A 113,882-nucleotide genomic window follows, 5' to 3' on the forward strand; every position below is an offset into this window, starting at 1 on the left:
GAGGAACAGCACCCGCCGGCCCGCCAACACGACCGCGGCGGCGGTTGCGACGAGGCCGGCTATCGCTATCGCTACCCAGAGCACACGCCCTCCTCACCCTGGCGTCCTGGCCGGTGACGCCATCTATCTGAACGTCATTCATTGGCGTCAAGAGTGACAGGTAGTCGTGTATCGGACCACCCCTAATGCTCCCGATCACTCGTGGAAAGAGCTAAACACGCTGTTGAGCGGTGGTCAACCAGCGCAGGTCACATGCTGCCGGGTTGCGGAAATGTAACAGCCATGTGTCCGTTGACGCCCTTCTCGGCCACGTGCTAGACATCCTACTGAATGACATTCAGTCATGTTCCGCTCCTGGTCGCGCAGGGGCTTGGGAGGTGCAGTAGTGCTCGCTCTACTCAGTGACGAGCAACAGATGCTCAAAGAGGTGGCCGCGCAGATCGCCGGCTCCGCAGGCCCGGCGAATCCCGGAGACCTCCGTACCCTGGACCGGGCCGCGGCCTGGCGGTCCCTGGCCCAGTCGGGCCTGCTGGCGCTGCGGACGCGGGACGGCGGGAGCCCGGCCGGTTCCGGTGTCGAGGTCGCGGTGGTGGCCGAGGCGCTGGGCGCGGGCCTGGTCCCGGTGCCCTATCTCGGCTCGGCCGTGCTGGCCACGGAGCTGCTCGCCCTGGCCGGCGCGCACGACGAGGCCGAGGCCCTGGCCGAGGGCGGGTCGCGCACCGGCGTCCTGCTCGACGGCGACCTGTCCGCCCTGGCCGTGCTTCCCGGCGACCAGGCCGTGTACGGCTGGGACGTGGACGGAGCGGACGGCGCGCTGGCGCTGACCGGCGTGCGCGGCGGCTACCAGGTGGTGCGGGTCTCGCTGGAGACCGGGTTCGTCCCGGTGCCGGGAGCCGACCTCACCCGGGCGCTGCTCCGCTCCGACGGCCCGGTCGGCGAGGCCTCGCCGACCCCGGTGGGCAGCCCTCTGTCCGCGGAGGACCTGTCGCGCTGGGAGGCGCTCGCGCTCACCGCGATCGCCGCCGACACGGTCGGCGTCATGCGCGCCGCGGTCGCCCGGGCGGTGGCCTACAGCAAGGAGCGCGTGCAGTACGGCGTGCTCATCGGTTCCTTCCAGGCGGTGCAGCACATGTGCGCCGAGGCGTACGTGCAGGCGGAGGCGTCGGCGAGCGCGGTGAACTACGCGGCCTGGGCGGTCGACGAGCTGGAGCCGGCCGAGGCGCTGCTGGCCGCCCGCACCGCGAAGGCGCAGTGCGCGTCCGTGGCCCGCGAGGTGACCGAGACCGTCATGCAGGTGTTCGGCGGCATCGGCCAGACCTACGAGCACATCGCCCACGTGCACACCCGGCGGGCGCTGACCGACCGGCAGGTCCTCGGCGACGAGGGCGTCCAGCTGCTGCGCATCGCCGACGTCCGACTGACGGGAGAGTAGCCATGGACTACCGCGACACCCCCGAGGAGGCGGAGTTCCGCGCGTCCCTGCGTGAGTGGCTCGCCGCCGCCATTCCGGCCGGCTGGGACAAGATCGACGACGAGGAGGCGGCCGTACGGCTCCGCAAGGAGTGGCACCGCACCCTCTACCGGGCCGGATACGTCGGGATGAGCTGGCCGGAGGAGTACGGCGGGCGCGGGCTGAGCCCGGTCTACGACGCCATACTCAACGAGGAGTGCGGCAACCTGAACGCCCCGCCGCTGCCCTCGGTCGGCTACATCGGGCGGGCCGTTTTCACGTACGCCACGGAGGAGCAGAAACGGCGCTTCCTGCCGCCGCTGCTGTCCGGCGAGGCGAGCTGGTGCCAGGGCTTCAGCGAGCCGGAGGCGGGATCCGACCTCGCCTCGCTCCGCACGACCGCGCGGCTCGACGGAGACCACTACGTGGTCAACGGGCAGAAGATGTGGACGAGCGGCGGCCAGTACGCGGACTGGTGTCTGCTGCTGGCCAGGACCGACCCGGACGCCCCCAAGCACAAGGGCATCTCGGCGTTCCTGGTGTCGATGACCGAGCCGGGGGTCACCTGCCGGCCCATCGTGATCGCCAGCGGTGAGGCGGAGACCAGCGAGGTCTTCTGGGACGACGTGCGGATCCCGGTGGACCAGCGGCTCGGCGCGCCCGGCGAGGGATGGCGGATCGCGATGACCACGGTCACCTACGAGCGTGGTCCCGCCGACATCGGCTTCATCGCGAACTACCGGCGCACCCTCCGCAAGGTCGAGGCGATCGCGGCCGAGCGGGGGTTGCTCGACCGGCCCGAGACCCGGAAGGCGCTGGCCCGGGCGTACGTACGCGGCGAGGTGCTGCGCCTCAACTGCATGGAGCAGCTCTCGCTGCGCGTCTCCGGCCGGCCGCCGGGCCCCGAGGGCTCGGTCGCCAAGCTGCTGTGGGCCGACGCGGAACAGTCACTCCAGCACCTCGCCATGGACCTCCTCGGCGCCGACGAGATGACCGGGGTCGCCGCCGACTGGCTCAGTTCCTACTTCACGTCCCGCCCGGTCAGCGTCTACGGCGGGTCGGCGCAGATCCAGAAGAACATCATCGCGCGCATGCTCGACATGCCGCGCTGACCGCAGAAGCACCCACCCACGCGTGATCCCCAGGTGGTCGGCCGACACGCAGATCGCCGATCACTCTGTCCCCATCACCCCGACCCGCGTGCCGGTCCAGCGGACGCGCGTGTCCTCACCTCCTGAACACCATTCAGTCGCATCGCTCGGCTGAGGAGGCCCCCCCATGAGATCACGAACCATCCGTCTTTCCGCGCTCCCGGTCACCGCGCTGCTCGCGCTCTCCCTGGCCGCGTGCGGCGCGTCCGGGAGTGACGGCGCTTCCGGCGACGCCGCGGACAAACCCTTCATCGTCTACTTCTCCGGGGACTACTCCGGGGCGGTCTCCACCAACAACGCCAGCATCGACGCCGGTATCAAGATCGCCGCCGAGGAGTTCAACGCCGCCGGAGGCGTCGAGGGTCGCAAGATCGTTGTCGAGACGGCCAACGACCAGAACGACCCCACCAAGGCGGTCAGCCTGCTCCAGCAGCGGCTCTCCTCCGGGACCAAGCCGGACCTCGTCTACCCCGGCAGTTCGAGCGCGGTCTCCCTGTCGCTGCTGCCCATCCTCACCAGGCAGAAGATCCTTTCCGTCGGCGGCACCGTGAGCACCCTGCTCAACGACCCGGCCAAGTATCCGTACCACTTCGGGATCTCCTCGCCCGGCAAGGACTACGCCCCCGCGCTCATCTCGGAGGCGAAGGCCAAGGGCTACAAGAAGATCGCCATGCTGTACTCCAACGACGCCACCGGCCAGAGCTCGGCGGAGATCTACAAGGCGGCCGTCGAGGGCGCCGGCATGGAGTTCGCCGAGGCCCGCTACGAGGCGACCGCACTCGACATGACCTCGCAGCTCAACCAGCTCCGCGCGCAGGACCCGGACGCGCTGATCCTCAACGGGTACGGCGCCGCCGCGCTCTACGTGATGCGCAGCCGCGCCCAGATCGGCTGGGACGTCCCCTCCTACTGCGACCAGCTCGCCTCCGGCTTCCCGTACCTGAAGAACCTGGACGCGAACCAGCTCAAGAACGTCAAGGTGGTCGTCTCCACCGCCACCCTGTCGAGCAGCGAGCACCATCCCGGGCTGGCCGGCTTCATCGACAAGATCAAGAAGAGCCCGGCGGCCGACGGGATCTCGAACACCGGCTGGGGCCTCTACTCCACCGGGCACGACGCGCTCGCCCTCATCGTCTACGCGGCGCAGCAGGCCAAGTCCTCCGGCTCCGACAAGGTCAAGGCCGAGCTGGAGCAGCTCCCGCAGCCCACCGGCGCCCCCCTCTGGTACGCCGCGGGGCCCGCGGGGCAGTACGTGCAGTACGCCTACTCGGCGAAGGACCACTTCCCGACCGCGGGCGCGGACACCTTCCAGTACGTCCCGCCCGGCGTCTACAACGGTGACGGCTTCTACGCGCCCAGCGAGTCGTGAGGCCGCGATGACGACGGTCTGGGCCGGACTGGCGACCGGCGCGATCTACTCGCTGGTCGCCATCGGGTACAACGTGGTGCTCCTCGCCTCCGGGACGTTCAACTTCGCGCACGCGCAGCTCCTGATGGTCGGCACCTTCCTCGCCTACGCGGGCGCGGTCACCTTCGGGCTTCCCGTGGTGCCGACCGTGCTGCTCGCCGCCGTCGGAGTGGCGGTCATCGCCCTCGTGGAGGAGCGCGTCGCGATCCGCCCGCTGCTCGGCCGCGCCGACCGCCACGGCACGCTCATCACCACGGTCGGCGCCGCCACCATCCTGGACGGCCTGGCCGCGGCGATCTGGGGCAGGCAGCCGCTGACCGTGCCCTCGGTCCTCCCGGACGAGCCGCTCACCCTGCTCGGCGGCACCCTGCGGCCGGTGGACCTGGCGCTGATCGGGCTCACCCTGGTCGTCGGCGTCGGACTGCACCTGTGGTCCCGGCACACGCTGACCGGCCTCGCGTCCCTCGCCTCCGCGGAGGACAGGGACGCCGCCTCGGCGCGCGGCATCAACGTGCGGCTCCTCGGAGTCGGCGCCTTCGCCGTCGCCGGGGCGATCGCCGGAGCGTTCGGGCTGCTGGTCGGCGCGCGCACGTACGCGGTGTTCGACCTCGGGCACTCCCTGGCGCTGTTCGGTTTCGTGGCCATCGCGATCGGCGGCTCGGGCAGCCAGCTCGGGGGCCTCATCGGGGGCTTCGCCACCGGACTCGTCTACGCGTTCGCCGCCAGGTACATCGGCGCGGCGTACCCGCAACTCGTGGTCTTCGGGGTGTTCCTCCTGATCCTGTTCCTGCGACCGCGCGGGCTCTTCGGCACCGCGCTCGAACGGCGGGTGTAGTCATGAACGCACTCATCCACCGGTTCCGCCCGCTGGGCGCGCTCCTCCTCCTGGTCCTGCTCCTGATCGCGCCCGGCGCGGGCCTGGTCAACGGTTACTGGTCGCGCACCATCATGCTGATCGCGATCCTGAGCCTGCTGGTCAGCGGCCTCAACGTCGTCCTCGGCTACGCCGGGGAGCTGGCCATGGGACAGGTCGCGCTGTACGCCGTGGGCGCCTACGTCGCCGGCTACCTGGGCGTCGCGTTCGGCGTGACGAACGTGCTGGTCGCGCTGGCCGCGGCCACCCTCGCCGCGGTCGTGGTCGGCCTGATCACCGGCATACCCGGGCTCCGCCTGGGCGGCTGGTCCCTGGCCATGGTGACCTTCTTCCTGGTCACCCTCGTGCCGAACCTGGTCGACATCTTCGCCGACTTCACCGGGGGCACGCTCGGCATGGGCACGGCCGTACCGACCCTGTTCGGCATGGAGATCGTCGGCGACCGGCTGTACTGGCTGATCATCCTGGTCGTGGTCGGCTGGTTCGCGGTCGCCCGCAACCTGCTGCTGTCCCGGCACGGCAACATGTTCCTCGTCCTGCGGCAGAGCCCGATCCTCGCCTCGGTGCTCGGCGTCTCGGTGTACCGGCTGAGGCTGCTCGTCTACGTCGTCGGCGCGATCCCGGCGGCGCTGGCCGGGGCGCTCTTCTCGATGCTCGACGGGTTCATCGCCCCCGACACCTTCACGTTCGCGCTGGCGCTCAGCGTGCTCGCCGCCTCGGTCGTCGGCGGCGCGACCTCCGTGTACGGCGCGATCGCCGGCGCGGTGGTGATGCAGCTCGGGCAGCAGACCTTCACCCAGTTCCAGACCTGGCAACTGGTCATCTACGGCGCCTTCCTGCTGATCGCCGGGATCGCCTTCAACCGCGGCCTCGCCGGTCTCGCCCAGGACGGCCTGGCCGCCGCGCGTCGCAGGGGATGGCTGCCCACGCTCCCACCGGCCTCGGCCGCCGCCGCTCCCGTGGACGACGAACCCGCGGCGCGGCTCGAACCGCTGCGTGGCGTGCTGTTGCGCACCGAGGGACTGTCCAAGTCCTTCGGCGGCAACCGGGCACTCGACGACGTCTCCATCGAGGCGCGGCCCGGCGAGGTCACCGCGCTCATCGGCCCCAACGGGTCGGGCAAGACCACCCTGCTCAACCTGATCTGCGGGCTGTACCAGCCGTCCGGCGGCCGGTTGTTCCTCGGCGACGAGCAGATCGGCGGGCAGCCGCCGTACCGGATCGCACGGCACGGGGTGGCGCGCACCTTCCAGACTCCGCTGATCCCCAAGAACATGACGACGCTCGCGTTCGTCGCGACGGGCAGGTACGTCACCCACAAGGTCGGCATCCTGCCGGCGATCCTGCGGCTGCCGAAGTTCCGCAGGGGATACGCGGCCGACGACGAGCAGGCGATGGCGCTGCTGCGGCTCGTCGGCATCGGCGACGTCGCCGGCAGGCAGGTCGACGCGCTCGCCCTCGGCACGCGGCGGCTGGTCGAGGTGGCCCGCTCGCTCGCCTCCGGCGCCCGGGTCTTCTGCTTCGACGAGGTCGGCTCCGGCCTGGACGCGAGCGACATCGCCGTGCTCGAACAGGCGATCGGCATGATCCGCGAAGCCGGCGGCACGGTGATCCTCGTCGAGCACAACTTCCCACTGGTGCTCAAGCTGGCCGACCGGATCCACGTGCTCAGCCAGGGCAGGCTGCTCGCCTCCGGCACCCCGGCGCAGATCCAGGCCGACCGCAGGGTCCTCGCCGAGTACACCGGGGCGGCCGACGGCGGAGACGACGGCGCGGCCGAGTCGGTGACCGACCTGGAGGCGTCCGAGGGTCCGGCAGTACCGAAGGGAGCCAAGTGATGCTGACCGTCGCCGGAGTCACCGGTGGATACGGCGACCTGCGGGTGCTGCGGGACGTGGACGTGACCGTGCGCCCCGGGCGTATCACGGTGGTGCTCGGCCGCAACGGGGCGGGGAAGACCTCGCTGCTGTCCGCCGTCGCGGGACTGCTGCCCACCGTCAGCCAGGGCAGGATCGAACTGGACGGGCAGGACATCGGCGGCGCGCCCGCGCACCGCCGGGTGCGCGCCGGTCTCGGCCTCGTGCAGGAGAACAAGCGGGTCTTCCACGCCCGCACCGTCGAGGAGAACCTGCTCCTCGGCGGATACACGCTCGGTGGGCTCGGGCTGCGCGGCGGCGCCCGCCGCGAGGCGCTGGAGAAGGCGTACGAACGCTTCCCGATCCTGCTGCAGCGGCGGCGCATGCCGGCCGGGAGCCTGTCCGGCGGGCAGCAGCAGATGCTCGCCATCGGTCAGGCGCTGATGGCCGGGCCGAAGCTGCTGATGCTCGACGAGCCGTCCGCCGGTCTCGCGCCCGCCATCGTCAACGAGGTCCTCTCGATGGTGGCCGCGCTTCGCGACCAGGAGGGGCTGTCGATCCTCCTCGTCGAGCAGCGGATCGAGCACGCGCTGGAGATCGCCGACGACGTCGCGGTCATGGAGAACGGGCGCATCATCACCGCCGGCCCCAAGTCCGCCTTCGACGACGGCGCCGTGATCCGCGAGGTGTACCTGGGCCGGTCCGGCGAAGAGCTGACGACCGGCAACCACGGAAAGGAATAGGACGCATGCGTTTGAAGGACAAGGTCGCCGTCGTCACCGGCGCCGCGCAGGGCATCGGCCGCGCCGTCGCCGAGTTGTACGCCCGGGAGGGCGCACGGGTCGCGGTGGTGGACGTGCAGGCGGAGGCCGCGGAGAAGGTGGCCGCCGGCATCCGTGAGGCCGGCGGCGACGCGATCGCGGTGCTGTGCGACGTGTCGAGCCGGGCGGCGGTGAACGAGGCCGCCGACACGGTCAGGGCGGCGTACGGGCCGATCGACATCCTGGTGAACAACGCGGGGGTGATCCGCCCCGCGATGCTGCACAAGATGACCGACGAGCAGTGGGAGACGGTCCTCGGGGTCCACCTGCACGGCGCGTTCTACTGGTTGCAGGCCGTGGTCAACGACATGATCGAGCGCGAGCGCGGGTGGATCATCTTCACCTCCTCCTCCACGGCGCAGAACGGCTCGATCGGCCAGATCAACTACGCCGCGGCGAAGTCGGGGGGGCTCGCCATGGTCCGCACGGCCGCGCGTGAGCTGGGCCGCTACAACATCCTGGTCAACGCGGTGGCCCCCGCCGCGGCGACCGAGATGACGCTCAAGGTGCGGACCGATCCGCGTTTCGCCGACGCCGTCAAGCGGATGCCGTTGCGCCGTCACGCCGAGCCCGAGGAGATCGCGCCGACGTTCGTCTACCTGGCCTCCGGCGAGGCCAGCTACGTCACCGGCCAGGTGATCTCGGTGGACGGCGGCGGGATGATGGTGCGTTGACGGTGACGACCAGCCTGCCGGGCCCGCTCGCCGGAACACGGGTGGTCACGTTCGCGGCGATCTACCAGGGGCCGTACGCGACGACGCTGCTCGCCGACCTGGGCGCGGACGTGATCACGGTCGAGCGGCCGGGCACCGGAGACACCGCCCGCGCCCAGGGCGGCATGTTCGAAGCGTTGAACCGGGGCAAGCGTTCGATCGTCCTGGACCTCAAGAATCCCGCGGACCAGGAGACGGCCCGCCGGCTCGCGGGCACGGCCGACGTGCTCGTCGAGGCGTTCCGGCCCGGCGCCATGGAGCGGTTCGGCCTCGGATATCCGCGGCTGAGCGCGGCCAACCCCGGTCTGGTCCACGTGTCGCTGTCCGGCTTCGGCCAGGACGGGCCGTACCGCGACCGGGCCGGGCACGACCTCATGTACCAGGCGGCGGCGGGCCTGCTCGGCGGGCTGCCCGACCGGCCCGGCGCGGTCCATCCGCCGCCGGAGCTGGAGGCCGGGGCGATCGTCGGCGCTCTCTACGCCGCCCTCGGGGCGCTGGCCGGCCTGCTCGGCCGGGCCGTCACCGGCCGGGGCACCCACGTCGACCTCTCCACCCACGAGGCGCTGCTGTCGGTGATGTCCCTGCGGCTCGACCCGGTGCTCAACGGGCCGGGCGGCGACGCCGCCGCGGCGCCCGGCCGGGAGCCCGGCTACGGGTTGTACCGCTGCGCCGACGGGCGGCTCATCGCGCTGGGCATCGGCTTCGAGGACCACTTCTGGGCCCTGCTCTGCCGGGCGACCGGCCTGACGGCGTTCGCCGGGCTGGGACAGGCCGAACGGCTGGCGCGCGGAGACTTCCTCGCCGGCCTGCTGTCCGACGCCCTGGCCACCCGCCCGTACGCGGAGTGGCAGGAGGAGTTCGACCGGATCGGGGTGCCCGCGGGCCCGGTTCACCGGCTCTCGGAGGTTCCGGCCGACCCGCACGTACGCGCCCGCGAGGTGATCCGCACCCTGCGCGGCCATTCGCCGCGGCGGTACGTGCGCCAGCCGCTGCGGCTGAGCGCATACGCGGAACACGACCCCGGCCCGGCCCCCCGCCTGGGCGAACACACCGCTTCGCTCCTTCGGGAGCTGGACGACACGGCACCGTGCCCGGAGGAGGCAGTCGAGCCATGACCACGACACCAGAGAGACCGGCGCTCGACCGGCTGCTCTCGCCCCGCTCGATCGCCATGGTCGGCGCGTCGAACAGCCCCACCCGCATCGGCGGCACCGTCTTCGGCAACCTGCTCCGCGCCTTCCCCGGCGAGGTGCACCCGATCCACCCGAAGGACGAGGTGGTCCAGGGCCGCACCGCGTTCCGCCGCGTCGGCGACCTGCCCGAGCCCGTCGACCTGGCGGTGATCGCGGTGCCCGCCCCCGCCGTGGTCGACGTGGTCGCCGAGTGCGCGGCCCGCGGCGTCGGCGGCGCGGCGGTCATCACCTCCGGCTTCGCCGAGGCCGGGCCCGAGGGACGCGCCCTGCAGGACCGGCTCACCGCGCTGTCCCGGGAGACCGGCATCCGCGTCATCGGGCCGAACTGCATCGGCTTCATGAACTCCCACGGCGGGGTCATGGCCAACTTCATGATCACCCCCGACCAGCCGATGCCCGAGGCCGGTCCGGTGGCGCTCGTGTCGCAGAGCGGCGGCTTCGGCTCGTACATCACCAACAAGGCCGTGCTCGCCGGGCTGCGGCTGGGGTGGTTCGTGTCCACCGGCAACGAGGCCGACGTGAACGTCGCCACGGTGCTGCGTCACCTCGTGGAGCGGCCCGAGGTCGGGGTGCTGCTGTCGTTCGTCGAGACGCTGCGCGACCCGGAGATCTTCGTCGGCACCGCCCGCCGCGCCGCCGAACTGGACAAGCCGCTCGTGCTGCTCAAGGCGGGCCGCTCCGAGGAGGCCGCGCGGGCCGCGATGAGCCACACCGCCTCGATCGTGGGATCGGCCCGGGTCCTCGACGCCGTCTGCCGTCAGTACGGCGTGTTCGTCGCCTCCACCATGGAAGAGCTGCTCGACCTGGGCACGATCTTCCAGGACGGCCGCCGGGCGCGGGGCAACCGAGTGATCGTGATGACGTCCTCCGGCGGGGCGGGAGTGCTGCTCGCCGACGAGGCGGGGCAGGCCGGGCTCTCCGTGCCGGAACTCCCCGCCGAGGAGCAGGCCGCGCTGGCCGCGGACATGCCCGTGCCGTTCTACGGCTCCACCGTCAACCCGGTGGACACGACCGCGCAGACCACCGCGATGCCCGGCGCCTACAGCAAGGTGCTCAACGCGGTCGCCGCCAGCCCGTCCGCGGACATGCTGGCCGCGGTCACCTGGGCCGGGCCGGGCCCCGCCAACGACGCGATCGTCGAGACGTACCGGACCACCGCCAAGCCGGTCGCGATCCTGTCCACCGCGTGGTCGGAGCAGTTCCAGCGGGCCGGGGTGCCGACCTTCACCGACCCCCGCCGGGCGATGGTCGCGCTCGCGGCCCTGGCCGCGCAGTCGGCCCGGCGCCCGTCGCCCCCCGGCCCGGCCCGGTTCACCGCCGACGCCGCCCGCGTACGACGGGCGCGTGAGCTGATCGCCGAGGCGGGCCGGGAGACGACGCTGCTCGAGTCGACCGGCAAGCGCGTCCTGGCGCTGTACGGCGTCCCGGTGACCCGCGAGGAACTGGTGACCGACGTGGAGGCGGCGGTCGAGGCGGCCGAGCGCATCGGCGGCCCGGTGGCGATCAAGGCGATGTCCTACCGGTTGCCGCACAAGTCCGACGCGGGAGCGATCCGGCTCGGCCTGCGCGGCGCGGAGGCCGTGCGCGCCGGATACCGGGAGATGCTCGCCGAGGTCGCGCGCCGGGAGCCCGGCGCGGTCGTCGAGGGCGTGCTCGTCCAGCAGATGGCCCCCGCCCGGATCGAACTGACCTGCGGAGTGCAGCGGGACCCGGTCTTCGGGCCCATGGTCGCGATCGGGCTCGGCGGAGTCCTGATCGAGGTGCTGAGCGAGGCCGTGCTGCTGCGTCCTCCGTTCGACGTGGACACCGCGCTCGCGGCGCTGGGCGGTCTGCTCGGCGGGCGCCTGGTCACCGGGCGGCGCGGTCTGTCCGAGGAGGAGCAGCGGGCCGTCGCCCGGGTCATGACCGGTCTCGGAGAGCTCGCGCTGGAGCTGGACGAGGTCGCCGAGGTCGACGTCAACCCGCTGCGCGTCGCCGACGGTGGCGTGCTCGCCGCCGACGCGCTGATCGTGGTGAACCATGAGTGACCGCCGCCACCTCGTCGGGCATGCCTACACGCCGTACACGTTCCCGGTCGAACACGGCAAGGTGCGCGAGTTCGCCCTGGCCGTCAAGGACGAGGACCCCGTCTACCGCGACGCCGGAGCGGCCAGGGACGCCGGATACCGGCACCTGCCCGCGCCGCCGACCTTCTCCGCCGTCACCTCGCACTGGGCGGTGCGGGACGCGGACGTGCTCCGGCTCGACCTGCGCCGGGTGCTCGCCGGCGGCGCGGAGTGGGAGTACCTGAGCGAGATCGTCGCCGGTGACGTGCTCACCGTGCGGTCGCGCATCGCCGACGTGCAGGAGAAGACCGGGAGCCGCGGCCCGATGACGCTGATCGTCACCGAGCACGACTTCGTCAACCAACACGAGGAGACCGTGCTGCGGCTGCGCAGCACGGTGATCGAACTGGGGGAACAGTGACAGAGCCGGATACCGTGCCCGCGACGGTGGCCCCGGAACGCCGGGTCGGGCCGCTCACCCGCACCGACTTCGTCAGGTACGCCGGGGCGGGCGGGGACTTCAACCCCATCCACCACGACGAGATCTTCGCCCGCTCCGCCGGATATCCGTCGGTCTTCGGGCACGGGCTGCTCACCGCCGGGATCCTCGGCGGGTACGCCGCCTCCTGGCTGGGCCGGCGCAACATGCGCCGGTTCACCGTCCGGTACGTCGGCCAGGTGTGGCCGGGCGACACGCTGGTGCTCGGCGGCGAGGTGCTGCGCACCGGGACGGGCCCGGACGGCGGCACCGAGGTCGAGGTGGGGCTCACGGTGCACAGCGAGGCCGAAGGGCGCGAGCCCAGGCTGGTGCTGCGCGGCGGCGCGACCGCCGTCTACCCCGCCCGGGCGCTCGCCCGGGCGGCGGGGAGCCGGGCATGACCGGGCCCGCGCCGCACCGCGAGTACACCGACCGGGTCGCCGCCGGGACGGTGCCCTGCCAGACGTGCGACGGATGCCTGTCCGCCGTGTTCCCACCCCGGGTCATCTGCCCGTCGTGCGGCGGCGCCGACCTGCGCTGGAGTGAGAGCGCCGGGCTCGGCACGGTCTACTCGGCCAGCGTCCTGTCACCGCGCGACGCCGACCCCTACTCCGTCGTACTGGTCGATCTCGACGAGAGGTTCCGGATGATGAGCACGGTGGTGGACATCCCCGCGCGGGACGTGCGGATCGGGATGCGGGTCCGCGCCCGGGTCGAACGGGACGGGCCGTCCGGACCGCGCATCGTGTTCACCGCCGAGGAAGGCGAGGGGCGTCATGAGCCCGCGTGATCTCCGGGGCGCCACCGCGATCGTGGGGGTCGCCGAGTCCGATCTCGGCGAGGTCGGCCCCGACAGGTACGCCATCGAACTGGCCGCGCAGGCCGCGGGCGCCGCGCTCGCCGAGGCGGGCCTGACCACCCGCGACGTGGACGGGCTGTTCTGCGCCATCGCCGGGCGCGGGATGGCGCCGCTCGACGTGGCCGAGTATCTCGGGATCCGGCCCAGGTACACCGACGGCACGATGGTCGGCGGCAGCTCGTTCGTCTCCCACCTGCACCACGCCGCCCTCGCCATCACGTCCGGGGCGTGCGACGTCGCCCTGATCGTCTACGGCAGCACCGCCCGCTCCGACAGCGGGCGCGGCAGGCTCGCGACGGGCCCGCCGGAGCTGCCCTCCTACGAGGCCGCCTACCGGCCGCGCATGCCGATCACCGGGTACGCGCTCGCCGCCGCACGGCACATGCACCAGTTCGGCACCACGCGAACACAGCTCGCCGAGGTCGCCGTGGCGGCCCGGCGGTGGGCGCGGCTCAACCCCAAGGCGTTCGCCCGCGACCCGCTGACCGTCGAGGACGTGCTGGCCGCCAGGATGGTGTCGAGCCCGCTGACGTCGCTCGACTGCTGCCTGGTCACCGACGGGGGCGGCGCGGTCGTGGTGACGAGTGCCGCACGGGCCGCGGACCTGCCCCGCCCGCCGGTCTACCTGCTGGGCGCGGGGGAGGCGCACTGGCACCGCGCGATCTCCCAGATGCCCGACCTGACCGTCACCGCCGCGACCGAGTCCTCGGCCCGCGCGTACGCGATGGCGGGTGTGGGGCCGGAGGACGTGGACATGGTGCAGCTCTACGACGCCTTCACCATCAACACGATCCTGTTCCTGGAAGACCTGGGCTTCTGCGCGAAGGGAGAGGGCGGCGACTTCGTCTCCGGCGGGCGGATCGCCCCCGGCGGCGACCTGCCGGTCAACACCAACGGCGGCGGCCTGTCCTACTGCCACCCCGGGATGTACGGCATCTTCCCGCTCATCGAGGCGACCCGGCAGATCCGTGGGGAGGCGGGGATGCGGCAGCAGCCCGGCGTGACGATCGCGGTCGCGCACGGCAACGGCGGGCAGCTCTCCAGCCAGGTGACCGCGGTCCTCGGGGGGCGGGACAGCCTGTGAGCCCGGTCATCACGCACCACGACGGGCCCGTGCTCGTCGTCACGCTGAACCGCCCGCACGTGCTCAACGCGCTCGACGCGGACACCCTGTACGCGCTCGCGGACGCCTGGCACGAGGCGGCCGACCCGGGCGTCCGGGCCGTCGTCGTCACCGGCAGCGGGCGGGGCTTCTGCGCGGGGGCCGACCTGCGCACCCCACCCGACCCGTCCCGGACGGCCCGCCCGGGCAGCTCCGGACTGCGGCACACCTATCACCCGCACGTGCTCGCGATGGCCGCGCTGGAAAAGCCGGTGATCGCCGCGGTGAACGGCGCCGCCGCCGGGGCGGGGCTGTCCCTGGCCGCCGCCGCGGACGTGCGGATCGCCGCCGACACGGCCAAGTTCGTCCCGGCCTTCGCCGCGGTCGGGCTGGTGCCCGACGCGGGCGGCGCGTACTTCCTGCCGCGCCTGCTCGGCTACGCCCGGGCGTACGAGTGGCTGGCCACCGGCAGGCCGGTGCTCGCGGAGGAGGCGCTCCGCTGGGGGCTCGTGTCGCGGGTCGTCCCGGCCGGCGAACTGCTCGGCGACGCCGTCGAGCTGGCACACCGGATGGCCGCCATGCCCGGCGCCGCGCTCGGGCTCACCAAACGGCTGCTCGACCACGGCCTGACCCACGGGCTCGCCGACCTCCTGAACGAGGAGGCGCGGCTGCAGGCCCTCGCCGTGGCCGATCCCGCGCGGCAGCGGGCCCGCGCCGAGGTGGCACGCCGTCTTTCCGCTGACGAGGAGGACAGATGAGTGAATACAAGACACTGCTGACGACAGTGGACGACGGGCTCGCCGTCATCGCGTTGAACCGTCCCGAGCGGCTGAACGCGATCGGCGGCGGGCTGGAGCGGGAGCTGTCCGAGGCGCTGCGGGACGTCGCCGAGAACCCGGACGTACGGGCCGTGCTGCTGCGCGGCGAGGGACGGGCGTTCTGCGTGGGCGGCGACGTCAAGGACATGGCCGTGCGCGCCGAGGACGAGGAGGGGCCGAGCGCCGGCCAGCAGGTCTACCAGCTCCTGCACGGCCGCCGCATCCTGGAGACCATTCTGTCGGTGCCGCAGCCGGTCGTGGCCGCCGTGCACGGGTACGCGATGGGGCTGGGCGCGACGATCGCGCTGTTCTGCGACGTCGTGGTCGCCGCTGTGGACGCGCAGTTCGCCGACACCCATGTCGCGGTCGGCTTGGTCGCCGGTGACGGAGGGGCGGTCGCGTGGCCGCTGGCGATGCCGCTCGGCGCGGCCAGGTACTACCTCATGACCGGCGACCGGCTCGACGGCGCCGAGGCGGCCCGGCTGGGCCTCGCCCTGCGCGCCGTACCGGCCGGGGACCTGGTCGCCGAGGCGACGGCCGTCGCCCGCAGGCTGGCCGCCGCCGCCCCGCTCGCGGTGCAGGGCACCAAGGCCACGGTCAACAAGATCGTGCGGGAGCGGATGAACCTGGTGCTCGACTTCGGGCTGGCCCTGGAGGGCGGCACGTTCGTCAGCGACGACCACAAGGAGGCGGCCGCGGCGTTCGTCGAGAAGCGCGCCCCCGTCTTCCGGGGACGGTGACGCGATGAACATCGTGGTCTGTGTGAAGTACGTCCCCGACACGGGCTCCCAGCCCCGCTTCACCGCGGAGCACCGGGTCGACCGCGCGGGCGGCCGGCTCTCCGAGCTGGACGAGTACGCCGTCGAGCAGGCGCTGCGCGTCGTGGACACCGTGCCGGGCACGCGCGTCACCCACCTGACCGTCGGGCCGCCCGCCGCCGCGGAGGCGCTGCGCAGGGCGCTCGCCATGGGCGGGGACGCCGCCGTGCACGTCAGCGACGACGCGATCGCCGGGTCCGACGCGCCCGCCACCGCGCTGATCCTCGCCGCCGCGCTGCGCCGCCTGTCGCCGGACCTCGTGCTGTGCGCGATGGCCTCCACGGACGGCGGCACCTCTCTGGTCCCGGCCATGCTCGCCGAGCACCTGGAGATGCCGCAGCTCACCTTCGCGAGCGAGATGAGTCTCGACGAGGGCGGCACCGTACGGATCCGGCGGGAGGCGGCGAGCGAGGTGCGGCACCTCGCCGCCGGGCTGCCCGCCGTCGTGTCGGTGACCGACCGGATCGGCGACCCGCGATACCCGTCCTTCAAGGGGATCATGGCGGCGAAGAAGAAGCCGCTGGAGACCTGGAGTCTCGCCGACCTCGGCGTGCCCGCCGGTCGGGTGGGAGCCGCCGCGGCGACGGTGGTCGACCAGATCACGGCCAGGCCGCCGCGCGCCGCGGGGACGATCGTGCCCGACGAAGGCGAGGGAGGACGGCGGCTCGCCGGCTTCCTGTCCGAGCAGAAGTTCATCTGAGGAAGGGACAGTCGTGTCAGATGTTCTGGTGCTGGTCGGGCACATCGCGGGACAGGTCGGCAAACCCGGTCTGGAACTGCTCACCCTGGCCCGCCGGCTCGGAGATCCCGTCGTGGTCTGCGCCGGCGAGGCCGACGAGGCGGCCGTCGAGACACTCGGCAGGTACGGCGCCGAGCGGGTCCACGTCATCGAGTCGGACGAGCCGCAGGAGTATCCGGTGGCGTGGGTGCGCGCCCTGGCCGCTCTCACGGCCGACGTCCGGCCGGTGGCCGTGCTGACGGAGTCCACCCCGGACGGCCGGGAGATCGCGGCCCGCCTCTCGGTGCGGCTGGACGGCGGCGTGCTCACCGACGCCGTCGACGTCCAGGCCGGGCCCGACGGCCCGGTCGTCACCCAGTGGGCCTTCGCGGCGGGCTACACCGTCACCTCCAGGGTGGTCCGCGGGGTGCCGGTCATCGCGGTCAAGCCCAACGCCGTCGTGCCCTCCGAGGCTCCGGTCACGCCGTCGGTCACCCGGGGCGCGCTCGTGCTGGAGGAGGCGGACCGCCGCACCCGGGTCGTGTCGCGTACGGCGAGGGAGAGCACCGGCCGCCCGCAGCTCACCGAGGCGGACATCGTCGTGTCCGGCGGCCGTGGTCTGGGCGGAGCCGAGCAGTTCGCCCTGCTCGAGCGCCTCGCGGACGCGCTGGGCGGTGCGGTCGGAGCCTCCAGGGCGGCGGTCGACTCGGGCTGGTATCCGCACACCCACCAGGTGGGGCAGACGGGTGTCACGGTCTCGCCCCAGCTCTACCTCGCCGTCGGCATCTCCGGGGCGATCCAGCACCGCGCCGGAATGCAGACCAGCAAGACCATCGTGGCGGTGAACAAGGACGCCGAGGCGCCCATCTTCGAGCTCGCCGACTACGGCGTGGTCGGCGACCTGTTCGAGGTGGTGCCGCAGCTTCTCGACGAGGTCGCCAGGCGGCGGGCCTAGATGGGCCTGCGGGAGCTGCCGCGCGAGGTCAAGATCCTGACCGCCGTCGCCTTCACGGTGGCGGTCGGGTTCGGCATCCAGTCGCCCGCGATCCCCGTTTTCGCGGGGGAGTTCGGGGTGGGCAGCGCGGCGGTCGGCGCGGTGGTCTCGGCGTTCGCGTTCATGCGCCTGGCCACCGGCCTGCCCGGCGGCCGGCTGGTCAACCGGTTCGGCGAGCGCACGGTGCTGACCACGGGCATGGCGCTGCTCGCCGTGACCAGCGTCCTCGCCGGTCTCTCCTCGAACTACCAGCAACTGCTGATCTTCCGGGGCCTGTGCGGTGTCGGGTCGGCGCTGTACACCGTGTCGGCCATGAACATGCTGTTGCGGGTGACCCCGGCGTCCCACCGCGGGCGGGCCACCGGGTACTTCCAGGGTGGCTACTACCTCGGCACGGTGACCGGCCCGGCGCTGGGCGGAGGGCTGCTCGGCGTCTCCCCCCGGCTGCCGTTCTTCGTGTACGGCGTGGCCGTCACCGTCGCGGGTGTCATCGCGACCGTCGCGCTGGCGCGGGCCGCGCTGGTCACACCGCCGCCGTCCCGCGCGGGGAGCGCGGGGCCGGGCATCTCGCTGGCGCGGGCGCTGCGGAGCCGGTCGTACCTGGCGGCGCTGACCACGAACTTCGGTCTCGGCTGGGCGGTCTTCGGGGTCCGCGTCTCGGTGCTGCCGCTCTACCTGCTCGTGGTGATCAAGGCGAGCGCCACCTGGATCGGCGTCGGCCTCGCGGTCGGCGCCGTGCTGCAGGCGGCCTGCCTGCCCGTCGCCGGACGGGTGGCCGACCTGTGGGGCCGCCGCCCGTCGCTGCTGCTGGGGCAGGGGCTCATCCTCGGCTGCCTCGTCATGGTCACGGCCTGGCAGACGCTCGCGGTGTACCTCGCCGCCTTCGCGCTGATGGGACTCGGCACGGCCTTCTGCACCACGGGCGGGGCGGCCACGGTGGGCGATGTCACCCAGGGGCGGGGCGGGACCGTGGTGGCGGGATACCAGATGACCGCCGATCTCGGCATGACCGTGGGTCCGCTGGTGGCGGGGCAGATAGCGGCGTCGTACTCGTACGAGGTCGCCTTCCTGTCCACGGGTGCGGTCGTGCTGGTCGGGTGGATCATGGCCCTCGTCATGCCGTCCCGCCCGACCTGAGTGGCTGATCTCGTGGCGCGATTCGCACGCCTTCCGGCTTTCGCCCGGAAAAGTCACAGCAGATATGACCGTTTATGAATATTTCGGCCATTGTGTGAGGTCGGTCCTCGCTCCTATTGGCCGGGGCGACGGAAAATCGTTCGCTCTTCCCGTATGAGCTGCGGCAGCATGGCCACGGCGATATCGGCATTCGGGAGGGCTGATGGCTGTGCTCGGATCGACGAAGGACGCCGAAGACGGCCAATCCACGCGGAGATCGGCGCTTCTGCTGGCATTGCGGTATTACTGCGGCGAGCTGAGGCGGCAGTGGCCGATGGCGGTTCCCGCGCTGGTGCTGCCGGCGATCGGGAACATCTGCCTGTTCTATCTGGCGCCGCTGGCGGTGGCGGGCCTCGTGGGACACCTGTCCGGCGGCCGGGACGGCTCTTTCGACGCGCTGCTGCCCTACGTGCTCGGCTTCGGCGCGTTGCTGCTCACGGGCGAGGCGTTCTGGCGGGTGGGGATGCACTTCCTCAACCGCGCCGACGCCCGGGGCATCGAACGGCTCGGCGTGCTGGGCATGGACGAACTGCTGGCCAAGGACGTCGCGTTCTTCCACGACAACTTCGCCGGTTCGCTCACCAAGAGGGTGCTCGGATTCTCCTCCAGGTTCGAGGAGTTCATGGACACCCTCACGTTCTCCATCATGGCGAAGGTGGTGCCCCTGGCCTTCGCCTCGGTGGTGCTGTGGCGATATCACCCGTTGCTGGTGCTCGTCCTCGTCGGCCTGATCGTCGTCACCGGCGTTCTGGTGGCCCCGCTCATCCGCCGTCGCCAGGCCCTGGTCGACGCGCGGGAGGCCGCCAAGGTGCTGGTGTCGGGTCACGTCGCCGACGTGCTGACCAACATGGAGACGGTCCGCGCGTTCGCCGCCGAGACGCGCGAAGCCGTCGAGCACCAGGCCAGGATCGCCGAGCAGCGCCGGCTGTCCGTCCGTTCCTGGGACTACAGCAACCTCAGGGTGGACATGGTCGTCGCACCCCTGTCGGTGCTCACCAGTGCCCTGGGCCTGCTCCTCGCCGCGGCGCTCCGGGGCGGCCTCGGCGTGGAGGCCATCGTCGTGACGTTCACCTACTACTCGAACGCGATCGGCATCATGTTCGAGTTCAACCAGACGTACCGGCGCATGGAGAGCACGCTCACCGAAGCCGCCCAGTTCACCGAGCTGCTCCTCACGCCGCCGACCGTGCTGGACCCGGCCGACCCGCAGCCCCTGCGCCCGGCCGACGCGAGCGTCCGCTTCGAGCGGGTGAGGTTCGCGTACGCCGACGGCGCGCCGCTGTTCGACGGCCTGGACCTGGACGTTCCCGGCGGCACCAAGATCGGGCTGGTCGGCCGGTCCGGCGGCGGCAAGAGCACCCTCACCCGGCTGCTGCTGCGTCTCATGGACGTGGACGGGGGCAGGATCCTGATCGGCGGTCAGGACATCTCCCGGCTGCGTCAGGCCGACCTGCGCGGTCTCATCGCCTATGTCCCGCAGGAACCGGCGATGTTCCACCGCTCCGTACGGGAGAACCTCGCGTTCGCCCGGCCGGGCGCCACCGACGCCGAGATCCTCCGGGCCGCGCGGGCGGCCCACGTCACGGAGTTCGTCGAGTCGCTGCCGCACGGATTCGACACCCTGATCGGCGAGCGCGGCGTCAAGCTCTCCGGCGGCCAGCGGCAGCGTGTCGCGCTCGCGCGCGCCATCCTGCGCGACGCCCCCGTCCTGCTGCTGGACGAGGCGACCAGCGCCCTCGACTCCGAGAGCGAGATCCTCATCCAGGAAGCCCTGTGGCGCCTGATGCAGGACCGCACGGCGCTCGTGGTGGCGCACCGGCTCAGCACCGTCGTCCGCATGGACCGGCTCGTCGTGCTCGACCGGGGACGCGTCGTCGAGCAGGGCACCCACGGCGAGCTGCTCCGGGCCCAGGGCTCCTACGCCCGGCTCTGGCACCACCAGTCCGGCGGCTTCCTCGTCGAGGACGACGCCCCCGGCGCGCTCCAGCTGTGAGACATCGGCTTCCTGCGGCGGGTGCCGACGTCGTTCAGCGCGTCGCGGCGGGCCGGAGCCCGGCCTCCCGGGGGGTTCCGTGACGCAGGGAGCGTTCGGTCAGGCCGCCGAACAGGAGGCCGATCGCTCCCCACAGGGCGAACTGGATGCCGAACGACGCCACTCTGAACCACCACAGCGTGCCGGCGGAGAAGTCGCCGGGAACCTCGTCGATCGTGGGCATCACGGCGTACGCGGCGCCGACGAGGACGGCGTAGACGCCGATGCCCGACAAGGTGGCGTTCCAGGCGCCCAGGCGAGGCGACAGGGAGCGGCCCGCGTACGTGGCGACCGCCGCCGCCAGGAGGGCGACGAGGATCATCGTGAAGTACAGCGTCGTCCGGCGGCCGATCGAGTCGGGGTTGCCGACGGCCGGGGGGTTGGCGGGGTACTTCAGGATGGGGGTCACGTACACGACGACGAAGCCGGCGGCGGCGACGGTGAGCGCCGTGGCGCGGGCGCCGAGGGCGCCGAGGCGGCCGTGGGCGCCGAGGCGGCCGTGGGCGAAGGCGTACGCGATGGAGTAGAAGCCGCCGAGGGCGGCGCCGTAGACGAGCAGGGCGGTCAGCAGGCCGGCGGTCTCCTGGACGGTCCGGCTGACGAGCTCCGGCTCGGCGGCCTCCCCGGCGGCCGCCGCCCTGGCCTCCTCGATGGAGATGGCGGCGGCGACCTGGGGCTCTCCGGCGAACCAGGCGACGACGTACGCGATCAGCGCGGCGGCGAGGCCGACGAGCATGCCGCGCACCAGCAGGGAGCGCATGGTGGGCATCCGGCGGGCTTCAGTGGCAGGGGAAGCCGAGGAGGTGCCGGCCGTCGTGCACGAACTCGTGCACGGTATGACCGCTGATGAGATGGGTGGCGCCCTGCTCCGCGCCGACGAAGTAGAGCAGGACGAGCCCGGCCACGGCGGCGAAGACCGCCCAGGGCAGGATCTCGCGTACGGGAATGGTGACCGGCAGGGGCCGGGAGACGGGGATGGCCGGCTGAGCCATGTGATTCTCCTCACGGGGTCGCTCGCCCCGGTGATGGAGGACAACGGGTCAGTGTCCTGACTCCCGGGTCATCGTGTCGCCCGAACCTTCCAGCCGTCGCGGCCGTGGTGACGAGCGGGAGACACTCCCCGGTCACAGTGGCGGGACCGTCCTGGACTCACACCAGGTTCCTGCGCACCGTCGCCTCTGTCTTCTTTTGTCGCCTTGAGCGTGCACCGTCCGCTTAAGTACGTCAAGCCGGGGTCCATACTCGTGACCTATGAAGCGAGTCCTGATCATCGGCATCGGCGCCGGGGACCCCGCCCACCTGACCTTCCAGGCCGCCGCGGCGATCGCGGAGACCGACGTGTTCTTCCTGCTCGACAAGGGAGCCGCGAAGGACGGCCTGGTGCGGCTGCGGCGCGAGCTGATCGCGGCCCACGCGCGGGAGCCGTACCGGACGGTCGAGGCGCGCGACCCGGAGCGCGACCGGGCGAGCGGCGCGTACGTGGAGGCGGTGGCCGACTGGCGGGCCCGCCGGGCGGACGTCTACGCCCGGCTCATCGCCGAGGAGGTGCCGGAGGACGGCGTCGGCGCGTTCCTCGTCTGGGGCGACCCCGCCCTGTACGACAGCACGATCGCGATCGTCGAGGACGTCCTGGCCCGGGGCGCGGAGCCGTTCGCCTACGAGGTCGTTCCGGGGATCAGCAGCGTGTCGGCGCTGGCCGCGCGGCACCGCGTCAGCCTGACCAGGGTCGCCAAGCCGCTGCACATCACGACCGGCCGCCGCCTGCCCGCCGACGTCGAGGCCGCCGACGACGTGGTGGTGATGCTCGACGCGGGCTGCGCGTTCGCGGACCTGCCGGAGGCCGCCGACGCCGACGTCTACTGGGGCGCGTACGTCGGGACCGAGGACGAGATCCTCCTCGCCGGGCCGGTGCGCGAGGTCGCCGGCGAGATCCGGCGGCTCAGGGCGGAGGCGCGCGAGGCGCACGGCTGGGTCATGGACACCTACCTGCTCAGGAAGCCCGCCCGATGACGCCGGTGTCGGTCGTCGGGATCGGCGCGGACGGCTGGGCCGGTCTCACCGACGCGGCACGCGCCGAGCTGAGCGCCGCGGACGTCGTGGTCGGGTCGGCCAGGCAACTCGCGCTGCTGCCCGCGTCGGTGGCCGCCGAGCGGGTGCCGTACCCGTCGCCGCTGGTCGCGGGAGTGCCGGGGCTGCTCGACGCGCACGCGGGACGCGCTGTCGCGGTGCTCGCCAGCGGCGACCCCATGTTCTTCGGCGTCGGCGCGACGCTCGCCCGGCTGCTCGGGCCGGACCGGCTGCGGGTGCTGCCGCATGTGTCGTCGGTCACCCTGGCCTGCGCGCGGCTCGGCTGGGCCGCCGAGGAGGTCGAGACCGTCAGCCTGGTCGGGCGGCCGCCCGCCGCGCTGATCGCCGCGCTCGCGCCCGGCCGCCGCGTCCTCGTCCTCAGCGCGGGCGCGGGCACGCCCGCGCTGGTCGCCGCCCTGCTGACCGAGCGGGGGTACGGCGCGAGCCGCGTCACCGTTTTCGGCGATCTCGGCGCGGCGACCGAGTCCCGCCACGACGGCACGGCCGCGGACTGGCCGACCGGCGAGACCCTGCCCGCGCTGAACGTCGTGGCGGTGACCTGCGCCGACGCCCCGTCCACGGCTCCGCTGGGGCGGGTGCCGGGGCTGCCGGACGAGGCGTACGAGTCGGACGGGCAGCTCACCAAGCAGGAGGTGCGCGCCGTCACCCTGGCCAAGCTGGCGCCCCTGCCGGGCGAGCTGCTCTGGGACGTGGGGGCGGGTTCGGGGAGCGTGGCCGTCGAGTGGCTGCGCGCGCATCCGTCGTGCCGGGCCGTCGCCGTCGAGCGCGACCCCGTCCGCGCGGACCGCGTCAGGCACAACGCGGACGCGCTGGGCGTGCCGCGCCTGCGGGTCGTCACCGGAGCCGCCCCGGGCGCGCTCGGCGGGCTGCCGGCCCCGGCGGCCGTCTTCGTGGGCGGCGGCGTGACGGGGGCCGGGGTGGTCGAGACCTGCTGGGACGCCCTCGCCCCGGGCGGCAGGCTCGTCGCGAACGCGGTCACCGTGGAGTCGGAGGCGGTTCTCGCCGGGTGGCACACGCGGCTCGGCGGGGACCTCGTGCGGTTGTCGGTGCAGCGCGCCTCGCCGGTGGGCGGCTTCACCGGGTGGCGTCCCCTGATGCCGGTGACCATCTGGACGGCGCGGAAGGAGCGCGAGCAGTGACGGTTCGATTCATCGGTGCGGGGCCCGGCGCGGCCGACCTCATCACGGTGCGCGGGCTGCGCGCCCTTCAGGCGGCCCCGGTCTGCCTGTACGCGGGGTCGCTCGTGCCGCGCGACCTGCTCGCCGACTGCCCGTCCGGCGCACGGCTCGTGGACACCGCGAACCTCACCCTGGACGAGATCGTCGCCGAGATGACGGCGGCGCACGCGGCGGGGCTCGACGTGGCGCGCCTGCACTCCGGCGACCCGTCGGTGTTCAGCGCGGTCGCCGAGCAGATGCGCAGGCTCGACGCGCACGGCGTGCCCTACGAGGTGATCCCGGGGGTGCCCGCCTTCGCGGCCGCCGCCGCTGCGCTGGGGCGGGAGCTGACGGTTCCGGGGGTGAGCCAGACGATCATCCTGACCAGGACGTCGGCGCGGGCCACCCCGATGCCGCCCGGCGAGGACCTCGCGACGTTGTCGGCAAGCGGCGCCACGATGGTGCTGCACCTCGCCGTGCAGCGGATCGCGGCCGTCGTGGCCGACCTGCTGCCCGCCTACGGCGCGGACTGCCCGGTGGCGGTCGTCGCGCGGGCCAGCCGGGACGACGAGGAGATCATCAGGGGCACCCTCGGCGACATCGCCGACCAGGTGGTCGCGGCGGGCATCAGGCGGACCGCCGTGATCGTGGTGGGCAGGGCGCTGACGGCGCACGAGTTCCCCGACAGTCACCTCTACTCGGCCGCGCGGGACCGCGCGTGCTCGTCCTGATCCTCGGCGGCACGGCCGAGGCGCGGGCGTTGGCCGCCGGGCTGGCGCGGCTGCCGGGCCTGCGGGTGGTGTCGTCGCTGGCCGGTCGGGTCGCCGATCCCCGGCTGCCCGAGGGCGAGGTCAGGTCGGGCGGTTTCGGCGGCCCGGACGGGCTCGCCCGGTGGATCGCCGAGCACGGTCCGCGCGCCGTGGTGGACGCCACGCATCCGTTCGCCCAGCGGATGAGCGAGTCGGCGGCGCGCGCGTGCGCGGCGACCCGGACGCCACTGCTCGGGCTGCGGCGTCCGGGCTGGTCGGAGGGGCCGGGGGACGCGTGGCTGCGGGTTCCGTCGCTCCGGGCGGCGGCGGACGCGCTGCCCGGTCTGGGAAGCCGCGTGTTCCTGACGACGGGCCGCCGCAGCCTGCCGGTGTTCGCTCCGCTGACCGGGCTGTGGTTCCTGGCGAGGTCGGTCGACCCGCCGGAGCCGCCCGTGCCCGCGAACGTCCAGGTGATCCTGGACCGGGGGCCGTACACGGTGGCGGGGGAGCGTGCCCTGATCGCCGAGCACCGGCTCGACGTGCTGGTCACCAAGGACAGCGGCGGGGAGCAGACCCGCGCCAAGCTGGTCGCGGCGCGAGAGGCGGGGCTGCCGGTCGTCATGGTGGACCGGCCCGCGACGCCCGGCGGCGTGACCCGGGTGACGGACGTCGCCGACGCCGTCACCTGGGTACGCGATCACGCGGGATAGCGGCGCGGGGTGAAGACCTTCGCCCCGTCCCCGCGTTCGACGACGCGGGTGGTGGACGATCCGACGATCAGCAGGCAGCGCATGTCGATCGCGGCCGGGTCGAGATCGCCGAGAGTGGTGATCACGACCGACTCCCGCTCGCCGCCGACGTCGCGGCCGACCACCACGGGGGTGCCCGGATCGCGGTGTTCGAGCAGCAGGTCGCGGGCCGCGGCGACCTGCCAGGTGCGGGTCTTCGACGCCGGGTTGTAGACGGCGAGGACGAGGTCGGCGCGGGCGGCGGCGGAGATCCGCCCGGCGACCACCTCCCACGGCTTGAGCTGGTCCGACAGCGACAGCACGCAGTAGTCGTGGCCGAGCGGCGCGCCCGCCCGGCCGGCTACGGCCTGCGCGGCGGTCAGACCGGGCACAACCCGCACCGGGACGTCCGCGTAACGCGGGTCGGCGGCGGCCTCCAGCACCGCGCTGGCCATCGCGAAAACGCCCGGATCGCCGGACGACACGACCGCGACCCGCGCTCCGGCGAGGGCGAGGTCGAGCGCGTGACGGGCGCGTTCGGCCTCGACGCGGTTGTCCGTACGATGCCGGGTCTGGCGGGGGTTGGGCGCGACCCGGTCCACGTAGGGGCCGTATCCCACCAGGTCGGTGGCTTCGGCGAGAACCTCCTGCGCCTCCGGGGTCAGCCAGGGCCGTCCGGCGGGGCCGAGGCCGACGACCGCGACCTCGCCGGGGCCGGTGCGTTCCGTGGCCTCTGGTACAAACGTGAGCTGGGCCGGGCTCGGGATCAGCGCCAGCGAGAAGTACGGCACCTGGCCGGGGTCCACGTCCTTGAGCGGGGCCACGCGCTGGGCGTCGGTGGTGGCGCGTTCGACGTACCAGGCCTCGTCGAGGCGGCCCGCCTCGGCGAGGGCGTCGCGCACCTTCTCGAACGTGCGGCCCAGCTTGAGCACCGCCGCCGAGTCCGTGTCGCGCAGCCTCTCGGCCAGCACGCCGGCGGGCAGGGTCCCGGGCAGGACCGTCAGCGTCTCGTCGCGTTCGACCAGCGGGCGGCCCAGCACGGCGGACGCCCCCGCGATCGACGTGACCCCGGGGACGACCTCGGCCGGATAGCGGTGCGCGAGCCGCTTGTGCATGTGCATGTAGGAGCCGTAGAAGAGCGGGTCGCCCTCGCACAGGACCACGACGTCGCGTCCGGCGTCCAGGTGGGCGGCCAGCCGGGCCGCGCAGTCGGCGTAGAAGTCGTCGAGCGCGCCCTGGTAGCCGCCGGGGTGGTCGGTCGTCTCCGTAGTGAGCGGATACTGCAGGAGTTCCTCGATCTGGCCGTCGCGCATGTGGTGGGCGGCGATCGAGCGCGCGATGCTGCGGCCGTGCCGCGCCGCGTGGTAGGCGATCACGTCGGCCTCGCCGATGAGGCGGGCTGCCTTCACGGTCATCAGTTCGGGGTCGCCGGGGCCGAGGCCGACGCCGTAGAGCGTTCCTGTCACGTCTCGTCACTCCTGCTCGCAGGCGATGGCGTTGACCGCCGCCGCCGTCATGGCACTGCCGCCCCGGCGGCCGTGGACAACCAGAAACTCCAGGCCGGACGCCGCGAGGGCGCGCTTGGACTCGGCCGCGCCGATGAACCCGACCGGGACGCCCAGCACGGCGGCGGGCCGTCCCGCGCCTTCGGCGACCAGTTCGAGCAGCCGGAACAGCGCGGTCGGGGCGTTGCCGACCGCCACGACCGCCCCGTCGAGGCGGTCGAGCCACAGGTCGAGCGCGGCGGCGCTGCGGGTGGTGCCGAGCCGCTCGGCCAGGGCGGGCACGCGGGGGTCGCCGAGCGTGCAGACGATCTCGTTGCCGGCGGGCAGGCGACTCCTGGTGATGCCGGAGGCGACCATCCGCGCGTCGCACAGCACGGGCGCGCCCGCCAGCAGCGCCGCGCGCGCCTTCTCGACCACGCCGGGGGAGTGGTCGAGGTCGGCGACCAGGTCGGTCATGCCACACGCGTGGATCATGCGGACCGCGACCCGGGCGACGTCGGCGGGCAGCCCCGACAGGTCGGCCTCGGCCCTGATGGTCGCGAACGACCGCCGGTAGATCTCCGCTCCGTCGCGGACGTAGTCGTGCTCGGGCACGGACACCTCTGTTCGTGGATGGCGGACGGTGGATGCAGCGAACGGTGGATGCAGCGAACGGTGGATGCAGCGGACGGTGGATGCACGGACTGGACGGACGGTCAACGGCGCACGTCGTAGCCGCCGGTCGTGGCGACCACGTCGGTGACCTGGCCCCTCGGGCGGCCGCAGCGGCGTTCGCAGCCCGCCCAGTGGATCAGGCCGTCGGCCTGGATCCCCAGCGGCTGGACACCCTGGGGCTGGACATCGAGCGGTCCGGCACCCGGTGGCCGGACGCCCGGCGGTCCGGGCACGCCGGACTCCGCCCAGCGCACCGCGTCCGCCTGGACGTCGGCGAGTGCCTTCGCGCAGCCGGGCCGCCCGGTGCAGGCCGACAGTCTGGCGTACGGCGAGGCGGGATCGGTCACCAGCCCCGCTCCGGCGAGCGCGCCGGTCACCGGCCCGACCGCCTCGGGCGCGAGGTCGGGCAGCACGACGGTACGCCACGGCGTCAGCCGTACCTCACCGGCGGCCAGGTCGGCGAGCAGGCCGGCCTGGCTGGCGGTGAGCCTGCCGAGGGGCACGATCACGTCGAGTGCCACCCGGCCGTCCACCTGCGCGAACGGGCCGCCCCTGCGCGGCGTGGCGGGCGGCGCCGGCACGGGTGGCAGGCCAGGGAACTGGCCGGGAAGGGGGCCCGGGAGGTGGCTGGGAGGGCCGGCGAGGAGGCGACCGGGGAGGCGGACGGCGATCGTCGCTGGTCCGCCGGGGAGCTCGGCCAGCCGCCAGGCGTCCCCGCGGACCTCCTGGAACACCTCGGCGGCGGCGAGCGCGACGGAGACGGCGTCACCGGCGCTCACCGACCCGACCGGCTCGCCCGCGAGCAGCAGGGTCAGGCCGTCGCCGGGGTGTTTGATGGGCTGGGAGACGGAGTGCGCGGCGAGGGTCACGTCGGCGCCGAGCCCGAGGACGTCGCCCGTTCCGTCGTCCAGCGCGAACAGGAACCGGCCGGGCAGGCCTGCGAGGGCAGCACGGCCGCACAGGGCCGCGTCGAGGTCCGCCACCAGAGGCCGCACGTCCAGGACGGCCGTCGCCGAACGGCCGCTGAGCGGCGATGCGACGATGTTGCGTACGCGCTCGTGGGTCGCGGACGGCAGCAGCCCGGCGGCGGCCATCCGGGCGGCGAACGCCGGTGGGTCGGCCAGCCCGCGCACCTGCACGTTGGCCCGGGACGTCAGCTCCACGACCCCGCCGCCCAGCTCGCGGGCGCAGGCGGCCAGCTCGCGCAACGCGCCGACGGCCAGCCCGCCGCCGGGCACCCGGACCCGCGCCAGCGCCCCGTCCGCGGCGGCGTGCACCTGGAGCGCGCCGGGACAGGCGTCGCGGGCGGCACGCCCAGAAAAGCCACCCATGACCACGAACAGGATGCTAACGCCAGTTTTCTGACACGACCTCCGTCACGTAGGGTCTGCGGTGAGCGATGGCAAGCGGAGGAAGCCGGTGCGAATCCGGCGCGGTCCCGCCACTGTGACCGGGGAGCGAACCCCACCACACGGCCACTGTCGAGAGACGGGAAGGCCGGGGTGAGCGTCGATCCGGGAGCCAGGAGACTCCTGCCGTCGCGCCGCCACGACCCGGGGCGAGGACCCCGAGGGAGGACCTTGCCGTGCGCCCAGACGCGTCCGCCGCGCCGCCCGTCGTCCTGTTGTCCACATCGGACACCGACCTGTTGAGCGCCCGCGCGAGCGGGGCCGCGTACCGGCTGGGCAACCCGGCGCGGCTGACCGTGGACGACCTGCCCGCGCTGGTCGAGGGAGCAGGCCTCGTGGTCGTCCGGCTGCTCGGCGGGCGGCGCGCCTGGGAGGACGGGCTGGAGTCCCTGCTCGCGGGGCCGTGCCCGGTGGTCGTCCTCGGCGGAGAGCAGGCCCCGGACGCCGAACTGATGGAGCTGTCCACGGTGAGCGGGGGCGTCTGCGCCGAGGCCCACGCCTACCTCGCGTACGGAGGGCCCGCCAACCTGGCCGAGCTGCACGCGTTCCTGTCGGACACGGTCCTGCTGACCGGGCGCGGCTTCGCGGCCCCGGCCCCGACGCCGAGCTGGGGCGTCCTCGACCGCGAGGACCGGCCCGGGGACCGGCCTGGGGACCGGCTCGGTGAGGAGCCCGGTGACGGGCCGGTGATCGGGGTGCTCTACTACCGGGCGCACCACATGGCGGGCAACACGGGCTTCGTCGCCGCCCTCTGCGACGCGATCGAGACGGCGGGCGGCCGGGCGCTGCCGGTCTTCTGCTCCTCGCTGCGCACCGCGGAGCCGGAGCTGCTCGACGTGCTGCGCGGCGCGGACGCCCTGGTGGTGACCGTGCTCGCGGCGGGCGGCGCACGGCCCGCGACGGCGTCGGCCGGCGGCGACGACGCGGCCTGGGACGTCGGCGCGCTCGCCGCGCTCGACGTGCCGATCCTGCAGGGCCTGTGCCTGACGACCAGCCGCGCCGAGTGGGAGGCCAACGACGACGGCCTGTCCCCGCTGGACGCCGCCTCGCAGGTCGCGATCCCCGAGTTCGACGGGCGGATCATCACCGTGCCGTTCTCGTTCAAGGAGATCGACGAGGACGGCCTGACCGTCTACGTCGCCGACCCCGAACGGGCGGCCAGGGTCGCGGGCATCGCCGTACGGCACGGCCTGCTGCGTCACGTGCCCCCGGCGGACAAGAGGCTCGTCGTGATGCTGTCGGCGTACCCGACGAAGAACTCCCGGGTCGGCAACGCCGTCGGCCTGGACACCCCGGCCAGCACGGTCAGGCTGCTGGCCCGGCTGGCCGAGGAAGGCTACGACCTCGGTGACGGCTTCCCGGGGCAGGCCGGGCAGGACGGCGACGCGCTGATCCACGCCCTGATCGCCGCGGGCGGCCAGGACCAGGACTGGCTCACCGAGGAGCAGCTCGCCGCCAACCCGGTGCGCATCCCCGCCGCCGCCTACCGCGCCTGGTACGACACCCTGCCCGCCGGGCTGCGCGCCGACATGGAACGCCACTGGGGCGCGCCGCCCGGTGAGCTGTTCGTCCACGACGGCGACATCGTGCTCGCCGCGCTGCGGTCGGGCAACGTCGTGGTGATGGTGCAGCCCCCACGCGGCTTCGGGGAGAACCCGATCGCGATCTACCACGACCCCGACCTGCCGCCCAGCCACCACTACCTGGCGGCCTACCGGTGGCTGTCGGCGGAATTCGGCGCCCACGCCATGGTCCACGTCGGCAAGCACGGCAACCTGGAGTGGCTGCCCGGCAAGTCGGCGGGCATGTCGGCCTCCTGCGGCACCGACGCGGCGATCGGCGACCTGCCGCTGGTCTACCCGTTCCTGGTGAACGACCCCGGCGAGGGCACCCAGGCCAAGCGCCGCGCGCACGCGGTCCTCGTGGACCACCTGGTGCCGCCGATGGCCAGGGCCGAGACGTACGGCGACATCGCCCGCCTGGAGCAGCTGCTCGACGAGCACACGACGATCGCGGCCATGGACCCGGCGAAGCTGCCCGCGATCCGCGCCCAGATCTGGACCCTCATCCAGGCCGCCCGCCTCGACCACGACCTCGGCCTGTCCGAGCGCCCGCACGACGCGGAGTTCGACGAGTTCATCCTGCATGTGGACGGCTGGCTCTGCGAGGTCAAGGACGCCCAGATCCGCGACGGCCTGCACGTCCTCGGCGCGGCCCCGACCGGCGAGGCCCGCGTGAACCTCGTGCTGGCCATGCTGCGCGCCCGCCAGATGTGGGCCGGCCGCGAGACCCTGCCGGGCCTCCGCGAGGCGCTCGGCCTGACCGAGGACGGCAGCGCCGCGACCGCGTCCGTGGACCGGGTGGAGGCCGAGGCCCGCGCCCTGGTCACCGCCATGGAGGAACGCGGCTGGGCCCCGGCCGCCGTCGCCGACGTGACGGCCGATCCGGAGGTCGGGCGGGTGCTGAGGTTCGCGGCGGCCGAGGTGGTGCCGAGGCTCGCGCGCACCACCGACGAGCTCGACCACGTGCTGCACGCGCTCGCCGGGGGATATGTGCCCGCCGGGCCGTCGGGGTCGCCGCTGCGCGGGCTGATCAACGTGCTGCCGACCGGCCGCAACTTCTACTCCGTCGACCCGCGCGCCGTGCCGAGCCGCCTCGCCTGGGAGACCGGGCAGGCCATGGCCGACTCGCTGCTGGCCCGCTACCGCGCGGAGACGGGCGAGTGGCCGCGCTCGGTCGGGCTGTCGGTGTGGGGGACCAGCGCGATGCGCACCGCCGGTGACGACATCGCCGAGGTGCTCGCGCTGCTCGGTGTGCGGCCCGTCTGGGACGAGGCGTCGCGGCGCGTCACCACGCTCGAGCCGGTGCCGCTGGACGAGCTGGGCCGCCCGCGCGTGGATGTGACGGTGCGCATCAGCGGGTTCTTCCGGGACGCGTTCCCGCACGTGGTGGCCATGCTGGACGACGCCGTCCGGCTCGTCGCCGGGCTCGGCGAGAGCCCGGAGGACAACTACGTGCGCGCCCACGTGGACGCCGACCGGGCCGCGCACGGCGACGCCAGGCGGGCGACGCTGCGCGTGTTCGGGTCGCGTCCCGGCGCGTACGGGGCGGGCCTGCTGCCGCTCATCGACAGCGGCAACTGGCGTGACGACGCCGACCTCGCCGAGGTGTACGCCGTCTGGGGCGGCTACGCCTATGGCCGCGACCTCGACGGCGCGCCCGCCCGGGAGGACATGGAGAACGCCTACCGCCGCATCGCCGTCGCCGCCAAGAACGTGGACACCCGCGAACACGACATCGCCGACTCCGACGACTACTTCCAGTACCACGGCGGCATGATCGCGACCGTCCGCGCGCTGACGGGCCGCGCGCCCGCCGCGTACGTGGGCGACAGCACCCGTCCCGACGCCGTCCGCACCCGGACCCTGTCGGAGGAGACCGTGCGGATCTTCCGCGCCCGGGTCGTCAACCCCAACTGGCTGGCTGCGATGCGCCGCCACGGCTACAAGGGCGCGTTCGAGCTGGCCGCGACCGTGGACTACCTCTTCGGCTACGACGCCACCACCGGCGTCGTCGCCGACTGGATGTACGACACGCTCGCCTCGGCGTACGTGCTCGACCCGGTCAACCGCGACTTCATGGCCAGGTCGAACCCGTGGGCGCTGCACGGCATCGCGCAGCGCCTGCTGGAGGCCGCCGACCGGCGCATGTGGGAGCACCCGGACCCGGAGGTGCTCGCCGGGCTGCGCGACGCCTATCTCGCGATCGAGGGCGACCTGGAGGAGGGCTCGGGGTAGGCCAGCAGCCGGCGGGCGAGTCGTGGCGCGCCCGCCCAGTGCAGGTGCAGGTACGACGCGGTGAGCCGGGCGTCGCCGGCCCCGTCGGCGCCGCCACGCCACCGGAAGACCGGCTGCCCGCCGCCGGTGACCGTGGTCCGGTGGAACTCGTGGCCCCTGAACCGCTCGCCCTGCCGGGTCAGCAGCGTGTCGCGCACGGCCACCGCGTCGCGGTAGCCCAGCGTCAGCCGGCCGGTCATGTGCGCGACGCCCGGCACCCGGCCGCACATGGGGCGGCCGTCCAGCTCCTCGCACAGGTAGAGCAGCCCCGCGCACTCGGCCGCCACCGCGCCCGGGAACGCGGCGACCTCGGCGCGCAGGGGCTCGTTGGCCGACAGCTCGGCCGCGTACACCTCGGGGAAGCCGCCCCCCACGACCAGCGCGGACGCGCCCTCCGGCAGGGACTCGTCCCGTACCGGGTCGAACACCGCGACCTGCGCTCCGGCGGCGGTGAGCATCTCGACGTGCTCGGCGTATCCGAACGTGAACGCCGCTCCGCCCGCGACCGCCACCACCCGCCGCGCCCCGGGCTCACGGCCGCCCGACGGGTCCCACGGCTCACCGGTCAGCGGCGCCGCGGTCCCGGCGAGCCGTACGAGACCGTCCAGGTCACACGAACCCGCCACGAGCGCGCCGAGCCGGTCCACCGCCGTCACGGCGGCGGGCAGCCGCTCGGCCGCCGGGACCAGCCCGAGATGGCGGGACGGCGTCACCACGTCGTCGTCGCGGTGGACGGCCCCCAGCACCGGAACCCCGGTCTCCTCCAGCGCGGCCCGGCACAGCTCCTCGTGCCGCGCCGACCCGAGGCGGTTCAGCACCACGCCCGCCACCCGCACCCGCGAGTCGAACGTCGCGAAGCCGTGGACCAGCGCCGCCACCGACCTGCTCTGCCTGCCCGCGTCCACGACGAGCACCACGGGCGCGCCCAGCAGCCGCGCCACGTGCGCGGTCGAGGCGAAGTCGCCGTCGCCGCGCCCGTCGAACAGTCCCATCACGCCTTCGACGACCGCGATGTCGCAATCCGCGGAGCCGTGCAGGAACAGCGGCGTCACCTGCTCCTCGCCGGTCAGCCACGGATCGAGGTTGCGCCCGGGACGCCCGGCGGCCAGTGTGTGGTAGCCCGGGTCGATGTAGTCGGGCCCCACCTTGAACGGCGCGACGCGCAGCCCGCGCGCCGCGAGCGCCGCCATCAGGCCCGTGGCCACGGTCGTCTTGCCGCTCCCCGACGCCGGTGCCGCGACCACCAGTCGCGGGACCCCGGTCACCACTCGATGCCCTTCTGGCCCTTCTGCCCGGTGTCCATGGGATGGCGGACCTTGCCCATCTCCGTCACGAGATCCGCGGCCTCCACCAGCCGGGCGGGCGCGTCGCGCCCGGTGATGACGACGTGCTGGGCCCCCGGGCGTCCGGCCAGCGCCGAGATCACGTCGTCGAGGTCGATCCACCCCCACTTCAGCGGATAGGTGAACTCGTCCAGCACGTAGAACCGGTACGTCTCGGCGGCGAGGTCGCGTTTGATCTGCTCCCAGCCCTCGCGGGCGTCGGCGGCGTGGTCGGCCTCGGTGCCCGGCCGCTGGATCCACGACCAGCCCTCGCCCATCTTGTGCCAGGCCACGGTGCCGCCCTCGCCGCTCGCGCCCAGCACGGTCAGGGCGCGTTCCTCGCCGACCCGCCACTTGGCCGACTTCACGAACTGGAACACCCCGATCGGCCACCCCTGGTTCCAGGCGCGCAACGCCATGCCGAACGCGGCCGTCGACTTCCCCTTGCCGGGTCCCGTGTGCACCATGAGCAGCGGCCTCGTCCGGCGCTGCCGGGTCGTCAGCCCGTCGTCCGGGACGTTCTCCGGTCTGCCCTGCGGCATCTCAGCCCGCCTTCCTTCGATCGCGTACGAGATCGCCCAGCGACTCCAGCGGGAGCACCCGTGCGCCCAGCCGGAGGGCCAGCGCGCCCGCCAGGCCCAGGCGGACCGGCCCGCTCTCGCAGTCGACGACGACCGAGGTCACCCCCGCGAGCGCGGTGGCCGCGCGGGTCACGTCTCCGCCGGAGGTCGCACGGCCGTCGGTCACGACGACGAGGAGGGGGCGGCGGTCCGGATCGCGCATCCGTTCCACCCGGAGCACCTCCGCCGCCGTCGCGAGGCCCTCGGCCAGTGGGGTGCGCCCGCCCGTCGGGAGCGCGCGGAGCCGGGCCGCGCCCGCCTCCACCGAGGAGGTCGGGGGGAGCGCCACGGTCGCGCCCCTGCCGCGGAAGACGACCAGGCCAACCTTGTCCCTGCGCTGGTAGGCGTCCAGCAGCAGGCTCAGCACGGCCGTCTTGACGACCGCCATCCGCCTGCGCGCCCCCATCGAGCCGCTGGCGTCGACGACGAACAGCACGAGGTTGCCTTCGCGGCCCTCGCGGACGGGCTCGCGGAGGTCCTCGCGTCTGAGAATCAGGCCGGGGCCGCGTCTGCCCCGGAGGGCCTGGCGGGGTGCGGCCGCCAGGAGGGTGGCGGGGAGATCGATGGCGCTGGGACCGGTGCCGCCCGCGACGCGGGCCCCGATGGTGCGGCCGTGGCGTCCCCGGCCGCTGGACCGCCGGCCCGCCACGCCCTCGCCCACTCCGGCGACCCTGAGTACGGGCACGCGGAACGGGGTCCCCACCGCCGCCACGTCGTCCGGGGCGGAGCCTTGGGGGGCCGCGTCACCGGACCGAGGGGCGGGGCCGGTCCCGTCACCGGGGGGAGGGTCGGACGCGGGGCCACCGCCGCCTTCGCCCGAGATCTCGTGAGACGGGGCAGCGGGGCAGCCGGACTGCGAACCATCGGACTGCGAACCATCGGGCCGCGCGCGATCGGATCGGGGGCCATCGGATTGGGGGCCGCTGGGATCGTCAGGGCCCTCCGGCCGGCCGGGGGCGTCGCGGTCGTCCGGGTCGTCCGGGTCGTCCGGGTCGTCGGGGCCGTCGGGCTCGGTCCGGTCCAGCAGGTCGTCGAGAAGACGTTCGTCCAGCCCGGGCGCGTCGAACGGGTCGCGGCGACGGCGGTGCGGCAACGCGAGACGGGCCGCCACCCGGACGTCCTCCCGGGTCACCACGTCCCGCCCCTGCCAGGCGGCGTGCGCCACGGCCGCGTGAGCGGTGACGAGATCGGCGCGCAGACCGTCCACCTCGAAACCCGCGCAGACGGCCGTGATCTGCCGCAGCCGCGCGTCGGGCAGCCGTACCGCCGGAAGGGCGGTCCGGGCCTCCGCGATCCGCTCGGCGAGCGCGGCCTCCTCAGCGGCCCATCGAGCCGCGAACCCCTCGGGGTCGGCGTCGAACGCGAACCGCCGCCGGACGACCTCCGCCCGTTCGCCGGGCTCCCGGGTCGCCCGCACCTCGACGGTCAGCCCGAACCGGTCGAGCAACTGCGGCCGGAGCTCCCCTTCCTCCGGATTCATGGTCCCGACGAGCAGGAACCGCGCGGCATGCCGTACCGAGACGGTCTCGCGCTCCACGTAGCAGACCCCGAGCGCCGCCGCGTCGAGCAGCAGATCGACCAGATGGTCGTGCAGGAGGTTCACCTCGTCCACGTAGAGAACACCCCGATGGGCCGCCGCGAGCAGCCCGGGCTCGAAGGCCTTGACCCCTTCGGTCAGCGCTCGCTCAAGGTCCAGCGACCCGGCCAGCCGATCCTCCGACGCCCCGACCGGAAGCTCCACCAGCGACGCCGGCCGCCGCACCCGAGCGGCGTCCGGCTCGTGCGGCCCGTCGGGGCAGCCGGGATCGGGCGCCGCCGGGTCGCAGTGGAAGCGGCACCCCGCCACCACGGTGACCGGGGGCAACTGAGCGGCCAGCGCGCGGACGATCGTGGACTTCGCGGTTCCCTTCTCCCCGCGCACCAGGACGCCGCCGGTCCGGGGCGACACCGCGTTCAGCACCAGGGCCAGCTTCAGGTCGTCGAGCCCGACGACGGCGCTGAAGGGATAGGCAGGGTTCACGGTGCGGCCTTCCGGTTGACGTACGTGATCCGCCAGCCGACGTGCCCGGCGGCCAACCTGGTGTGGGACAACGGCGCGACGTCGAAGACCGCGGCCCGCGTCGCGGTCAGGCCGAGCGCGTGCGCGAGCGCCGCCCGGATGGGCCCGGCGTCGCAGACGGCGACCACGCGGGCGGCGTCCGCGCGGAGCGACTCCATCCACGCGGCCACCCGCGCGCCCATCTCGGCGAGGCTCTCCCCGCCGTGCGGGGAGGCGTCCGGGTCGGTCAGCCACGCGCCGATCCCCGCGTGGTCGGCCGCGGCGACCTCCCCGAACGGGCGTCCCGCCCAGTCTCCGTAATCGGCCTCGGCGAGCGCGCCGGCCACGACGGGCTCGCGGTCCGACACGGCCCGGGCGGTCGCCACGGCGGCGGCCCAGGGCGCGGTGAGGACGAGCGCGTCGTCGGGGAGGCCCAGCACGGCGGCCTGTGCCCTGGCCTGGGCGACTCCCGACGGATCGGGGTCTTCGGGCATGGGGAAGCAGGCACGCCGGGCACCGGGCGTCCCCGCCTGACGGATGAACAGCACGGCTCAGCCGCGCGGATGGTGCTCGACGGCGCGTAGGTCGCTCACAAGGGCCTCCTCAGGGATGACGCGTCCCGGCAGACGAGGTCACGGTGGCCAAGCGACCTGGCTCCCGGGGTCCATGCCCCGGATACAGTGGCGCGACCGCACCGGCATCTCACCGGATTTCCCTTGGTCACCGCGAAACCTTCCGGACGGTACCCGTTCCGGACAATCAGCGTCAACAGCCTCAGACCGCGCCAGGGGGCAGGATCCGAAGTCCCCGAGGCGGTCCGGCCTCGATGAGGGCGAGCAGGGCGCGGGTGTCGACGTTCCGCTCGACGAGGTCCCCGAGCGCGTCCAGCCGTGCCTCCCGCAGCGCCGCGAAGGAGAGGCCGGGGTCGCCGTGGAACTCCCGTCCCGCCGCCCGCGCCACCTCCGAGAGGAACGCCCGCCGGAACCCGTCGTTCTCCAGCGCTCCGTGCCAGGTCGTGCCCCACACGTTCCCCACGCGGCATCCGTCGAGGAACCCCTCGCCGGCGTCGCGCGTCACGATCCCGTGGTGGATCTCGTACGCCTCCACGGGATGCCCGTAGGCCTCGCCGCTCGGGCGTCCGAGGGTCTTCTCGGCCGCGAACACGACGTCGGCGGGTAACAGCCCCAGCCCGGCGACCCGGCCGGCGCCCGACTCGACCTGGTCGGTGATGGTGCGGGCGAGCATCTGGTAGCCCCCGCAGATGCCGAGCACCGGCCCCGTCCTCCGGGTCACGAGCTCGGCGATCCCGGTCTCGCGCAACCAGGCGAGGTCGCTGACGGTGGCCCGCGAACCGGGCAGGACCAGCAGGTCGGCGTCCGCGCACCCGTCCGGGGACGTGGCGAACGTGACCACGACCCCCGGCTCGGCGGCCAGCGCGTCCACGTCGGTGAAGTTCGAGATCCGCGGATAGCGCACGACCGTCACCCGCAGCGCCCCGCCGGCCGCCGCCGCGCCCCGCGTCCGGGTGTCGAGAGGGAGGGTGCCGAGCGGCCGGGTGTCGAGCGACAGGGAGTCCTCGACGTCCATCCAGAGCCCGTCGAGCCAGGGCAGCACGCCGTAGACGCGCCGCCCGGTCAACCCCTCGATCATGTCCAGCCCGGGAGCGAGCAGCTCGCGCGCCCCCCGGAACTTGTTCACGATGAAACCGGAGACGTGGGCCTGGTCGGCGGCGTCCAGCAGCGCGACCGTGCCGTACAGGTGCGCGAAGACCCCGCCGCGGTCGATGTCTCCCACCACGACCACCGGCAGCCCGGCCGCCCGGGCCAGGCCCATGTTCGCGATGTCCCCGGCCCGCAGGTTGATCTCGGCCGGGGAGCCCGCCCCTTCGCAGACCACCACGTCGAACTCGGCGGCCAGCCGCCTGTACGACTCGACCGCCACGGCCCGCAGTTCGTCCCGCCGGGCGCCGTACTCCACGGCGTCGACGTCGGCGACGGGCCGGCCGCGTACGACGACCTGGCTGCGGCGGTCGCTGCCCGGCTTGAGCAGGATCGGGTTCATGTCGGCCGTCGGCTCCAGCCCGCAGGCCGCCGCCTGCACGGCCTGCGCCCGCCCGATCTCCGCGCCGTCGGCGGTCACGTAGGAGTTGAGCGACATGTTCTGCGCCTTGAACGGCGCGACCCGCACGCCCTCCCGGGCCAGCCACCGGCAGATCCCGGCGGTGACCACGCTCTTCCCGGCGTCCGACGTCGTCCCCGCGACCAGCAGTCCACCCTTCACAAGCCGGACAGCATACGGCCGGGGGACCGTACGGGAAAGGCGGGTCAGGGCACGACGAGCGCGTTCGCGCCCAGGAGGACCTTGATGTCGCCGGCGAACGCGCCGTTGTTGATGTTCACCGCGTAGTCGGGCAGCTCCACGACATTGATCTTCCGGTTGAGCCGCTCCACGCGCAGCCGTACTGGGGTCTCACCGGGGTGGACGGTCAGGATCCGCTTGAGCTCGTGGACGAGCTCTCTGTTGACGCGCTCCTCGCGGAGGGCGATCACGATCGGTTCGCGGCCGTCGGCCTGGATGCCGGAGATGTCGAGGAACGTGATGTCGGTGGCGTTGAAGGAGATGGTCGCCTCGTCACCGTCGCCGCGTGAGCGGATCCGGCCGGTGACGGCGACGACCAGGTCGGGGGCGAGGTTGCTGCCGTACAGCTGGTAGGTCTGCGGGAAGCAGGGCACCTCGATGGAGCCGTCGTGGTCCTCGATCTTGAGGATGGCCCAGACGTCGCCCTTCTTGGTGACCTTCTTGTCGACGCCGGAGATGATGCCGGCGATGCGGACGTTGCCCTGCCCGGCCTGGCCGTCCAGCACCTGGGCGATGCTGAGGTCCCGGTTGCGTTCGAGGATGCGTTCGGCGCCGTTGAGGGGGTGGTCGGAGACGTAGAGGCCGAGCATCTCCCGTTCGAAGGACAGCTTCGTCTTCTTGTCCCATTCCCCTTCGGGAACGGAGATGTGGAAGACGCTGCCCGCCCCGCTGTCGTCGTCGAACGCGCCGAACAGCGAGTCCTGGCCGAGGGCCTCCTTGCGCTTCACGTCGATCACGGCGTCGACGGCCTGGTCGTGGATCTGGATCAGCCCCTGGCGGGTGTGCCCGAGGCCGTCGAACGCGCCGGCCTTGATCAGAGATTCGATGGTGCGCTTATTGCAGACGACCTGGGGGACCTTGGTCAGGAAGTCGTTGAAGTCGGTGTAGGCGCCCTTCTCACGGCGCGCGGAGATGATGCCCTTGATGGCGTTCTCCCCGACGTTCTGGATCGCGCCCAGGCCGAAGCGGACGTCCTCCCCGACGGCGGAGAACCGCAGGCCCGACTCGTTGACGTCGGGCGGCAGGACCTTCAGCTTCATCCGGCGGCACTCGGCGAGGTAGAGCGCCATGCGGTCCTTGTTCGTGCCGACCGAGGTCAGCAGGGCGGCCATGTACTCGGCCGGGTAGTTGGCCTTGAGGTAGGCCGTCCAGTAGGAGACGAGTCCGTAGCCGGCGGTGTGGGACTTGTTGAAGCCGTAGGAGCTGAACGGTTCAAGGACGTCCCAGACGGCCTTCGCCGATTCCTCGGTGTAGCCCTTGGCGACCATGCCGGAGGAGAAGGTGGCCCATTGCTTGTCCATCTCCTCCTTCTTCTTCTTGCCCATCGCCCGGCGCAGGATGTCGGCGCCACCGAGGGTGTAGCCGGCCAGCTGCTGGGCGATGGCCATGACCTGCTCCTGGTAGACCACCAGGTGGTAGGTGGTGCCGAGGATCGGGTCGAGCACTTCCTTGAGCGAGGGGTGGATCGGGGTGATCTCCTGCTGCCCGGCCTTGCGCAGCGCGTAGTTGACGTGCGCGTTCGCCCCCATCGGGCCGGGACGGCCCAGGGCCAGGATGGATGAGATGTCCTCGAACCGGGTCGGGGCGATCAGCTTGGTGAGGTCCCGCATCATCGAGCTGTCGAGCTGGAACACGCCGAGCGTGTCGCCGCGCGCCAGCAGCTCGTAGGTCTTCTTGTCGTCCAGCGCGAGACTGAGCATGTCGAGGTCGAGGCCGCGGTTGTCCTTCACGTTCTGCACCGCGTCGCCGATGACGGTCAGGTTCCGCAGGCCCAGGAAGTCCATCTTCAGGGCGCCCATGGACTCGGAGCTGGGTCCGTCGAAGCCGGTGATGCGGGCTCCGTCGTCGGGCCGCTTGAAGATCGGCATGACGTCGAGCAGCGGCTGCGACGACAGGATGACGCCCGCGGCGTGGACGCCGGTGCCCCGGGTCAGTCCTTCGAGGCCGAGCGCGGTGTCGATGACCCGCTTGACGTCGGAGTCTTCCTCGTAGAGCTTGCGCAGCTCGGTCGCCTCGGCGTACCGGGGGTGCTTCTCGTCGAAGATGCCGGTGAGCGGGATCTCCTTGCCCATGACGGCCGGCGGGAACGCCTTGGTGATCTTCTCGCCGACCGGGAAGGGGTAGCCGAGGACGCGGGCCGCGTCCTTGACCGCCGCCTTCGATTTGATCGTCATGTACGTGATGATCAGCGAGACGTTGTCCTCGCCATACTTCTCCGTGACATAACGGATCATGTCACCGCGCCTACGCTCGTCGAAGTCCAGGTCGACGTCGGGCATGGAGATGCGTTCAGGGTTCAGGAACCGCTCGAACAGCAGGGAGTGCTCGATGGGGTCGAGCTCGGTGATCCCGGTGACGTAGGCCACCATCGACCCGGTGGCCGATCCTCGGCCCGGGCCGAGCCAGATGCCGCTCTCCCTGGCGTAACGGCAGATGTCCGCGACGACGAGGAAGTAGCCGGGAAAGCCCATGCCCTCGATGACGCCGAGCTCGTACTCGATGCGCTCCAGCACCTCGGCCGGCACGGGGTCGCCGTAGCGTCGCACCGCGCCGCTGTGGGCCTCCTTGCGCAGCCAGCTCATCTCGGTCTCCCCTTCGGGGACCGGGAACTTGGCGGCGAGGTCGCGGTGGGCGAACACCTCGTCGTACGGCTCGACCCGCTCGGCGATCAGCAGGGTGTTCTTGCAGCCCTCGGCCCACAGGTCGGAATTGGGGTCGAGCGCCCACATCTCCTCGGCGGTGCGCACGTAGTAGCCGTTGCCGGAGAAGCGGAACCGGTTGGGATCGCTGAGCAGGGAGTTCGTGCCGACGCAGAGCAGCGCGTCGTGGGCGGTCGACTGGTCCTCGGTCACGTAGTGGGAGTCGTTGGTGACCAGGGGCGGGATGCCGAGGGTCTTGCCGATCCGCAGCAGGTCCTCGCGGACCCCCGTCTCGATCGGGATCCCCCCGTGGTCCATGATCTCCAGGAAGTAGTTGTCCCGCCCGAAGATCTCCTGGTACTTCGCGGCGTGCTCCAGCGCCTTGTCGTACTGGCCGAGCCGGAGCCGCGTCTGCACCGCCCCGGACGGGCAGCCCGTGGTGGCGACGATCCCCTCGTGGTACTGCTCGAACAGGTCGTCGTCCATGCGGGGGTACTTCTTCATGTGGCCTTCGAGGGAGGCCAGCGACGAGATCCTGAACAGGTTGCGCAGACCCTGGGCGTTGACCGCCCACATGGTCTTGTGCAGATAGGTGCCGCTCGCCGACACGTCGCCGCCGAGGCCGGTGCGCTCGTCGGACTTGCGCTGGTGGGGTTCGCCCCAGAACACCGGCTGCTTGTAGTGGCGGGACTCGGGGCTGACGTACCCCTCGATGCCGATGATCGGCTTGACCCCGGCCGCCTTCATCTTCGACTGGAACTCGTAGGCGCCGAACATGTTGCCGTGGTCGCTCATCGCGATCGCGGGCATGCCCAGCTCGGCCGCCCGCTGGGCCAGCTTGCCGATCTTCGCCGCTCCGTCCAGCATGGAGTATTCGGTGTGAACATGCAGGTGAACGAACGAATCAGCCACTGGTGATCTCTGGCCTTTCGTGGTGGGGCGAGCAGAACCCCAACTCTATCGAGAGCCCGGAGGGGCCGTCGTGGCTCATCGGCAGAGGCGTGATTCCCGGTGCTGGAGAAACCTCAGGAGCCCACGGCGAGTCGTGCGCCGCACCTGCGACATCCAGGCGCGGAAAAAATCTTGGAAAATCTTCCGGGCGCGTGTCGAAACCGGCCCGGCTCGTTCGCAGCGTGTCCAGAGGGCCGGACGGGCCGGCCCCGCCGACACGAGGTGACGACCACCATGACCCAGCAGATCGCCTACTCCCGACCGATCTCCGCCCAGCGTCTGCTCCTCGGCTGCGGCGTCGTCGCCGGTCCCGCGTACGTGACCGTCGCCATGGCCCAGGCGCTCACCCGGGAGGGCTTCGACCTGGCCCGCCATCCGTGGAGCTACCTCGCCAACGGCGATCTCGGCTGGATCCAGACCGCGAACTTCGTCCTCACCGGCCTGGCCGTGATCGCCGCCGCCGTCGGCCTGCGCCACGCCCTGGCGCCCGGACGGGGAGCCCGGTGGGCGCCGATCCTGGTCGGCGTCTTCGGCGCGAGCATGATCGGAGCGGCGATCTTCCCCGCCGACCCCGCCATGGGCTTCCCCGCCGGCACCCCGGAGGGGCCGGGACTCGTCACCCTCTCGGGGATCCTGCACATGGCGGCCGGGGGCGTCGGGTTCCTGTGCATGGCGGCGGCCTGTTACGTCGTCGCCTCGCGGCAGGCCCGTGAGGGCCGCAGCGGCGGTGCCCTGCACTCCCGTGTCACGGGCACGCTGTTCCTCGGCTCCTTCGCCGGCATCGCATCCGGCGGCGGCGCCGCCTGGACGAACCTGATGTTCGTCGCCGGCATCGTTGCGGTCTGGACCTGGCTGTCGCTGGTGTCGCTGAACCTGTCCCGTCAGGCCGCCTGACCTTCCCCACCGATTCCATAGAGAAAGTTCCATAGAGAAAGGCAGTTCACGATGCGATACCTGGTCACCCTCAAGGTCGCCGCCCAGCCCGACGGGCCGCCGCCGGCCGACCTCATGGAGGCCATCGTCAAGCTCGGCCAGGAGGCCACCGAGGCCGGGACCCTGCTCGACACCAGCGGCCTCGCGGGCAGCGCCGAGGGGGCGAGAGTCGAGGTCGCCGGCGGCCGGCTGATCGTCAGCGACGGGCCGTTCGCCGAGGCCAAGGAGCTGATCAGCTACGCGTTGTACGAGGTGAGGAGCAAGGAGGAGGCGGTGGAATGGGCCGCCCGCTTCCTCAGGCTGCACCGCGACCTGTGGCCGGGATGGGAGGGCGAGGCCGACGTACTGCGGCTCTTCGGGCCCGAGGACTTCGCCGCACCGGCCTGACCCGCGGCGTCCGCCGGCCGCCTCGTCAGCGCTTCACCAGTCGCTTCACCGGCTGCTCCACCGGCTGCTCCACCGGCCGCTCCACCGGCCGCGGACGTCGCTCCGCGGCCGGATGCGGTATGCAGGACGCATGACGTCACCTGATCCGCACCGGGCGGTGGAGGCGGTGTGGCGGATCGAGTCGGCCCGCGTCATCGCCGCCCTGGCCCGCATGGTGAACGACATCGGGCTGGCCGAGGAGCTCGCGCAGGACGCGCTGGTGGCCGCCCTCGAAGAGTGGCCACGCAAGGGCGTGCCGGACAATCCGGGGGCCTGGCTGACGCTCACCGCGAAGCACCGGGCCCTCGACCGGTTCCGCCGTCGCGACACCTACCAGCGCAAGCTGCAGGAGATCGGCCGGGACATGGAGCTCCGCCAGGAGTCGGCGGAAGCCGAGCTCGACGACGCCCTCGACGACCACATCGGCGACGACCTGCTCCGCCTGATCTTCACCGCCTGCCATCCCGCGCTCCCCGCCGAAGGGCGGCTCGCGCTCACCCTCCGCCTGCTCGGCGGGCTGTCCACCGCCGAGATCGCGCGCGCCTTCCTCGTGCCCGAGCCCACCGTCGGGCAGCGCATCTCCCGCGCCAAACGCACGCTCGCCGACAGGAAGATCCCGATCGAGCTGCCGCCGCCCGCGGAGCTCCCGGTGCGGCTGGCCTCCCTCCTGGAGGTCGTCTACCTGATCTTCAACGAGGGGTACGCCGCGACCTCCGGCGACGACTGGACCCGCCCGTCGCTGTGCCAGGAGGCCATACGTCTCGGGCGGGTCCTGGCCGGCCTCATGCCCGCAGAACCCGAGGTGCACGGCCTGCTCGCGCTCATGGAACTCCAGGCATCACGCATTCCGGCCAGAACCGCCCCTGACGGCACGCCCGTCCTCCTGCTCGACCAGGACCGCGGCCACTGGGACCGGCTCCTGGTGCGCCGCGGCCTGGAGGCGCTGCGCCGCGCCGGGGAACTGGGCACGCTCGGGCCGTACGGGCTGCAGGCGGCCATCGCCGCGTGTCACGCACGCGCGCTCACCCCGCAGGCCACCGACTGGGAACGCATCGCCGCCCTCTATCGGCTGCTGGCCCACCTCACCCCGTCGCCCGTCGTCGAGCTGAACCGGGCGGTCGCGGTCGGCATGGCGTACGGGCCCGCGCGCGGGCTGGAGATCGCCGACGGCCTTCAGGACGAGCACGCCCTGCGCGGGTACGCGCACCTGCCCGCCGTACGCGGGGACCTGCTGGCCAGGCTCGGCCGGTCCGAGGAGGCCGCCGCCGAGTTCCGCCGCGCCGCCGGGCTGACCCGGAACGCACGCGAGCGCGATCTCTTCCTCGCCCGCGCCACCGCTCTCTCGGCCTGACCCGCCCCACAGAGCCGTTCCGAGGCTTGGCGACGTCGTGATGGGGACGGGCTCACAGGGCGCGGTGCATGATGTGCAGACCCACGTAGCCGAGCACGGGGTGGCGGAAACCCTCCGGCAGGGTGCACAGCACCTCGAATCCGAGCGAACGGTACAGTCCCACCGCGCGCACGTTGGTCTCCACGACCGCGTTGAACTGCATGGCCCGGAAGCCGGCCGCCCGTGCCCACCCCACCGCGTACTCGCCGAGCGCCCGGCCCACTCCCCGCCCCTCGTGAGCCGGGTCGACCATGAAACTGGCACTGGCGATGTGTCCGGCGTTGCCCATGTGGTTGCGGTTCATCTTGGCCGTGCCCAGAATCGTGCCGGAGTCGTCCACGGCGACCACCGTGCGGTCCGGCTCGGGCAACAGCCACCAGTCGCGCCCCTCTTCCCTCCCCAGATCCACGGGATAGGTGAAGGTCTCCCCCGCGGCCACGATGCGGTGGAAGAAGGGCCAGATGGCAGGCCAGTCGGACGTGCGGGCTTCTCTGATCAGCATTCTCCGTGATTCCCCTTGATCGCCCTACAACCGGGCGCACAGCCGGTGTAAATCCGGCACCTCTACCGACGCGCGTACCCTTCCCGCTCAGGCCGTTCGCCCTGCCACGTCACGCCGGCCGAGGGCGACACTGCCGCTCAGCGGGGACAGTACGGCGGCCGCCGCCGGTCAGGCGCTGTCGCCTTGGGGGGAGGAGCGCAGCTCGACGCAGCACTCTCCCGGCCGGGGCGCCAGGACGGCCCGCACCCTGCCGGCCTCCAGGCCGGTGAGCACGCCCTCGAGGAAGGCGTGGTTGATCCCGCAGACCAGTTCCGGGGCCCGGGCCGCGAGCGGATGGAACGGGCAGTTGCGCAGCCGTACGCAGGTGGGGGACTCGCGGCCGGGCTCGAAGCCGTGCCGCGACAGCAGGCCCTCGATCAGTGTGAGGGCGCGTTCCGCGCCGAGCCGGCCGGGCTTGGCCCGGGCCCGTTCCGAGGCGCCGATCTCCTCGCCGCGCCGACCGGCCACCCGGACCGCCGCCTGGCGGGCGCTTCCGTCTTCGCCCTCCGCGAGGACGGCATCCATCAGGATGCCGGCGAGCACCTCGTGCCGCCGTTCGGGGATCGTGACGCGGATGTCGGTCTCGGCCGGCTCGTAGACCTTCGGCGTGCGGCCGACCTTGCGGATGCCGCCCACCGGCTCGTAGCGGGCGCGCAGCAGCCCGGCGTCCACCAGTTTGTCCAGGTGGAAGGCGGCCAGTTTGCGGGAGATTCCGACCGAGGCGGCGGCCTCGTCACGGGTCACCGGACGGCGCGCCCTGCGGATGTAGGTGTACATGCCCTGGCGCAGCACGTCGTCGAGCGCGGCCACCGCACTGATCGCGGGATCGGTCGTCACCCAGTCACGATAACGCCCGCGACCACGGTCGAAAACCATGAGGCCGCCGATATCCGCGGCCTCTTGACCGCCGACTCAAATAAGACCAACATTTGTTGGCGTAACTAGCGGCGCACGCGGAGGAGGCCGACGATGACGGGCAGAGCACCGCACGAGGCCAAACGACCGGTCAGCGCGGTGCTGGCCGGGCCGTACGGCCATCCGTTCCACCCGATGCTGGTCACGGTGCCGATCGGAGCCTGGGTGGCGAGCATGGTCTTCGACGTCGCCTCCCGGTTCGCGTCGGATCCGGGCTTCCTGGCCGAGGGCTCGAAGTGGCTGATCGCCATCGGCGTGCTCGGCGCGCTGGCCGCGGCGATGGTCGGCTTCCTCGATCTGCTCGCCATCCCGGCCGGCACGCCGGCGTTCCGCACGGGTCTGCTCCACATGGGGCTGAACCTCGTGGTCACCGCCGCGTACGCCGCCGGCTTCCTGTGGCGCCGGGCCGACGAGGCGGCGGGCGCCGTCGCGCCCGGCCCGCTGCTGCTCTCGGCGGGCGGCCTGGCGCTGCTCGCGGTCTCCGGTTACCTGGGCGGCAAGCTCGCCTACCGGTACGGCGTACGGGTGGCCGACGAGGCCACCCAGGCCGGCGGTTTCCGGCGCTGACCCCCGTCCACAATCACAGGAGGAGAACTCATCATGGGTATCGCGGCACTGGTCACCTGGCTGCTCACCGCCGTGGGCGGCTTCGTCATGCTGGGCGTCTGGATCGCCAGAGGAGGCCGGCGTACCAGCCGCTTCTCGCCAGGGCTGATATTCGGTCACTTCGCCCTGGCCGCCGCCGGGCTGGTGGTGTGGATCGTGTACCTGGTCGCCGGCGTCGCCGCCCTGGCGTGGGTCGCGCTGGTCCTGCTGGTCCCGGTCGCGCTGCTGGGCTTCGCGATGTTCGCCCGGTGGATCCCCGCCTACCGCTCCCGTGAGGCGGTGGCCGGCGGGCCGGGCGCCACCGGTGCGGCGGGACCGCCCGAGCGGCACTTCCCGGTGGTGATCGTGGCCGGACACGGTCTGCTGGCGGTGGCCACCGTGGCGCTGGTGCTGCTGACCGCACTCGGCGTGAGCGGCGGCTGACATGCGCTCCTGTTCCGCCCTGCGGGCGATCGACGAGCCGCTCGACGGCGTGGACCTGGCCGCCGCCGAGCGGGCGGCCGGCGAGTTCCTCAAGGCGCTGGGCATCTCGACGGACTCCGAGAGCCTGCGGGAGACTCCGGCGCGGATGGCCCGGGCGTACGCCGAGCTGTTCACGCCCCGCCCGTTCGACCTGACCACCTTCCCCAACGAGGAGGGCTACGACGAACTCGTGCTGGCCCGGGCGATCCCGGTCCGCTCGGTCTGCGAGCACCACCTGCTGCCCTTCGCCGGAGTCGCCCACGTCGGCTACCTCCCCGGCGACCGCATCCTCGGGCTGTCCAAGCTGGCTCGGGTCGTCGAGCACTTCGCCCACCGGCCGCAGGTGCAGGAGCGGCTCACGAAACAGGTGGCCGACTGGCTCGCCGAGCGGTTGCGACCCGCGGGGGTCGGCGTCGTGATCGAGGCCGAGCACACCTGCATGACCCTGCGGGGAGTGCGGGCCGTCGGCTCGACCACCGTCACCTCCGCACTGCTGGGCATCCTGAGAGAGGACGCACGATCCCGTCAGGAGTTCTTCGCCCTCACCGGCACCCGCGCCTGAACAAGGAGACCATCGCCGTGGCACAGCAGAGGTTCGTGATCGTCGGAGCCGGCCTGGCCGGCGCCAAAGCCGCCGAAGCGCTGCGCGAGCAGGGATTCGACGGGCGGATCACACTGATCGGAGCCGAGCCGCACCGCCCGTATGAGCGGCCCCCGCTGTCCAAGGGCTACCTGACGGGCAGGACCGACCGGGCCGGGGTCTTCGTCCACCAGGAAGGCTGGTACACCGGCCACGACGTCGAGTTGCGGCTCGGCGTCGCCGCGGCCGGCCTCGACCGCGGCGCTCACCACGTCGAACTGGCCGACGGCGACGTGATCGCGTACGACAGGCTGCTGCTCGCCACCGGGGCCCGCCCGCGAAGGCCGCCGATCCCCGGCGCGGACGCCCCCCACGTGCGCTACCTGCGCGTGATCGAGGACTGCGAGGCGCTCAAGGACGTCCTCGGGAGCGTGTCCCGGCTTGCGGTGATCGGGGCCGGCTGGATCGGGCTGGAGGTCGCCGCCGCCGCCCGGCAGGCCGGCGTCGCGGTCACGGTGCTGGAGGCGGCGCGACTGCCCCTGCTGCGGGTGCTGGGGCCCGAGGCCGCCCAGGTCTTCGCCGCCCTGCACCGCGACCACGGCGTCGACCTCCGGCTCGGGGTCGCCGTCAGCGAGATCACAGCCGGCGGCGTACGGCTGGGCGACGGAGACGAGATCACCGCCGACGCCGTCCTCGTCGGCGTCGGCGCCGAACCCGACGTACGGCTCGCCCTGCGCGCCGGGCTGCCCGTGGACGACGGCGTCGTGGTGGACGCGGCCCTGCGTACCGGCGACCCGGACATCGTCGCGGCCGGTGACGTCGCCAACGCCTTCCACCCTCTGCTGGGCAGGCACGTACGGGTCGAACACTGGGCCAACGCGCTCAAGCAGCCCGCGGTCGCCGCCGCCACCATGCTCGGCCGGGAGGCGGTTTACGACGACCTGCCCTACTTCTACACCGACCAGTACGACCTCGGCATGGAGTACGTCGGCCACGTCGAACCGGGCGGCTACGACCAGGTCGTCTTCCGGGGTGACGTGGCGGCGCGGGAGTTCGTCGCCTTCTGGCTCAGGGGTGGGTCGCGTCCTGGCCGGCATGAACGTCAACGTCTGGGACGTCGTCGAGCCGATCAAGGCGTTGATCCGCACCGGAACACCCGTCGACCCCCATGCGCTGGCCGACCCCGGCCGGCCACTGGCCGCGCTCGGCGCCGAAGCGTCGAAGCCGGCAGAACGTGAGTCGCTCCGGCTTCGCCCGGAGGAGGAGTGATGACCGGCTCCTTCTGGTGGGACCTGGCGATCGGCGTGATGGGCGCGCTGCTGCTCGCCTGGCTCGCTCTGGTCCTGGTGCTGGCGGCCCTGCGGCCCCGGGGCGGGTTGCTCCGTGAGGCACTGCGAGTGCTGCCCGACGTGCTGCGCCTGGTCCGCCGCCTCGCCGCCGACAGCACGCTGCCCCGGGGCATCCGCATCCGGCTGGGCCTGCTGCTTGCCTACCTGGCGATGCCGATCGACGTGATCCCCGACTTCATCCCGGTCCTGGGCTACGCCGACGACGCCATCATCGTCACCGCGGTGCTTCGTTCGGTCGTACGCCGTGCGGGCCTGCCGGCCGTACGCGCTCACTGGCCAGGGACCGAGGACGGCTTCGTCGCGCTGACCCGGCTGACCGGCCTGGGCACGGCGACCGACTCCGGCCAATCGAAGTAACACGTCCGGCGTCAGGCGAAGCGTGGCGTTGCAACTGTGGGCCGACTAGCGCTGCTTGAGGCGCTGCGCCTCCTTGCGCACCTCGGCCTGAATCTCGCGCTCGCGCTGCAGCCACTCGGGGTTCTCCGCCTTGATGGCGTCGATCTCGGCGGTGGTCAGCGGCCCGGTGATGCCGCCCCTGGCCAGGCCCGAGTTGGAGACGCCCAGCTTCACGGCGACGACCTGCCGGGGGTGCGGCCCGTTGCGCCGCAGGTCGGCCAGCCAGGCAGGCGGGTCGGCCTGCAGCGCGTTCAGCTCATCCCTGGAGACGACTCCCTCCTGGAACTCGGCGGGAGTGGCCGAGAGGAGCACACCCAGTTTCTTGGCCGCGGTCGCGGGCTTCATCGTCTGAGTGGCCTTGAGCTTGGTCATGGTGTCAAGGGTATGACGCGGAGCCGCTTTCCCTGGCATCGGTACGCTGGGGAGGTGACCGACAGGGAGTTCCGGCTGGCGTACGTGCCCGGGGTGACGCCCGCCAAATGGGTCGGCGTCTGGGCCGAGCGGGTGCCCGACGTGCCACTCACCCTGGTCTCCGTCGCCGCCGCCGAGGTGGTGAAGCTCCTGCGCGACGGCGGCGCCGACGCCGGGTTCGTACGGCTGCCCGTGGACCGTGAAGGGCTCAGCGTGATCCCTCTCTACGTCGAGACCACCATGGTCGTGGTGCCGAAGGACCACATGGTGGCCGCCGCCGACGAGGTGACCGTCGCCGATCTCGCCGACGACGAGGTGTTCCATCCGATGGACGACACCCTGGAGTGGACGGCCCTGCCGGGGCGGCCGGCTTTCACGCGTCCGGACACGACGGCGCAGGCGATCGAGCTGGTGGCGGCGGGCACCGGGCTGCTGCTGGTGCCGCAGTCGCTGGCGCGTCTGTATCACCGCAAGGACCTGACCTACCGGCCGGTCGTGGAGACGCCGCAGTCGCAGGTCGCGCTGGCCTGGCCCACGGAGGCGACGACCGAGCTGGTGGAGGACTTCATCGGCATCGTCCGGGGGCGCACGGCGAACAGTTCGCGGGGCCGTGCCCCCGCGCCCGCTCAGGAGAAGGCGCGGAAACAGCCGCGGAGTCCCGCTCCGGGCGGATCGGGCCGCCGGAGCGCGCAAACCGGCCGGGGCAGAAAGGGCCACCGCCCCCGCTGAACCGCGCGACAGGAGACGCCTGTGCCGCCGATGCCGCATCAGCGCGCCGGCGTCGCGCGCCGTCCTGTATTCGGGGGGTAAGGCGTTCACCGCAGAATACTGCCGGTAGGTGTTCAACCGAACGCGCGGGCCGGCGCCCTGTGTGTGGGTGCGATTCCGCGTGCGTGGTAAATGCGGAACGGTGTGCCGTGATTCGCGACGATCTCGGAAAGCCGCAACAGTGGTCACTCCGCGATTCAGCCGACATCGACAGGGCGGGATCCGATCGTCCTGGTACGAGCGCGACGCATACTCGCTTTCACGTTTTTCAGTCATCGAACACGCGGCAGGAGTGTAACACGCGGCCGGTGGCCGGCAAAGGGGCGTTTCGATCTCTGGACCGATCGCGAGTGCAATTCGCCGCTCGTATAGAAGTGAGAAGTTTGTAACATGTAAACCGCCTGTTCAGTATCGATGAGCGGGTTTCGGCGCCACACTAAACGCGGCCGGTTGCGCGGCCGATATCGGTTGGTGAAAGTTTCTCGCTATCTTGCGTGCCGCTGTGACGGTGTCGTATGCTCCGGCCGTTGCCGCTACGGTTTCTATGCGAGGTTCAGCTTTGCCCGAGTTGATTCCCATTACGGAAAACATTGGCACTGAAGTCCGCGGAATCGATGTCACAGGCCGTATTTCGGATAACGAATTCGAGCGCATCTATCGGGTTATCGACAAGGTCGGCGCGCTCGATGGTCCCGTTCTCGTCGCGGAGCCGGACGTGGTGATCGCCGGGCTCGAGGAGCTACGCCTCGCGTCCATGAGCCCCGTCGAGTTCGTCCAGGAACGCATCCGTGTTCGTTGACTCCTTGGTGGACAAGCTCGCCGAGCATCCCGCGCAGCGGATGCGGTTCGTGGCGCGCGACAGGACCACGCTGGACAAGACGTACGGCGAGATCCACGACGACGCCGTCCGGCTGATGGACGAGCTGCGCGACAGCGGCCTCGGTCCGGGTGACCTCGTCGGCGTGTTCGGCCCGAACTCCTACGAGTGGATTCTCGCCGACCTCGCGCTGCTCGCGCTCGGCTGCGTCCCCGTCGCCATCCCCGCGGAGAACCGTCACGAATCGGCGGAGATCGGCGCGTTCGTCGAGCGTTTCCGTCTGGCCGCGCTGCTGGTGACCCGGCCGCTCCCCGGCGAGGCCGGCCTGCCGGCGGCCACCGCGGTCCTGTCCGAACGGCCGGTCAAGCTCGGCCCGGCCCGGCACGACGACGTTCCGGCGCTGCCGCCTGGAGTGCGCACGATCGCGTTCTCCTCGGGCACCGCCGGGACGCAGAAGGGCCTGATGCTCACCGACGACGGCATCGCCAACACCGTCGAGCTGTCGGCCCGCGCGTGGCGGGTCACGACGGACGACGACATCTTGATCGTGATGCCGTACTCGAACTTCCAGCAGCGCTACCTCACCTACCTCGCGATCTCGACGGGCTGCGCGGCCACCGTCGTACCGCCGGAGATCATGTTCCAGGCGCTCAAGGTCGTGGAACCCACGATCATCCTCGGCCCGCCGTCCTTCTTCGAGGTGCTCTACAACCGGGTCATGGCCGCCGACCCGGCCGAGCGCATGGACAAGGGCCGCGGATGGCTGTCGATGTACGGGTCGCGGGTGCGGCTCATGTACACCGGGTCCGCGCCGGTGCCGCCGGCCATGGTCACCCTGTTCCAGGAGCTCGGCGCGCCGCTGTACGAGATCTACGGCAGCACCGAGGTCGGCTGGATCGCCATGAACGTGCCGGGCGCGGCCAGAGCCGGCACGGCGGGACGGCCCGTGGACGGCGTCACCGTCGAACTCGGCGACGGCGGCGAGGTCGTCGTGCGCGCCGAACGGCCGCAGGTCGCCGGGTACGTGTACGAGGGCGTCGAGACGCAGGACGCCGTCTTCCGTCCCGACGGCAGGATCGTCACCGGCGACCTCGGGGTCCTTGAGGACGGCTTCCTGCGGCTCGCCGGCCGCAAGAACAACGTGATCATCACCCGGAGCGGTGTGAAGATCAACCCGGCCGAGCTCGAGGCCGGCATCGAACGCGCCTTTCCCGGCGTCCGCGCCATGGTGGCCCTGCCGGACGGCGCCGCGCTGCTCGCCTGCGTCGTCTGGCTGGACGACCCGGGCAGGGCGGCCGAGGTCGAGGCGCACATCACACGGATGAACGCGGACCACGAGCCGTCGCACCGCATCGCGACGACTCTCGTCCGCCCGGCGGAGGAGCTCACCGTTGAGAGCGGCCTGTTGACCAGGAACTTCAAGATCGACCGTAGCGCGGTCAGGCGCACCGTCTGGACGAGTGGAGACAGGTGACCGAGGACGAGATCTGCCGGATCATCGCCGGCGTCCTGCCGGGCAGGGACGTCGCACCGCACATGAGCCTCAGGAACGACCTCGGCGTCGACTCGATCGGGCTCATGAGCATCGTGTTCGTCCTTGAGGAACAGACCGGCATCGACACCATGAGCCACATCATGGAGTTCACCGAGGCCGAATACGTGCACGAGATCGTCGGCATCTGCCTGAAGGCGGCCTCATGAAGATCATTGACTTTCACTGCCACGTCGCGGCCGAGATGTGCTTCCCGCCGTCGTTCCGCGACGGGGTCATCGACAACATGGCCGCGGCCATGCACGCGCGCGGCCTGCCGGCGCGCAAGGAACACCTGCGCCGCATGCACGACGCTACCCTCCAGGATCCGCTGTGCGACCAGCTCGTCAAGGAGATGGACGAGGCGGGGATCGACGAGGCCGTGCTGCTGATGCCCGACTTCACCTACGCGCTGAAGGACGGCACGCACACCATCGAGGAGATCGTCGACCACCACAAGGTGGTGACCGACCGGCACCCCGGCCGCTTCCGCGTCCTGGTCGGCGTCGACCCGCGGTGGGGAGCCGACGGGATCGCGCTCTTCGAACGGGCCATCGTCGAGTACGGCTTCGACGGGATGAAGCTCTACCCGCCGTGCGGCTACCGCCTCGACGACAAGGCGCTCTACCCGTTCTACGAGATCTGCGCGCAGCACCGGCTGCCGGTGCTGTCGCACATCGGCGCGACCTCCCCGGCCCTCGACTTCGAGATCGCGCTGCCGATCTACGTGGACCGGCCCGCGCGGGACTTCCCCGGCGTGGACTTCGTGCTCGCGCACGGCAGTGTCCACTACCCCGACGAGTGCGCGATGCTCTGCAACAACCGGCCGAACGTCTACATCGACGCCAGCGGTTACGAGGCCCCCGACGGGGTGGCCGGGCTCAACCGGTTCTTCCGCCGCAACATCAACCACAAGGTGCTGTTCGGAACCGACTGGCCGATCTTCCGGTTGCAGGGCAAGCAGACCAGCTTCGTGGAACGACTCACAGCCGAAGGAGCCTTCCCGGCCGAGATGACCCAGGCCGACCGCGACCTGTTCATGTGGAAAAACGCACAACGGCTTCTCGACAAGAAGGGCACGGGCAAATGACATCGTTGACCGACGGTCTCACCGCCGAGCAGGTCCAGTTCTTCAAGGACAACGGCTACGTCGGCCCCTTCGATCTGTACGAGCCCGGCGAGGCTCAGAAGATCTGGAGCAAGGCCATGATCGAGATGGCGCTGTCGAAGAACAAGCCGCACAACTCGACGATCATCAACTACGACCGGCACCTGGACTGCGACACGCTCTCCGAGCACATCTCACGGCCCGAGATCGTGAACAAGCTGCGTTCACTCCTCGGCGACGACATCATCTGCTGGAAGTCCAACATCTTCCAGAAGCAGCCGGGTGACGCCGGCACCGGCTGGCACCAGGTCGAGAAGTACATCGTCGGCGAGACCACGACCGCCGCCACGCCCTCGTTGAACTTCGCCTACAGCCGCGACGACGACACGGTCCTCCAGGACGTCAGCGTCTGGACCGCCTTCTCCCCGGCCAAACGCGAGAACGGCTGCCTGCGCTTCATCCGCGGCAGTCAGAAGCGCTGGTTCTACGACGAGACCAAACGACTCACCAAGAGCCCGGAGCGCAAGACCGACTTCTTCGGCTACGACTACTCCGAGCTCCAGATAGACCCGAGCTGGGACCCGGAGAAGGACGACGTCGTCGACATGGAGATGGAACCCGGTCAGTTCGTCCTGTTCGTCGAGAAATGCGTCCACGGGTCCCTGCCGAACATCAGCGACCAGACCCGCCTCGGCTACGCGTCCAGGTACGTGATCCCGCAGACCAAGGTGTACGAGCACGTGGACAAGCTGGTCGAGTTCGGCGACGAGATCAGCCTCGACTACCACGGCTGCGTCCTGGTCTCCGGCGAGGACAGGTACGGCTACAACCGGATCTACACCAAGAACCTCAACGGCTACGAGTTCAGGCGGGTGGCCAATGCCTGAGATCGACGACCGGCTGAGGAACTTCGTCGACTTCCTCGGCACGCAGCCGATGGCGCCGGACCTCACCTACGAGGAGGTCGCGCAGAGCACGTCACGTGCCGAACTCGGCATCAGCTCGCTCAACATCCTCATCCTCGTCAACAACTACATCGAGGAGAAGGCCGGCGGGAAGATCGCGCTGCGTCCCGAGTGGGTGCCGATGCTCGACGAGGTCGAAGGCATCCTGTCGGTGATCGAGGAGATCGACGCCGGCGCGCCGGTCGAGGTCTGAGTGGCGGCCATCGGGTCCTTCACCTGGGTCACCGGTCACGCCGAAGGCCGTCCTGAGGACATCCCCGGATTCGAGGACCTGTGGCGCGCGGTGTCGCCGGACACCGCGTTCGCCGCGATGGGGACGGGCACGTACCGGAAGATGACCGGGCCGGTGACCCCGTACATCGTGGACTGTGTGGCGAAGGTGCTGAGCGGGCACGGCGTCCGCGCGGCCGAGGTGGACCGGCTTGTGCTCGCGACCTCGGACGGCGTGCTCGGCCTGCTCGGCAGGGACGTCGCCGTCGACGTCATGCGCGCCGCCGGGCTCACCGCGTGCGTTCCCACGATCGTGTCGCTCCAGCAGTGCTGCAGCTCCATCGAGGCTCTGCGGTACGCCTGGGGCCTGGCCGTCGCGGGCGCGCGCAACGTCGTACTGGTGGCGCTGGACTTCACACCGGACGACCGCGACCGGGTGAGGTCCTTCGCGGTCTTCGGTGACGCCGTGGCCGGCTGCCTCATCAGTCGTGACCACGCCGGCCTCACGCTCGTGGGGACCGGTGTCGCCACCGACTTCTCCGGCATGGTCGGGGAGGACACGTTCGCGACCCGGCAGTCGGTGGCGCGGGCCGCGCTCGGCCAGGCGTTCGGCCAGGCCGGACGCACGCCGGAGGACGTCGCGAAGATCTTCACTTCGAGCCTGTTCGCACCCATCGCGACCTTCAACGCGATGGCCGCCGGACAGGCCCGCGAGAAGCTCCACTTCCAGGAGCCGATGACTCGGTACGGCCACTGCGGCAACGCCGACTGGCTGATCAATCTGACGGACTACCACGACAAGACCGGCCTGGAGCCAGGAGCTCTCTACCTCGCGCAGGCCTCCGCGCCGGGCTTCTTCGCGTGCGCACTACTGGAGGCAGGTACATGAAGATCGTGCTCGACGATCTCCGCGGCCCGGAGATCGCCGCGTTCCTGGAGGACCACCTGCGGGAGATGCACGCCATCACCCCCTCCGAGAGCGTGTACGCACTCGACCTCGACAGGCTCCGGGTCCCGGAGGTCACGTTCTGGTCGGTGTACGACGGCGACCAGCTCGTCGGCTGCGGCGCGATAAAGCGCATCGACGACACGCACGCCGAGATCAAATCCATGCGCACCGCCTACGAGCGCCGGCGCGACGGCATCGCGAGCCTGCTCCTCACCCACATACTGGCGGAGGCCAAGGCGATGGGCATCGAACGGCTCAGCCTGGAGACCGGCGCGACCGAGCCCTTCGAGCAGGCCAGGAAGCTGTATGAGAAGTTCGGCTTCGAAGCCTGCGGCCCGTTCGACGGCTACGGCCCCGACCCGCACAGCTACTTCATGACCCGGACGGTCTGACGACATGAAGGACGTCGTCCACGACTACGACCAGCAGTTGTACGACCGGTCGTTCCTCAACTGCTACCAGCGGCAGGCCATGGTCATGCTCGCCGAGCGTGTCCCCGACCTGCCACTGGCCTTCTACAACTGCCTGGTCGCCGGCGACGACATCGCCGACCAGGTCATCCGCCTCGGCCGGCCGAAGTACGACTTCCAGAGCGACCTGCTCGACCCCGCCGCACTCGCACGCGTCGGGATCACCCGTGAGTACGTGCCGTTCGACACCTACGCGCAGGCACGCGAGCTCATCTTCGACACCGTCGAGCGCACCGGATACGTGATCCTGTTCATCGACGTCTACTACCTCCCGCACACTCCCGAGTACCGCAGCGAGCACGTCGTCCACACGATCACCCTCACCTCCCACGCCGACGGCCTCTGGTCGATCCTCGACGACAACCAGGCCAGTGTGCTGTGCCGGTACGCCTATCCCGAGGACGTCGTCGCCGCGGCGTTCGACAACGGCAAACTGCGGCACGTCAGCTGGTTCCCCGTCGGCCCGTACGACGCCGCCGCCGCGGCGGCCGGGTCGTCGGCGGCGTTCACCGAGGTCCTGCGGACCTACGACGACACCTACGCCCTGCTCGACGGGGTCGCGGACCTGCTGGGGACACCGTGGATCACCCCGGCGCGCACCATCGCCCTGCTGTACGACGCCTTCTCGGTGTACGAGGGGTCACGGGCCTGCCTGCGGGAGTTCGCGAAGCGGCAACCGGCGTACGCGGACGCCGATCCGGCGCTCGCCGACCTCGTCGGCCGGTGCAGGGACATCAGGAACCAGCTGATGATCGGCAAGGCGATCGGCCGGGTGGACGCGTCCCGCGTGGCCGCCGCGTGCGCGGAACTCCGCACGGCCGAGGAGGACACGCTGAAGCGGCTGCGCGGGCTGGGAGGACTCTGATGCCGATCGATCCACGCCTGGTCGTGACCGGCTACGGCCCAGACGGCGAAGCGGTCGTCGTACGCGACACGCCCGTCCCGCCGATCACGGCACGCGCGTTCCCCGGCCAGGAGATGTACCTGCTGTGGGGCAGCCCCGACGGCGGCGCGACCGTCGGCCCGAAGGCTCCCGGCCCGATCACGCTGCCGTTCTTCGCCGGAGCCGGCGGCACGCGGCTCCTGCTCGTGCGCTTCCCGCCCGCGTCCGCGCTCACCGGACCACCGTCCCCCGACGACCAGGCCGAGATCGACGCGGAGGTCCAGGAACGCCTCCCCGGCCTGATGGACGTCTTCGAACCCGGCGACACCTCGGGGATGCACACCACCGACACCCTCGACTACGGCATATGCCTCGAAGGCGAGCTGTGGCTCGAACTCGACTCCGGTGACGAGGTGCGGCTCACCCCCGGTGCCTGCGTCGTCCAGCAGGGGACCCCGCACGCCTGGCACAACCGCTCCGAGACCCCGGCACTGATGGCGTTCGTCGGCATCGGCGCCGAGCGGCCGACATGACGAGGCTGGTCGTCGTCGGGACAGGGCCCCGCCTGTACCGCGAGTTCATGCTGCGTGGCATCGGTGAGCGCCACGACGTCCACATCGTCATCGGCAGACCGGCCGAATGGGAGACGCCGTACGTCACCGGCGTCAGCGTCGTGCCCGGCATGACGCCGGACGGCATCGCGGCCGCCGTCCAGGAGATCGTCGCGCAAGGCGGCGTCGACGGCGTCATGACGTGGGCCGAGGACCACGTCGTCGACACCGCGCTCGCCGCGGCCGCCGCGGGCCTGCCAGGCCCCGGTCCCGACGCCGCACGCGCCTGCCGCGACAAGCACCTCACCCGCTCGGCCCTCGCCGCACGCGGCGTCCCACAGCCCCAATCCGTCCTGGTGGGCGACCTCACCGAGGCGCGCGCCGTGGCCGACAAGTTCGGCTATCCCATCGTCGTCAAGCCGAGAGGCGGCGTCGCGAGCCAGGCCGTCGCGCTCATTCACGACGCCGGGGAACTGGCCGGTCACTTCCCCTCCGCGCACCGTCTCCCGGCCGCCGGCCTGCGCTCCCCGGACCGCTCCGTCCTGATCGAGGAGTACCTCACCGGCGAGGAGATCGCCGTCGACTCGGTCGTGCGGAACGGCCAGGTCATGCCGATCTTCGTCTCGCACAAGGAGATGGGCTACGCGCCGTACTTCGAGGAGACCGGCCACTGGACACAGGCCGCCGACCCGCTGCTGGCCGACCCCGCGATCATCGAGTTCCTCGCCCAGGTCCACACCGCCATCGGCTACTCGACCGGCGCCACGCACACCGAACTCAAACTCACCGGCAAGGGCCCGAAACTCATCGAGATCAACGGCCGGCTGGGCGGCGACCTCATCTCCTACCTGTGCGAGAACGCCTCCGGCGTGGCCCCCGGCCTGGCCCTCGCCGCCGTGTCCTGCGGCGTCGACCCCGACCTGACACCGGTACGCACGTCATGCGCCGGAATCAGGTTCGCCTACCCCCCGTGGCCCGAGACCCGCGTAGAGCAGATCGCCTTCGACGAGGCGGCCCTCCCCCCGGAGACGGACCTCGCCGTTCCCCTGGCCGGCCCAGGCGAGGTCGTCCAACTGCCGAACAAGGACCTCATGGAAGCCCGCGTCGCCTTCGCCACCGCCACCGCGTCCACCCGCGAGGAGGTCTCCGCCGCACTGGACCAGTCCCTGGCGGCACTGCGCTGCACGTGGAGCCCCGCATGACCAAGCCGCGCACGTGGAGTCCCCCATGACCAACCCGCCGCAGACACCCGCCGCCGAAGCCCCTGCGGGGGTGATCCGCACGCTGCGCGAACTGCCGCGATCGGCCGTCGTCCTGCTGTTCGGCATCGCGCTGAACCGCGCGGGAAGCTTCGTCGCGCTCTTCCTGATCCTGTACCTCACGGGCCTCGGCTACAGCCCCGGGCAGGCGGGCCTGATCGTCACCGGTTTCGGCGTGGGCTCGATCGTGGGAACGTTCGCCGGCGGCAGCGCCACCGGAAAGTACGGCCCACGAATCGTGATCATCTGGGCGATGCTGTCGTCCAGCCTCGCCATCGCGGCCCTGACCCTCGTGACATCGCTCGTCCCGCTGCTGGCCGTGAGCTTCGCCGCAGGCGCCTTCGGCCAGATGTACCGCCCCGCCGCCATGACGATGCTCGCCGACCTGACCCCGCCGCGCCGCCTCGTCACGACCTCGGCCGCCGGCCGTTTCGGCCTCAACCTCGGCGCCGCCGTCGGCCCCCTGCTGGGCGTATGGCTGGCCGCCGCGTTCTCCTACCAGGTCGTTTTCCTCGTCAACGCATCAGTGGACCTGCTCTTCGCCGTGGTCGTCCTGCTGGTCATCCCGGCCGCGACCCCTGACCGCGTGAGCGACCACCCCACCACCGGGAACCGGGCCGCCGAGGCCCCGGCCCCCAAGGGCACCGCGCGTTACAAGGACCTGCTGGGGGACCGACGCTACCTGCTGTTCCTCGCCGGCATGTTCATCACGGCCGTCGCCGAGGCCCAGTACCACTCGACGCTCCCGCTCGAAGTGCAGCAACGCGGCTACCCCACCGCCCTCTACGGAGCACTGGTAGCGATCAACGGTGCGTTGGTCATCCTCGTGGAACTCCCCCTGACCCCCTTCGTCCAGCGCTTCCCCATGCGAACCACCGTCGCCACCGGCTGCCTCCTCCTGGGCGTGGGCCTGAGCCTGTTCGGCCTCCCCTTCGGTCCATGGATCTTCGTCCTGGGAGCCGTCGTCTGGACCCTGGGAGAGATCATCAGCGCTCCCAGCATCGGCGCCTACCCGGCCCTGGCCGCGCCGACTCCCACCATCCGCAGCCGCTACATAGGCGCACTCTCGACCTGCCAAGCGGCGGGCTGGGCCATCGGCCCCACGATCGGCACGGCCCTGTTCGAGCACGTGGGCGGCGCTGTCTGGGTGATGTGCGCGGCCCTTGGCTTCCTCGCCTACCTCGGCATGCGCGCAGGCGTCCGCGAGCCCGTCCTGCCCTAGCGTCTGACCGGCTGTGGACGCGCGCCGAGCCTGTCCACCATGGCGCGGTCGAGGACCGCCGTGGTGGCGAGCAGCATGCCCTTCTTCAGCCACCGCGTGTCCTCGGTCTGCACCTTGCGCCGGCCGAGGTACTCCAGCGTCGTCCGGTCGAAGATCCACTCGGTGCGTGCACCCTTGTCCTCCCGGGCGACGGCGATCCCCTCGCGGCCCGCGGCGTCCTGGGACCTGTCCACGATCGTCACGCCGGGGATCCTCGCCACCGCGCGGTACAGTGCCGCGCCGAGCGCGGGCGGCAGCACCTCCTGCTCAAGCAAGGTGCCGATGGTGTCGAACGCCCGCTGCTGCCTGGTCGTGCCGTCACCCTCCTTCGTCTCGGGATCGGCGTAGATCGCCTTCAGCAGGTCGTCCGGGTCGGCCGGCAGCTTGGCGAGTTCCTCGTACCGGTGGCGGTAGTCCACGTCGCCCTGGTCGTACTCCTCCTGCCGGCCGTTGTCGATGATCAGCCCCTTGCCGTTGAACCGCCGCTGCTCGACCCAGATCTCTCGCCTGACCATGGGCTGCATCTCCATCGGGCCCTCACCCGGCATGGTCTGCTCCCGCACCGGGACGGCGAAGGCGTACAGGGTCCTGCGGTAGGAGTACCTGCCCCCCTCTGCCGAGGACCTGGCCGCGACCAGCGAGATGCGTTCCAGCTGCCCGCTCACGTCGTCGGAACTGGCCGTGCCCAGCGGCACCACGGCCAGCCGGCTCGCCGCCACCGCTGTGCCGGCGGGCCGCCGTACGGGCTCCGGCGTCGCCGCCGGTCCGGCTCCCGCGAGGAGCACGGCCGCGCCGACGGCCAGCGCCGCCGCGCCCGCCAGTCCCGCCAGGAGGGGCCGGGGTCGCGTACGGAACGCACGCCGGGTGAGGGACGTCCTGTGCTCGTCGTTGACGATCTCTGCCATGAAGTGCTCCCTGAGGATCCGGAGACGGTCGGCGTCGAGATTCGAAGTCGCGGGCACCGGGAGCTCGTCCCTCCGGTCCGCCGGCTGGTCGGTGCCGCGGTGCTGGTGCGCGTTCATCGGATCGTCTCCTGTGTCGACCGGGCCGTCTGGAGACGGCTCACCAGGTGCTGTCCGCCGGGCAGGGGCCGTTCGGGTTTCGCACGCGTCTTTTTCAGTTCCTCGTCGGTCAGCTTGGTGAGGCGGGTACGCGCGCGGGAGAGGCGAGAGCGCACCGTGCCCTCGGGAACGCCCAGCGCCTCGGCCGCGGCGGCATGGCTCAGCCCGGCCCAGACACACAGCGTGAAGACCTCACGGTCGGCCCGGCGCAGCCTCGCCAGGGCCGCCCGTACGGCATGCAGCTTCTCGGCGTCGCCCATCCGATCGACCGTCTCGTCGGCGAAGTCGGTCACGACCTGTCGCGGAGGCAGCCTCGCCAGCGCCTCGCGGTGCCGCCGGGCGGCGCGGGCCACGTTGCGGTGGACATTGGTGGCGATCCCCAGCAGCCAGGGCAGCAGGCTGTCCCCCTCCGGGCGCAGCCGGTGACGCCCCTGCCAGGCCTCCAGGAACGTCACCGACACCACCTCTTCGGCGACCTGCGGGTTCCCCGACAACCTCAGGGCGTGCCGATAGACGGCCTGGGCTTCCCGGTCGAACAGCTCACCGAAAGCCGCGGGGTCGCCCTGCCGCACTCTCTGGCGCAATGAATGGTCCACACAGCGTCCTATCCGCCATCCGCCGTCCGTTCGAGTGATCCGGCTCACACCAGTGCGCCACGGCTCTCGGTGTCCGTTCCCAGGGCCCGGCACAGCCGCACGACGTAGCATCGGGCTCCGTGATCGTATGGCTCAACGGCACCCACGGCGCGGGCAAGACGACGACCGCTGCCCTCGTACAGCCACTGATCCCGGACTCACGGGTGTTCGACGCCGAGAAGGTGGGCGAGACGCTCATGGACATCACGCCGGGGCTGCCGGCGACCGACAACTTCCAGCACTGGCCGCCGTGGCGGCCACTCGTGGTCGAGACCGCCCGCCGCGTACTCGACTACGCCGGCGGCACTCTGGTGATGCCCATGACCGTCCTGGTCGAGCAGTACTGGCGCGAGATCAGCACGGGCCTCACCCGGCATGCCATCCCGGTACGGCACTTCGTCCTCCACGCCGACCAAGACACCCTCCGCAGGCGCATCGAGGGGGACACTCTTCTCGGCCCCTCGCCCTTCCGTCTCAGATACCTCGAGCCCTACGCCGAGGCGGCCCGCGCGTGGCTACACGACGAGGCCGAGGTCGTCGACACCACACACCTGACACCCGCCCAGGCAGCACTGCAGATCGCAGAGGCCGTCAAAAGTTGAGGTTCGCCCCCACGCGGAAACCGTGCAAGCCGTAGGCGGTTGCATCGCCCGGCCGCAGCGGCGGCTGCTGGTCGGCCCCGCCTAGGGTGGGCGCATGGCCGAACGGCGTCCCCTGATCACGCGCAGGCTGCGACCGGGACACTGGGTCGCCGTCGACGCGTTGGCGGCCGTTGCCCTCGCCGCCGGATTCTCGGTGGCGGCGGTGCTGGCGCCGGAGTCCGCCGGAGTGCCGCCGTATGCGGCTGTGCCCATGATCGCGCTGGCCTGCCTGCCGCTGGCAGGGCGGCGCCGGTGGCCGGTGCTGGTCTGGGCGCTGGTTCTGGTGGCGGCGGTGTTCGCGCCGTTCGCCGGGTGGGAGGAGGCGGTCGCGCTGCACGCGGTGGCGCTCCTGGAAGCGCGCCGGACGGTGGTAGCGGCGCTGACGGCCACGCTGGCGGTGACCGCCGCCGGTGCCGCGATCGGCTCGCCCTCGTAGATGGAGGCGGTGTCGGCGTGCGGATTCGCCTGGCGGGTGCTCGGACTGGCATGGACGATCGGGCTCGCCGTACGGGAGCAGCGCGCGCGTACGCCGCGCAGGCCGTCGCACGGTCGGCGCAGGTCGCGGCCACGGCGGAACGGCTGCGCATGGCTCGTGACGTGCACGACGTCGTCGCCCACAGCATGAGCCTGATTTCCATGCGGGCCGGCATCGCCAACCACGTCGCCACCACGCACCCCGAGGAGACGGGCGAGGCCTTGTCGATCATCGAGGAGACAAGCCGGAAGGCGCAGGGGGACCTGCGCCGCCTCCTCGGTCTGCTCCGCGACGCCTCCGGGGACCAGGACGGCCCGCCGTACACGCTGGACTCCCTGCGCGAGCTGGTCGCGGCGATTCCGGTCGGCGACCTCTGCGGGACCGGAGCCCGGAGGCGGCTTCGCCGTTCGCGCAAGTCTGCTGTTGCCGGGCGGTTCCGGGGAGGACGACCGGGCGACCCGCTGGAGGCATTGCGCATTGTGGGGGAGGGACAGGCGCTGCTGGCCCCGTCGGTCACCACGCGGCTGATCGGGGAGTTCGCCCGGCGCGAGCCCACCGGAACCCCGGCCCGGCTGGCGGCGGGGCTGACCCGGCTGTCCAGCCGGGAGCGGGAGGTGCTCGTGCTGGTGGCTCGAGGGTTGACCAACCCGCAGATCGCCGAGCGACTCGGCATCGGGCCGGCCACGGTCAAGACACATATCCGCAGCCTGCTGGCCAAGCTCGCCGTGCACGATCGGGCGCAACTCGTCATCGCCGCCTACGAGGGCGGCGTTGTCACGGCCGGCGGGTAGGCGCCGTCAGCGGCGGTAGGAGACCTCGGGGAAGGCGGCTGACGGGCCCCGCAGCAACGCCTGCGGACGGCCGCGCAAGTGCTGCTCGAAGAAGGCCGGCGGGTAGGCGCGCTGGAAGGCCAGCGCCCGCTCGGCCGGGATCGTGCCGACGACCTCCTCGAGCTGCTCCTTTCCCAGCCCCAGCGGCTCGGCCGACATGGGGATGAGCAGGACGTCGTCGCCGAAGGAGTTGTGCGCCGCCCCTTTGAGCGTCACGTTGAGCCGCCAGCCCCGCAATCCGTCCCAGAAGGTGCGCAGCGTCGGATTGGTCGCCATGCCGCCCTTCCCATCGGTGTCGACCACCATGTACGGCCGGTCGAGGCCGGACTGCGCGACCTTGCCGAAGACGGCGCCATCCAGGCCCAGCCCGGCCTTGATGCGCGGGTCGGCGTACATGGCGGAGGAGGTGGCCGCGCCGCCGAGCGAATGCCCGAACATTCCGATCCGCGCGAGGTCGAAGAGCGGCTTCCCGTTACGGCCGGGCAGCTTCTCCTCCAGGGAAGGCAGGCTGTCCAGGACGAAGCGCACGTCGGCCACCCGGACGTCGACTGCCTTGGCGAAGTCGGTCAGCTCGGCGCCCGCCTCTACTCGGCCGCCGGGGAACTCCACCACCGCCGCGTCGTAGGGGTGATCGACGGTGACCACCGCGTACCCCCGGCTGGCCAGCTCCTCGACGACGCCGGTCCCGTACGCGCGCGAGGCGTTGGCGCCCGGCGAGTACAGGACGACCGGCATCTCCCCAGCGGATGCGGGCCCGTCGGCTTCGGGACCGTCAGGCGCTGCGGTGGGATGGAGCCACATCCGGCCAGCATGAGGGCCAGGGCGGTGATGAGGAGTGTCCGTTTCACCCCATTGACGATGCCGGTCGTGTACGGCTGCCGCCTCTGGCGTGGGGAGGATCTCCGGCTCAACCCAGGAGGGTAAAGCTCGACGACAATCGTTTTTGGGGATGATGCTTATTGCGCCGGCCTCTACTTACGAGGTGCCACTTTGTGGATCCGAACCCCGTACGAGCCCGGGCGCCCTAACGGGCGATCACCTGCACCTCGGGAAACCGCGAGGAACGTCTGTCGAGCAGGTTGCCTTTGTGCCGTAGATGGAGATCGAAGAAGGCCATGGTGTAGGCGCGGGTGACGGCCACGGAACGCGCCGCCGACAGTGTCCCGTTTATCGCTCGCAACTGCTCCTTTGACAGGCCGATCACCGGGCCCGCCTGCTCGTACAGCAGCGGCAGGTCGGTATAGGAATTGTGCTTGGCCCCCTTGGTCTTCACGTGCAGCCGCCAGCCCTTCAGCCGGGACCAGAATGCCTTCTGCCCGGGGATGGGCTTGTCGAAGATCTCGGCCTCCATGAGCATGTACGGCTTTGCCAACCCTTTGGCGGCCACCTTGCCGAGGGCGGGTCCGTCCAGGTTGAGAACCGCCTTGACCCGCCGATCCTCCAGCATCGTCGCGGCGGCCGTCGCGCCTCCCGCGGAATGGCCGAACATGCCGACCCTGCTCAGGTCGAACGCGCCACGCAGCCCCTCCGGCAGCTTCCGGCCTTCAGCATCAGGGTTCCGCCCCTTGTTCAGCTCCTTGAGCCGGTCCAGCACGAAGCGCGTGTCAGCCACCCGCACCTTGATCTCTTCGGCCTTCTCGTCCAGCCGGCTCACCGGGACCGGCTTCAGGACACGGTCGGTGACCGTGCCGTCGGGGAACTCCACCTCGCCGGCATCGCCCGGATGATCGATCGTGACCACCATGTAGCCCCAGCTGGCCAGTTCTTCGACCGTGGTGGTGTTCATGGAACGGTCGGCGCCGTTGCCGGGCGAGAACAGTACGACGGGCAGCCCTCGGCCCGCCACACGGGCCCCTTCGCGGCCATGGGTCGAAGGCAGGCTGACAGCCGCAGGCGAGAGGCTGTTGTCGCGATAGAAGGCCTCGGCGGCGCGAGGCGGCAGCCAAGGTGCGGCGGGGTGGCCGTCCGGACGACGCGTGGGGTACCACAGGCTGATCATCAGCTCACGCCGGTCATGTGCCTTGATCCACGGGTCGGCCCTGGAGCCGTCACGCAGGTGCAGCGCGACAGTGCCGATCTCGCGTGGACCTGTCGGCTGGGGCAGGGCCACAGTGACGGGCTTTGACGCGGCCTGTACGGCGGGCCCGGTGAGCAGAAGGCCGACCGTCACGGCAGAGGCCACGCCCCCTCTGAGCAGTGCGCAATTCATAACGGCCACGCTAGGGAGGCTCGCTGTCCGGAAACTCCCCACCGGAGATGATTTCGGCACTCGTACGAATGAAGGAAGCACCCGTCCACCCGGAGGGGAGGTCAAGGCCAACTTGAGCTTGACACTGAGGGCACTCCCCGCTAGGCCCTGCCACCCCCGCCGCGACGCGGAGACCATCGCACTGTGCTGTCACGTACGGAATCACTAGGCTTGCTCGGCGTGCTGTCGGGCTGGCTGTGGTGGGTTGTGCCGCTCATCGTGACCGTGGCGCTGTACGGCCTGGCCCTGCGGCGGACGGCAGGGGTGGCCGCCGGGGGCGTCGTGGTCGCGTTGGTGCTGACCGCGGGGACGGCGAGCGCCCTGGGGGAGTCGCCCAGGTCCGTCACCGGCGTGACCCTGCTGGCCGCCGGACTCGCCGCGGTTACCTGGGCCCTGGGCAGGGCGCGGCGGCGCGGCCGGGCGACACGCCGGGCCGTGGCCGTCTTCCGCGCGGCCGCGCCCGATGTGCCGGGCGTGGCCGCCGAGGCCGAGCGGCACCGGATCGCCGCCGAACTTCACGACACCGCCGCCCACAGACTCACCGGCATCGCGGTCGGTGCCGCCTCCGCCTTGCGTCTCGCCGACCCTGCTCTCGTGGCGGAGGCGGCCCGGTACGCCGCCGAGACCGGCCGCCTGGCCACCCGGGAACTGGAGCGGCTGACCACCAGCGGCACCGGTAGCGGCATCGGTAGCGGCTCGGCCGATCTCGCCGACGTGGACGCGCTGGCCGCCACATGGCCAGAGCCGCGTCTCACCTACGTCAGAACAGCCGGGAGCGCCCCGTCTGAGATCGCCGCCGTCGCGTACCGGGTGGTTCGCGAGGCGCTGACCAACGCCCTGCGATACGCGCCGGGAGGCGCCGTACGGGTCGGCGTCGACCGTGAACCCGGCCGCCTGGTCGTCACGGTCGTCAACGATCCTGGCGAGCCTGTCGTGGACAACGCGGACGTGGCACGCGGGATGGGCGGTGGATACGGGCTCGCCGGGCTCAGGACGGCGGTGGCCGCTTGCGGAGGGTTCCTGTCCGCGGGCCCGGATGACCGGGGATGGGCCGTGCACGCCGAATTCCCGCTCACCTCTGACGAGGGCCCGGCGTCGACGTCGTACGAGTGGCGTGGCCGGCAGGCGTCGGACGCCGCGCTTGCGATCCTCGCGGTGGCGCTGTCCATCGGTACGAGCCTGTTGACGACCGACACGCCGGAGAGTCTCCCCGGAGAGGCCGCCCTGCTGGTGCCGCTCTTCTTCGCGCACGCCCTGCCGCTCGGCCTGCGCAGGCGGGCGCCGCTTTTCAGCCTGGCGGCGGCGTTGTCGGTCTATCCGGTCCTGCTCGGCGCCGGACTCCTCGGCTGGACGAAGCAGCCCGCAGGGGACGTGTTCCTGTGGTGCCTGTGGGTTGAGCTGGCGCTGCTCTACGCGCTGGGCGCGTACGGCCCTCGCGCACGCCGGCGGTGGGGGGCTCTCGCCACGGCGGCTGTGGGGGCGACAGGCGGGCTTGCTCTGGCGTGCGGGCCGGGGATCGTGGGAGACCGGGCAGCCGCGTGGGCGGTGCTGGCCCTGGGCGTCTCGGTCCCGTCGGCGGTGGCGTGGGGGCTCGGCCTGGCGGTGGGGTCAAGGCGTGCGCGGCGCCATGCGGCCGTGGCCTGGGAGCGGGATCTGCTCGGCCGCGAGACGGCGACGGTCGTGCTGGCGGAGCGGAACCGGCTGGCCGCGGGCCTGCGCCGTTCGGCCCTGCGACATGCCAGGGCCATCGTGGTCGCGGCGGACGCGGGGCGGTTGGACACCGTGCTGGCCGAGGCCAGGGCCGGGCTGGCCGCGCTCAGGGAGTCGCTCGGCGAACTGCGTCGCCAGAGCGGCGACGACCCGCCCCCGACCATCGCCGGAATCGCCCTGCTCGCCGTGCGGCACCAGGGCACCGTCCGGTACGCCGGAGCCCGCCGCGAAGCGTCCCCCAGCGTGGAGGTCGCCGCGTTCAGGGTGGCCGAGTTGATGCTGCGCGGCGGCACACGGGATGAGCGGGTGATCACCGTGGCCTGCCGCGCCGACGGCGTCGCGGTCTCGGGGCCTTCCGCCACGAGCGAGGATCGGCGGGTTCGGGCGCTGGCCGACGCGGCCGGAGGTAGCGTCTCGGACGCCGGGGACGGGATGGTGAGGGTGTGGCTTCCGGAGGTGCTCCCTTGATCAGGGTGACGGTCGCCGATGACCAGGCGGTGGTGCGGGCGGGCATCGCGGCGGTCCTGGACGCCGAACCCGATCTGAGCGTCGTGGGCCAGGCCGCGGACGGCGAGGCCGCCGTGGCGCTGGCTGTCTCGCTGCGGCCCGATGTGGCCCTCATGGACATCCGGATGCCGGGCCTGGACGGGTTGCGGGCGACCGCTCGGATCGGAGCAGAAGCGCCGGGCACGCGGGTGGTGGTGCTGACGACATTCGGCCTCGACGAGTACGTGTTCTCGGCGCTGAGGGCCGGCGCCGGCGGATTCCTGCTCAAGGATGCCGAACCGGAGAGAGTCGCCGACGCGGTCCGGGTGGTGGCCTCGGGAGACGCCCTCCTCGATCCGGGGGTCACCCGGCGCCTCATCGATCGGTTCGCGTCCGAGCCGGAACCTCGTGACGCCGCCGTCCTCGGCACGCTCACCCGGCGCGAGACCGAGGTGCTGACGCACGTCGCCCGCGGTCTCACCAACGCCGAGATCGGCGAGGTTCTCCGGATCAGCCCCTCGACCGTCAAGGACCACGTCGCGGTGATCCTCGCCAAGCTCGGCGTCCGCGACCGCCTCCAGGCGACCATCACGGCATACGAGACCGGCCTGATCCTCCCGGGCAGGCGCTGACCCCGCCGTACGGCGGGGGTGACGACGGTTCCACGGGAGGAGGTCGACGCGGGTTCGGCTTCCTAGCGTGGCTCGCATGAGATCCAAACTGTTGTCCGGCGGCGCGTTGTCGCTCGCCGGGGTGATCGCGGCCGCCGTGGCCGGGATGGTGGCCTTCGTCGGGACGGCCGCCGCCGTCCCGGCCGTGATGGTGTTCTCCGCGGCCGGCCTCGTCGCGGCGGCGGGAACCGCCTGGGTGTTCGGGCGGGCCGCGACCAGGCGGTTCGGCAGCCCGCGGGCGCTGTGGCCGTACGTCGCCGGCGTCGTGCTCGTGACGGCCGGGCCCGCGGCCCTCACGGCGATGCGCCCCTTCCCCGTGCCGCCGACGGCCGCGGCCCCGCCCGGCGTCTCCCACTGGGACCTGCCCACCGGATCCCGCATCGACTACGTGAAGATCGCCGCGTCCGGTAGGCCGCGCCCAACGCCCGTGATCTTCCTGCACGGCGGCCCCGGGACCCCCGGAAAGGGCGTACCGGAGGGCGGGCGGGAGCTGGCCGCGGCCGGTTTCGACGTTTACGCCTATGACCAGGTCGGCGCCGGCCGCTCCACCCGGCTGGCCGACGTGAGCGGCTACACCGTCGCCCGGCACGTCGCCGATCTGGAGGCGATCCGTCGCGCGATACACGCCGAGAAGGTCATCCTCGTGGGCAGGTCATGGGGCGGGACCCTGTCGGCGGCGTACATGGCCGCCTATCCCAGCCACGTCGCCAAAACCGTGCTCACCTCACCGGGCGCGATCTGGGAACCGGCCTTCCCCGGTGGACCGGGGAGTCCCTGGGACCGTCTCCCCCCGGCCCAGGCCGAACGCGCCGACGAGCTGACCTCCAATCCCCGGTTCCTCCTCCAAGCGCTCCTGCTCCAGGTCAACCCGGCTGCCGCGCACGCACTCGTGCCCGACGCCGAGGCCGACGCGTACTTCCGCGAATTGCTGATCACCGCCAAGGACGCCACCGGATGCCCCGGAAGCCCGCCCGCCCCCGTCCACGACAACCCGCCCGGCTTCTACACCAATCAGATGACGTCCGCCGACGCCGCCACCGTCCCCGACCCGCGTCCGAAGCTGCGGACCGTCCATGTGCCCACGCTCATCGTGCGTGGCGAGTGCGACTACCTGAAATGGACGGTCACCTACGAGTACCGGCGCACGCTTCCCGAGTCGACCCTCGTCTACGTGCGCGGCGCGGGGCATTCGATCGCCAACGGCCGCCCTGACCTCTACCGCGATCTGCTCATGACGTTCCTTCTCGACCGCCCGCTGCCCCTCCCGCCGGTCACGTCGGCGGACGAACCCGCCTGACCCGCGCGACGGCGACGACCTGAAACAGCCCCGGGGCCCTTGCGAGGTAACTCGAATCCCGTCGACCTTGCTGAATGAGCCATTTTCATCCTGATCATGCTGGTCAGGATGGGTGCAGGAGGGCCGGCGGGCCGGAGGAGTTGGGGGTGAGGTGAGGCTCCCGGTAAGACAGCAGTCGACCAAGATCCGATGCCCCAACCGGAAGCCTCGATGCTGTCTTACCCTGCCGCGATTCCCCTGTCGAACCGCACCCTTGCTCGTTTGTCCGAACTCATCCGCGCCCGCCGCGCCGAACACCGCAGCCGGTGGCGGCGTCTGAACCCCGGGCAGCAGGCGCTGTTGGTACTGGCTCACCTGCGTAACGGGGATACCTACGCTCGCCTTGCCGCGGGCTTCGCCATCGGGACCACCACCGCCTGGCGGTACGTGCGCGAGTCGGTCGACCTGCTCGCCGCCTTGGCCGACGACGTCCAGGCCGCAGCGCTGCGAGCCGCCAGGCTGGCCTACGCCATCCTCGACGGCACGCTCATCGCGATCGACCGCATCGCCGACCAGAAGCCCTACTCCTCCGGCAAGCACAAGCACCACGGGGTGAACGTCCAGGTCCTCGCCGACCCCACCGGCCGCCTGGTCTGGGCCTCTCCGGCTCTACCCGGGGCCGTACACGACCTGACCGCAGCTCGCATCGTGGGCCTGATCGACGCCCTAACCGCCAACGGCGTCATGACCTTCGCCGACAAGGGCTACCAAGGCGCGGGAGGCACGATACGCACGCCATTCAAGCGCCACCGGCACCGCCCGCGGCTGTCACGTGGGCAGAAGGACGTCAACTGGGCACACGCGCGAATCCGAGCCCTCGGCGAACGCGCCGTCGCGACCCTGAAAGCGTGGAAGCTACTGTCAAAGCTCCGCTGCTGCCCTCACCGCGCCACCCCGATCGTGCAGGCCATCCTCTTCCTGCAAGCCGTCGAAGACCACCGCTGGTCAAGATGAAAATGGCTCAATGATCGGCCTACTCCGGCCGCATGGCCCATCTCGACCGAGAAGCCCAAGGTCAGATGGGGTATGGAATGGTGGGGCGCCAGGGACTCGAACCCTGAACCGACGGATTAAAAGCGCCCTTGATCAATGCCGCCGCGTGCCGCCTTCTACCATTTCGTCCGCTGCTGCCCCGGGAGTTTGCCGCCTAATCACGCTGGGTGCCCCGCCGTACCCGTACACGCGAGCGACCACTGAGCAACCATGCGTCCTTGACCATTGAATTCGTCGACGACCCTGCGCACTCGTCGACACTGGTGCCGTCATTACAGTCGGCGCGCAGGTCGCTTCGAAAGCGTGGTGCAGGCGCTCAGCGCGGCGTTTCGCCGGGATGCCCCACTATGGGCCGGCCTCCTCGACGAGGATTGCCCACGCCTCGTCGAGGTGGGATTCTCAGGCTTCTTCAGGGGAGCCGGCTGGCTCGACATGGCCGCGGGTTGCCCAGCGTGCTCGGCGTATCGGCGGGTAGGGCGTAGGCAGCGATGGATCGATGGAAGGCAGAGCGGCGATGAGGCGGCATCTGCCCAGTGCGCGTGGCCATGCCGGGCTGCCCGACCAAAGGTTGGTGCAGGCGGCCTTCGACAGCGCGGGGGCGGGTATCTATCTGACTGATCATTCTGGGCGTATCACCATGGCGAATCGGCAGGCCGGGGCGTTGCTGGGCCGTTCCGTGGCGGAGATGGTGGGCGCCGATGCCCACGATCTGCTGCACAGGGGCCCTGACGACGGGCTGACTCCTCGCTCCCCCTGTCGGCTGATGGGAGTGCTGGAGCACGGTCGTCCGGCGCGTGGCGATGAGTCGATCTTCCTGCGGGGTGACGGCAGCCTGCTGCCGGTCTCCTTGTCGGCCGCTCCGATAGTGCAGGAGGGCGGGCAGGTGCTCGGGCTGATCGTCGTCTTCACCGACATCACCGAGCGGCTGAACCTCTCTCGTCAGCAGGCCGACCAACTGGCCATGTTGGAGGACTTCAACGCCCGCCTGACGCTGGTCACTGAGATCACCTCTGTGCTGACCCAGACGCTGGAAGTGGACGAGGCCTTGCGACGGCTGGGCAGGCTGATCGTCCCGCGGCTGGCCGACTGGGCGGTGGTGGATCTGCGTATCGATCACGATGAGGTGGAGCGGGTGGTGGTGATCCCTCCTGCGGATGAGGCGAGGAGGTCCCCGCTGCCCGAGCCCTCGAGTCCCCTGCTGGCGCGGGTGCTGGATCGGGGTGAGACCGTTTTGTTGGGCCCGGATGAGATGGTCGGTGAGGCGGGCTCCTGCATGGCCGCCGCGCAGCGTGAGCTGTTCGCGGTCCGGGGAGCGGTGTCGGCGATCATCACGCCGCTACGCACCCAGCGGCAGGTGCTGGGGGCTCTCACTGTGGCGCGCACCGACCCGGCCCGCCCCTTCGACGCCACCGATGTGACGCTGGTCACCGACATCGGGCGTCGCGCGGGGCTGGCGGTGGGCAACGCGCGCCTGTTCGGCCAGCAACGCGAGGTGGCCGAAACGATGCAACATCACCTGTTGGCTCCCCTGCCGAAGGTGGGTCACCTTCAGTTGGCCGCGCGCTACTTGCCGGCCCCGGTGGGGTCTCAGGTCGGGGGTGACTGGTACGACGCCTTCCTGCTGCCCGACGGCGTCACCGCCCTGGTCATCGGTGACGTGGTGGGCCACGACATCACGGCCGCCGCCGAGATGGCCCAGCTGCGCAGCATGGTGCGCACGCTGGCGTGGGACCGCTGCGTTTCGCCCAGCCTGGTCGTCAACCGGGTGGACCAGGCGATGTCCGCCGTCACAGACGTGCCCATGGCCACGATGATCTTCGCGCGTGTGGAGGGCCCCGAAGGGGGTCCCTGGCAGTTGCGCTGGAGCAACGCCGGGCATCCGCCGCCTCTACTGGTCACCCCTGACGGGCGTGCCCGCTACCTGGAACAAAGGCAGGATCTGCTGCTCGGGCTCCGCCTGGGTATCGAATCAACCAGGCGCGACGCCGTCGAGCCGATGCCGGCCGGGAGCACCCTCGTGCTCTACACCGACGGCCTCGTCGAAAGCCCCGGCAGCGACCTGGCCACCGGACTGGCCCGGCTGCTGCGTCAGGCCGCGGCCGCGGCTCACCGCCCGCTGGAGGACTTGTGCGACGAGATCGTCCGACGCATACCCCTCGGAACCACCGACGACGTCGCCCTTCTCGCGCTACGCCTTCCCGCGTGCGGCGCTTACACCTGATCGTGTAGGGGTCATGCCTGCGGCCGGGGCGTACGGTCGTTCCGCAAGCAGGCCACACAGACACGCCTTTCGGTTCTGGCCCATATTCGACGGGCATCTGGCCCCGGGCTCTCCGCGAGTCCGGTGCCGTGTCATGCGGCAGTGGATCCGCTCGGGCTCAGGCCGCCGCCTTGAACGACGCCGGCGGCCCGGCCGCTGGTCGCCGCGGGCTCGGCCCCGGCAGGGCCATCCGCAGGACGCGTTTCCAGACCGAACCCGCCTGCCGGGCCAGCGATCCGGACGTGTACGGCAGACCGAATCGCTCGCACAGGGCGCGGACCCGCGGCGCGATCTCCGCGTACCGGTTGCTGGGCAGGTCGGGAAACAGGTGGTGCTCGATCTGGTGGCTGAGGTTGCCGCTCATTATGTGGAAGAGGCGTCCGCCGTCGATGTTGCACGAGCCGAGAAGCTGCCGTACGTACCACTCGCCGCGGGTCTCGTTCTCGAGCCGGTCCTCGGTGAAGACCTCCGCGCCCTCCGGAAAGTGGCCGCAGAAGATGATGGTGTGCCCCCACACGTTGCGCGCGATGTTCGCGGTCAGATTGCCGAGCAGGACCGGGAGGAAGGCCGGACCGGCGAGCAGCGGGAACGCGACGTAGTCCTTGACAACCTGGCGCCGAATCTTGCCCGCGACGGCACGGAGCTGGGTCAGGGCCTCTTTGAGGTCCTTCTTCCCTGACGGGATGCGCTCGAGTTCCAGGTCGTATATCGCGATGCCGTACTCGAAGAAGAGCGCCAGCAGCGCGTTGTAGAACGGCTGGGCGAGGTAGATCGGATGCCATCGCTGCTCCGGGCTGATCCGCACCACCGAATAGCCGATGTCCCGATCCTTGCCGAGCACGTTCGTCCAGGTGTGGTGGACGAAGTTGTGCGAGTGCTTCCACTGATCGGCCGGGGAAGCGAAGTCCCACTCCCACGTGGTCGAATGGATCTTTGGGTCCCGCATCCAGTCCCACTGCCCGTGCAGCACGTTGTGACCGATCTCCATGTTCTCCAGGATCTTCGCGACGGCCAGTGCCGCTGTGCCGGCGGCCCAGGCGGGGGGCAGCCAGGAGGCGAACAGCAGGGCCCTACCTGTCAGCTCCAGCTTGCGCTGGGCCGCGATGAGACCCCGGATGTAAAGCGCGTCCCGCTCGCCGAGGCTCGCGAGCACCTCGTCGCGGATCTTGTCCAGCTCGCGGCCGAACTCTTCGGCGTCGACTGGGGCCAGATGGGATGTGGCAGGCATGCGTGTTCCTCTCAGAGCTCGATCTCGACTGGGCCGGCCGCCACCGACACGCAGGGCTGGATCATCTCTCCCGCGTCTCCGTGCACCTGGCCGGTCCGTACGTCACGTACCTGACCGGAGCGAAGGCGCGCGACGCATCCGTAGCAGATGCCCATGCGACAGCCGCTCGGCATGAGCACCCCCGCGTTCTCACCGACGGCCAGCAACGGCGTCTCGCCGTCGGCCTCGGCTTCTCGGCCGCTCCTGGTGAAGCGGACGTGTCCCCCCGAACCCGCTGCCGCTGCCGGCACCAGACTGAAGCGCTCGACATGGAGGCCGTCCGCGGGCCCGGTCCAGTACGCCGTGATGTCGTCGAGCATCGCCGGTGGCCCGCACGCCCAGATGGACCGCTCGGTCCAGTCCGGGCAGAGCCGGGCCAGCTCCGCGGGCCGCAGCCGCCCCTCAGAGCGTGTGTGCCGTTCGTGCAGGCGCAGCCGCGGCCATCGCGCGGCCAGGCTCCGGAGCCGCCCGCCGAAGATGACGTCGGCGGATGTCGGCGCCGAATGAACCAGTACGACGTCCGGTCCGTCCGCATTGTCTAGACGCAGGCCGTCCAGCATCGCCATCACCGGTGTGATGCCGCTCCCGGCGGTGACGAACAGCAGGCGCGGCGGTGGTGGCTCGGGAAGGACGAACGCTCCCTCGGGCCGGCTCAGCCTGAGCACCGCCCCGGGCGCTGTGCTCCGCACCAGGTAGTTGGAGACGAGCCCGCCGCGCACGGCCTTTACCGTGATGGTGACGCAATCGCCGGACCTGCCCGGGGCCGACGACAGTGAGAAGGTGCGCCAGTGTCGCCGTCCGTCGATGTCGACGCCGATCCGGACCCATTGGCCGGGACAGTGTGCGATCCAGCTCCGGCCCGGGCGGATGATCAGGGTCGCCGCGTCGGCGGTTTCCGCGTGCACCGCCTCGACTCGGCCGCACAGTTCCCCCGCGCCCCAGAGCGGATTGATCAACTCGAAATAGTCCTCGGGAACCAGCGGCGACGTCAGCCACTGCGCGGCTGTCGCCAGCCGGCGTAGGAGTGCCACAGGGGATGCGGACGCACGCGTAAGGATCACAGAGCCTTCCCGAGGCAGTCGAGGATCCAGGCCTTGAACGGGCTATCCACACGGACATGTACCCGGCGCCCGCGTCCGGCAGCCGTGGGCCGTGGCCACGAAGGGCTCAGGAAGCGGTTCAGGACCGGTAAGGCCGGCCGGGCCCGTCGGAGGCCCGTCGGCAGCACGGCTACAGGAAGAGGTTCGCGAAGCCCGCCCGAAGCGGCGACGCGGATGCTACGCGGAGGGCTTTGCGGGGATACCCATGTGGACCCGGTCCCCTCCTTACGATGAGGAGCAGCGTATGACCATGGACGCTCCAGCCGGGCTGCTCTACTTGCTGAGCGTTGGCAAGGAAAAGGAACTGATTCTCCGCGTGCACGGCACGATGCCCGCAGTCGAGAGACTCGTTAGCTGGATGGAGCAGGGCACTGTGGTGTCCCTTCAGATTTCCCACGAGGGCGAGCAGGATACGTTCACCTACGTGGTCAACTTCAGGCACGTGGTGGCAGCCCGCTTCGCTCCCTACGCGACGACACGAATCAGCAGCTTCTGAGCCGTCGCGTAGAGCCTTGTGCGGTGCTCGGCCCCCGTCTCCCGGGTCACTGGCTCGTTCGCGGCCGCGCCTGTTGTGTGGCGAGGGCTTGCCGCCTGCGTCGCGGATCGAGGGCCTTCGGCTACGCCAGCATCGGGATGGTGCGGTCCAGGCCGTTCACATGCAGTAACCGAGACATGTACGGACGGGGTGTGCTCAGGGAGAGGGTGATCCCCATCGTCTTGGCGCGGCGCTGGATGCCGACCAGGACGCCCAGCCCGCAGGCGTCGCATGCCGCCACACCCGACAGGTCGAGAATGAGCAGGCTCCTGCTGTAGCGCAGGACGTTCAGCAGATCCTCGCGCAGGTCGGGACTGGTGAAGATGTCGATCTCACCGGACAGCCGGATGGTCGTCGGAACCGACGGGTCGGCCCTGCCAAGTGGCGCGGGGTCACGGATGGCGATGGAATGCTCCGGTCGGCAACGAGACGGGTCCTCTGGCGGCAGGCTTGGCAGGTGGGCGTCCGATCGGCGGTTTCGGCATCCGCGGAGCAGGTCCGCCGGCAGCGTAGTGATGTGCACTCCCTCGTTCTCCCCGTCCGCATCCCGTGTACCGATGGCGTGGTGGGCTGCGGTGGTGAGGAGGTCGAGCGGGAGCGGGCCGAACGTGCCCTTACTGGCGAGCATGAGCGCCGCCCCGGCGGGACCGTCCGCGGTGTATGGCGGGACGACCAGCAGGATGACAGGCTCAGCCTCCGCGAATGTCAGGGTGACGAGGCGAGGATCGGCACTGTGGAACCAGCCCACTTTGACCTGGCGTCCGCCGGCCTGGACGCGGTGGGGGATGTGGTCCCACGCGTCGACGTGCACGCCGACGCGCAGCGTCGTCAGGCCCAGTCGCTGGTCGACGGCGGCGATGAGACCCGGTAGCTCCACCGTGGCGTCACGGGAATGCGGCCACCACGCCCCGTCCACGGTGCCCCTCAGGCCAAGGACGGGAGCCAACCGTAGCCGAACGTCGGAGCCGATGACGGGTGCTGTGCCGGCAGGGGGGCTGGACGGTGTGATGGAAGGAGAGAGCAGCGTCGGTGTCATGATCGCCTGGCCTGTCTTGGTCCTCGAAAGGACCGCGTCCTGATATTTCGCCGTGGGCGACGCCGACCTGAGTGCCAACGCACGAGAAGTCCTCGGTGTTTAGATATTACCTCCTGGTTTTCTGGAATGGCGCCATTTTGGAAAGTAAAATGCCCGTGACTTTCAGAGCCGTGCAGGCGCGGGTGCACGGGTCGGGAACCATCCGGAATTCCATGAAAGAGATCTCACGGGCTTGGGTCACTCGCCGGAGCGACCTCACTGACGGGTGCCTCCAGGTTCATCGCTGGGTGCGACGTCGCGCCCCTCACCCGTATCGGGCCGCCGCGCGCGGCGGCCCGGCTCCCGATCTCTACCCTGCCGCCGCTGTCCCGTCCGGACGGTGCCCGCCGAACGAGCTGGCGGAGACTGTCCCGCCGCGCTGGCCGGCACCCCGCCTGCCCTGACCGATCGGGCGCGGATGCCCGGCGGCAGTCACTTTTCCTGATTAGATTACGCTGCCGAAAATTCGCGGGTTCGCACAACCTGGAAGCGTGAGAGATCCGGTGGTGGCCTAGGGGGCGGCGATGGGCAATTGGAGGATGAAACAGGCGCCGCCGAGTGGGGAGGGTTCGACCCAGACGGTTCCGTGGTGGGCCTTTGCTATATCGCGGGTGATGGCCAGGCCGAGGCCGGTGCCGGGACCGCCCCGCTGGGAAATGGTTTTGAGCTGGTACATCCGGTCGAAGATGCGTTCCCTGTCCTTCTCCGGCACGCCGGGGCCATCGTCGGACACCGTCAGTAGCGCACTGCCGTCGCTGCGGCCGACGTGGACCTGCACCTGCTGGGCGGCGTGGTGCTGTGCGTTGTCCAGCAGATTGGTGATGATCTGGCAGATCCGCGTGCGCATGGCTGTGACCAGGACACCGGGAGCGCAGATGACTTCGATCGAGATGGGGTCGTTCCGGTCTGCGACCTCCTGCCTGACCAGTTCACACAGGTCGACCCGTTCCCAGTCGGCTTGGGCCGCGCGGGAACGGGCGATCAGAAGAAGTGCTGTAGCCAGCGCATCCAGTCGATCCACTCCATGTACTACCGCCTCCAGCACGCGGGGGTAGTCCGCTTCGCCGGGACGGGCAGTCGCTTCTTCCACCGTGACGCGTATCCCGGCCAACGGGGAGCGGATCTCGTGGGCGATGTTGGAGGCGAACTGCCGCTCACGGTCCAGCATGTCCAAACTCGCGTTGATGTTGTCGACCAGCTGCGTTACTTCCTGCGGGTCATGTCGCTGAGCAATTTGGGCGTGTTCATCGCTGATGTTGATGTCGGCGAGGTCACCGGAGATAGCCCGCACGCGTCGCAGCAGCCGGCGGACCAGCACCCGGCCCGCGACCGCGGCGGCCAGCATCAGGACGAGGTTCCACCACCGCTTGTGAGAACTGGTGCCTCTCCCTGGACCGGCGCGCTCCAGCCGCTCACTCAGGAATGATCTGCCCATCAGATGCCCCTCACGAACCATCCCGCTGTGTAGGCTCCCTACCCTCCGATCAGCCACTTACCTCGATCAATTGCCGGCAAGTGGGCCGATACGTGGGCGACCTCGTCGCGTACGTCGTGCTCGGCGCACGACCTGACCGCCGCCCGCACCGCAGATCGGATCGTCGCGCGGTGGCTCCGCTGCTGGCTGGAGCTGCAGCACGGACTGCGGCCCAGCACCCGCAAATCCTACGCCGATCACGTGCGGCTGCACCTCATCCCACATCTGGGCCGGGTCGAACTCACCGAACTGACGGGCCGCGACATCGCACGGATGTTCACCGTCCTGGCGAGGCACCGTAACCGGTACGGAGCACCGATCGCGTCCTCCACCGGATCCGAGCGACGCTACGCGCCGCGTTGAACGCTGCGGTCCGTGAGGGGCTGATCGAATCCAATCCGGCACGCATGATCCGGCTGCCCGCCCCCGGACGGCCGTATCCGCAGGTGTGGACCGACCGGTGGGTCGCTGCCTGGCGGAGTAAGGGGCAGCGTCCTGCGGTGGCGGTGTGGACCGCCGACAGACTCGCCCACTTTCTCGCCTTTGCGCGAGGGGACCGGCTGTATCCGCTGTGGCAGCTGATCGCGCTGCGTGGGCTGCGCCGCGGTGAGGCGATCGGGCTGCGCTGGGTAGATCTCGATCTGGACCGGCGGAAGCTCACCGTGAGCCGGCAGTTGGTCCACGTCGACGGGCAATTGATCGAGTGCCCCCGAAAAGTGCAGCCAGCCGTCGGGTCATCGCGCTGGACAGCGAGACGGTCCGACTGCTGCGCCGCTACGAGCAGGCCCAGAGGCGACACCTGGGCGATGCGTGGCTCGAGTCAGGGCCGATCTTCGCCCGGCCCGACGGATCTCCGCTGCGGCCGGACTATCTCAGCGTCCGATTCCGCGAATGGGTGCACGCCAGCGGGCTGCCACCGATCCGTTACACGACCTGCGCCATGGCACCGCAAGTCTTGCCCTGGCCACAGGGGCGGATCTGCGGGTGGTGCAGGGCACGCTCGGGCACGGCAGCATCGTCGTGACCTCCGACATCTACACCTCCGTGTTGCCGGAGGTGTATCACCGGTCCGCGCAGGCCATCGCGAGGCTGGTCATGGCCAGGGCTCGCGCGACCGCCCGGGAGGCCCGGAAGATCGCGGCCTGGCCGCATGACGCAGGTATGCCCCATACGTGTCTCACGATCAGTAGGAGGCTTCACGGTTCGAGGTTAAATCTCAGGTCGCAGCGGTGGGGCGCCAGGGACTCGAACCCTGAACCGACGGATTAAAAGATCGAGTTGGTCAAGCGATCGCGGCGATATCGCCGTCATCGAAGTAGATCGACTGGTGGAGTCGGCCTCCGAGGGCGGCCGCGTAGCGGGCGAGGATGTCCTGGCCGGAGATCTTGCCCTGTTCGATTTGGGAGATACGCCCCTTGGTGACCCCCATGCGCTCGGCCACCTGCTGCTGAGTCAGGCCACGGCTACGGCGGATCTCCGCCAGCCGATGCCCCTGGACCTCGGCCAGAAGCTCCCGCTTACCGGCTTCGACCGCTTCCTCTCCGCCGGCCCGCTCGACATGCTCCGCCCGGATATCCTTCCAGCGAACGTACCCGCTCATCTGCCCTCCTCCTGCTGAGCGCGCTCCTTGAGATAGACCTCAAACCGGTGCTCGGCCAGCGGAATGGCCTCCTCGTACCAGCTTTTCCACCGCCCGGCCTTGTCGCCGGCTACCAGCAGGATGCTGGAGCGCCACGGGTCAAAGGCGAACAGGATGCGTACCGTGCCGGGCCGGAGTTCCTTGAGGTTCTGAATGGACGATCCACTGATCGTATCCACCAGCGGCCGTCCCAGCCCGGGGCCACCTTCGGCGAGCGCGTCGATTGCCTGCACCACCCTGGTGTGGGTGGCGTCGTCGAGTTGCTCGATCCATTCGCGGACCTCGGTCACGACGTAGACGTCCCATTCCTCTCCGGCCACCTATGAAGTATAGCAATAGGTATACCCCGAGGATCCATGAGGTCGTGTCCTGTCTCTGCATTGCCGTGAGCAGGCCCGGCGGCTCCGGCGATCGTTCTGACGGCTGCCGACACCAGCGCGGGCTTGAGCGCACCACCTGCGGTGACCGCACGTCCGCTCCCCGCCCACGATGCCAGAGCACGAGCGGCGGCGAACACGGCACCATCAATCGGCATCGTGCGGGTCGGCGCCGACACGCCGGCGGGCTGGATAGATGGTCAAAGGCCACGCCGCTGGAGTTCCGCCATGAAGTTGCGCTTGCGCTTGTGGGTGATGCGCAGCCGCTCCACATAGGCGCGTCCGTCGGCCTCGCGACCGAGCCGGTCGTAAAGCTTTGTGATTTGTACGGCCAAGCCGGCAGCCTCGGCGTAGGCGTCGTTCTTCATCAGCGAGATCTCGCTCTCGGCCAGGCGCTCATAGACGGGAATCGCCTCGGCGGGGTGAGTCTCCGCCCGCAATCGAGCCAGCCGCAACCACTGGCCGTCGACGGCGCCGAACTCCACCGCCGCCTGCCACGCCTCCTCGTTGCTGTTCTCCCATAACAGCACGTCCACGAGCATCGAGGGTGACTGCCATCCGGGCAGACCACGCCGCGCCGTGCTCGCGTCATAACGGAGTAACCCCAGCGCCCAGGCGCGCAGTTCCGGCCAGCGGTCCGGCGTCGCCACCGCGTGCAGCGCCTGGTAGACCGCGAGGCATCGGTCGCGTTCGAACTGGGCACGGCGCAGTGCCAACGCCTCATCGCCATGACCTGCGGCGGCATGGGCGGTGGCGGCGAAATCAGCCAGGCGTCGATCGTAGGTGCCGTCGGCGGCGGCCAGGCCCCGTTCGGCCCACTCCAGCGCCTCCCGGTCGCGGCCCGCCTCGGTCAGCACACCGACGATGGCCGGGTAGTCAGGACGGCTTCCGCGAGCGAGCACTGTTACCAGGAGGTCGATGTCTCCCCGCGCCCTGGCGTACTCGCGCATCAGCGCGTCCGTACGCCAGTCCGTGCGGCGCGAGCGCTTCTCCCGGATCCGCCGCAACTGGTCGCCATAGGCGGCCACCCCCACCTCGCCGAGCGCGTCCGCGTAGTCGCCGATCGACAGTTCGGGCACGTCGGCATCGCCAAGCTGCCGCTCCAGCAGCCATGAGGCCAGCGTCACGGGATCGCCGCCGGTGGCGGCGCAGGCAGCGGCATGGACCACGACCAGCGCCCGGCTCGACTCGCCGATCTGGCCGTCTGAGTCGTCGAAGAACTCGTAGTTCTCCGCCACCCGTTCCATGGCCCGCTGGGCCAGGGAGGCCACGGCGGCGCCCTGCCCAGCCTGACGCAGCCGTTCCAGTTCTTCGGCGATGCCGCCGATGGTGTTCGCGTAGTCCCAGCCGCCGTCCCAGTCGACATGACCACGGACCCGGAGTGCGCGGTCGATCCGCTTGCGTAGATCCTGTGCGTCGGCCGCTCCGACCGGATCGCCAGCGGCACGCGCCTCCAGCCGGCGTCGGATGTTCCGGTCGCCTTCGGCCAGCTCCATCAGCAGTGCGACGAGTTCCTGTGCGTCGAGCGACGTCAGATAGGAACGCAGATCGAGCCGGTCGGGCACGGCCTCGCCGTGTTCCCGCCGGCACAGGTAGACCAGGCCGACCGCGACGCAGTGCTTGCAGAAGTTGCCCTCCTGCCCCCACGGGCAATCGCACACACCGTCCAGGCCACGACGGCCGACGGTCAACTCCACCTCGTACGGCTCCGTGCCGTACACGGTCGCGAAGATTTTTCCGCCGTCGACCTGGAGGTCATCGACGTCGTCGACGTAATCGACACCGCGGTCATAGGACTTGACTCCGGCCAGAGCCCGCAGGCCGTCCTTGGTGAACGCGGTCATGGTCTACCAGCCGGACAGCTGGTCAGACACGCGCCGTGCCCGTTCCGGAAACTCCGCGCCGATCTCCCGGGCGAAGTCGAGGAACTGTGTGTGACCTGGCAGTTCATTCAGGCAGTCGCGGATCAGGGTACGCGCCGTGTCGTTCTCGCCGCGTCGGCGGGCGAGTCGCGCACGCAGGTAGCGCAGTTCGGGACCGGCCAGCGCCGGGTGCGTCGCCAGCCTCTCCAGCCGGTCGTCGGCCTCGGCGTCGGCCAGCCGGTCCAGCACCATCAGATGCCAGCCGGCCAGATTCCTGGCCCGCTCTCCGCGTTCGAAGCCCGTGTCCCGCCACGGCGCCCGTCTCTCGGCGCCACCCCCGGCCAGCCGATCCAGCGCGGCGAGATACCGGTCGGTGAAATCCAGCCACGCATCGATTCCGCGCAGCAGCCGTGCCAGCACGTCGGCCAGCGTGGTCTCCTTATCAGCCGTCGGCCCGTCCCCACGCCGGGTCCACCCGTACGCCCGCTCCCAGCCGATCAACTGTGGCGCTGCCCGCTCGGCGAATCCGGAGAAGCCGTACAGGTCGAGATAGGTGGCCCAAAGCAACGCCACCGCGTCCGAGACAACGAAACGCGCGGCTGCCATCGGGTCGTCGGAGCGGAAGTAGTCATAGTCACATGTCTCATCGGCCAGGTCGATCAGCAGTTCCAGCGCCTGCCCCCCGGTGGCCGCGTCCGCCGCCAGCGCCTTCTTGGCGTCCTCGGTCAGCCGGTTGAACGTGAAACGCCACCGGGTCCGCTCCTTGGGGGAGACACGCCGATCACCGGCCATGTAGGCGCCGGCCCGGGCGAGTTCCACGAACCGCCGTGCGTCGTCCAGCACCGACTGGGCGTCCCACCGTCTGCGTGGCGCTCTTGGCCGCAGGCTTGTGCCCATCTGGGGTCCGCTCTGCCTCGATCCGCTCCCTCAGCTGAGCGGATCCGCGCCAGTACAGCGTCCAGAGCGTCTTCTTCAAGCGCTCCTCGTCGAGTGGAGCCAGCGTGGCATAGAACTGCTCGCGATTCATCCGCTGCACGGCAAAGATCGTAGCCCGAGGTGGTGACCAGCACCTGGCGGTGCGGACGTCAGCAGGCGGCGCCGGAGCGCCTCCGAACGCCGGCGGACAGAGGGGAAAGGCCCATCGGCGTGATACCGCCGCTCCGCAAGGTCTGCATGAGCCGGGATACGAGACGACTCATTCTGAGACAAGGCCATGTAGCGGACCGTCAGAATATGGAACGCCGTGTCGGGTTATCCACTTCCGACATCGGTACGTGGCCGGAGGGCACGGGCCCGCAGTGCCGCCTGCGCGGCGGCGCGCCCGGCGTCGGTGAGGCGGTCACCGGGATCATCCAGGCTGCGCTGCCGGTGCAACAGGCCGAGCAGATCCAGGCGGCGGTGGATCGCGCCCATGAGCCAGCCGACGCTTTCCACGGAGATGGGCGTTCCGCTGGCGGGGTCATGCCAGCCCTCGCCGGCCATGGCTTCGGCGACGACGGCGCGCTGCTCGAAATGGCCGTGGGGAGCCTCGGCGAGGTGCAGCATCATGACGGCCTCCGCTGCGGCCCCCTCGGCGGGATCGGATGGGATCAGGGCGGCCGTCACGGCCGACCACAGTGCGGCCGTATCGGCTCCGGCCAGGCGTTTGCCCGCCGGAGTGAGGACCAGGGTGCGCTTGCTGCGCCGGACGGCACCGAGCTGCCGGACAAACTCTCGCAGTGTCCAGGCTTCGGGGATGTCGGATTCGGAGCGCGGTCTGCCGGTCGATGTGAGCCAGTCGAAGCGGTGGCAGCCTTCGGCGACGACGGCCCTGGCCAGGGTGTGGTTGGCGGTGAGCGGGATCCCGCCGTCGGTGGCCGCCAGGGTCAGCAGCCAGCGGACCGGTGCCAGCCGCGCCTCTGCGTCCTCGGGAACCGGCGCCGGTGACATGATCCGCGAGGTGATCATCTTCGTGAGGCGGGCGCGGGCCGCGCCACGAGGGGTGGCCCAGCATTCCATGCGCTCGGCGTGTATCCGTTCCAGATGGCTCTGCTCGCCCGCGGCCCAACAAGAGGTGAGGAACTCGCCGGCGATTCGCTCGGCGTCCGCGCGCCATCCACGGGCGCCAGGAGCGAACTCACCCGCCGCGATCGCCATCTCCAGATGGGCCGCCGTCGCCTGGAAGGCGTCGTTTTCCTGAATGCCCATCACCCGCCCCCAGGTCAGAACCTCTTCGACATCGGGCGGCTGTACGCCGGAGGCGTTCATGGCCTTCTCCAGCGCCTTGAACCCGGCGTCGCGGCCCTGGTGCCAGGCGGTCAGGACCTGCATGGTCGTCTCGGAAACGCAGACGGCGGCGTACCGGGGCATCTCCAACAGGTCGAACAACGCACCGAGCGCGACGGCGAGCCGCTGGTGTTCGGCCAGTTCGGTCCACCACTTGGTCGGCAGCAGATACCACAGCCAGTACTGGAGCCCGTACAGGGTGACGGTCTCGACTCCTTCCCCGAAGGTCAGCGAATCGAACGCGGCGCGCGCCTGACCGGCCTCTTCTGGGTTGCGACGGGCCAGCTCGGCGAGAGCGTCCTCCACCTTGTCGTCCCCGATCCTGCCCACCCTCCCCTCCTTCTCATCCTCCGGGACGGGCCTGTGCCACCTGGGGGCTATCCGCATGGCTGATTTCCGAAGCCTCTCACGGCACCGACGTCATAACTGCGTTCGGCCCGCTCGCGCGTGGCGAAGTGGTCAAGCACCCTCGATGCGATTTGACGCGGTCCACGTCGTTTCCTTCTTCGGGAGGAAGGTGATGGCGATGCGTGAGAGCCATCCAGTGGTTTACAAGCGGTGCGGGTGCACCAGCCGGAGCGGCCGGTGTCCGAGGCTGCTCGAGGACGGGCACGGCTCGTGGTACTTCGCGGTGCAGATCCGGGGCCTGCCGGGACACCGGGAGCGTGTTCGGCGAGGCGGCTATGCCAGCGCGGGCGAAGCCGAACAGGCCGGGCCGCAGCTGATCGCAGCCGAGCAGGGTGGCCCGATCGGCGCGGGGTGCACGGTGGCCCAGTGGCTGCGGTACTGGCTGGCGACCGATCAGGGGATCCGGCCGAGAACGCGTCAGGGGTATGCGGATCACGTCCGGCTGCACCTGGTCCCGGCGCTGGGGCGGATCATGCTGTCGGAACTGTCTCATTGCGATGTACGGCGCATGTTCGCTGCCTTGGCCGGGCGCCGGAACCGGTACGGCAGACCACTGGCGACCGCGACACTGGAGCGGATCCGTGCCACGCTGCGGGCCGCCCTGAACGAGGCCGTCTGCGAAGGTCTGATCGACAGCAATCCCGCCCGTGCTCTGAGGTTGCCCGCCGCGCCTCGTCCGAGGGCGCAGGTGTGGACCGACCGGCGGGTGGCTGCGTGGAAGGCCACCGGCGAAAGGCCCACGGTGGCAGTCTGGACGATTCCGCAGCTGGTGGCCTTCCTGGACGGTGTCCGCGAGGATCCGCTGTACCTGCTGTGGTGGCTGGCTGCGCTTCGCGGACTTCGCCGGGGCGAACTGGCCGGCCTGCGCTGGGTGGATCTCAGCCTGGAGACGGCCGAACTCGCCGTGGTCCAGCAGTTGGTGCACGTCAGAGGGAAACTGGTCTCGTTCCCGCCGAAGAGCGCGGCCAGCAGGCGCACGGTCGCGCTGGATCCGCAGACGGTACGGCTGCTACTCCGTCATGAACGCGACCGGCGGGCGGAGAAGACACGTCGCGGGGAGGCCTGGGACGACACGGCGCACGTCTTCACCCGTACCGACGGCAGTCCGGTGGCGCCGGACTACCTGACCTACCGGTTCCATAGGCTGGTGCGCAGGAGCGGGCTGCCGCCGGTGCGGTTGCACGACCTGCGGCATGGTGCGGTCACGCTGGCGCTGGCCGCGCACGTGGATCTGCCGGTGGTTCAGGACCAGGTCGGCCACGCCAGCATCGTGTTGACCGCCGACACCTACACCTCGGTGCTGCCGGAGCTGCATCACCGGGCGGCCGGCGCGACGGCGCGGCTGGTGCTGTCGGCAGCGCGTGGGACCGCTCGGAAGGTGCGCAGGGGACGATGCGGCTGGATGACCCAGGTGTGACCCATCCGTGTCCCAGGCCATGATCGGGTGATCTCCGGTCGAGGCGAACGCCCAGGTCAGAGGTGGTGGGGCGCCAGGGACTCGAACCCTGAACCGACGGATTAAAAGTCCGCAGCTCTGCCATTGAGCTAGCACCCCTTGGTCATGCCCTCCGGCCTCCCGCGTCGCGGTGTGATCCGGCAGGACACTCCCCAAGATGCAGGGTACAGACAGTACCGCGTACCTGGCGACGTCATTGTCCCCGATCGCCCCATCACCGCTCAGCGGAAGGCGTCGAGACTGGTGAGCGCCTTGCCGAGCGTCAGCAGATGCACCTCCTGGGTGCCCTCGTACGTGAGTACGGACTCCAGGTTCGTCATGTGCCGGATGACCGGATACTCCAGCGTGACGCCGTTGGCCCCGAGCACCGTACGCGCCTCGCGGGCGATGTCCAGGGCGGCCCTGACGTTGGCCAGCTTGCCGAAGCTCACCTGGTGCGGCTTCAGCGAACCGGCGTCCTTGAGGCGGCCCAGGTGGAGGGCGGTGAGCCCGGCCTGGCCGAGCGCGACGGCCATCCAGGCGAGCTTCTCCTGGGTGAGCTGGAAGCCGCCGATCGGCCTGCCGAACTGCACGCGCGTGGTCGCGTAGTCCACGGCCGCCTCCAGGCAGGCCCGGCCCGCGCCGACGACGCCCCACAGAATGCCGTACCTCGCCTCGGTGAGGCACGACAGCGGGCCCTTCAGGCCCGTCACCTCCGGCAGGACCGCGGACGCGGGGAGCCGTACGTCGTCCAGGTAGAGGGAGGACGTGACCGAGGCGCGCAGCGAGAGCTTGCGGTGGATCTCGGCGGCGGAGAACCCGGGCGCCGAGGTGGGGACGACGAAGCCGCGGATGCCCTCGTCGGTGCGGGCCCAGACCACCGCCACGTCGGCGACCGAGCCGTTGGTGATCCACATCTTGGCGCCGTTCAGGATCCAGTCGCCGGACGGGTCCCGCCTTGCCGTCGTACGCATGCCGGCCGGGTCGGAGCCGTGGTCGGGCTCGGTGAGGCCGAAGCAGCCGATCGCCTCACCGGACGCCAGCCGGGGCAGCCACTCCTCCTTCTGCTCCTCCGAGCCGTACTTCCAGATGGGGAACATGGCCAGCGACCCCTGCACCGACACGAACGACCGCAGGCCGGAGTCGCCCGCCTCCAGTTCCCGGCAGGCCACGCCGTACGAGACCGCGTCGAGCCCGGCGCAGCCATATCCCTCCAGGTGCATCCCGAGCAGACCCAGGGACCCCAGGGCCGGGGCGAGCTCGCGGGCGGGGAAGACGCCCCGCTCGAACCACTCGCCGACGTAGGGGAGGACCTTGCCCGACACCAGGTCTGCGACGGTGTCCCTGATCAGGCGATGCTCGGGGTCGAGCTGGTCGTCGAGGTCCAGGAGGTCGTCCATGACGGCCAGGCTATCGGGGCCGCTTCGGGGTAGGGCCAGGGGGAATCCCGATGTGCGCCCGCACCCCCAAAAGGCATTGTGGAGGCATGAACGAGATGAACACCAATGGTTCGGTCAAGCAGCTCCACCGCACTCGAAACGGCAGGATCGTCGCCGGTGTGTGCTCGGGCGTGTCCGAGTACACCGGCATCGACGCCAACATCCTGCGCCTCGCCCTCGCCGTGGCGAGCTTCTTCGGCGGCCTCGGCTTCGGCATCTACGCCGTCGCGTGGCTGCTGCTCCCCGAGGAGGGCAAGCCCACCTCCATCGTCCAGGACCTCATCAACAAGAACAAGGACGGCCACGTCTGGCACGACGCCAAGGCCAAGTGGGACACCGTCCAGCAGGGCTGGCAGCAGAAGCAGTCCCAGCCCACCTACACCGGAACCCCGGGCACCGGGAGCTACGAGCAGCACCCGTACGGCCGGCCGTCCACCGACGGCACGCAGGACCAGGGCGGCCAGGGCACGCCGCAGGCCTGATCCTCAGGCGGCGGCCCGGACCTTGGCGATGATCTCCGTACGCGACTCGGTCCAGAGCACGGCGAGCACCGCCGCGGCGCACAGCCCGGCGACCCCCGCCAGCGTCACGACAGGCTCTGGACCGAGCCGCTGGGCCGCGGCGCCCCCGACGAGGATGCCGGTGCCCTGGGCGGCCATCAGGCCCGACTGCACCAGCCCGAACGCGGCGGCCCGCCCGGACGGCGGCACGCACTGGACGAAGGCCGCGTTCGCCGCGAGCTGGTACGCCCCGCCCACGCCGGACAGCACCCACAGGGCCAGCACGCCCTCCAGCGGCGGCCGTACGACGCACAGCACGAGCGGCGCGCAGGTCAGCATGGCCAGCCAGCCCATTCCCCGCAGCCGGCCGGTCGGCGTGACGAACCGCCCGAAGACGAAGGCCCCGAGCACCGTCCCCGTCGGCATCGCCGCCATCAGCAGGCCCGTGATCACCGCCACCGGCACCCGCCCGTCGGCCAGTGTCGCGGCGTACGGCGCGGCGATCCCCTCCGGCAGCACGTAGAACCCGCAGAGCAGGGCGAACAGCACGAGCGTGCGGAGCCGCCGCTCCCCGAAGACCAGCCGGGCGCCGGTCCGCGTCATCCGCCACACCGACGGCCGCTCGCCGTCCTCCCGCTCGGGCGCCGGACGGCGGCGCACCCCCGCGACGATCACCAGGGCCGACCCGAGGAACGTCGCGCAGTCGAGCGCCAGCGCGCGGTACGGCCCCAGCACGGCGATCGCGGCGCCCCCGGCGGCGAACCCCAGCATCTGCACGGCCTGGTTCGTCATATTCTGCAGCGCCGACCCCACGACGTACCGGTCGCCCTCCAGCACCTCGGGCAGCAGTGCGGCGCGGGCGGCGGAGAACGGCGCGCCGAGCAGGACCACGCAGAAGACCAGCGCGCACAGCACCGGGAACGGCGTGGCCGGAACGGCCATCGCGGCCATCATCAGGGCACGCAGCAGGTCACACAAGAGCATCACCCGCCTGCGCGGATACCGGTCGGCGAGCCCGGCCAGCAGGGGACCGCCCAGGATGGGCGGGAGATAGGTCAGCGCGTAGACCGACGCCGTGGCCAGCGGCGACGCCGTACGGCTGTAGACGAGCACGGCGAGCGCCACCTGGGCGAGCTGGTCACCGAGCATCGACATGCCCTGGCCGAGCCACAGGGACCGGAACTCGGGGATCGCGACGACCTCGCGGTAGGTGACGCGGGTCTCGGGAGGACGGCGGTGCCGGCCGGACAGCCTGCCGGGTTCGGTGGCCGCCATCTCACTCCGCGAAGATCGCCCCGCCGGCGGCGGCCGCCGGTGCTCGACGCGGCCGGGCAATCTGACAGTGCGTGGTCGCCATGTCACTTACAGTGCCCGCTGGCGAGGGCTTTTTCAAGCCTTCGGTCATCCCCGGGTCAGGAGGCTGGAGTCACCACCCGAGTTCGTGCAACCGGTCGTCGTCGATGCCGAAGTGGTGCGCGATCTCGTGAACGACCGTGACCCGGACCTCCTCGACCACGTCGTCCTCGGTCTCGCAGATCTCCAGCGTCGGGTTGCGGTAGATCTCGATCCGGTCCGGGAGCACCCCCGAGTACCAGTCGCCCCGCTCGGTCAGGGGAATGCCGGTGTAGAGCCCGAGAAGTCCTGGCTCGGGCGGGTCGTCCACCACCACGACCACGACGTTGTCCATCACCTTCGCCAGGTCGGCGGGGATGGTGTCCAGCGCCTCGGCCACGAGTTCCTCGAACCTTCTGAGCGGGACGTCGATCACCGTCCCATCGTTTCACCGTGTGGTGGCCGTGCGGTAGCGGCGTACGGCGAGCGGCGCGAACACCGCGATGATCAGAACCGACCAGCAGACGGCGGCCGTCACCGGATGCCGGAGCGGCCAGGACGCGGCGGCCGAGCCCGGGTTGCCGAACAGCTCGCGGGCGGCCGAGACGACCGCGCTCATCGGGTTCCAGTCCGCTACGGCCCGGAGCCAGCCCGGCAGCCCCTCCAGCGGCACGAACGCGTTGGCCAGGAAGGTCATCGGGAGCACCCAGGAGAAGGTCAGCCCATCCGCCTGCGCTCCGCTCCTCGCGAACAGCCCGAGGTACGTGCCCACCCACATCATGGCGAACCCGAACAGGGCGAGCAGCGCGAACCCGGCCAGCACCCGGAACGGGTTCCCGTGCGGACGCCATCCGGCGACGACCAGGCCGGTGAGCGCCATCATGGCGAGCGAGAGCAGGGCGCGCGACAGGTCGGCGAGCCCGCGCCCGGCCAGTACGGCGCCGCGCGCGATGGGCTGGGTGCGGAGCCGGTCGATGACGCCGCGCGCCATGTCCTCGGCGACCGCGGTCGCGGACGACACCGCGCCCATCGCCATGACCTGCATGAAGATGCCGGGCATCAGGTAGTTCCGGTAGTCGCCCCCGCCGGGCAGCGTGATCGCGCTGCCGAAGACGTACCCGAACAGGACGGTCATGATGACCGGGAAGACCAGCACGGCCACGATCTCGGCGGGCTGGGCGCGCAGCCGGGAGTAACCGCGCCCGGCCAGCACGAGTGTGTCGGTCAGGCCCCAGCGCAGCCGTCCCAGGCGGGTGGCCGGGGGATCGATGGTGACGGTCATGCCGCGTCCGCTCCCGTCAGCCGCAGGAACACCTCGTCGAGCGTCGGGCGGCGCAGGCCCAGGTCCTCCACCGCGACGCCGGCGGCGTTCAGGGCGGAGGCCACCCTGACCAGCGAGGCGGCCCCGTCCGGGACGGGTACGGCCAGCCGCCGCTCGTCGCGGTCGATCTCGATGCCGGTCGCGTCGCCCGCGAGGCCGGTCGGTCCCTTTCCGAAACCCGCTCCGGAACCAACGCCGGAACCCGCTCCGGGGCCTGCTCCGGGGCCTGTTCCGCGGCTGGGGAGCGCGTCGCGGACCACCTCGGCGCCGCGTGCCAGGTCCGCCGCCTCGCGGAAGGCCACGTACAGCCGGTCTCCGCCCACCCTCGCCTTGAGCGCGGCCGGTGAGCCGGACGCGACGACCCGCCCGGCGTCGAGGACCGCGACGCGGTCGGCCAGCCGGTCGGCCTCGTCCAGATACTGGGTCGTGAGCAGCAGCGTCGTGCCCTCGGCGGCCAGTTCGCGCAGCAGGTCCCACAGGGTCAGCCTGCTCCGGGGGTCGAGGCCGGTGGTCGGCTCGTCGAGGAAGAGCACGGGCGGCGCGACGACGAGGCTCGCCGCCAGGTCCAGCCTGCGCCGCATGCCGCCGGAGTACGTCCCGGCCGGCCGGTCCGCCGCCTCGGTCAGGCCGAAGCGCTCCAGCAGTTCCCCGGCCCTGCTCCGGGCCGTACGGCGGGGCAGGTGGTGGAGCCGGCCGAACAGCTCCAGGTTGCCGCGTCCGGTGAGCAGCTCGTCGAGGGCCGCGTGCTGCCCGGCCAGGCCGATGCGATAGCGGAGCCGGTCGGCGTCCCGGACCACGTCGCAGCCGGCCACCCGGGCCGAGCCGCCGTCCGGGCGCAGCAGGGTGGTGAGGATGCGTACGAGGGTCGTCTTGCCCGCGCCGTTGGGGCCCAGCAGCCCGCAGACCGAGCCCTGCGGCACATCGAGGTCGACGCCCCGCAACGCCTCGGCGGGCCCGTATCTCTTGCGCAGTCCTTCCGCCTGGATCACGGCCGTCTCCTTAACGCCGTTAAATTTAACACCGTTAAGCATGGATCTGACGTGGTTAGGCTGTCAACCGTGGCACTCGAACGCGGCACGATCGTCAGCACCGCGCTGCGGTTGCTGGACGAGGTGGGGCTGGAGAAGCTGACCCTGCGCAGGCTGGCCGCCGAGCTGGGCGTACAGGCCCCCGCGCTCTACTGGCACTTCCGCAGCAAGCAGGAGCTTCTGGACGAGATGGCCGACGCCATCGCCGTACAGGAGGCTCCCTCGCTGCGGCCGCTCGCCGAGGGCGAGCCGTGGGAGGAGTGGCTGGCGGAGTGGTTCCGCGGCCGGCGCCGCGTCTTCAGGTCGCACAGGGACACGGTCCGCCTCACCGCGGGCACCCACCCCGGTGCCGAGACCCTGCGGACCGCCGAGACCATCTTGGAGTCGCTGGTGAGGGCCGGGTTCACGCCAAGGGACGCGTTGTGGGGGATCGGCACGCTCGGGAACTTCCTCGGCGGGTTCGTGCTGGAGGAGCAGGCCGACCAGGAGCGGGGCATGACCGGCCAGGACACGTTCGAGGAGGCGCTCGAGGCGCTCGCGCCGTACCCCCACCTGCGTGCGGTCATGGCCGACACCGGCGCGCCGCAGAGCGACGCGGCCTTCGAGCACGGCTTGGCGTTGATTCTGGCCGGGATGAGGACGCGTATCGAAGCGACGCGGGGTATGCACAAAAACGATGGAGATCTCTAAGGTGAGGGCCTTCGCCCGGAAAGCGGCCGGCAGCCGGACAGCCGCCGTACTCGCGGTCGTGCTGGCGGCGGTGGTCGGCGGCTGGCTCGGGCTGGCGCTCGGCGCCAGGGTGGACACGCCGGTCGGCCCCGCCGACATCGGCATGTCCATCTCGCCGTCCCTGCACGGGGAGACCGTCGTCGACGTACGGCCTCTCGGGACGCTCAACTTCAACACCCACGACGGTCCGGTACGGCTCGGCCTGACGATCGAGGCGGTCCACCCGGACGTGGCCGAGGACATCATCAAGAACCCCCGGTGGGCCGACCGGCTCCCGACGACCATCGAGGCCGACGTGATCGAGGGGCTGCGCCGGCTCGCCGTACGCGCGGCCCTGTTCGCCGTCGCGGCCGGGTTCGTGACCGGCCTGGTCGTCTTCCGGCGCCTGTCCCGGGCGGCCTGGACCGCGGGCGGGTCGCTGGCCATGGTGGCGGTCCTCGGGGGCGTTTCGGCGCTGACGTTCAACCCTCGCTCGATCGCCGAGCCCCGGTACACCGGGCTGCTCACCGGCGTGCCGTCCCTGATCGGCAGCGCCGAGTCGATCGTGACCAAGTTCTCCGAGTATCGCGGCCAGCTCACCAAGCTGGTGACCAACGTCTCCCAGCTGTACGAGGTCGGGTCGAACCTGCCGATCTTCGATCCCGACCCGGACACGATCAGGGTGCTGCACGTCTCCGACCTGCACATCAACCCGATCGGCTGGAACGTCATCAAGTCGCTGAAGGACCAGTTCAAGGTGCAGTTCGTCGTCGACACCGGGGACATCAGCGACCACGGCACCAAGCCGGAGAACGAGTTCGTCAAGGAGATCGGCTCGCTCGGGGTGCCGTACGTCTACGTGCGGGGCAACCACGACTCCAAGAGCACCCAGGACGCGGTCGCCAAGCAGAAGAACGCGATCGTGCTGGACGGCGACGCCGCCACGGTCGGCGGGCTGACCGTCTACGGCATCGGCGACCCGAGGTTCACCCCCGACAAGGCCGTCCAGGTGGACGGCGACTCCAGTGAGAGCCTCCTCGGCCTCGGCAAGACCAACGCCCAGAAGCTGGCGCCCCGCGACTGGTCCCGGTCGAAGTCCACCTCCGCCCCCGACCGGATCCCCGCCGACATCGTGGCCGTCCACGACCCCACCGTGGGCCGCGGTTTCTCCGGGTACGTCCCCCTGGTGCTGAGCGGGCACGTCCACGCCCGATCCACCCAGCTGATGCCCACGGGCACCCGGCTGATGATCCAGGGCTCCACGGGCGGCGCCGGCCTGCGCGGCCTGGAGCACGACGAGCCGACGCCGCTCACCGCCTCGGTGCTCTACTTCAACAAGAAGAGCCACCGGCTGGAGGCCTGGGACGACATCACGGTCGGCGGCCTCGGTGAGCAGTGGATCCAGTGCCAGCGTCGTATCGAGCCGGACCCGGGCCGTACAATTTTCCCGGAGTCGCAGCAGGCGCCGTCGCCGACGGCAAGCGGCAGCGGCACCCCGTCGACAACCGCTTTGGCATCGGGGGCAAACGTCCCCTATGCTTCAGAGGTCTCCGACGGAAGGCGTCACGGAACAAGGCGAAAGCCTTGAGCCCCCATCGTCTAGCGGCCTAGGACACCGCCCTTTCAAGGCGGCGGCACGGGTTCGAATCCCGTTGGGGGCACGTGGAGCGCGTCGAGCGCACCGGAAGACGGAAGGTCGGAAGGCCTCCCGGAAGCTGGTAAGCTAGGCGAGCCGAACAACACGGGAGCGAAAATCTCCCGGACATAGAGGTCCTGTAGAGCAGTTTGGAGTGCTCGCCACCCTGTCAAGGTGGAGGTCGCGGGTTCAAGTCCCGTCAGGACCGCGTACGGCGGCAGCCGCCGAGGTCAGGTAGCTCAGTTGGTACGAGCGTCCGCCTGAAAAGCGGAAGGTCGGCAGTTCGACCCTGCCCCTGACCACCATCTCTGAACAACCCAAACGCCCCGAGCCAATCACGGACGGGGCGTTCTTGTTTGCCTTTGACGACAACAGGTTGAGGTGCCTGAGCGGGGCCGCGAGAATCAAGAAGTGAGCCGCACCGACAACACGATGCCGCTACGTATCCAGGAGCAGGACGGCCGCCGCTTCAGGCATGACGCCGGCGGGTCCTACAAGGGCATCGGCGTGGACACGAACATCGCAGAACGGAAGGCGCGACAGCGTGTCCGCCTGATGCTTCTTCGAGCTGAGGAACCGGAGCCGACCAGGCACCGCCACAGTGAGAAGTGGCTGTACTGATGGGCAACGGAAGTAACGCCCCGCGAAACCGGTGCGCTTCTTATTTGCAGCCAGATCAGCCCTGGGCTTCGCCTGGTCTGCCGAGAGTTGCACGCTTCTCGGCAAGCGAGGTGCGGGCGTAGATGCTCATGGTCACCTCGATGTCGGAGTGTCCGGCGATCTAACGCACGATGTGCGGCGATATGCCGAGGTCGAGGAGGCTCACGCAGGTGTGGCGGAGGTTGTGAAGGCGCACGTCCCGGCCGTCGCCGTCCTGGTTCCCGGCTCCTGATCGGCTCGCCCGGTCCGCTCTTCGGGGCACCGGACATTCGGCATGGCCTTGACGGTGGTAAAAATATTGCCGTAGCTTCGGTTGGTCCGCGTTCACAGGACACCTTCCTCTTCCCGTATGGGAGCGCTTTCGTGTCTCGACGCCTCCTTCGCATTCCCGCCGCCGTCGTAGGCTCTCTCGCCCTCGCCGCGGCCACCCTGACCGGAACCGCCGGGGCTGCGACGGGCACTCGGACCGGCATCACCGCTGCGGCCACCACCCCGTCGCACCTGTCGGGCACCCTCGCGGACGGCGCCACCTGGATCGCCGACGTGCCCGCCGACTGGAACGGCACGCTCCTGCTGTTCAGCCACGGCTATGGTCCGGCCGTCGCGCAGAACGCGCCTTCCGACGAGGCCCGTACGGCCCTTCTCGCGGAGGGTTACGCGCTCGCCGGTTCCTCCTTCGATCCGCAGGGCTCGTGGTGGGCGCTGAACAGCGCCGAGCGCGACCAGTTCGCCACCCTCGACGCCTTCCGCCGTACGGTCGGCCGGCCGTCCCGCACCCTGTCGGTCGGGCTGTCCATGGGCGGCCTGGTCAACGCCCAGATCGCCCGTGACGGGGCCGGCCGCGTCGACGGGGCCCTCGGGCTGTGCGGCCTCGTCGCGGGGGGCGTCGACCTGGACGACTACCAGTACGACGCCGAATACACGATCGCCTCACTGCTGTTGCCCGGCCAGGAGATTCGGCTCACCGGGTTCGCCGACGCCGCGGACGCCGCCGCGACGGCGCAGCGGCTGACCGACGCCGTGATCGCCGCGCAGGCCACCCCGCAGGGACGGGCCAGGATCGCGCTCGCCGCCGCCTACCTCAACCAGAGCGACTGGGCGCCAGGACAGAACCCGCCGGCGCCCGGCGACCCCGAGGGGCAGGAGGCCCAGCAGTTCGCCTGGCTCTCCCAAGGGGTGCTCGGGTTCATCGAGAACGGCCGCTGGTCCATCGAGCAGTCCGCCGGGGGCAACACCTCCTGGAACGCCGGGCTCGACTACGCGGCGCTGCTGCGCGACTCCGAGCACGCCGACCAGGTGCGGACGCTGTATCGCAAGGCCGGCCTCGACCTGCGCGCCGACCTGACCACCCTGACCCGCGGCGCCCACCTGCGCGCCGACCCGGGCGCGCGACGCAGGCTGGAGGCGACCTCCACCGCCGGTCAGAGCCTCGCGATACCGCTGCTCGACCTGCACACCATCGCCGACCAGCTCGTCCCGGTGCAGCAGGAGGCGGCGTTCGCCGAACGGGTCCGGGCGGCCGGCGACGAACGGCTGCTGCGGCAGGCGTACGTCGCACGCCAGGGCCACTGCGCCTTCACCACCGCCGAGATCGTCGCGGGCGTGCGGGCGATCGACAGGCGGGTCACGACCGGCCACTGGGGCGACGTCGCCGAACCCGCCGTCCTGCAGCGCTCCGCTCTGTCACTGAACCTCGGCGAGGCCGCCTTCGTCCGCTACCGGCCCGGCCGCCTCGTCGTCGGCCGGCACTCCTCCCTGATCGGCTCGTAGATGCCGACAAGCAGGCGAAAACCATCCGCACCCACCTCACCCCGGTAGAAGCGGACCAAAGCGCTGGCCTCGATGAGGTTGAGCTCTGTCACGCCACAGCCTGTTGCGCGCCGTCACCCTTCTCGATGGTGGCCGAGAAATCGATCTCTCCCTCGGCCACCATCTCGCGCATACGAGCTATGGCGGCTGCACGTCTGCGCCGGTCGGTGATCTCCCGTAGAGCCGCGTTGACCGCGTCTTTCTTGGAAGAAGTGCCGAGCGGCTTCGCGGCCTCGGCCAGGGCCTCGTCGTCGAGGTCGATAAGGGTCTCGGTCATGGACATCGCCTCGCCCGTATATACGAATCTGATGCCCCTGAACATGGTCTCGTTCCGCCGAGCAGAGTGATTGCTCCGCCTGAAAAGCGGAAGGCCGGCAGTTCGACCCTGCCCCTGACCACCATCTTTGAACAGCCCAAACACCCCGAGCCGATCTTCGAATTCTTGTCAAGGCGGCGAGGACATTGCTGAAGCGCCCCGTTATGGGCCCCTTGAGTGCTCTTGTTGGGCTCCCATCCTGGCGTTTGGATCTGGGAGAGGCGATCTTCTGCGGGGCGTCACAAACGGCGGGTTCCAGACGCCTCAACCGTGCCGCCGTTTGTTCTGCCCGGCCTGGTCCTCTCGTAGTGCGCAGGGCATCGACCTGTGCTGTCCGCCTGGAGAAGGAGTTGTGGCCTTGACCGCGCTGACCTACACCATCCTCACCGACCCGACATCCCTGGAGGCGTCGGTAGACGGGCGCTCTCCGTCCACGGGAACGGTGTATCTGATGGTGACCAACACCGGGAAGACGGTGCCCTGGCTGAGGATCGAGGTGAAGGTGCCCGTCGGTGACGGTCCCGGCCACCTCACCCGGGACATCGGCACGATCAATCCGAGGGGCGAGTACACCGACACCCAGTCGGGTCCTCAGGCGAACAACCAGCCGGTGATCGTCCAGCCGGTGATCGTCCAGCCGCAGGGCGTCGACGTCTTCCAGGTCACCACCCAGAGTGGGCGCTTGGAAGCTTTCGCACCTGGCGACTACCTGATGCTGACACTGGAGAACGTCACCGTCGCCCCCACCGCCGGGGTGGCCGTGCTGATGGTGACCGAGACCACCAGAACCAGCAGAGGGTGGCAGCTCAGCGACGCGGCGGTGCCGGTGGTCAAGGCCGCTGCCAAGGAGATTCCAGCACCGCGTGACTTCCGCCCGGACAAGGCCATGCTGGACACCGGAGAAAACGTCACGCTGAGCTGGGACGGGTCCGGCGACTTCGGCTACGAGATCCGGTTCCCCGGTGGGCATGCGGCCATTGCCCCGGGTACGCGTACCTGGTCGCCGGCCGACGCCCCGAAGCGGGCTACCACCTACATCTTGGTCGCGACCGACCCCACCACTCAGAAGCAGCACTTCCTCACCACGACCGTTCAGGTTCGCTATCCCGTCCTCGAAACCCTCACCGCCACGACCGGCATCGATACCCCATGGGTCCAGGGGACGGCGAACAAGGGGCGCGTCACTTTCACGGGCACCGGGGTGGAGATCTTCGGCGACTCCGGCGGGCAGGGGACGGTGACGGCCGACAGGGCGGATCTCAATGGCGTGAACACCGAGTGGGTGCAGGGGCGGAGCGCCGATGATGGGAAGATCACCTTCCCCAAGGATGGGCTTGATGTCCGTCAGGGGGGTGGGGCGTGGGGAACCGTGCATGCCGACAAGGCCGACCTCAACGGCATCAACACCGAGTGGGTGCAGGGTCGGCACGCCGATGACGGATGGATCAGTTTCCCCAAGGAAGGCCTCAACGTGCGCAGGGGAGCCGGCCAGGCCTGGGGAACGGTGTTCGCTGACAAGGCGGATCTCAATGGTGTGAACACCGAGTGGGTGCAGGGGCGGAGCGCTGACGACGGGAAGATCACCTTCCCCAAGGATGGGCTTGATGTCCGTCAGGGGGGCGGGGGGTGGGGAACCGTGCATGCCGACAAGGCCGACCTCAACGGCATCAACACCGAGTGGGTGCAGGGACGGCACGCCGACGATGGATGGATCAGCTTCCCCAAGGAAGGTCTGAACGTGCGCAAGGGAGCCGGCCAGGCCTGGGGAACCATGTTCGCTGACACGGCCGACGTGAACAGCGTGATCACCAAAGAGGTCCGCGGATCAGGTGAGGGCAAGGGGTACATCCAGTTCCTGGAGCAGGACAAGGGCGTGCGGATATTCGGTGGCGTGTCGGCCGGCTGGATACGGGGACTCAACGATGACGAGGCATGGATCCGCTTCAACGCAAAGGGCATATGGGTGCTCACGCGCCGAAACGGCCAGCGAACGAGCGCGAACGTGAGTTGCGCGACGGTCAATGACCGGCCCGCCTGATCGCGCCTGGCAAGCGGAGGGTCGGCGGTTCGGCCCTGCCCCTGACCTCCACCTTTGAACAGCCCAAACGCCCCGAGCCGATCACGGCCGGGGCGTTTTTCGTCTCCGATGACAGTCGACTGCAGTGGGCTTGTGCCGCGGCACTCCCGCCACGGCCGAGACCGTGCCTACCCCTGGCAGAGTGTGGCTGGCCCGCGAATCGGTCGCGAATACTGTGAGCCATGAACAGCAGACGACAGCTCGGGGAGTTCCTTCAGACAAGGCGCTCTCAGCTGCGACCCGAAGACGTGGGGGTGGCCACCTACGGTGACCGGCGCCGGGTCCCCGGGCTGCGCCGGGAGGAACTGGCGCTGCTGGCCGGTGTGAGTGCGTCGTACTACTCACGGCTGGAGCAGGGCCAGGCGCCCAACGCCTCGCCCGACGTGCTCGACGCGCTGGCCCGGGCCCTCCGCCTGGACGATGCGGAACGCCGGCACCTGCACGAACTGGCCGCCGCCGGCCGCCGCCGGGGCACCGTAAGCCGTGCCGCGCCCGAACGGGTCAGCCCCGCGACGCGTCAACTGGTCGCGGTGCTCGGTGACGTGCCCGTGCTGGTGCTCGGCCGGCGCGGCGACGTGCTGGCGTGGAACACGCCGGGCCACGCCCTGTACGCCGGCCATCTGGCCCCGGAGGGCCCGGACACACCCCGGCAGCGGCCCAATATGGCTCGCCTGGTGTTCCTGGACGCGCACACCCGCGACCTGTACGCCGACTGGCCCGCGAAGGCCCGGGGCGTCGTGGCGACCCTGCGCATGGCCTCCGGCCGCCATCCGGACGACCTGCTCCTGACCGCGCTGGTCGGAGAGCTGACGGTCAAGAGCCCGGAGTTCGCCACGATGTGGGCCGACCACCGCGTCAAGACCGACGGCGACACGGTCTACGAGATGCGGCACCCGCTGGTGGGCGCCATGCGGGTGACCCAGCAGACCCTGCGGACCACTGATGACCAGGCGGTGGTCGTCGCCACCACCGAACCCGGCTCGTCCTCGCACGCCGCGATGACGCTGCTCGTCCACAGCGTGCTGACAGGGCAAACGTCCCGGCGTACCCGAATCACCAGCTGACCTCGCACATTCCCCAGGCGCTCCGACCGGAGCGCCCGATGCCGCACGCCCTCATCCAGACAGGACCAGATATGCGCACCAGATTCCTCGCCCTCGCGATCGCCGCCGGAATCGGCCTGACGACCGTGACCCCGTCGGACGCGGCGACGTCCCGGGTAGCGGTCCACTTCGACCTGACGAAGGGCCAGCAGCCGGAGAACATCGCCCTCGCCCCGGACGGCACGGCCTATGTCACCTTCGCCGCCGCCCGCCAGGTCGCCGCGATCAGCCCGAACGGCAAGATCCGGATCCTGGCGACCCTCCCCGCCCCGGCTGACGGCGGCGCACCGGCCCTCGGGTTCGCCCTGACCACCGGCATCGTCCGCACCGCCGACGGCACGCTCTATTTCCTGTACGCCAGCGGCGACCCCGCGACCACCGGCCTCTACCGGCTGCGGCCCGGCCGGAAACCGCAACGCATCGCCGCGCTCCCAGGGAACGGCCTGCCCAACGGCCTGGCCTACGACGAACCGGCGAAGACCTTCTACCTCACCGACTCGGTCCTCGGCTCCATCTCCACGGTGCCCCTGCACGGCGGCCCGGCCCGGACCTGGTCGTCGGCACCGGAACTCGCCGCGGCCGGATTCCTCGGCGCCAACGGCATCAAGGTACGGCACGGCGCGATCTGGGCCACGAATCTCGACCGGGGCACCCTGCTTCGGATTCCGATCAGACCGGGCCGCCCCGGACCTGTCCAGGTCAAGGCCACCGGCCTGGCCGGCATCGATGACATCGCCTTCGCCGGTGACGAGGACGACCAGGTCATCGCGGCCCTCAACGCCCCGAACAAGGTCGTGCGCATCGACACGGACGGCCGTGCCGTGACCCTTCTCACCGCCGGACTCCAGAACCCCACCTCGGTGGCGGTACGGGGCCGGACCCTCTACGTGCTCAGCGCCGCCTACCTCACCGCCACCGACCCCAACCTGATCCTGACCACCGTTGGAGCGCCCCATGCATGAGATCGAGCGGCGCGCCGGGTCCTACGGCGTGCGGGAGTGGGTGCCCTTCAGCCGCTACTGACCGCGTCGTCCCCCTCGCCCAAGTCGGCTCCGGACGTGAATGCCTCATCCACCGCATCGTCAAGACTGGAAGAAGTTGCGCTCAGAGATCAGGCTCCGGGACGTGCCGTCCTGAACATGGCACTTAGGCTGGCCAGGTCACGTAGTCGTAGTCTCGGGGGTCGTCCATGTCGATCGCGTCTCGTCCGCTCACCCAGACGGAGCTTCTCCTGGAGCTCGAACCCGTGGTGGAGCGGGAGCTGGATCGGCATCTCGCGGTGGCCAAGGAGTGGTTCCCGCACGAGTACGTCCCGTGGAGCGAGGGCCGGACGTTCGACGGCGTCCTGGAGGGCGAGGCCTGGTCGCCGGAGGACTCCTCGATCTCCGAGGCCGCCCGTGTCTCGCTCGTCGTCAACCTGCTGACCGAGGACAACCTTCCGAGCTACCACCACGAGATCGCGACGACCTTCGGCAGGGACGGCGCCTGGGGCACGTGGGTGCACCGGTGGACGGCGGAGGAGGGGCGGCACGGGGTCGCCATCCGCGACTACCTCACCGTCACCCGGGCCGTCGATCCGGTCGCTCTGGAGCGGGCCAGGATGAGCCACATGCAGAACGGCTTCGCCACCGAGTACGACGGCATGCTCCGGCAGCTGGCCTACGTCTCGTTCCAGGAGCTGGCCACCCGCATCGCCCACCGGAATACCGGGAGGGTATCGGGGGACCCGGTGTGCGAGAGGCTGCTCGCGAGGGTCGCCGCCGACGAGAACCTCCACATGGTCTTCTACCGGAACCTGCTCGCCGCCGCGTTCGAGCTGGCTCCTTCGCAGACCATGCGAGCCGTCACCGATGTCGTGACGTCCTTCCAGATGCCGGGCCAGGGCATGGAGGGTTTCGCCCGCAAGTCGGTGACGATCGCCATGGCGGGCATCTACGACCTGCGACAGCACTCTGACGAGGTCCTGCTCCCGGTGCTGCGGCAGTGGAAGACGTTCGACATCGAAGGGCTCGACGCCGAGGGGGAGCAGGCTCGTGAGGAGCTGTCGGCCTTCCTGGCTCAGCTCGACGCGGCCGCCGCCCGCTTCGAGGAGCGACGGGAAGCCCGGCGGGCGAGGGCCGAAGCCTGAAACAGGCCGACCGAAGGACGAAAACGGCATCATCTGGGGCATTAAGGTGCGAGCGGTCCCAGGATCAGCACATACTGGAGACGATGAACGCAGCCAGCGGCGAGCACCGCCGTCACCTGTCCACAAGTCCCTTCAAACCCCCGCCCCCTGCTCCGCCTCTCGAGCGGTTCAGCGTGAACGACCAGGTGACCCATGACCGGTACGGCCTCGGTGTGGTCATCGGCGTAGAGGACGGCGTCGCCGTGTTCGTCGATTTCCGGTCGCGGCAGGAGCGGATCACGGCACCGTTCAAGCGGCTGTACAAACTCTGAGACCACCGCGGCTCAGCAGACCTCGGGTTCGACGAAGAGCCCGAGGTGCTCGATGGCAACCCTGACGGCAACGTCCGCCGCCCCGGCCGTTGTCCGGCAGGGGCGTTGTCGTGGGGCAAGCTGATGACGTGAGTCTCCACGTACCTCCGGACGATGTAGGAGTCCCACGGGCGCAGGCCGGTCCCACCCCGCAGCACCTGCTCGCGACCTTGCTCGGTGAGTACCTCGACTCATCGGACGCCGACCTTCCGTCGGTGGCGGTGGTCGCGATGCTCGGGGAGTTCGGCATCAGCGAGTCCAGCGCGCGCGCCGCGTTGTCCCGGCTGACCAAGCGGGGCCTGATCGCCGTACGGGGATCCGGGCGGCCGCCCGTGTACCACCTCACGCCTCAGGCGATCGCCAGGCACCGCTCCCGGATGGATCATTTCCTGAGCTTCGGCGCACACCCGCCGCGGTGGACCGGCGACTGGGTGACCGTCTCCTTCTCGGTCCCCCAGTCCGGCCATGCCCCACGGCACGCGGTACGCAAGGTGCTGGGGTCGCTGGGCTTCGCGCGGCTGTACGACAGCGTGTGGATCCGTCCCGGAACCGACTCCGGTCCGGTGACCCAGGCGCTCCACGACGTCCTGGACGGCGTCGACGGCAGCCGGTGGTCGGTGATGCACGCCCGGTTCGACGAGGAGGCCGGCCCGCACGGTCCGGCCGCCGCCTACGATCTGGCCGGCCTCGCCTCGGCCTACGAGGGTTTCATCGCGCGGTACTCGGACCTGCGGGTGGCCGTCCGCAACGGGGAGATCGACGCGACGCGGGCGCTGGTGGCCCGGACCTCCGTCATGGATTCCTGGCGGAAATTTCCGGACATCGACCCGAACCTTCCCGAGCACCTCCTGCCGGCGCCGTGGCCCTGCCAGCCGGCCCGGGGCCTCATGCTGGAGATCCATTCCGCTCTCGGCTCGCTCGCCGAGGCGCGGCTCATCGAGGTCGTGACTCCGTACTGGCCGGACGCCGCGTCCTGGATCACCCACTTTCAGGCGTCGGAGAGCGGCGTCTCGGTCCCGGCGGCGAGGGCCGGTCGCAGGAAACTTTCACTGACTGGAACTCCTGCCGGCCAGCCGGAGCGCGTTTCGTGACCATGCGGCCGTCGGCTGCCCGGCCTGCCGCCGCGCGCTGAGATCCCACCCGAGCGCCAGGCCGTCCGGGCATGGTGACCTGGGCGGGAGCCGTGCCCGTCGGCCCATTCCCCTGGCGGCGGGCGGCGCCGTCCAGAAGGTCCGCGTGATCGGGCGGCGTACGGGCGTTTCCCGTCCGCGTGAGTATCGCCTCAACGCGGTGAGTGTGATCGCTTGACACTTTTCGTAACCGCAGTGATATTAACTGCACATTGCTCTCATCGGCTCGTTTCGGCTGGCAGGAGCGCATTTTGCAGTCGATGGCCCGCCATGTCGATCCTCGGGTTCGGCCGGTGCCGACCGGTCCGGCCGCGGTGGAAGTGGTCGGGTCATCGCCGGGCTCCGTCGGCGTGCGCCGCGCATGCCGCATCCGACACAGAGCGCCGTCGTGACACCTTCGGAAGGCGAAATGAGAAAACGCTCGATCATCAGGGCGGTACTGGCGGTCGCGGTCGCCCCGCTCTGCGCTGGAATGGTGGCGCTCGCCTCGACGCCGTCCGCCGCGGCGGTCGGTGGCTCGGGCCCCTACCCGGCGGATTACGAGACCTCCACCAGCCTGCCCAACCACACCATCTACCGGCCCGGAACCCTCCCCTCCGAGAAGATGCCCATTTTCGTGTGGGGCAACGGAGGCTGCTCCGCCAACGGGACGGGGCAGCTGCCCTTCCTCCGCGAGATCGCCTCGTACGGATTCCTGGTCATCGCCAGCGGCAGCCCGAACGGTTCCGGTTCGACGACGTCCCAGATGCTCACCCAGTCCATCGACTGGGCGGTCGCGGAGAACAGCCGCCAGGGCGGCAAGTACAACGGCAGGCTCGACACCAGCAAGATCGCTGTAGGCGGCTGGTCCTGCGGAGGGCTGGAGGCATACGCCGTCTCCAACGACTCGCGTATCACCACGACCACCATCTTCAGCAGCGGCCTGCTGAACGACTCCGACGACTACCAGCTCCGCCGGCTGACGAAGCCGATCGCCTACTTCATCGGCGGGCCGAGCGACATCGCCTACCCGAACGCCATCGACGACTGGGGCAAGCTGCCGGCGGGACTGCCCGCGTTCATGGGCAACCTGAACGTCGGACACGGCGGCACCTACACCCAGACCAACGGCGGCGAGTTCGGCCGCGTGGCGGTGCTGTACCTCAAGTGGCGGCTGAAGGGCGACACGACGGCCGGCACGAACTTCGTCGGCGCCAACTGCGGCCTGTGCAACACCCAGTGGCAGGTCCAGCAGAAGAACCTCACGCTCGGCGGCAGTCCGTCTCCGTCTCCCTCCCCGTCACCCAGCAACAGCCCGTCCCCCTCTCCGTCACTGTCACCCAGTGGCAGCCCCTCGCCCTCCCCGTCACCCAGCGGCGGGACCGGGGGCTGTTCGGCGACCTACACGGTGCAGGACCAGTGGGCCGGCGGGTTCGTCGCGAATGTCAACGTCACCGCGGGCGGCGCCGCGATCAACGGCTGGAGGGTCGCTCTCACCCTGCCCGGGGGAGCCACGATCACCTCCCTGTGGAACGGCGTCAACACCGGCACCAGCGGCGCCGTGACCGTCACCAACCAGAGCTACAACGGGCGGCTGTCGGCCGGGCAGAGCACCAGCTTCGGGTTCCAGGGCAACGGAACCGGCGCCGGAGCCACCGTCACCTGCACCGCCATCTGATCCCACCCGCTTCGGGCAGGGCATGACAGCGACGGGCCGGGACCGATGTCCCGGCCCGTCGTGCTGCCACGAAGCAGTGGCTCTGTCGACGACCGACGCTGGGCCCGCACCGGCATGACGGTGCGGGCCCAGCGTGGTGGTGTCGGTCAGGTGATACGAGGGTCAGTTCACTGGATGACCGCGAGGGCGTCGACGACACCGGTGCCGAAGAAGCCGTTGTCGTCGGCGGTGCCGGCGCAGGTCGCGGTGTTCGCCGGGCACGGCTTGGACACGGCCCGTGCCTTGAGCTCACTGAGCATCTGGGCCGGGGTCCAGGAGGGGTGCGCCGACTTCATCTGCGCCATGACGCCGGCGACGTGCGGGCTCGCCATCGACGTGCCGCTCTTGGTGCCGTAGCCGTCCGCCCCCGTCCGCGTGTTCCACGTCGTCGAGTAGATCGACGAGCCGGGAGCCGCGACGTCGATCTTGCCGAGGCCGTAGTTGGAGAAGGACGACCGGACGCTGTCCAGCGTGGTGCCCACGCGCTGCAGGGACGCGACCGTCACGACGCCGTCGAGCTCGGCCGGGATGTCGCTGCAGCCGTTGTTGATCGTGCGCACGGTCGGTTCCGGCGCGTCGTTGGGGCTGCCCTTGTCCACGGTCTTGTTGGCCAGGTCGTAGTTGGAGTTGCCCGCCGCGGCGACGTTGACGACGCCCTGCCTGGTGGACCACTCCACGGCGCGCCGGACGGCCTCCTTGCTGGCGGCCTGGTCGGGCTGGTCGTCACACCAGAACTCGAACGGGTCGACGTAGTAGGAGTTGTTCGTGACGTCCATGTGCTTCAGGCCCGCCCACATGAAGCCGCAGATGGCGTACTCCGGGTAGATGAAGCCGTCGTTGTTGACGACCTTGACGGACGCCATGCGCACGTTCGGCGCGACACCGACGATGCCGATGTTGTTGCGGGCGGCGGCGATGGTGCCGGCGACGTGCGTACCGTGGTCGCTCGTCGTCGGGCGCCACGCCAGCGGCGTCTGGTCCGGACGGCCGACGTTGGTGCAGTTGACCGAGTTCGCGACGTCGATGTTGGCCTTGAGGTCCGGGTGTGTCGGCGAGATGCCGCTGTCGAGCACCCCGACGAGCACGTTGCGGTTGCCGTCGGAGACCGCCTGCGCCTGCGGGGCCTTGATCATCTGCATGTCCCACTGGACCCCTTCGTTGGGGTCGAGGCTCGCGCCGGGCTGCGGGTCAGACGGGATGTCGCCGTTGTCCGGCTTCTTGGCACCCTTCTTGTATCCGCTGGCGCCGGGACCCCACGGCGGGGCCAGGTCCGTCGGCGTCCCCTCGGAGACCCCGGCCGTACGGGTGGCGCCGACGGAGGCGACCGCGTTGCCGCCCTTGGCGGTGACGTTCGCGCGGAAGGCCGCACGGTCGGAGTGGGCGACGACCACGCCGATCGCGGGCCAGGACTGGACGACGACCCCTCCGGCGGCCTCGACCGCACGCTCGACGAGACGCGTCTGGCCGGGGTTGGCGATCCGGGCGTTGACGACATAGCTCATGAGCATCCCGTCGGGGAAGTCCACGTTGACCGGTGTCGACGTCGGCTCGTCGGGGGTAGCCGCGCTGGCCGAGTCGGTAACGCCTCCAAGGAAGGCGGCACCCACCATGGCGAACGCCGCGGCGGTGGCCGCGAGGCGTCGCTTGGGCAGGGCATGCTGCATGTGTTGCTCCTTGAACAGTGGGATTGCGGCACCTGTCGCCGCGCTCTGGCTGGCCCTAATTCCGCGAGTCCGAAATCGCCCTTAATCCAGCCTTTCGGGTTGGTTGGTGACGGTAACAGCTCGATCGAGAAGTGTTCAAGAGTTCACCACCGCGCAGGGGCGACCGTACGAACCTGCTGGTAGCTGATCAGCACGTGCGCCTGGCGGCGTCTCTGGGGCTCCTGAAGACCGTTCAAAGGGCGAGGAGGAACGAGCGGATGGCGGGGACGAGGTCGGCGTGGGCGTCTTCGAGCAGGTAGTGACCCGCGCCGGGATACACGCGGATTCGCGCGGCGGGAAAACGCCGTCGCCATTCGTCCAGTACGGCGCGGTCGAAGACCGGGTCGTCCGTTCCCCAGGCGATCAGCGTGGGCCGGTCGGCGAACTGCCCGAGCGACGCACCGGTGGCCTGGAGGAGCCGCCAGGAGGGGTCGCCGGGGCGCAACGGGATGTCCTGGACGAAGCGCTGGATGGCCACCCGGTGCTCGGGCCGGTCGTAGGGCGCCAGGAACGCCGAGCGCACCGGAGCCGGCATCCGGCGCCGGACCCCCAGCGGACGCCACGTGGCGCCGCGGGCGAAGAGGTTGTGGCGCAGGAACAGGCGGGTGCCCAGCCGGGTGTCCCGCAGCACCCGGTACGGCAGGCGCAGCAGGGGACGTACGCGTTCGCCGTGCGGGTTGGGAAAGGCCGCGGTGTTCAGCAGCACGAGGCGGGCGACCCGGTCGGGGTGGCGGCAGGCCCAGGCCATGCCGATCGGCCCGCCCCAGTCATGCAGGACGAGGGTCCACCCCTGTTCGGGGGCACCGGCGTCGCCGACGAGGTGGTCGGTCAGGGCGTCCAGGTCGTCCACCCGGGCGGCCAGGTCGTAGGGGTAACGGCCGGCCCCCGGCTTGTCCGACAGGCCCATGCCGATGTGGTCGGGGGCGACGCAGCGGAACTCGTCCCGCAGCGCGAGGATCGGCCGCCGCCACAGGTAGCTCCAGGACGGGTTCCCGTGCAGGAACAGCACCGGTTGCCCCGCCCCCTCGTCCAGGTAGTGCTGGCGCAGGCCGTCACGACGCGGGTGGGCGAACCACCGGGAGGTGAACGGGTAGTCCGGGAATCCGGTCACCGGGCGCTCCCCGCGGACAGGTGGGCGGTGAGCCGGGCCAGTCCTTCCGCCATGCTCACCCGGGGCCGGTAGCCGAGATCGCGGCGGGCCGCGGAGATGTCGAACCAGTGCGCCGTCGAGGCCTGCTCCACCAGGAACAGCAGCGGGGGCAGGCGCCGCGTCAACGGGAACCGGCGGACCCGCTCCAGCAGCCGGGCCGCCCGCAGGGCCGGTCCGACGGGCGCCCGGCGGGTCACCGGAGGCAGCCCGGCGGCGCGCAGCAGCAGGCCGAGCCATTCCCCGAAGCCGCAGGGCTCGCCCTGGGTGATGAAGTAGGCCCGGCCGGCGAGCGGTGAGCCCGGACGCAACCGGTCGAGCGCGAGCAGGTGGGCGTCGGCGGCGTTGTCGACGTAGGTGGTGTCGATGGTCTTGTCGGTCTCGCCCAGCAGCCACAGCAGACGGCGCCCCGCCACCAGCCTCGGCAGGAAGTGCGGATCTCCCGGCCCCCAGATGAGGTGCGGGCGCAACGCGACCGCCGTCACCCGCCCGGCCGCCGCCTCGGCGAGGACGAGCCGCTCGGCTTCGGCCTTGGTCCGCGGATAGGCGGCGGGAAAACGGCGGGCGTACGGCACGGACTCGTCCACGCCCTCCAGGTCCCGCCCGTCGTGGACGACGCTCGGTGAGGACGTGTGGACCAGGCGTGCCCCGTGACGCGCGCAGGCGTCCAGCACGTTCCGCGTTCCCGACACGTTGGTCTCCTCGTAGTCCCGGTCCCGTCCGTGTACGCCGGCCTTCGCGGCGCAGTGCACGACCGCCTCGCACCCGGCGACCGCGGCCGTCACCGCAGCGCGGTCGCGTACGTCGGCCAGGTGCTGGGCGACTCCGAGCGCCGCCAGCGCGGGGCTTCGGTGACGCTGAAGTGCGTGGACGGTGTCACCGCGGGCGGCCAGCCGCCGGCAGACGGCCTCGCCCAGGAAGCCGCCGCCCCCGGTCACCAGGACCCTCATCACCGGCCTGCCCGTACGCGCCGCGCGGCCCACCGGGCGAGCTCGTGCCGGCGGATCTTGCTGTTGTGCCGGGCGTCGACCGGGAACCCGCGATGGAACAGCACGTCCCGAATCCCCTCGGTGTGCGGATGGCGGGCCGCCACGCTCAGGATGCCGGCCGTCACGCGAGCGTCGTCCCGGACACCCGGTTCGCGCTCCACGACCAGGACCGGACGCTGGGCGCCGGCGTAGCCGACGCCGACCAGCGCGGTGCGGCGGACCCCGGGTACGGCGGCGAAGACGGGTTCGACCTGGTCGGTGTGCAGGTCGCCGCCGACGGTGCGGACCCGTTCCGATCTGCGTCCGGCGAACCAGAGCCTGCCCTGCTCGTCGAAGCGGCCGACATCACCCATCCGGTGCCAGACTCGGTCCCCGTCGCGGATCCGGGCCAGCGCGGTCGCCTCCGGATCGTCCAGGTAGGGGTCGCTGACCGTGGGGGCGGCCACGACGATCTCCCCGATGGCGCCCGGCGGCACGACCAGATCGTCACTCCACCGCTCGACGGGGTCGTCGCCGAGGGCGATCACGCGCACCTCGGCGCCCGGGAGCGGGAGACCGAGGCAGGTGCCCGCCCCGGCGGCGGTGGCCGCGGCGTGCCCGGCGAGCAGGCGGCTCTCGATCGCGGCCACCGGCATGCACTCGGTGGCGCCGTACACCGACAACACCCGCGCGTCGTCGCGCAGGCAGCCGCGCAGGCGGTCCATGACCGGCATCGGCAGCGGCGCCCCGGCGGACACCACGTCGCCGAGCGTGTCCAGCACCAGATCACGGGCGGCGCAGTGGCGCGCGAGCCGGTCCAGCAGCGCGGGAGGGGCGAACATCCCGGACACGCGGTAGCGCCGGATGTCGGCGACCAGGGCGGCCGGGTCGGCCCGCACCGGATGCCGCGGGTCCATGTCCGGGATCACCACGGTCGCCCCGAACGCCGCCGCTCCGAGGGCGAACGGCGCGAACGTCGACAACACCGGCAATCCCGGTTCCACCGTGCCGAGTTCACCCAGCAGGGTGAGCTGCGCGGCCAGGTGCCGGTGCCGCAGCGGCACGCCCTTGGGCGGGCCGGTGGATCCGGAGGTGTACGCGATCAGCGCCAGGTCGTCCGGCCCGGCGTGGCGCCACAAATCCACCCCGGATTCCGCCTCGCGGGGCAGCCGCGCGGGGACGGTGACGGAGACGCGGACGTCCGGGGTCCAGCGCAGCAGCCTCCTGGCCAGCTGTACGGCGGGAATCGCGACGAACGCCTCGGGCGCCGCCTGGCGCAGGCAGCGCCTGATCGCGCCGAGCGGCAACCCCGGATCGACCAGCACCGGCACCGCGCGGAGCCGTATCAGGGCGACGGCGAACGCGCCCAGTTCCGGGCCCGGCGGCACCAGCAGGGCGGTACGCATGCCCGGGCGGATCCCTGCCTCCATGAGGACCGCGACGGCATGGTCCACCGACCGCGACAGCTGCCCGTAGGTGGTGGCCGCCGGGCGACGGCCGCCGACCTGGCAGGCGATGACGTCGGGCTGCTCGCGAAACCAGCGTTCGGCGCGGACGATCAGTTCGCTGACCGGCTCGGCCGGGCCGGAGCCGCTCGGAGGAGTCACCTCTGTGGTCACCGGCTCACCACCGCACGCCGGCCGCTCGGGAGGGCCGCCCGCGTGGTCACCGTGCTCATCACCGCGCGTCGGCGGTTCCGTGACATCACCGGCTCACCACCGTACGACGACGATTCCGGCGCTGGCCCCGCTGGCCAGGCCGACGAGGGCGACCAGGTCGCCGCGCCGCACCCGGCCCGAGCCGACCACCCGCGCCAGTTGCACGAGCAGCGTCGCCGCGACGAGGTTGCCGTGCTGGGCGATGGTGACGACGACCTTGCCCTGCGGGATGCGCACCTGGTCGCAGAACCACCACAGCGTCGGCAGCGTCGCCTGATGCACGCAGATGGCCGCGAAGTCGTCCCAGGTCAGCCCCAGATCGGCGAGGGGTTTGTGGAACACGGCGTAGTCGATGTTCTCGATGCCGCGCACCAGCTCGACGGAGTCGACGACGAGCGGCCCGATCGTGGGCCGGCCCGCCGACGGATCGGTGGTGAGGTTGTCCACCGCGGAGACCGCCGCCTGCCATCCGGCGGAGTACGCGGAGAACCGGTGGGCGAGCACCCCCGGTTCGGAGGCGGCCTCCAGCAGCAACGCGGCGCCGGCGTCGGAGACGGTGTAGGACGCGGCCACGGTGATGTACTCCTCGGCACTGGCCACGGTCCACGGCGTGCCGGCGGTGGGCAGCTCTCCGCAGCAGACGAGGACCCGCCGATGACGGCCGGCGGAGATCAGCGCGTCGGCCACCTGGATGGCGTTCAGCGCGCTGTTGCAGGCGTTGCGTACGTCGAACACCGGGCAGCAGGCCCCGATCTTGGCGGCGACGATGTGCCCGGTGGCCGGCTCGACGGCGTCGGACGACACTCCCGCGTAGACGAGCAGATCGAGGTCGGCGGCCCGCAGGCCGTTGTCCTCCAGGACGCGGCGGGCGGCGTGCGCCGCCAGGTCGGACGGTTTCTCGTCGGGGAGGGCGACGTGCCGGCGCCGTACCCCGCTGTGCTCGTGGATCAGCCCCCGGGGCAGGTCCAAGGTGGGGTTGCGGTCGGCGAGCCGGTCTTCCAGTTCGGCCGTGCTCAGCGTGGTCTCCGGCAGGTAGGCGGCCACTCCCG

The 113,882-nt window shown here is 71.1% G+C and carries 106 protein-coding genes, 6 tRNA genes and 3 riboswitches (1 of these 115 running past the window's edge); of the genes, 72 read left to right on the plus strand and 40 right to left on the minus strand.

Translation table 11 applies throughout. From position 1 onward, the window contains the following. Positions 1-415 precede the first annotated feature (415 nt). From Mam01_RS37335 to Mam01_RS14855, 19 genes are all read left to right on the plus strand, one after another. Positions 416-1,432, plus strand: coding sequence for an acyl-CoA dehydrogenase family protein (locus Mam01_RS37335; RefSeq protein WP_204285903.1), 1,017 nt, complete (start codon positions 416-418; stop codon positions 1,430-1,432). A gap of 2 nt (positions 1,433-1,434) precedes the next feature. Continuing rightward, the gene (locus Mam01_RS14770; RefSeq protein WP_204285904.1) at positions 1,435-2,562 is read left to right on the plus strand and encodes an acyl-CoA dehydrogenase family protein; all 1,128 of its coding nucleotides are present in this window, start codon (positions 1,435-1,437) and stop codon (positions 2,560-2,562) included. Positions 2,563-2,728: 166 nt separating this feature from the next. Then, a complete protein-coding gene (locus Mam01_RS14775; RefSeq protein ID WP_204285905.1) occupies positions 2,729-3,970 on the plus strand; it encodes an ABC transporter substrate-binding protein in 1,242 nt (413 codons plus the stop codon). A gap of 7 nt (positions 3,971-3,977) precedes the next feature. Further along, positions 3,978-4,844 (plus strand): branched-chain amino acid ABC transporter permease, encoded by an 867-nt coding sequence (locus tag Mam01_RS14780; RefSeq protein WP_204285906.1) that lies wholly within the window; start codon positions 3,978-3,980, stop codon positions 4,842-4,844. Between the two features lie 2 nt (positions 4,845-4,846). Beyond that, on the plus strand, positions 4,847-6,721 hold the full coding sequence (locus tag Mam01_RS14785) for a branched-chain amino acid ABC transporter ATP-binding protein/permease (protein WP_204285907.1): 1,875 nt from the start codon (positions 4,847-4,849) through the stop codon (positions 6,719-6,721). Further along, positions 6,721-7,482 carry an ABC transporter ATP-binding protein gene (locus Mam01_RS14790; RefSeq protein WP_204285908.1) on the plus strand — a complete coding sequence of 254 codons (762 nt, stop codon included), beginning with the start codon at positions 6,721-6,723 and terminating at the stop codon, positions 7,480-7,482. The genes Mam01_RS14785 and Mam01_RS14790 overlap by 1 nt, the downstream gene beginning before the upstream one ends. A gap of 5 nt (positions 7,483-7,487) precedes the next feature. Further along, positions 7,488-8,234: an SDR family NAD(P)-dependent oxidoreductase gene (locus Mam01_RS14795; protein ID WP_204285909.1), complete on the plus strand. Its 747-nt coding sequence runs from the start codon at positions 7,488-7,490 to the stop codon at positions 8,232-8,234. 2 nt (positions 8,235-8,236) lie between these two features. Further along, positions 8,237-9,388, plus strand: coding sequence for a CaiB/BaiF CoA transferase family protein (locus Mam01_RS14800; protein ID WP_239101326.1), 1,152 nt, complete (start codon positions 8,237-8,239; stop codon positions 9,386-9,388). Beyond that, positions 9,385-11,493 carry an acetate--CoA ligase family protein gene (locus Mam01_RS14805; protein WP_204285911.1) on the plus strand — a complete coding sequence of 703 codons (2,109 nt, stop codon included), beginning with the start codon at positions 9,385-9,387 and terminating at the stop codon, positions 11,491-11,493. The genes Mam01_RS14800 and Mam01_RS14805 overlap by 4 nt, the downstream gene beginning before the upstream one ends. Next, complete coding sequence (locus tag Mam01_RS14810) at positions 11,486-11,932, plus strand: FAS1-like dehydratase domain-containing protein (RefSeq protein WP_150936342.1); 447 nt, start codon at positions 11,486-11,488, stop codon at positions 11,930-11,932. The genes Mam01_RS14805 and Mam01_RS14810 overlap by 8 nt, the downstream gene beginning before the upstream one ends. After that, positions 11,929-12,390 (plus strand): MaoC/PaaZ C-terminal domain-containing protein, encoded by a 462-nt coding sequence (locus Mam01_RS14815; RefSeq protein ID WP_204285912.1) that lies wholly within the window; start codon positions 11,929-11,931, stop codon positions 12,388-12,390. The genes Mam01_RS14810 and Mam01_RS14815 overlap by 4 nt, the downstream gene beginning before the upstream one ends. Beyond that, positions 12,387-12,779, plus strand: coding sequence for a Zn-ribbon domain-containing OB-fold protein (locus Mam01_RS14820; RefSeq protein WP_204285913.1), 393 nt, complete (start codon positions 12,387-12,389; stop codon positions 12,777-12,779). Before Mam01_RS14815 ends, Mam01_RS14820 begins: the two co-directional genes overlap by 4 nt. Beyond that, positions 12,766-13,932, plus strand: coding sequence for an acetyl-CoA acetyltransferase (locus Mam01_RS14825; protein WP_204285914.1), 1,167 nt, complete (start codon positions 12,766-12,768; stop codon positions 13,930-13,932). The genes Mam01_RS14820 and Mam01_RS14825 overlap by 14 nt, the downstream gene beginning before the upstream one ends. Beyond that, positions 13,929-14,708 carry an enoyl-CoA hydratase/isomerase family protein gene (locus tag Mam01_RS14830; RefSeq protein ID WP_204285915.1) on the plus strand — a complete coding sequence of 260 codons (780 nt, stop codon included), beginning with the start codon at positions 13,929-13,931 and terminating at the stop codon, positions 14,706-14,708. Before Mam01_RS14825 ends, Mam01_RS14830 begins: the two co-directional genes overlap by 4 nt. Then, the gene (locus tag Mam01_RS14835) at positions 14,705-15,508 is read left to right on the plus strand and encodes an enoyl-CoA hydratase/isomerase family protein (protein ID WP_204285916.1); all 804 of its coding nucleotides are present in this window, start codon (positions 14,705-14,707) and stop codon (positions 15,506-15,508) included. The genes Mam01_RS14830 and Mam01_RS14835 overlap by 4 nt, the downstream gene beginning before the upstream one ends. Before the next feature lie 4 nt (positions 15,509-15,512). Continuing rightward, positions 15,513-16,286: an electron transfer flavoprotein subunit beta/FixA family protein gene (locus Mam01_RS14840; RefSeq protein ID WP_204285917.1), complete on the plus strand. Its 774-nt coding sequence runs from the start codon at positions 15,513-15,515 to the stop codon at positions 16,284-16,286. Between the two features lie 13 nt (positions 16,287-16,299). Continuing rightward, the gene (locus tag Mam01_RS14845) at positions 16,300-17,259 is read left to right on the plus strand and encodes an electron transfer flavoprotein subunit alpha/FixB family protein (RefSeq protein WP_204285918.1); all 960 of its coding nucleotides are present in this window, start codon (positions 16,300-16,302) and stop codon (positions 17,257-17,259) included. Further along, positions 17,260-18,435 (plus strand): MFS transporter, encoded by a 1,176-nt coding sequence (locus Mam01_RS14850; protein WP_204285919.1) that lies wholly within the window; start codon positions 17,260-17,262, stop codon positions 18,433-18,435. It begins immediately after the preceding gene. 202 nt (positions 18,436-18,637) lie between these two features. After that, entirely contained in the window at positions 18,638-20,467 is a 1,830-nt protein-coding gene (locus Mam01_RS14855) for an ABC transporter ATP-binding protein (protein ID WP_204285920.1), read from the plus strand. Positions 20,468-20,501: 34 nt separating this feature from the next. Here Mam01_RS14855 and Mam01_RS14860 read toward each other — a convergent pair whose 3' ends face one another. Next, on the minus strand, positions 20,502-21,275 hold the full coding sequence (locus Mam01_RS14860; protein ID WP_239101314.1) for a CbtA family protein: 774 nt from the start codon (positions 21,273-21,275) through the stop codon (positions 20,502-20,504). Positions 21,276-21,285: 10 nt separating this feature from the next. Further along, complete coding sequence (locus Mam01_RS14865) at positions 21,286-21,498, minus strand: CbtB domain-containing protein (RefSeq protein WP_204285921.1); 213 nt, start codon at positions 21,496-21,498, stop codon at positions 21,286-21,288. A 29-nt stretch (positions 21,499-21,527) separates the two neighbouring features. Continuing rightward, positions 21,528-21,729: riboswitch (cobalamin riboswitch) on the minus strand. Between the two features lie 28 nt (positions 21,730-21,757). Between Mam01_RS14865 and cobF the strand changes: the two genes are divergently transcribed. From cobF to Mam01_RS14885, 4 genes are read left to right on the plus strand one after another with little or no spacing between them, the layout of a single operon-like run. Then, complete coding sequence (gene cobF / locus Mam01_RS14870; protein ID WP_204285922.1) at positions 21,758-22,516, plus strand: precorrin-6A synthase (deacetylating); 759 nt, start codon at positions 21,758-21,760, stop codon at positions 22,514-22,516. Then, positions 22,513-23,733, plus strand: a complete 1,221-nt coding sequence (cbiE, locus tag Mam01_RS14875) for a precorrin-6y C5,15-methyltransferase (decarboxylating) subunit CbiE (protein WP_204285923.1) — start codon at positions 22,513-22,515, stop codon at positions 23,731-23,733. Before cobF ends, cbiE begins: the two co-directional genes overlap by 4 nt. Next, positions 23,730-24,482, plus strand: a complete 753-nt coding sequence (gene cobM / locus Mam01_RS14880; RefSeq protein ID WP_204285924.1) for a precorrin-4 C(11)-methyltransferase — start codon at positions 23,730-23,732, stop codon at positions 24,480-24,482. The genes cbiE and cobM overlap by 4 nt, the downstream gene beginning before the upstream one ends. Continuing rightward, a complete protein-coding gene (locus Mam01_RS14885) occupies positions 24,470-25,210 on the plus strand; it encodes a cobalt-precorrin-6A reductase (RefSeq protein ID WP_204285925.1) in 741 nt (246 codons plus the stop codon). The genes cobM and Mam01_RS14885 overlap by 13 nt, the downstream gene beginning before the upstream one ends. Here Mam01_RS14885 and Mam01_RS14890 read toward each other — a convergent pair. The 3 genes from Mam01_RS14890 to Mam01_RS14900 all read right to left on the minus strand — a co-directional run bounded on the left by Mam01_RS14890 (position 25,198) and on the right by Mam01_RS14900 (position 28,718). After that, positions 25,198-26,694, minus strand: a complete 1,497-nt coding sequence (locus tag Mam01_RS14890) for a precorrin-2 C(20)-methyltransferase (protein WP_204285926.1) — start codon at positions 26,692-26,694, stop codon at positions 25,198-25,200. The genes Mam01_RS14885 and Mam01_RS14890 overlap by 13 nt on opposite strands. 6 nt (positions 26,695-26,700) lie before the next feature. Next, positions 26,701-27,333, minus strand: a complete 633-nt coding sequence (locus Mam01_RS14895; RefSeq protein ID WP_425563122.1) for a precorrin-8X methylmutase — start codon at positions 27,331-27,333, stop codon at positions 26,701-26,703. Between the two features lie 95 nt (positions 27,334-27,428). After that, positions 27,429-28,718: a ferredoxin-like domain-containing protein gene (locus Mam01_RS14900; protein ID WP_204285928.1), complete on the minus strand. Its 1,290-nt coding sequence runs from the start codon at positions 28,716-28,718 to the stop codon at positions 27,429-27,431. Positions 28,719-28,796: 78 nt separating this feature from the next. Beyond that, positions 28,797-28,919: riboswitch (cobalamin riboswitch) on the plus strand. 53 nt (positions 28,920-28,972) lie between these two features. Here Mam01_RS14900 and cobN point away from each other — a divergent pair. Beyond that, positions 28,973-32,593, plus strand: a complete 3,621-nt coding sequence (cobN, locus tag Mam01_RS14905) for a cobaltochelatase subunit CobN (RefSeq protein ID WP_204285929.1) — start codon at positions 28,973-28,975, stop codon at positions 32,591-32,593. Here the strand turns inward: cobN and Mam01_RS14910 are convergent. The 6 genes from Mam01_RS14910 to dnaE all read right to left on the minus strand — a co-directional run bounded on the left by Mam01_RS14910 (position 32,551) and on the right by dnaE (position 42,521). Continuing rightward, positions 32,551-33,897 (minus strand): cobyrinic acid a,c-diamide synthase CobB, encoded by a 1,347-nt coding sequence (locus tag Mam01_RS14910; protein ID WP_239101327.1) that lies wholly within the window; start codon positions 33,895-33,897, stop codon positions 32,551-32,553. The two genes, cobN and Mam01_RS14910, sit on opposite strands and share 43 nt — an antisense overlap. Then, positions 33,894-34,496 (minus strand): cob(I)yrinic acid a,c-diamide adenosyltransferase, encoded by a 603-nt coding sequence (gene cobO, locus Mam01_RS14915; protein WP_204285930.1) that lies wholly within the window; start codon positions 34,494-34,496, stop codon positions 33,894-33,896. The genes Mam01_RS14910 and cobO overlap by 4 nt, the downstream gene beginning before the upstream one ends. A gap of 1 nt (position 34,497) precedes the next feature. Continuing rightward, positions 34,498-36,594, minus strand: coding sequence for a VWA domain-containing protein (locus tag Mam01_RS14920; protein WP_204285931.1), 2,097 nt, complete (start codon positions 36,592-36,594; stop codon positions 34,498-34,500). Next, a complete protein-coding gene (locus tag Mam01_RS14925; protein ID WP_204285932.1) occupies positions 36,591-37,160 on the minus strand; it encodes a histidine phosphatase family protein in 570 nt (189 codons plus the stop codon). The genes Mam01_RS14920 and Mam01_RS14925 overlap by 4 nt, the downstream gene beginning before the upstream one ends. Before the next feature lie 46 nt (positions 37,161-37,206). Further along, a riboswitch (adenosylcobalamin (AdoCbl) riboswitch) is annotated at positions 37,207-37,354 on the minus strand. Between the two features lie 32 nt (positions 37,355-37,386). After that, positions 37,387-38,892, minus strand: coding sequence for a cobyric acid synthase (locus Mam01_RS14930; RefSeq protein ID WP_204285933.1), 1,506 nt, complete (start codon positions 38,890-38,892; stop codon positions 37,387-37,389). A 44-nt stretch (positions 38,893-38,936) separates the two neighbouring features. Next, positions 38,937-42,521: a DNA polymerase III subunit alpha gene (gene dnaE / locus Mam01_RS14935; RefSeq protein ID WP_204285934.1), complete on the minus strand. Its 3,585-nt coding sequence runs from the start codon at positions 42,519-42,521 to the stop codon at positions 38,937-38,939. 273 nt (positions 42,522-42,794) lie between these two features. Here dnaE and Mam01_RS14940 point away from each other — a divergent pair, with 273 nt between their 5' ends. From Mam01_RS14940 to Mam01_RS14950, 3 genes are all read left to right on the plus strand, one after another. Next, a complete protein-coding gene (locus Mam01_RS14940) occupies positions 42,795-43,454 on the plus strand; it encodes a DUF998 domain-containing protein (protein WP_204285935.1) in 660 nt (219 codons plus the stop codon). Between the two features lie 51 nt (positions 43,455-43,505). After that, positions 43,506-43,880, plus strand: a complete 375-nt coding sequence (locus tag Mam01_RS14945; protein ID WP_150936367.1) for a YciI family protein — start codon at positions 43,506-43,508, stop codon at positions 43,878-43,880. A 130-nt stretch (positions 43,881-44,010) separates the two neighbouring features. Beyond that, positions 44,011-45,270 carry an RNA polymerase sigma factor gene (locus tag Mam01_RS14950; protein ID WP_204285936.1) on the plus strand — a complete coding sequence of 420 codons (1,260 nt, stop codon included), beginning with the start codon at positions 44,011-44,013 and terminating at the stop codon, positions 45,268-45,270. Between the two features lie 52 nt (positions 45,271-45,322). Here Mam01_RS14950 and Mam01_RS14955 read toward each other — a convergent pair whose 3' ends face one another. Together Mam01_RS14955 and Mam01_RS14960 are read right to left on the minus strand one after the other, a co-directional pair. Beyond that, positions 45,323-45,811, minus strand: a complete 489-nt coding sequence (locus Mam01_RS14955; protein ID WP_204285937.1) for a GNAT family N-acetyltransferase — start codon at positions 45,809-45,811, stop codon at positions 45,323-45,325. Between the two features lie 168 nt (positions 45,812-45,979). Beyond that, entirely contained in the window at positions 45,980-46,687 is a 708-nt protein-coding gene (locus tag Mam01_RS14960; RefSeq protein WP_204285938.1) for a helix-turn-helix transcriptional regulator, read from the minus strand. A gap of 132 nt (positions 46,688-46,819) precedes the next feature. Here Mam01_RS14960 and Mam01_RS14965 point away from each other — a divergent pair, with 132 nt between their 5' ends. Genes Mam01_RS14965 through Mam01_RS14985 form a run of 5 tightly spaced genes read left to right on the plus strand, consistent with a single transcriptional unit; the run spans position 46,820 to position 50,119 of the window. Further along, complete coding sequence (locus tag Mam01_RS14965; RefSeq protein WP_204285939.1) at positions 46,820-47,332, plus strand: DUF2231 domain-containing protein; 513 nt, start codon at positions 46,820-46,822, stop codon at positions 47,330-47,332. Between the two features lie 33 nt (positions 47,333-47,365). Beyond that, positions 47,366-47,794, plus strand: coding sequence for a hypothetical protein (locus Mam01_RS14970; protein WP_204285940.1), 429 nt, complete (start codon positions 47,366-47,368; stop codon positions 47,792-47,794). A 1-nt stretch (position 47,795) separates the two neighbouring features. Then, a complete protein-coding gene (gene folE / locus Mam01_RS14975) occupies positions 47,796-48,395 on the plus strand; it encodes a GTP cyclohydrolase I FolE (protein WP_204285941.1) in 600 nt (199 codons plus the stop codon). A 17-nt stretch (positions 48,396-48,412) separates the two neighbouring features. Further along, positions 48,413-49,651 carry an NAD(P)/FAD-dependent oxidoreductase gene (locus tag Mam01_RS14980; protein WP_239101315.1) on the plus strand — a complete coding sequence of 413 codons (1,239 nt, stop codon included), beginning with the start codon at positions 48,413-48,415 and terminating at the stop codon, positions 49,649-49,651. A 30-nt stretch (positions 49,652-49,681) separates the two neighbouring features. After that, a complete protein-coding gene (locus Mam01_RS14985; protein WP_204285942.1) occupies positions 49,682-50,119 on the plus strand; it encodes a YkvA family protein in 438 nt (145 codons plus the stop codon). Positions 50,120-50,164: 45 nt separating this feature from the next. On the opposite strand, the gene Mam01_RS14990 is transcribed toward Mam01_RS14985, so the two are convergent. Continuing rightward, positions 50,165-50,530 carry a DUF5997 family protein gene (locus Mam01_RS14990; protein ID WP_150936386.1) on the minus strand — a complete coding sequence of 122 codons (366 nt, stop codon included), beginning with the start codon at positions 50,528-50,530 and terminating at the stop codon, positions 50,165-50,167. Between the two features lie 54 nt (positions 50,531-50,584). Between Mam01_RS14990 and Mam01_RS14995 the strand changes: the two genes are divergently transcribed. From Mam01_RS14995 to Mam01_RS15055, 13 genes are all read left to right on the plus strand, one after another. Continuing rightward, a complete protein-coding gene (locus Mam01_RS14995; protein WP_239101316.1) occupies positions 50,585-51,298 on the plus strand; it encodes a LysR family substrate-binding domain-containing protein in 714 nt (237 codons plus the stop codon). A 598-nt stretch (positions 51,299-51,896) separates the two neighbouring features. After that, entirely contained in the window at positions 51,897-52,136 is a 240-nt protein-coding gene (locus tag Mam01_RS15000; protein WP_204285944.1) for a hypothetical protein, read from the plus strand. After that, a complete protein-coding gene (locus Mam01_RS15005) occupies positions 52,126-53,628 on the plus strand; it encodes an AMP-binding protein (protein ID WP_204285945.1) in 1,503 nt (500 codons plus the stop codon). Before Mam01_RS15000 ends, Mam01_RS15005 begins: the two co-directional genes overlap by 11 nt. After that, positions 53,625-53,855, plus strand: a complete 231-nt coding sequence (locus Mam01_RS15010) for an acyl carrier protein (protein WP_204285946.1) — start codon at positions 53,625-53,627, stop codon at positions 53,853-53,855. Before Mam01_RS15005 ends, Mam01_RS15010 begins: the two co-directional genes overlap by 4 nt. Then, positions 53,852-54,775, plus strand: a complete 924-nt coding sequence (locus Mam01_RS15015) for an amidohydrolase family protein (protein ID WP_150936397.1) — start codon at positions 53,852-53,854, stop codon at positions 54,773-54,775. Before Mam01_RS15010 ends, Mam01_RS15015 begins: the two co-directional genes overlap by 4 nt. Beyond that, complete coding sequence (locus tag Mam01_RS15020; RefSeq protein WP_204285947.1) at positions 54,772-55,680, plus strand: chlorinating enzyme; 909 nt, start codon at positions 54,772-54,774, stop codon at positions 55,678-55,680. Before Mam01_RS15015 ends, Mam01_RS15020 begins: the two co-directional genes overlap by 4 nt. Next, on the plus strand, positions 55,673-55,951 hold the full coding sequence (locus Mam01_RS15025; protein WP_150936401.1) for a hypothetical protein: 279 nt from the start codon (positions 55,673-55,675) through the stop codon (positions 55,949-55,951). The genes Mam01_RS15020 and Mam01_RS15025 overlap by 8 nt, the downstream gene beginning before the upstream one ends. Continuing rightward, positions 55,952-56,857: a beta-ketoacyl-[acyl-carrier-protein] synthase family protein gene (locus Mam01_RS15030; RefSeq protein ID WP_204285948.1), complete on the plus strand. Its 906-nt coding sequence runs from the start codon at positions 55,952-55,954 to the stop codon at positions 56,855-56,857. After that, a complete protein-coding gene (locus tag Mam01_RS15035; protein WP_204285949.1) occupies positions 56,854-57,309 on the plus strand; it encodes a GNAT family N-acetyltransferase in 456 nt (151 codons plus the stop codon). The genes Mam01_RS15030 and Mam01_RS15035 overlap by 4 nt, the downstream gene beginning before the upstream one ends. Before the next feature lie 4 nt (positions 57,310-57,313). After that, entirely contained in the window at positions 57,314-58,252 is a 939-nt protein-coding gene (locus tag Mam01_RS15040) for a hypothetical protein (RefSeq protein WP_204285950.1), read from the plus strand. Next, positions 58,252-58,803 (plus strand): cupin domain-containing protein, encoded by a 552-nt coding sequence (locus Mam01_RS15045; RefSeq protein ID WP_204285951.1) that lies wholly within the window; start codon positions 58,252-58,254, stop codon positions 58,801-58,803. The genes Mam01_RS15040 and Mam01_RS15045 overlap by 1 nt, the downstream gene beginning before the upstream one ends. Next, the gene (locus Mam01_RS15050) at positions 58,800-60,023 is read left to right on the plus strand and encodes an ATP-grasp domain-containing protein (protein WP_204285952.1); all 1,224 of its coding nucleotides are present in this window, start codon (positions 58,800-58,802) and stop codon (positions 60,021-60,023) included. The genes Mam01_RS15045 and Mam01_RS15050 overlap by 4 nt, the downstream gene beginning before the upstream one ends. A 25-nt stretch (positions 60,024-60,048) precedes the next feature. After that, complete coding sequence (locus Mam01_RS15055) at positions 60,049-61,302, plus strand: MFS transporter (protein WP_204285953.1); 1,254 nt, start codon at positions 60,049-60,051, stop codon at positions 61,300-61,302. Here the strand turns inward: Mam01_RS15055 and Mam01_RS15060 are convergent. Both Mam01_RS15060 and Mam01_RS15065 read right to left on the minus strand, forming a co-directional pair. Continuing rightward, the gene (locus tag Mam01_RS15060; RefSeq protein ID WP_204285954.1) at positions 61,299-62,363 is read right to left on the minus strand and encodes a CU044_5270 family protein; all 1,065 of its coding nucleotides are present in this window, start codon (positions 62,361-62,363) and stop codon (positions 61,299-61,301) included. The two genes, Mam01_RS15055 and Mam01_RS15060, sit on opposite strands and share 4 nt — an antisense overlap. After that, positions 62,360-62,986, minus strand: a complete 627-nt coding sequence (locus Mam01_RS15065; RefSeq protein ID WP_239101317.1) for an RNA polymerase sigma factor — start codon at positions 62,984-62,986, stop codon at positions 62,360-62,362. The genes Mam01_RS15060 and Mam01_RS15065 overlap by 4 nt, the downstream gene beginning before the upstream one ends. Positions 62,987-63,117: 131 nt before the next feature. Between Mam01_RS15065 and Mam01_RS15070 the strand changes: the two genes are divergently transcribed. The 3 genes from Mam01_RS15070 (at position 63,118) to Mam01_RS15080 (ending at position 64,944) form a co-directional block, all read left to right on the plus strand. Continuing rightward, positions 63,118-63,639: an AAA family ATPase gene (locus Mam01_RS15070; RefSeq protein ID WP_204285956.1), complete on the plus strand. Its 522-nt coding sequence runs from the start codon at positions 63,118-63,120 to the stop codon at positions 63,637-63,639. 94 nt (positions 63,640-63,733) lie between these two features. After that, positions 63,734-64,114: a hypothetical protein gene (locus Mam01_RS15075; RefSeq protein WP_204285957.1), complete on the plus strand. Its 381-nt coding sequence runs from the start codon at positions 63,734-63,736 to the stop codon at positions 64,112-64,114. Positions 64,115-64,164: 50 nt separating this feature from the next. Continuing rightward, on the plus strand, positions 64,165-64,944 hold the full coding sequence (locus Mam01_RS15080; protein WP_204285958.1) for a LuxR C-terminal-related transcriptional regulator: 780 nt from the start codon (positions 64,165-64,167) through the stop codon (positions 64,942-64,944). 6 nt (positions 64,945-64,950) lie between these two features. Here Mam01_RS15080 and Mam01_RS15085 read toward each other — a convergent pair whose 3' ends face one another. After that, positions 64,951-65,718 carry an alpha/beta hydrolase family protein gene (locus Mam01_RS15085; RefSeq protein WP_204285959.1) on the minus strand — a complete coding sequence of 256 codons (768 nt, stop codon included), beginning with the start codon at positions 65,716-65,718 and terminating at the stop codon, positions 64,951-64,953. A 289-nt stretch (positions 65,719-66,007) separates the two neighbouring features. Further along, positions 66,008-67,165 carry an alpha/beta hydrolase family protein gene (locus Mam01_RS15090; protein ID WP_204285960.1) on the minus strand — a complete coding sequence of 386 codons (1,158 nt, stop codon included), beginning with the start codon at positions 67,163-67,165 and terminating at the stop codon, positions 66,008-66,010. A 246-nt stretch (positions 67,166-67,411) separates the two neighbouring features. On the opposite strand from Mam01_RS15090, the gene Mam01_RS15095 reads away from it, so the two are divergent. The 4 genes from Mam01_RS15095 to Mam01_RS15110 all read left to right on the plus strand — a co-directional run bounded on the left by Mam01_RS15095 (position 67,412) and on the right by Mam01_RS15110 (position 72,388). Continuing rightward, positions 67,412-69,409 (plus strand): histidine kinase, encoded by a 1,998-nt coding sequence (locus Mam01_RS15095; RefSeq protein WP_239101328.1) that lies wholly within the window; start codon positions 67,412-67,414, stop codon positions 69,407-69,409. Then, positions 69,406-70,059 carry a response regulator gene (locus Mam01_RS15100; protein WP_204285962.1) on the plus strand — a complete coding sequence of 218 codons (654 nt, stop codon included), beginning with the start codon at positions 69,406-69,408 and terminating at the stop codon, positions 70,057-70,059. Before Mam01_RS15095 ends, Mam01_RS15100 begins: the two co-directional genes overlap by 4 nt. A gap of 76 nt (positions 70,060-70,135) precedes the next feature. After that, entirely contained in the window at positions 70,136-71,395 is a 1,260-nt protein-coding gene (locus tag Mam01_RS15105; protein ID WP_204285963.1) for an alpha/beta fold hydrolase, read from the plus strand. 210 nt (positions 71,396-71,605) lie between these two features. Further along, positions 71,606-72,388, plus strand: coding sequence for a transposase family protein (locus Mam01_RS15110; protein ID WP_204286031.1), 783 nt, complete (start codon positions 71,606-71,608; stop codon positions 72,386-72,388). A gap of 78 nt (positions 72,389-72,466) precedes the next feature. Here the strand turns inward: Mam01_RS15110 and Mam01_RS15115 are convergent. Continuing rightward, positions 72,467-72,568: transfer RNA gene (locus Mam01_RS15115), tRNA-OTHER, on the minus strand. Positions 72,569-72,923: 355 nt separating this feature from the next. Here Mam01_RS15115 and Mam01_RS15120 point away from each other — a divergent pair. Then, positions 72,924-74,648, plus strand: coding sequence for a SpoIIE family protein phosphatase (locus tag Mam01_RS15120; RefSeq protein ID WP_204285964.1), 1,725 nt, complete (start codon positions 72,924-72,926; stop codon positions 74,646-74,648). 157 nt (positions 74,649-74,805) lie between these two features. Here the strand turns inward: Mam01_RS15120 and Mam01_RS15125 are convergent, their stop codons facing one another. Beyond that, a complete protein-coding gene (locus Mam01_RS15125; RefSeq protein ID WP_204285965.1) occupies positions 74,806-75,915 on the minus strand; it encodes a fatty acid desaturase family protein in 1,110 nt (369 codons plus the stop codon). 11 nt (positions 75,916-75,926) lie between these two features. After that, on the minus strand, positions 75,927-76,985 hold the full coding sequence (locus Mam01_RS15130) for a ferredoxin reductase (RefSeq protein WP_182887364.1): 1,059 nt from the start codon (positions 76,983-76,985) through the stop codon (positions 75,927-75,929). 313 nt (positions 76,986-77,298) lie between these two features. Here Mam01_RS15130 and Mam01_RS15135 point away from each other — a divergent pair, with 313 nt between their 5' ends. Continuing rightward, positions 77,299-77,550 carry a hypothetical protein gene (locus Mam01_RS15135; protein ID WP_183543636.1) on the plus strand — a complete coding sequence of 84 codons (252 nt, stop codon included), beginning with the start codon at positions 77,299-77,301 and terminating at the stop codon, positions 77,548-77,550. Between the two features lie 121 nt (positions 77,551-77,671). On the opposite strand, the gene Mam01_RS15140 is transcribed toward Mam01_RS15135, so the two are convergent. Beyond that, positions 77,672-78,625 (minus strand): STAS domain-containing protein, encoded by a 954-nt coding sequence (locus Mam01_RS15140; RefSeq protein WP_275408991.1) that lies wholly within the window; start codon positions 78,623-78,625, stop codon positions 77,672-77,674. Between the two features lie 550 nt (positions 78,626-79,175). Continuing rightward, positions 79,176-80,009 (minus strand): sensor histidine kinase, encoded by an 834-nt coding sequence (locus Mam01_RS15145; RefSeq protein ID WP_204285966.1) that lies wholly within the window; start codon positions 80,007-80,009, stop codon positions 79,176-79,178. A 282-nt stretch (positions 80,010-80,291) separates the two neighbouring features. Here Mam01_RS15145 and Mam01_RS37660 point away from each other — a divergent pair, with 282 nt between their 5' ends. After that, the gene (locus Mam01_RS37660) at positions 80,292-80,501 is read left to right on the plus strand and encodes a tyrosine-type recombinase/integrase (RefSeq protein WP_373868699.1); all 210 of its coding nucleotides are present in this window, start codon (positions 80,292-80,294) and stop codon (positions 80,499-80,501) included. A 919-nt stretch (positions 80,502-81,420) separates the two neighbouring features. On the opposite strand, the gene Mam01_RS15160 is transcribed toward Mam01_RS37660, so the two are convergent. The 5 genes from Mam01_RS15160 to Mam01_RS15180 all read right to left on the minus strand — a co-directional run bounded on the left by Mam01_RS15160 (position 81,421) and on the right by Mam01_RS15180 (position 86,611). Continuing rightward, a complete protein-coding gene (locus Mam01_RS15160) occupies positions 81,421-81,738 on the minus strand; it encodes a helix-turn-helix domain-containing protein (RefSeq protein WP_182887368.1) in 318 nt (105 codons plus the stop codon). Beyond that, the gene (locus Mam01_RS15165) at positions 81,735-82,097 is read right to left on the minus strand and encodes a type II toxin-antitoxin system RelE/ParE family toxin (RefSeq protein WP_204285968.1); all 363 of its coding nucleotides are present in this window, start codon (positions 82,095-82,097) and stop codon (positions 81,735-81,737) included. The genes Mam01_RS15160 and Mam01_RS15165 overlap by 4 nt, the downstream gene beginning before the upstream one ends. 257 nt (positions 82,098-82,354) lie before the next feature. Next, positions 82,355-83,998 carry an SWIM zinc finger family protein gene (locus Mam01_RS15170; RefSeq protein WP_204285969.1) on the minus strand — a complete coding sequence of 548 codons (1,644 nt, stop codon included), beginning with the start codon at positions 83,996-83,998 and terminating at the stop codon, positions 82,355-82,357. Positions 83,999-84,001: 3 nt separating this feature from the next. Continuing rightward, complete coding sequence (locus tag Mam01_RS15175; protein WP_204285970.1) at positions 84,002-84,859, minus strand: hypothetical protein; 858 nt, start codon at positions 84,857-84,859, stop codon at positions 84,002-84,004. 408 nt (positions 84,860-85,267) lie between these two features. Beyond that, a complete protein-coding gene (locus Mam01_RS15180) occupies positions 85,268-86,611 on the minus strand; it encodes a hypothetical protein (RefSeq protein ID WP_204285971.1) in 1,344 nt (447 codons plus the stop codon). 142 nt (positions 86,612-86,753) lie between these two features. On the opposite strand from Mam01_RS15180, the gene Mam01_RS15185 reads away from it, so the two are divergent. Then, positions 86,754-88,106 (plus strand): tyrosine-type recombinase/integrase, encoded by a 1,353-nt coding sequence (locus Mam01_RS15185; protein WP_239101319.1) that lies wholly within the window; start codon positions 86,754-86,756, stop codon positions 88,104-88,106. Positions 88,107-88,169: 63 nt separating this feature from the next. Here the strand turns inward: Mam01_RS15185 and Mam01_RS15190 are convergent. Both Mam01_RS15190 and Mam01_RS15195 read right to left on the minus strand, forming a co-directional pair. Continuing rightward, positions 88,170-88,244: transfer RNA gene (locus Mam01_RS15190), tRNA-Lys, on the minus strand. A gap of 122 nt (positions 88,245-88,366) precedes the next feature. Next, the gene (locus Mam01_RS15195; protein WP_204285972.1) at positions 88,367-89,524 is read right to left on the minus strand and encodes an acyl-CoA dehydrogenase family protein; all 1,158 of its coding nucleotides are present in this window, start codon (positions 89,522-89,524) and stop codon (positions 88,367-88,369) included. A gap of 86 nt (positions 89,525-89,610) precedes the next feature. Between Mam01_RS15195 and Mam01_RS15200 the strand changes: the two genes are divergently transcribed. Then, complete coding sequence (locus Mam01_RS15200; RefSeq protein WP_204285973.1) at positions 89,611-90,045, plus strand: PspC domain-containing protein; 435 nt, start codon at positions 89,611-89,613, stop codon at positions 90,043-90,045. Between the two features lie 3 nt (positions 90,046-90,048). Here the strand turns inward: Mam01_RS15200 and Mam01_RS15205 are convergent, their stop codons facing one another. From Mam01_RS15205 to Mam01_RS15220, 4 genes are all read right to left on the minus strand, one after another. Next, positions 90,049-91,338 carry an MFS transporter gene (locus tag Mam01_RS15205; protein WP_204285974.1) on the minus strand — a complete coding sequence of 430 codons (1,290 nt, stop codon included), beginning with the start codon at positions 91,336-91,338 and terminating at the stop codon, positions 90,049-90,051. 151 nt (positions 91,339-91,489) lie between these two features. Beyond that, on the minus strand, positions 91,490-91,831 hold the full coding sequence (locus tag Mam01_RS15210) for a metallopeptidase family protein (RefSeq protein WP_111699118.1): 342 nt from the start codon (positions 91,829-91,831) through the stop codon (positions 91,490-91,492). Between the two features lie 12 nt (positions 91,832-91,843). Continuing rightward, positions 91,844-92,677 (minus strand): ABC transporter permease, encoded by an 834-nt coding sequence (locus tag Mam01_RS15215; protein WP_204285975.1) that lies wholly within the window; start codon positions 92,675-92,677, stop codon positions 91,844-91,846. Then, entirely contained in the window at positions 92,674-93,747 is a 1,074-nt protein-coding gene (locus tag Mam01_RS15220; protein WP_204285976.1) for an ATP-binding cassette domain-containing protein, read from the minus strand. Before Mam01_RS15220 ends, Mam01_RS15215 begins: the two co-directional genes overlap by 4 nt. A 27-nt stretch (positions 93,748-93,774) precedes the next feature. Between Mam01_RS15220 and Mam01_RS15225 the strand changes: the two genes are divergently transcribed. From Mam01_RS15225 to Mam01_RS15255, 7 genes are all read left to right on the plus strand, one after another. Next, positions 93,775-94,434, plus strand: a complete 660-nt coding sequence (locus Mam01_RS15225) for a TetR/AcrR family transcriptional regulator C-terminal domain-containing protein (protein ID WP_150936484.1) — start codon at positions 93,775-93,777, stop codon at positions 94,432-94,434. A 1-nt stretch (position 94,435) separates the two neighbouring features. Continuing rightward, on the plus strand, positions 94,436-96,040 hold the full coding sequence (locus Mam01_RS15230; protein WP_239101321.1) for a metallophosphoesterase family protein: 1,605 nt from the start codon (positions 94,436-94,438) through the stop codon (positions 96,038-96,040). Then, positions 96,041-96,113 (plus strand) — tRNA-Glu (locus tag Mam01_RS15235). A 108-nt stretch (positions 96,114-96,221) separates the two neighbouring features. Next, positions 96,222-96,296 (plus strand) — tRNA-Asp (locus Mam01_RS15240). Positions 96,297-96,316: 20 nt separating this feature from the next. Then, a tRNA-Phe gene (locus Mam01_RS15245) sits at positions 96,317-96,393 on the plus strand. Positions 96,394-96,499: 106 nt separating this feature from the next. Beyond that, a complete protein-coding gene (locus tag Mam01_RS15250; RefSeq protein ID WP_204285978.1) occupies positions 96,500-96,709 on the plus strand; it encodes a hypothetical protein in 210 nt (69 codons plus the stop codon). A 402-nt stretch (positions 96,710-97,111) separates the two neighbouring features. Next, complete coding sequence (locus tag Mam01_RS15255) at positions 97,112-98,518, plus strand: hypothetical protein (RefSeq protein ID WP_204285979.1); 1,407 nt, start codon at positions 97,112-97,114, stop codon at positions 98,516-98,518. 88 nt (positions 98,519-98,606) lie between these two features. Here the strand turns inward: Mam01_RS15255 and Mam01_RS15260 are convergent, their stop codons facing one another. Further along, a complete protein-coding gene (locus tag Mam01_RS15260) occupies positions 98,607-98,834 on the minus strand; it encodes a type II toxin-antitoxin system VapB family antitoxin (protein WP_204285980.1) in 228 nt (75 codons plus the stop codon). A 60-nt stretch (positions 98,835-98,894) separates the two neighbouring features. Between Mam01_RS15260 and Mam01_RS15265 the strand changes: the two genes are divergently transcribed. The 8 genes from Mam01_RS15265 to Mam01_RS15300 all read left to right on the plus strand — a co-directional run bounded on the left by Mam01_RS15265 (position 98,895) and on the right by Mam01_RS15300 (position 107,318). After that, positions 98,895-98,958: transfer RNA gene (locus Mam01_RS15265), tRNA-Phe, on the plus strand. Between the two features lie 273 nt (positions 98,959-99,231). Further along, a complete protein-coding gene (locus Mam01_RS15270) occupies positions 99,232-100,911 on the plus strand; it encodes a hypothetical protein (protein WP_204285981.1) in 1,680 nt (559 codons plus the stop codon). 221 nt (positions 100,912-101,132) lie between these two features. Then, positions 101,133-102,014: a helix-turn-helix transcriptional regulator gene (locus Mam01_RS15275; protein WP_204285982.1), complete on the plus strand. Its 882-nt coding sequence runs from the start codon at positions 101,133-101,135 to the stop codon at positions 102,012-102,014. Positions 102,015-102,085: 71 nt separating this feature from the next. Then, a complete protein-coding gene (locus tag Mam01_RS15280) occupies positions 102,086-103,015 on the plus strand; it encodes an SMP-30/gluconolactonase/LRE family protein (RefSeq protein WP_204285983.1) in 930 nt (309 codons plus the stop codon). A 227-nt stretch (positions 103,016-103,242) separates the two neighbouring features. Further along, positions 103,243-104,181: an acyl-ACP desaturase gene (locus Mam01_RS15285; RefSeq protein WP_204285984.1), complete on the plus strand. Its 939-nt coding sequence runs from the start codon at positions 103,243-103,245 to the stop codon at positions 104,179-104,181. Positions 104,182-104,264: 83 nt separating this feature from the next. Next, a complete protein-coding gene (locus tag Mam01_RS15290; RefSeq protein ID WP_150936507.1) occupies positions 104,265-104,492 on the plus strand; it encodes a hypothetical protein in 228 nt (75 codons plus the stop codon). Between the two features lie 128 nt (positions 104,493-104,620). Further along, positions 104,621-105,622 carry a PaaX family transcriptional regulator gene (locus tag Mam01_RS15295; protein WP_204285985.1) on the plus strand — a complete coding sequence of 334 codons (1,002 nt, stop codon included), beginning with the start codon at positions 104,621-104,623 and terminating at the stop codon, positions 105,620-105,622. Positions 105,623-106,070: 448 nt separating this feature from the next. Continuing rightward, positions 106,071-107,318 (plus strand): cellulose binding domain-containing protein, encoded by a 1,248-nt coding sequence (locus tag Mam01_RS15300; RefSeq protein ID WP_204285986.1) that lies wholly within the window; start codon positions 106,071-106,073, stop codon positions 107,316-107,318. A 167-nt stretch (positions 107,319-107,485) separates the two neighbouring features. On the opposite strand, the gene Mam01_RS15305 is transcribed toward Mam01_RS15300, so the two are convergent. The 5 genes from Mam01_RS15305 to Mam01_RS15325 form a co-directional block, all read right to left on the minus strand. Beyond that, a complete protein-coding gene (locus Mam01_RS15305) occupies positions 107,486-109,021 on the minus strand; it encodes a S8 family serine peptidase (protein WP_204285987.1) in 1,536 nt (511 codons plus the stop codon). 232 nt (positions 109,022-109,253) lie between these two features. Beyond that, complete coding sequence (locus Mam01_RS15310) at positions 109,254-110,171, minus strand: alpha/beta fold hydrolase (RefSeq protein ID WP_204285988.1); 918 nt, start codon at positions 110,169-110,171, stop codon at positions 109,254-109,256. Further along, complete coding sequence (locus tag Mam01_RS15315; RefSeq protein WP_204285989.1) at positions 110,168-111,157, minus strand: NAD-dependent epimerase/dehydratase family protein; 990 nt, start codon at positions 111,155-111,157, stop codon at positions 110,168-110,170. The genes Mam01_RS15310 and Mam01_RS15315 overlap by 4 nt, the downstream gene beginning before the upstream one ends. After that, positions 111,157-112,794 (minus strand): fatty acid CoA ligase family protein, encoded by a 1,638-nt coding sequence (locus Mam01_RS15320; protein ID WP_204285990.1) that lies wholly within the window; start codon positions 112,792-112,794, stop codon positions 111,157-111,159. Before Mam01_RS15320 ends, Mam01_RS15315 begins: the two co-directional genes overlap by 1 nt. Positions 112,795-112,887: 93 nt before the next feature. After that, positions 112,888-113,882: the 3' portion of a 3-oxoacyl-ACP synthase III family protein gene (locus Mam01_RS15325; RefSeq protein WP_204285991.1), read on the minus strand. Its footprint extends 37 nt past the window's final position; 995 of the gene's 1,032 nt are visible here — the last part of the coding sequence; the start codon falls outside the window, past its right edge; the stop codon is at positions 112,888-112,890.

The sequence above is a fragment of the Microbispora amethystogenes genome, from assembly GCF_016863015.1.
Classification (GTDB): Bacteria; Actinomycetota; Actinomycetes; order Streptosporangiales; family Streptosporangiaceae; genus Microbispora; species Microbispora amethystogenes.

What these genes read in the sequence shown, in the direction of transcription:
- Mam01_RS14965 (WP_204285939.1), top strand. Translation starts at nt 46,820, where the DNA reads ATGACGGGCAGAGCACCGCACGAGGCCAAACGACCGGTCAGCGCGGTG.
- Mam01_RS37335 (WP_204285903.1), top strand. Translation starts at nt 416, where the DNA reads ATGCTCAAAGAGGTGGCCGCGCAGATCGCCGGCTCCGCAGGCCCGGCG.
- Mam01_RS15105 (WP_204285963.1), top strand. Translation starts at nt 70,136, where the DNA reads ATGAGATCCAAACTGTTGTCCGGCGGCGCGTTGTCGCTCGCCGGGGTG.
- Mam01_RS15025 (WP_150936401.1), top strand. Translation starts at nt 55,673, where the DNA reads ATGCCTGAGATCGACGACCGGCTGAGGAACTTCGTCGACTTCCTCGGC.
- Mam01_RS15055 (WP_204285953.1), top strand. Translation starts at nt 60,049, where the DNA reads ATGACCAACCCGCCGCAGACACCCGCCGCCGAAGCCCCTGCGGGGGTG.
- Mam01_RS14970 (WP_204285940.1), top strand. Translation starts at nt 47,366, where the DNA reads ATGGGTATCGCGGCACTGGTCACCTGGCTGCTCACCGCCGTGGGCGGC.
- Mam01_RS15305 (WP_204285987.1), bottom strand. Translation starts at nt 109,021, where the DNA reads ATGCAGCATGCCCTGCCCAAGCGACGCCTCGCGGCCACCGCCGCGGCG.
- Mam01_RS15275 (WP_204285982.1), top strand. Translation starts at nt 101,133, where the DNA reads ATGAACAGCAGACGACAGCTCGGGGAGTTCCTTCAGACAAGGCGCTCT.
- Mam01_RS14900 (WP_204285928.1), bottom strand. Translation starts at nt 28,718, where the DNA reads ATGGGTGGCTTTTCTGGGCGTGCCGCCCGCGACGCCTGTCCCGGCGCG.
- Mam01_RS14775 (WP_204285905.1), top strand. Translation starts at nt 2,729, where the DNA reads ATGAGATCACGAACCATCCGTCTTTCCGCGCTCCCGGTCACCGCGCTG.
- Mam01_RS15195 (WP_204285972.1), bottom strand. Translation starts at nt 89,524, where the DNA reads ATGGACGACCTCCTGGACCTCGACGACCAGCTCGACCCCGAGCATCGC.
- Mam01_RS15050 (WP_204285952.1), top strand. Translation starts at nt 58,800, where the DNA reads ATGACGAGGCTGGTCGTCGTCGGGACAGGGCCCCGCCTGTACCGCGAG.
- Mam01_RS14840 (WP_204285917.1), top strand. Translation starts at nt 15,513, where the DNA reads ATGAACATCGTGGTCTGTGTGAAGTACGTCCCCGACACGGGCTCCCAG.
- Mam01_RS14785 (WP_204285907.1), top strand. Translation starts at nt 4,847, where the DNA reads ATGAACGCACTCATCCACCGGTTCCGCCCGCTGGGCGCGCTCCTCCTC.
- Mam01_RS14850 (WP_204285919.1), top strand. Translation starts at nt 17,260, where the DNA reads ATGGGCCTGCGGGAGCTGCCGCGCGAGGTCAAGATCCTGACCGCCGTC.
- Mam01_RS15075 (WP_204285957.1), top strand. Translation starts at nt 63,734, where the DNA reads ATGGCCGAACGGCGTCCCCTGATCACGCGCAGGCTGCGACCGGGACAC.
- Mam01_RS15300 (WP_204285986.1), top strand. Translation starts at nt 106,071, where the DNA reads ATGAGAAAACGCTCGATCATCAGGGCGGTACTGGCGGTCGCGGTCGCC.
- Mam01_RS15170 (WP_204285969.1), bottom strand. Translation starts at nt 83,998, where the DNA reads ATGACCGCGTTCACCAAGGACGGCCTGCGGGCTCTGGCCGGAGTCAAG.
- Mam01_RS15160 (WP_182887368.1), bottom strand. Translation starts at nt 81,738, where the DNA reads ATGAGCGGGTACGTTCGCTGGAAGGATATCCGGGCGGAGCATGTCGAG.
- folE (WP_204285941.1), top strand. Translation starts at nt 47,796, where the DNA reads ATGCGCTCCTGTTCCGCCCTGCGGGCGATCGACGAGCCGCTCGACGGC.
- Mam01_RS14940 (WP_204285935.1), top strand. Translation starts at nt 42,795, where the DNA reads ATGACCCAGCAGATCGCCTACTCCCGACCGATCTCCGCCCAGCGTCTG.
- Mam01_RS15110 (WP_204286031.1), top strand. Translation starts at nt 71,606, where the DNA reads ATGCTGTCTTACCCTGCCGCGATTCCCCTGTCGAACCGCACCCTTGCT.
- Mam01_RS15220 (WP_204285976.1), bottom strand. Translation starts at nt 93,747, where the DNA reads ATGCTTAACGGTGTTAAATTTAACGGCGTTAAGGAGACGGCCGTGATC.
- cbiE (WP_204285923.1), top strand. Translation starts at nt 22,513, where the DNA reads ATGACGCCGGTGTCGGTCGTCGGGATCGGCGCGGACGGCTGGGCCGGT.
- Mam01_RS15085 (WP_204285959.1), bottom strand. Translation starts at nt 65,718, where the DNA reads ATGCCGGTCGTCCTGTACTCGCCGGGCGCCAACGCCTCGCGCGCGTAC.
- Mam01_RS14985 (WP_204285942.1), top strand. Translation starts at nt 49,682, where the DNA reads ATGACCGGCTCCTTCTGGTGGGACCTGGCGATCGGCGTGATGGGCGCG.
- Mam01_RS14835 (WP_204285916.1), top strand. Translation starts at nt 14,705, where the DNA reads ATGAGTGAATACAAGACACTGCTGACGACAGTGGACGACGGGCTCGCC.
- Mam01_RS14860 (WP_239101314.1), bottom strand. Translation starts at nt 21,275, where the DNA reads ATGCCCACCATGCGCTCCCTGCTGGTGCGCGGCATGCTCGTCGGCCTC.
- Mam01_RS14865 (WP_204285921.1), bottom strand. Translation starts at nt 21,498, where the DNA reads ATGGCTCAGCCGGCCATCCCCGTCTCCCGGCCCCTGCCGGTCACCATT.
- Mam01_RS15280 (WP_204285983.1), top strand. Translation starts at nt 102,086, where the DNA reads ATGCGCACCAGATTCCTCGCCCTCGCGATCGCCGCCGGAATCGGCCTG.
- Mam01_RS15020 (WP_204285947.1), top strand. Translation starts at nt 54,772, where the DNA reads ATGACATCGTTGACCGACGGTCTCACCGCCGAGCAGGTCCAGTTCTTC.
- Mam01_RS14955 (WP_204285937.1), bottom strand. Translation starts at nt 45,811, where the DNA reads ATGCTGATCAGAGAAGCCCGCACGTCCGACTGGCCTGCCATCTGGCCC.
- Mam01_RS14795 (WP_204285909.1), top strand. Translation starts at nt 7,488, where the DNA reads ATGCGTTTGAAGGACAAGGTCGCCGTCGTCACCGGCGCCGCGCAGGGC.
- Mam01_RS14950 (WP_204285936.1), top strand. Translation starts at nt 44,011, where the DNA reads ATGACGTCACCTGATCCGCACCGGGCGGTGGAGGCGGTGTGGCGGATC.
- Mam01_RS14825 (WP_204285914.1), top strand. Translation starts at nt 12,766, where the DNA reads ATGAGCCCGCGTGATCTCCGGGGCGCCACCGCGATCGTGGGGGTCGCC.
- Mam01_RS15215 (WP_204285975.1), bottom strand. Translation starts at nt 92,677, where the DNA reads ATGACCGTCACCATCGATCCCCCGGCCACCCGCCTGGGACGGCTGCGC.
- Mam01_RS15080 (WP_204285958.1), top strand. Translation starts at nt 64,165, where the DNA reads ATGGACGATCGGGCTCGCCGTACGGGAGCAGCGCGCGCGTACGCCGCG.
- Mam01_RS15040 (WP_204285950.1), top strand. Translation starts at nt 57,314, where the DNA reads ATGAAGGACGTCGTCCACGACTACGACCAGCAGTTGTACGACCGGTCG.
- Mam01_RS15315 (WP_204285989.1), bottom strand. Translation starts at nt 111,157, where the DNA reads ATGAGGGTCCTGGTGACCGGGGGCGGCGGCTTCCTGGGCGAGGCCGTC.
- Mam01_RS15125 (WP_204285965.1), bottom strand. Translation starts at nt 75,915, where the DNA reads ATGCCTGCCACATCCCATCTGGCCCCAGTCGACGCCGAAGAGTTCGGC.
- Mam01_RS14855 (WP_204285920.1), top strand. Translation starts at nt 18,638, where the DNA reads ATGGCTGTGCTCGGATCGACGAAGGACGCCGAAGACGGCCAATCCACG.
- Mam01_RS14790 (WP_204285908.1), top strand. Translation starts at nt 6,721, where the DNA reads ATGCTGACCGTCGCCGGAGTCACCGGTGGATACGGCGACCTGCGGGTG.
- Mam01_RS15205 (WP_204285974.1), bottom strand. Translation starts at nt 91,338, where the DNA reads ATGGCGGCCACCGAACCCGGCAGGCTGTCCGGCCGGCACCGCCGTCCT.
- cobO (WP_204285930.1), bottom strand. Translation starts at nt 34,496, where the DNA reads ATGCCGCAGGGCAGACCGGAGAACGTCCCGGACGACGGGCTGACGACC.
- Mam01_RS14770 (WP_204285904.1), top strand. Translation starts at nt 1,435, where the DNA reads ATGGACTACCGCGACACCCCCGAGGAGGCGGAGTTCCGCGCGTCCCTG.
- Mam01_RS15285 (WP_204285984.1), top strand. Translation starts at nt 103,243, where the DNA reads ATGTCGATCGCGTCTCGTCCGCTCACCCAGACGGAGCTTCTCCTGGAG.
- Mam01_RS15290 (WP_150936507.1), top strand. Translation starts at nt 104,265, where the DNA reads ATGAACGCAGCCAGCGGCGAGCACCGCCGTCACCTGTCCACAAGTCCC.
- Mam01_RS14810 (WP_150936342.1), top strand. Translation starts at nt 11,486, where the DNA reads ATGAGTGACCGCCGCCACCTCGTCGGGCATGCCTACACGCCGTACACG.
- Mam01_RS15060 (WP_204285954.1), bottom strand. Translation starts at nt 62,363, where the DNA reads ATGAACGCGCACCAGCACCGCGGCACCGACCAGCCGGCGGACCGGAGG.
- Mam01_RS14990 (WP_150936386.1), bottom strand. Translation starts at nt 50,530, where the DNA reads ATGACCAAGCTCAAGGCCACTCAGACGATGAAGCCCGCGACCGCGGCC.
- Mam01_RS14820 (WP_204285913.1), top strand. Translation starts at nt 12,387, where the DNA reads ATGACCGGGCCCGCGCCGCACCGCGAGTACACCGACCGGGTCGCCGCC.
- Mam01_RS15120 (WP_204285964.1), top strand. Translation starts at nt 72,924, where the DNA reads ATGGAAGGCAGAGCGGCGATGAGGCGGCATCTGCCCAGTGCGCGTGGC.
- Mam01_RS15135 (WP_183543636.1), top strand. Translation starts at nt 77,299, where the DNA reads ATGACCATGGACGCTCCAGCCGGGCTGCTCTACTTGCTGAGCGTTGGC.
- Mam01_RS14780 (WP_204285906.1), top strand. Translation starts at nt 3,978, where the DNA reads ATGACGACGGTCTGGGCCGGACTGGCGACCGGCGCGATCTACTCGCTG.
- Mam01_RS15035 (WP_204285949.1), top strand. Translation starts at nt 56,854, where the DNA reads ATGAAGATCGTGCTCGACGATCTCCGCGGCCCGGAGATCGCCGCGTTC.
- Mam01_RS15260 (WP_204285980.1), bottom strand. Translation starts at nt 98,834, where the DNA reads ATGACCGAGACCCTTATCGACCTCGACGACGAGGCCCTGGCCGAGGCC.
- Mam01_RS15145 (WP_204285966.1), bottom strand. Translation starts at nt 80,009, where the DNA reads ATGCTGGCCGCCGCGGTCGCGGGCCGGGTGCTGGTCCGCCGGCTGCTG.
- cobF (WP_204285922.1), top strand. Translation starts at nt 21,758, where the DNA reads ATGAAGCGAGTCCTGATCATCGGCATCGGCGCCGGGGACCCCGCCCAC.
- Mam01_RS15045 (WP_204285951.1), top strand. Translation starts at nt 58,252, where the DNA reads ATGCCGATCGATCCACGCCTGGTCGTGACCGGCTACGGCCCAGACGGC.
- Mam01_RS14805 (WP_204285911.1), top strand. Translation starts at nt 9,385, where the DNA reads ATGACCACGACACCAGAGAGACCGGCGCTCGACCGGCTGCTCTCGCCC.
- Mam01_RS15200 (WP_204285973.1), top strand. Translation starts at nt 89,611, where the DNA reads ATGAACGAGATGAACACCAATGGTTCGGTCAAGCAGCTCCACCGCACT.
- Mam01_RS15140 (WP_275408991.1), bottom strand. Translation starts at nt 78,625, where the DNA reads ATGACACCGACGCTGCTCTCTCCTTCCATCACACCGTCCAGCCCCCCT.
- Mam01_RS15185 (WP_239101319.1), top strand. Translation starts at nt 86,754, where the DNA reads ATGCGATTTGACGCGGTCCACGTCGTTTCCTTCTTCGGGAGGAAGGTG.
- Mam01_RS15015 (WP_150936397.1), top strand. Translation starts at nt 53,852, where the DNA reads ATGAAGATCATTGACTTTCACTGCCACGTCGCGGCCGAGATGTGCTTC.
- Mam01_RS14945 (WP_150936367.1), top strand. Translation starts at nt 43,506, where the DNA reads ATGCGATACCTGGTCACCCTCAAGGTCGCCGCCCAGCCCGACGGGCCG.